The following is a 115,343-nucleotide window of genomic DNA, read 5'->3' on the forward strand; positions in this document are numbered from 1 at the left end:
TTTACCCTCTATTTACTACTTACACAGTTTATGGTCTAGTCCCCACTGGGCATTTATACCTAGTTTATTAAGTCTAAAGGAATTAGTTATTCCTTGGGTTATTAGATCACCTTATTATATATCCTAATTTAAATTGTTTTCAAATTGGATGTTCTTATAATCAACAATCTGTAGAGACTTGGAATAACTCAATAAAAAACTCACTGTTTCCTGACTGGCTGTGGCAATCTTGCATTTATCTTGATTCTTAGAGTAAATTTTTTCCATAAGATTATAGTATTGTTTGCATAGATAACGCCACTATATTGGAAATATTGCTCTAGTAGTTGAAAGTAATGCTTAATTAGTTAAAACAATATTATTTTTCTCTATAATCTTTCTTAGGTTGATTAGGGCATAACGCATTCTACCTAATGCCGTATTAATGCTTACTCCGGTGTTTTCCGAAATTTCTTTAAAGCTCATATCCCTATAAATACGCATTAAAAGCACCTCTTTTTGATCTTCTGGTAATTCTTCTATTAAACTAGTAAGATCGGAATCTATTTGTTCTTTTATTAGTCGCTTCTCTACATTTAACTCGTCATCCCCAAGAACCAAAAAGATATTAAAATCATCTTTCCCCTCAAACATCGGCATTCTCTTGTTTCTTCTAAAGTGGTCTATCACCAGGTTGTGTGCAATTCTCATCACCCAAGGCAAAAATTTACCCTCTTCGCTATAAGACCCCTTTTTTAAGGTCTTAATCACTTTAATAAAAGTATCCTGGAAAACATCTTCAGTAATTTCCTTGTCCAGAACCTTAGAGTAAATAAAGCTACTGATGCGTTGGTTATGTCGATTGATTAAAATCTCCAGGGCTTTTTCACTGCCGTTCATGTATTCTTTTACTAATACTGAGTCATCTTTTTGCATTTCCATACATATTATTGTTTTTGGTTAAACTAGGTGCCTTCCTTTTCCGGTTGGACTTACATTGCTATGCTAACAGTTTTAAATGGCCTAGGGGGGATCGACCTAATAAACTAACAACATGATAAATGTATGTAAATGATGAAGTGGTGTGAAAAGTATGTTGTAAAACCAGCTTTTAGCGTGGTCAAACGTCGTTTTTGTGGATTTCAAGCTGTTTTTTTTATAAAAAAAGCAGTGATTAACCCCATTCATAAGCGTCTTAGTAACGACTACTCCTAATTAATGGAAAGTTATAGGAATGATAAGATACCGTGATTGAGGTACTGATAACACCCCACCTAATGAATTGTAATTGAAGGGTTGGAATACCCCTTTTCCTTTAGCAGCTTTAATTAGACACTAAGAAAGATAATGTGATAATGCAAGGGAACCATGGGAGAACTTTTCCTTAAACACTACCGCTCATTTTATAAAACCACCTCTTAGCTAACAGTTGTAGTCCTATACCTTTATAACCGTCAATAAAGAGGTAGTATAGCCTAATTAAGATTTGGACCTGTTTTCTTATCCTCACCATCACCAGTGGTCAAGGATTTGGAGTAGTTTAATAGAAATGCAATTTTGGAAGGGGAAGTAACTACAAGCTTACAGCTATCCTTGGCGTCAACGTTATATTTCTCCATAGGGCATGTCTTAGGGACACCAAAGGTATATTAAAATGATGGAGGCCTCCTATATTTCTGTTTTATAGTTTATTAATTCGTTAAAACTATATTATACTTATCAATGAGTTTTCGCAGATTAATGAGTGCATAACGCATTCTACCTAGGGCTGTATTAATACTTACACCCGTATTTTCAGAGATTTCCTTAAAGCTCATATCCTTAAAGATACGCATCTCCAGGACCTCTAACTGCTCTACCGGCAACTCCTTAATAATTACCTTTAGCTCTGCGTCTATCTGGTCCTTAATCCATTGTCGCTCAACGTTTAATCCCTCATCTCTAATTACGGAAAACAGATTATAATCGTTATTGGTTTCAAATTTAGGCATCCTCTGGCTCTTCCGATAATAATCTATAATGAGGTTATGCGATATTCTCATGACCCAAGGCAAAAATTTACCCTCTTCATTATACTTACCTCTTTTTAAAGTCTTTATAACCTTTATAAAGGTGTCCTGAAAAATATCTTCCGTGATTTCCCTATCCTGAACTTTGGAGTAGATAAAGCTACTAAGGCGTTTATTGTGTCGGTTGATTAATATTTCCAGTGAGCTTTCGTCTCCCTGCATATATTTTTTTACCAATACCGAGTCATCAATCAATAGTTCCATACCAATTACTTTTATTTAGATCAATAAGTGTGTCGCCCTTTGTGATAAAAGGTGAAAGGACAACATAAATTATTTATAAAAAGTAATTGTGTTACGTATAGGCTATTTAGGGTTTGTTGAAGACCAAATATATAAAAAATTAAATATATCCCCGATGTTTTTCTACCAAGTAACCTTTCTAAGGGGTCATCTTATGGCTACCATCCTTTATAAGGTCTAGAAAGGCATGGAATTCCAGGAACATTAGCGAATAATTTGCACATATTGTATCTTTGCGGCCTTAAAGAATCGTATGACCTCTATAAAAGATATCAATCCAAAGCACAACATCATTATCAAGGGAGCCAAGCTCCACAATTTAAAGAATATCGATGTAGTAATCCCCAGGAATAAATTAGTGGTCGTTACCGGACTATCTGGATCGGGAAAGTCTAGTTTAGCATTTGATACCTTATATGCAGAGGGCCAGCGTAGATATGTAGAGAGTCTTTCCTCCTATGCCAGGCAGTTCTTAGGTAGATTGGATAAACCCAAGGTAGATTATATTAAGGGAATTGCCCCAGCCATTGCTATAGAGCAAAAGGTAAACTCTACCAACCCTAGGTCTACCGTAGGGACTACCACCGAAATCTATGACTATTTAAAATTATTATTTGCCAGAATTGGAAAGACCTTCTCCCCTATTTCTGGAAAAGAGGTAAAGAAACATACGGTAACAGATGTTATAGAACATGTAAAAACCTATGAGGAAGGTACAAAACTACTTTTACTGGCACCTATAAAAATTAGTAAGGACAGAGACCCCATAAAATCGCTTCAGCTATTCTCCAAGCAGGGATTTGCAAGGATTTTATATAAAGGAGAGGTAATTAGGATTGAGGAAGATTTAAAAGATATAGGTCCAGAATTTGATTTAGTAGTGGATCGGATCATCTATAAGGATGAGGAAGATTTTTACAATAGATTGGGCAATGCCATAGACACCGCTTTCTTTGAAGGCAAAGGGTCCTGCGCCATTCAAGAGCTGTCTACCGGTCATAGGACCAATTTCAGTAATAAATTTGAGTTGGACGGAATGACCTTCCTAGATCCAAACGTTCATCTATTTAGCTTTAATAACCCCTATGGCGCCTGTCCCACCTGTGAAGGATATGGCGATGTAATTGGTATAGACGAAGAGTTGGTGGTTCCCAATACGGCTCTTTCCGTTTTTGAAAATGCTATCTATCCGTGGCGTGGGGAACGTATGGGTCAGCACAGAGATCAATTGGTAAACACCGCCTATAAATTCGATTTTCCCATCCATAAGCCATGGTATCAACTAAGTCAGGAGCAAAAAGATCTAGTATGGGAAGGCAATAGTTATTTTACAGGACTGAATCGTTTTTTCGAAAAACTGGAAGAGAAGAGCTATAAGATTCAAAATAGGGTAATGTTATCCAGATATAGGGGTAAAACCCGATGTGCTACCTGTAAGGGCAAACGTCTTAGAAAGGAGGCAGATTATGTAAAAATAGCGGATAAATCCATTTCGGATTTAGTAGACCTGCCCATTGGGAAATTGATCTATTTTTTCCAAGAACTTCAATTAAATGCCAAGGATGAAAAGATTGCCTCTAGGTTGCTAAAGGAAATAAACAGCAGGTTGGGGTTCTTAGATAACGTGGGACTAAGCTATTTAACCCTGAACCGAAAGTCTAACACCCTCTCCGGTGGGGAAAGTCAGCGTATTAACTTGGCTACCTCCCTGGGAAGTAGCTTGGTAGGGTCTATGTATATCTTGGACGAACCTAGTATTGGACTTCACCCTAGGGATACAGAAAACCTTATAGAGGTCTTAAAAGCCTTGCGCGATTTGGGCAATACCGTTATAGTGGTAGAGCACGATGAGGATATAATGAAAGCTGCAGACCAGGTAATCGATATTGGTCCTAAAGCAGGTACCCATGGTGGTGAGGTAGTTGCACAGGGAACTCTAGAAGAAATATGCAAATCCAATTCACTTACTGCCGCCTACCTGAATGGCAGCAAGGAAATTGCCATTCCACAGAAACGACGGTCCTTCAATAATTTTATTGAGATTACAGGCGCACGAGAAAATAACCTAAAGAATATAGATGTTACTTTTCCCCTTAACGTGCTAACAGTTATTACCGGAGTTTCCGGAAGCGGTAAAAGTACATTGGTGAAACGCCTCCTATACCCCCTAGTACTTAAGGAAATAGGCGGGTTTGGAGAAAAAGCGGGACAGTTTACCAGTATCAAAGGAGATTTTGAGACGCTTAAGAACGTAGAATATGTAGACCAAAACCCTATAGGACGCTCTTCCCGTTCCAATCCGGTTACCTACATTAAGGCCTATGATGATATTCGCAACCTATTTTCGTCCCAAAAGCTTAGTAAGCTAAGAGGATATCAACCCAAACATTTCTCCTTTAACGTAGAAGGCGGACGATGTGAAAAGTGCAAGGGGGAAGGCGAAATTACGGTAGAAATGCAATTTATGGCCGATGTGCATTTGGTATGTGAAACCTGTAACGGTAAAAGATTTAAAAAGGAAGTCTTGGAGGTGAAACTGGCAGATGCTAATATCGATGATGTTCTTAATATGACCATTGATGATGCCATCCACTTTTTCGAAGAAAACAATCAGTCTAGAATAGTTACCAAACTAAAACCCCTACAAGATGTTGGCTTGGGCTACGTTACCCTAGGGCAGTCCTCCTCTACCCTTTCCGGTGGAGAAGCCCAACGTATTAAGCTTGCCTCCTTTCTTGTAAAAGGGACTACCAAGGACAAAGCCCTTTTTATATTTGATGAACCAACCACAGGTCTCCATTTTCACGATATAAAGAAGTTATTGAAATCTTTTGATGCCTTACTCTCCAAAGGGCATTCTATTGTGGTTATAGAACATAATATAGATTTGATAAAGTGTGCCGACTATATTATTGATTTAGGACCAGAAGGCGGAGAAAAAGGCGGTCATTTAATTACCCAAGGAGTACCCGAACTGGTTGCCGAGAACAAAACGTCCTATACCGCCAAGTATTTAAAAGAAAAATTAGATAGCCAATAATCAACTTAAATACCCTGAATACAACTCTAGAAAACCATGAAAAATAAGTTTGCCTAGGCCCAAAATAGTATGTTTTCAGGTTTTTATTAAGGGGCTCAGCAATTCACTGTAAAAATAACACCTTGACTTACAGGCAACTATAACAACCTCTCAATGTTTGGCATGTTGTTTGGTATATATCAGGCAGAGCAAATAATTGCTCCCGATATTAAAACCTTATATCATGAGAAACATACTACTTCTTTTTTCAGCACTTCTTTTTAGTTCTGCCGGTACGATGGCGTCCGTTAATGAAGAGAAGGTTTCAACTTATCACAGTTACAGGAACAACGACTCCTTTATATTTGTTGAAAATGGCATCACCTTTTCGGTATATCCGGATGGGGAATTCGATTTTTATATCGACAAAAGAGTTGGGGTTAATGCCAACGTAAGTTTTGGGCATACCAATATCACGTTTAATTCTGGATATGATTATAGCCCCTATATCCAATACGACGATTATGGAGCAATAATTCAAATAGAAAACGTTCCCGTCTATTACGATTACTACGGTAGAGTTATCCAAATAGGAAATGTAGATATCCAATACCGCAATGGTAGGGTTAGAAGAGTGGGCGGTTTATATGTGTATTACAACAACCGAGGTCATTATAGCCACCATAGTGGATACATCAATGTCTATAATCGTCATTATGTATACAGACCTTTCCACAGGTATTTTGCAAGGCCTATTGTTGGGTTCCATATGGTGTATCATGAGCCTTATAGAAGGTACTATACCCCAATTAGATATACCTATTACAAGCCCTATCGTCATAATTACAGAAAATCTTATGCCAAGGTAGGTCATTATTACAAGCCCAATAAGAAGTACGACAAAAGACGATCTGTTTATAGGAACGACAAACGTGTGGCGGTGAGAAGCAATGATTATAGGAGTCAGGCCAACCATAGATCTAACCGCACCGTGAACAATAGAAACAATGGGTTAAGAAATAACCTGGGAAGTTCCAGAGGCGCCTCTGCCCGATCTAGCGACAATGGAAACAGGTCTGTCACTAGAAGCACAACGAGCAGATCTAACCACAGAGGGAACGGAACGGTAAATAAAAGCACCAGCATTCGTTCTAACAATAACGGGAATAGATCGGTAACCAGAAGTACTACAAGTCGTTCTAACAACAATGGGAATAGAACGGTAAATAGAACTACCACGGTTAAGAACAATACAAAGAAAGGCCAAAGCAGCATCGGTAGAAGTACTACTGTGAGATCTAATGGCAAAGGAAACAGTTCTGTAACTAGGAGCACCACCGTTCAAAGGAATTCTGGTACAAGAAGTGATGTAAATAAGCGTAGGCCTTCAGTTCGCGAGCAACGTAGCACCTCCCCTTCCCGCTCCACTGCGGTAAGAGGAACTACTAGCAAACGAAGCAACAATAGCGATACGGTTAAAAAATCGACAAGCACCCGCTCTAAAGTTAGTCGTGGAAATACCCGATCCAATTCGGTAGGAAAGGCCCCTTCCAGATCGGTTAGAAAATCGACTACAGCAAGTACAAGAACTAGAAGTTCTAGACAGTAATAAAGATAGTTTTTTAGGTTGGTTAGTTGTTAAGCCTCGTAGCGAGTTAGTTCCTACGGGGCTTTTTATTTCTTATTACCTACCCGATATTTTAGCCATGTATTTAGAAAGCACCCCGTAAACATCTTCGGATATTTTAAAACGGTACAAGACAAACAAATAAATGGCAATGATAAGCATACTTTTTAGTCCTATATTTATCACTGCATGAAAGGGGAATTCTATCCAGTAAAATGCCAAGGCTATGGATACCATCAGGATAAATACCTTAATTGTTTCCCTGGTGATAGGATGCATACGGAATTTAGTCTTCACGTAACCTAATTTTATGGAGTTATAGGTGAAAAATGCCAAGAAACTAGCAATAGCCGCTCCATCCAATCCAAATTTTGGAATCAGCCATAAATTCAAAAGAATAGTCAGTATAGCCAAGAACACCCCCATCAGTAACAAGGCCTTGTAATAATCGGAATTATAAAGAATTGCATTATTGTTGCCTAAAACAGCATCATACACTTTAGCCAATCCTAGAATAACCACAATTAGATATCCCTCGCGATAATTATCTGGTAAAAAGTCATAGAGGTCATGTAGATTCAGAATAATCAACAGAAATAAAAGCCCAGAAACAATAAATAAAGTGAGGGAACTTTTTTGATACAGCCTTTTTAAGCCTGTCATATCTTTTTTATGCAGCATTTCTGCAGTTAAGGGATACGTAATATTGTGCATAGACCTTGCGGGAACCGCAATAGTAACGGCAATAAAACCTGCAACACTATAATAGGCAACGTTTTCAATTTCTATAAACTGATTAATCATTACCTTATCTACTTCCAGCAACACAATGGCGGCCGAACCTCCCAAAATAATCAAGGCACTATAGCTCACCATGGCTTTGGTATTGGTAGGAAGTTTAAAATTCAGTTTTAATTGCTGTAGTTTAAACGCATACACCATCATAATCAATGTCCTTAACAGATACTGGAGCACTAGGGCATTTAAAAAAGCCATCACCGAGATTACCTCCGCATACACCAAAAGTAAGAGCAAGGTCACTACAACACGACTAAATACTTCCTTCATAAAATTCCCAAAAACCGATCTCATTTTCACCTTGGCCCAGGCGTAGAACACCTCAAAATATGCCATTGCCATCCCTATTAGAAAAATATGCCATACATAGCCCTTAACCACCGGATTCTCTTGGGATAAAAAGTTTCCTATAGCCTCATTAGCGACCTGTGAAATTATCGCTAAGGGAAGGATCAATACCAAGGGAAGGAGAACCATGAGGGTTAAAAAGGAATCCCTATTTTTCCCTTCTCGGAATCCTGCAAAATATTTTACAAGGGTATTAGGCACTCCAAATGCCATTAAAGGCATTAATACCGCTGAGGCCGATAAGATGACGTTTACAAGGCCATAATATTCATCTGTTAAGAAACGGGTATAGAGAAACAATAGGTTAATAGCCCCAATTACAAAGCCAAAGTAGGTGATCAGGGTATTTTTCAAAGATTGTTTTAAAACTATTCCCATTGCGTTATATACTTGGCCAGTTTTTCGGTAAGTGCCTTCCTGTGATATTCCTCCGTATTGGAATTTGGCAAAGACAATTTCTCATTTTTATATGCTAAAAACCACTGCCACAAGGTATCCTTAATTTCTTCAAATTGATGATATTCAAAAGATTTTCCCGAATTTGAGGTTTCAATTATGGAGGCTACTTCCCAATTCTTAGGGCCTACTCCTAGGATAGGCCGTTTAGCTGACATATACTCGAACACCTTTCCGGGAATAATCCCCCTTGTTTCTTTGGCATCTATTTCCAGCAATAATAGAATTTGCGATCTTCTTTGTAATTCTAGGGCTTCCCCATGTGAAAGATAGCCAGGTAACTCTAAATACGGTTCTAGCCCAAAAGATTGGATACTTGTCAAGACTTCCTTGCTTACCACTCCAGCAAGTTGGAGCCGAAAATGCTGCCTAAACTCCTGATTTTCCTTCACTAGCTGGGATAGCGCTTCCCAGAGATGTAGCGGATTTCTTCCGGAAAGCAAGGAGCCAATATGGGAGATGGTAAAACTAGTATCCAACGCCACCGCTGCCCCCTCATACGTGTCGTACCCATTGGTTATTACGGTAATGGGCTTTGGGGTCCATTGGGAAAACTCGGCCTTGGTAGTGTTGCTGGTAACTACAATCTTATCGGCCTCATTTAAAACCAACTGCTCCAATTTTTTATGCTTCCTTTTAGAAGAGGCCGTAAGCATCAACTTATCATGATACCCTATTGATGTCCAGGGATCCCTAAAATCTGCTATCCATTGTACTTGGGTGCGTTTTTTTAATTGCTGCCCTATTAAATGTACACTGTGTGGTGGACCGGTGGTAATAATGGTTTTTATATTTTCCTTTTCAATTAACCCCGACAAAAAAGAAACGGAGGGTTTCACCCAAAATTTCCTGGCATCAGGTATAAAAAGATTGCCCCGTATCCATAGGAGGATTTTTTCTATGCGGGTCTGGTCCTTGGTTGTTATAATACCCGAGCTGATCTGCTGGGTCTTTTTTTTGGAAAATATACGTGCCAGCCCATAAGGCTCAAAAATTTTCTTTTTATAAACCTTCACTCCTTCTGGAATTCCATGGGTAAACGTAGTATCCGTAATGGGATAGTTAGGGTTTTCTGGGGCGTAGACTATTGGCTGTACATTAAACTGGGGAAGGTACTTTACAAATTTTAACCAACGCTGTACGCCAGGCCCCCCTGCAGGGGGCCAATAATATGTAATGATAAGTACTTTTTGCATTAGTTGGTGGTCTTATTTCCCGATTTCCTAAAGCCGTAGCCCACACCAAAAAATAAAATCAATCCCAGAATTATAGTGGTGGCCATGGTAATTTTGGATCCTATTTCTACAATTTCCGGCTCAAACTTAAACTCAATAGTATGAATACCAGCCGGGACTTGCAGGGCTCTTAGCACATAATTCACCCTAAAATGCTCCATTGGTTGTCCGTCTATATAGGCATTCCACCCATGTGGATAGTACATTTCCGAGAAAACCGCCATGCCTTCCTCGCTATTTTCCGAACTATAGGTTAAGTGATTGGGGCTATAATCTGTCAGCTTTATATTGGCTATAGAATCTACCTTAAATTCCTGCTTTCCAACCTCAAACTTAGCACTATTAACCACCGCTCTACGCTTTGTATTCAAGGTATCCAAGGCCAAAATCTCCTCATTGGCATTTTGCACCGGTATCAACCGATCTATGAACCATGCATTGCCATTGGCATCTGGGTTAAGGGCGGGATAGCTTCTGCCCTCCTCATCCTGTTGCACCACATATTTTACGTTAAGCATGCTTAGGATCCCTACTTTCCCTTTATAAATGTGGAATTTAAACAGATCTTCCAAGCCCGCAGGTTTTGCAGCATGGTAACCACCTATGGATTGATGGAAATAGGAAGTCCTTGCTCCATTGATTCCCTCATTGGGATCAAAGACCCTAAATATACCAGGATCTTGGGCTATTTGTTTATCAAATTCTGTTTGCTGAAAGGGTTCGGACATCCTACGTTTCCCCACAAAATGTGATTCGTTTACGTAGCGTTTTGCCACCCCAACCAAATCGGATACTATTAAAACCCCAAGAAGCACCATCACGATCTGATGCTTTATTTTTCCTTTTAAGAAAAACCAGAGTACCAAAGCTGCCAATCCAATATAGATTAGGGATCTGAAAATATCGGAGCTATACACAGCCTTTCGGTCGGCTTTTATTAGAGCTAGAATATCATCTCCGTAATACTGCCTAAGAGTTTCATCACTTTGACCTGTAAAAGTGAAAAAACCTTTTATTAGGAACAAAAAGATTCCCAGACCTACCGTTATAAAAACAGCCGATTTCAACGCCTTTAATTTTTTAGGCGCCTCTACTTTTGTGTTAAAGAGTGCTGCAAGTGATAAAATTGCCAATACAGGCGCACATAGTTCCAAGATTACCTGGATAGAGGAAACGGCTCTAAATTTATTATAAAGTGGAAAATAATCGATCATAAAATCGGTTAGCAATCCAAAATTCTTACCCCAAGAAAGAAGCAGTGCCATTAGGGTTCCTCCCAATAGCCACCATTTTACCTTGCCACGAACCAAAAACAACCCCAAAACGAAAAGAAAAAACACCACTGCCCCAATATAAGCAGGTGCAGCCACTATGGGTTGATCTCCCCAATACAAAGGCAGGGCTTTTGAAAAATCTAAGGCTTTGGATCTAGGGATCCCGTTTTCCGTTAAATAGCTATAGGTTTTGGAGCTGGCTCCAAGGTCCTCACTATTAGAGCCTCCAAAGAGTCGAGGTACAAAAAGGTTTAGAGATTCTGCAATACCATAGCTGTATTGAGTAATATAATCCCGATCTAGTCCAGCACCTTTTGCAACAGGATTCCCTTGGGCATCTATAGTAAGTTCTGAGGCACCCCTGGTACTCCAGTCGGCATATTCCTTTGTGGCCAGTAGGCTGGTTGCATTTGCGGCAACCCCCAAGAAAACGGCTACTAAAAGTAGGCCTACCGATTTCCCAAAGTGGGCTAATTGTTTTTGTTTAATGGCATCCCATAAATATACCCCGCCTAGAATCAGTACCAGCAACATAAAATAATAGGTCATTTGGTAGTGATTGGCCCCCACTTCCAGCGCCATGGCAATAGCGGTCAGCAAAAAACCCCATAGGTACTTTTTCCTAAAAACCAGAATAATTCCACCTAAAAGCATGGGCATATACCCAATGGCGTGAGCTTTTGCATTATGGCCTACCCCTAGAATTATAATCATATAGGTAGAAAACCCAAACGCTAGAGCGCCCAAAACAGCAAGTTTATAATCTATTTTAAGACAACATAATAATATATAGAAGCCAATGAGGTAGATAAACAAATAGTCTGCTGGCCTGGGTAGAAATCGAATGATTCGATCCAGTTTTTTTATATAATCGTGCGGATAATACGCCCCTAATTGATAGGTGGGCATCCCTCCAAAAGCACTATTAGTCCAATAAGGCTCTTCCCCGGTTTTTTTTCTAAAATCATTCTGTTCCTTTGCCATTCCGGTAAACTGGACAATATCGGACTGTTCTATTACCTTTCCCTGTAAAACGGGATGGAAATAGGCAAGGGCTACAATGATAAAAAATACGGTGACAAAAAAATGGATAAAAAAGGCGCTAAGACCGTTTCTCATGGCTAGTTAATGGTAAATGGTTATTCAATTTCCTCAAAATCGATATACTCGCCGACTTTATTGGATGATTTGCGTTTATTCTTTGGTTTCTTCTCAATTATAACATCCCCTACTTGGGACTCTTCCTGTTGATTTTGGCTGGAAAAACCTTCAAATTTCTCCCTAAAATGCTTTTCTGTTTTCTTTGCGGCATACCTAAGCAGCATGGGCCCCAACCATTTCGCCAAAAATTTAAGCGAATAGTAAACCAAGAGTATAATTAGTATGGTTTTCAATAACATAATTGTTAACTAATTTTATATCAAAAATACAATTATAGCGTTGTATTAATTAGTCAAATGTCTTAAAATAATAATAAATAAAGCACCTATGGGATATTATGTTTCCAAGAAGCACGTAAATCTGCTGATAATGATTGTCTTATTTTCCCTTCCTTGGTTGGGATATTCACAATACACCGATATCATCAACTCTAACAGGCCGGGTTTATCGGTAAGTGCCTATGCAGTGGGAACCAATGTGCTACAAGCAGAAGTTGGTATTGGAATAGAGCAAAGGGATCATTCCAGATTGGCTACGGAGTCTAACATACTTGGAACCGATATTTCTTTGCGCTATGGACTTATATTTGAAACCTTGGAGATAATTTACGAGGGAACTTTTGATCACCAAAACAAAACGCAGCTGAATACAGGGGTGACTATCACCAATTCTGATTTTTCCAGAAACCGACTTGGCCTTAAGTTTTTAATTTTCGACCCCTTTAAAGATCCAGAGCGCAATAAGCCTAACCTATACAGTTGGAGAGCCAATAATAAATTTTTGCTTAAGAACCTTATTCCTGCTATCTCCGTGTATGCAGGAGCCAATTTTGTTTTTGGGGACAACCCTTATTATCGCAACGAAGACATCGTATCCCCACGAGTAATGGTGGCCACACAAAGTACAGTGCACCCTAGATGGGTATTAATATCCAACATAGCCTATGACCGAATAGGAACGGAGTTTCCTGAGTGGAATTACACCTTATCACTCTCCCATACCCTTAAAAACCCCAAGTGGAGTATATTCTTGGAGAATCAAGGTATTAAAAGTGATCGGTATGCAGATGCTTTGCTCCGTACTGGGGTAGCCCATTTATTGGGTGAGAATTTTCAGGTGGATTTTAATGTTGGAGCTAGTTATAAGGATACACCAAGTAGGCTGTTTGGTGCTGTAGGCATGTCTTATAGAATAGATATGCACCAGGATAAACCAATCGCAATAGAGAGTCAAAATCCACAAGGAGGCGGCGGTCCCATTAACAAAAACTCCATGTTAAAGAAGAATAGGAAAAACAACAGAAAAGCCAAGAAACAAAGCTCTAGTGAAATAGATTTTTAACAAAAACTTCCATCCACTTTTTCCTGTTGGATAATATCCCTAATATTGAACATACAAACGCAAAAGTATGGTCACGCTAAAAGAAGTAAAAAATAAATCTGAATTAAAAGAGTTCGTTAAGTTTCCATTTTCACTCTATAAAGACTCCCCCTATTGGGTGCCTCCTATAATTAAGGATGAATTGGAATCTTTTGATAAAACCAAAAATCCAGTTTTTAAGGATGCCGAGGCTTGGTTTTTCTTAGCATATAAAGACAATAAGATTGTGGGCCGTGTGGCAGCCATTGTCAATGGCATAGAAATAAACCATCAGAACGTAAAGAAAATGCGATTTGGTTGGTTCGATTTTATAGATGATTACGAGGTGAGCGAGGCCATGTTTAACAAGGTGGCAGAGATAGGTAAAGAGCATAAGTTAGCGTACATGGAAGGACCAGTTGGATTTTCCAATATGGACAAGGTAGGAGTACTTACCGAAGGTTTTGACCATATAGGTACTATGATTACCTGGTACAACTACCCCTATTATGCCAAACATTTTGAACGTTTTGGGTTTGTTAAGGAAAAAGGATACATAGAGAGTATATTCCCTTTTAGCAATGCCGATCCTAAGTTCTTTAAAAAGGCCAATACCTTGGTAAAAAAACGGTATGGGGTAAAAGAGCTCAATTTTACCACTACCAAGGAGGTAATGCCCATGGTAGATCAGATGTTCGATCTCTTCAATGAGACCTACGCAAAACTCTCCTCTTTTGTTCCCATGACCGATATTCAAAAGAAATACTATAAGGAAAAATATATCTCTTTTATAAACCCAGAATACATTAAGTTTGTTTTGGATAAAGACGATAAGCTCATTGCATTTGGGATTGTGATGCCTTCTTTTTCTAAAGCATTACAAAAAGCAAATGGAAAATTATTTCCCTTTGGTTGGTACCACCTGCTAAACGCAAAGAGAAATAGCAAGGAGGTGATTTTTTACCTTATTGGTGTTCATCCTGAGTACCAGAATAAGGGAGTTACGGCTGTCATCTTTAACGAATACCATAAAACCTTCTCGGAAAAAGGAATTAAAACCTGTGTACGTACCCCAGAATTGGAAGAAAATACCGCTATCCAGCAATTATGGAAGCATTTTGATCCTAAAATTCACAAGAGGAGAAATACGTATCGGAAGGATCTGTAAGAAGGTGGGATAGTATTGAGTATAGAGTACAAAGTATTATGGACTGGGTCCCTCCCTCGGGCAAGCACGAGAACAAGAACTTTAGCTAACATAAGTTTGGGTATCTTTATAGAAATAAGGAATCTGCAATTTAAATGGCTAAACCATTACTACTCAATAATCAGGATACTATATAGTTGTGTGGCCTTAGTCCACGCGAAGCGAAAATCCTTATCCGCAGAGGACCGAGAAGTAAATGCAACGATTTGCATTTATAGCGAGGGGCCAGTTGGCGCGCTGGCTCCTCTATTCAAAGGTACACCGTACCTTTGTCTCTATGCCCTGGACAAGCAATGAAATCGGAGATTCACGAAAACCATTAAAAATTAAATAAAAACCACTTGAGCTAAACCGACGAAGGAGGTTCATGAATACCATTGAAGTTAAAAATAGAAATGCATGAACTAAATCGGAGATTCACGAAAACCATTAAAAAACAAACAACAATTCTTGCGTAAAATAAAAAGGAATTTGGTTGATTGGAAAGGTATAGAATAACTGGTATAAGGAAAGCAGGTCCTGCTCAAATCAACATTAGCATTTAACCAAAACACAACAATTAGTCATGATCCGTGAACACCTTTTAAGGTTGTAAACTCTAGAAAATAGTTCTTAAATAAGAAAGCCAACGCTGTTGCTAGCGTTGGCTTTCTATTAGTATCAAAACATCCATTATTCTCCCATTGCAGCAGAAACTGCAGCGGACAATCTTTTGTAGGTTCCGTTCTGTAGTCGCTCTCTAATTACGGAAAACGCCTCTAGAGTTTCGGAAACATCCTCCAAGGTATGGGTAGCGGTAGGAATCATTCTTAAGAGAATCAATCCCTTTGGAATAACGGGGTATACAACAATGGAACAGAATATTCCAAAGTTCTCCCTTAAGTCCTTCACCAAGGCCATTGCCTCTGGAATACTTCCATTTAGGTATACTGGTGTTACACAGCTACTAGTAGTTCCAATATCGAACCCTCTATCTTTAAGGCCGTTTTGCAATGCATTTACGTTCTCCCAAAGTTTCGCTTTCAACTCTGGTTGTGTCCGTAACATATCCAGTCGCTTCAAAGCTCCTTTCACATAAATCATAGGCAATGATTTAGCGAACATCTGCGAACGAAGGTTGTATTTTAAATAGTCAATAATTTCGGCATCGGCAGCTAAGAAAGCACCAATACCAGCCATAGATTTAGCAAAGGTGGCAAAATATACATCAATACCGTCTTGCACCCCCTGCTCTTCTCCGGCTCCTGCTCCTGTAGCTCCCAAGGTACCAAAACCGTGTGCATCGTCTACAAATAACCTAAAGTTATATTTTTCTTTCAGCGCTACAATTTCTTTCAATTTCCCTTGTTCGCCCCTCATACCAAAAACACCTTCAGAAATCACCAAGATTCCTCCTCCGGTCTGTTCGGCCATTTTAACAGCGCGCTCCAAGTTCTTCTCTAAGCTATCCATATCGTTGTGCTTAAAGGTAAAACGCTTACCCATATGCAAACGAACACCATCTATAATACAGGCGTGTGAATCTACATCATATACAATAATATCGTCTTTGGATACTAAGGCATCAATGGCCGAAACCATTCCTTGGTAACCAAAATTTAAAAGATAGGCAGCTTCTTTCTGTACAAATTGGGCTAACTCTTTCTCTAATTGCTCGTGAAATTCGGTATGTCCGCTCATCATCCTTGCTCCCATTGGGAAAGCAGCACCATATTCCAAGGCAGCCTCGCCATCTACTTTCTTCACTTCTGGCAAGTTAGCAAGGCCTAAATAATCATTAATACTCCAAGTAATTACCTCTTTCCCTTGGAACTTCATCCTATTGGAGATGGGGCCTTCCAATTTTGGAAAAACAAAATACCCCTCAGCTTGAGAAGCCCATTTTCCCAATGGTCCCTTATCTTCAATAATCCTGTCAAATAAATCTCTCATCTAGATCGGTTTGATTGTTAATACAATAGTATGTTTTTTTAACAAGCATTTATAACCTAAAAGCAACGACTGAGCTGTCGTTGCCCCTTGGTTATTAAAACTACATACCTTTTATTTTATAAACTCAATTTTTTGTGGCTCTTCAAACTTTTTGGAGTCGAAAAAACCTTGGTCGGCCATCCATTGGTCGCTATAAATTTTACTCATATATCTGGAACCGTGATCAGGAAAAATAACTACCACATTGCTATTTTCATCAAATTCCCCTAATTCGTCCAATTGCTTTACCGCTTGTAAAACAGCACCACTGGTATAGCCTACAAAAAGACCTTCGGTTTTGGAAATCTCTCGTGCCGTGTGTGCACTTTCCTCATCCGTGACTTTTATAAACTCATCAATTACTTTAAAATTGGTAGCAGTAGGAATTAAATTTTTTCCTAAGCCCTCAATTCGGTAGGGGTAAATTTCCTTATTGTCTAACTCCCCTGTTTCGTGATATTTTTTTAATACAGATCCATAAGCATCCACTCCGATAACTCGGACTTCCGGATTTTTCTCTTTTAGGTATTTGGCAGTACCAGAAATAGTACCTCCTGTACCGCTACAAGCTATAAAGTGGGTGATTTGCCCCTTAGTCTGTTCCCAAATTTCGGGACCGGTACTATGGTAGTGGGCATCTGCGTTAAGCTCATTAAAATATTGATTAATATATATGGAGCCTTCTGTTTCCTCATGTAATCTCTTTGCCACCTCATAGTAAGACCTTGGGTCATCTGCACTTACGTGAGCCGGACAAACATATACTTTAGCTCCCATGGAGCGTAGCATGTCTATTTTATCCTTGGAAGATTTGGAGCTCACCGCCAAAATACAGTCATACCCCTTAATAATACTGATCATAGCGATACTAAAACCGGTATTACCTGAGGTTGTCTCAATAATGGTGCTTCCTTCCTTTAAAATCCCCCTTCGTTCTGCCTCCTCAATAATGTGTATAGCGGTACGATCCTTGGCGGAGTGCCCAGGATTAAAGCCTTCTACCTTGGCATAAAAGTTACCAGTTAGAGATTCAGCTACTTTGTTTAGTTTGATTAATGGGGTGTTTCCTATAAGTTCTAGGACGTTGTTATAAGCATTTATCTTATGTTCCATAGATATTTTCTAGGGTTTGGGCCTATTGACTTAGTAATTATTTGTCAATATATATGGCACAAAATTAACCTTTTTTTTCGATTATTGATTTATTTTGCTCCAAATCTATTAAAAACGCATATTCTTTTGCGACCTCCCGTAGGGATTCAAAACGCCCCGAAGCCCCGCCATGACCAGCATCCATATTGATATTGAAGAGTAATAAATTGTTGTCTTTCTTTTGCTCCCTAATTTTAGCCACCCATTTAGCAGGCTCAAAATACTGCACCTGCGAATCGTGTAACCCTGTGGTAACCAGCATATTGGGATATTCTTTAGGTGCTACATTGTCGTAGGGGGAATAACTTTTAATATATTCATAATACTCTTTATCATTGGGGTTTCCCCATTCATCGTACTCCCCTGTAGTGAGCGGTATAGACTCGTCTAACATGGTGGTTAACACATCTACGAAGGGTACTGCTGCAATGACTCCATTATAGAGTTCTGGTGCCATATTTACCACTGCACCCATTAAAAGTCCGCCTGCAGACCCTCCCATTGCATATAGATGGGCCGGACTGGTAAATTTTTGTTCTATTAGGTATTTAGAACAGTCCACAAAATCTGTAAAAGTGTTCTTCTTATTTAATAGTCGCCCCTCTTCATACCATTTTCTTCCAAGGTACTCCCCTCCTCTAACATGGGAAATGGCATAAATAAACCCTCTATCCAATAAGCTTAACCGTACTGTGGAAAAATAGGGATCTATGGTATAACCATAGGCACCGTAGGCATATTGTAATAACGGACTGTTACCATCTAGCTCCGTATCTTTATGATACACCAAGGAAATGGGAACCTTAACGCCATCTCTAGCCGTAGCCCAAATTCGTTGCGATACATAATTTTCTTTATTGAAAGTACCTCCCAACACCTCCTGTTCTTTTTTTATTACGCCTTCTTTGGTGCGCATATTAAAATCTATAACGGAGCTTGGTGTAGTCATGGAATTATAACCATATCTAACTATTTCGGTATCAAAATCTGGATTTGTCCCTACATAAGCAGTGTAGGTTTCGTCCTTAAAGGGTAAATAATAGCTATCACTACCATCCCAACGAACAATTTTAATCAGATTTAAGCCATTTTTTCGTTCAGAAAGAACGTAGTAATCCTTAAACATCTCAATATCCTCTATGAGCACCTCATCGCGGTGAGGAATAAACTCTTGCCAGTACTTAGACTCCGTTTGTGTTTCCGAGGTCTTCATCACCTTAAAATTGGTGGCATCATCCTTATTGGTAAGGATATAGAAATCATTCTGGTAATGGGCAAGGGTATACTCTACTCCTCTTACCCTTTTGGAGAAAATTTGAAAATCGCCACTCGGATTATCGGCATTTAAAATCTGATATTCCGAAGTTAGTGTACTGGAAGAGCCAATAACAATAAACTTCCTCGATTTTGTTTTGTAAACAAAGGTGGTAAAGGTTTCGTCCGCTTCATGGAAGACCAACTTGTCCTCCTCTGTGGGCGTTCCAAGCACATGTTTGTAAATATTATTAGATCGCAGGGTTACCGGATCTTTCTTGGTGTAATAAATGGTTTTATTATCATTTGCCCATACGGCACTTCCGGTAGTGTTTTCTATTTTATCAGAAAATAACTCCCCTGTTTCTAAGTCCTTAAAATGCAAGGTATACTGCCTTCTAGAGACAGTATCTATACCAAAAACGGCCAATTTATTATTGGGACTAACCGAAAGACCACCTAGATTAAAGTAGTCATAACCTTGGGCCATCAGGTTGCAATCTACCATAATTTCTTCTGGAGCGTCCTCCATTTGATACCTACGGGTAAAAATAGGATACTCCTTCCCCACCTCAAAACGCGTGGCATACCAATATCCGTTGTATTTATAGGGCACCGAGGAGTCGTCTTCCTTAATACGGGATTTCATCTCCTGGAACAACTCCTCCTTTAGGTCGTTGGTATGTGCGGTAAGCGATTCGTAATAATCATTTTCCTGCTCTAGATACGCAATAACCTCTGGGTCTTCCCTATCGTTTAACCAATAATAGGGATCTACTCTGGTATCCTCGTGCGCCTTTAATAGTTTAGGCTGTTTCTTTAATTTTGGAGGAAGTAATTGCTGCTGCATAGAAATTTATTTCTAAAGAATGGGCAAAAGTAATATTTAAATACATCCCATAAGCCCAAACTAATATTAAAATTCACTAGCTCATTATAACATAAGTATAAATTCTTGTACTATAAATGAGACATATAGATATAGAGAAGGCCCAATCAATGCCTAGCTGCAGTTCCTTTAGGCAGCATATTAGTGGGATGGACCACGCTTTGAGGCTAAAATTGAAATCAATTTACTACTTTTGAATCCTGTAAACTTAAAATAGAAGACTATGTTTGGAGATATGATGGGTATGATGGGAAAACTTAAAGAAGCCCAAGAAAAAGTACAGCGCACTAAAGAGCGACTCAATACGGTACTTATAGATGAGCAGTCTGCAGACGGCTTGTTAAAAGTAAGCATAACTGCCAATAGAACTATTAAGGCTATTGAAGTGGATGACAGTCTTTTGGAAGACAAGGAGCAATTGGAAGATTATTTAATACTAACCCTAAACAAAGCCATTGAAAAGGCTACTAAGATCAATGAAAACGAATTGGCAGCCGTTGCAAAAGAGGGAATGCCCAATATCCCTGGAATGGATGCTTTTCTTAAATAGGAGGTATATTTCCATATACCTTCCTTTAAACTAACCTAGGTTGAAACCAATCCTGCTTTTATTACTCTTGCCCCTTTATCTCTCTGGGCAGAGCAACGCCAAAACAGACAGTCCTAAATGGCATACCAATTATGTGGAAGCCCTTGGGCTAGCCCAAGATTATAATAAGGACCTGCTGATGTATTTTACGGGTAGTGATTGGTGTGCTCCCTGTCGCGCCCTAAAGAAATCTGTGCTAGACACGGAGGAATTTTCCATCTTAGCAAAGGACTATGTCTTACTCTATATAGATATACCCCGGAAAAAGGACAAAATTAGCCCAGAGGAGATGGAGCAGAATTTGGAATTACTCTCGCGCTTTAACCAAAAGGGAATCTTCCCTTTTATGAGCCTAATACAGTCCAATGAGAAAGAAAAGGCTACTATTTCGGGCTTCGGCAGCAAAAGTGATAAAGGGCGTTATCTGAAATTTCTACAAAAACACCGTTAAGATTACATTCAGCTGGGCTACCTACCATAAGCTACCGCTATTTTTTGGCCGATCACCTAGATAACAAGGACCTCATTTTGGGTTGTGACATAGATAATATCCCCCTTTTTGGGAGTAATAAGAAACTTTCCCGTAAAGGCACCAAATGCGGGAAGGGTAAGCTGTTTCGGTTGTCTATGAAAGCAGGGAACGTTTAGGGTTTGTTTTCCCAAGCCACGTAGTTTTATTCCCGGATGAATATGGCCCGAAATAGTAAAAACCCCATCTCTTTCCGCTGGATGATGGGTAAGAAGAAAATTATTGATGAGCAATTCTTCCTTTATCTGGATACCCAAATCAGTAAACTTAGAAGGAGTTATAATATCGTGATTGCCTTTGACAAGTATTATTTGGGCAGTCTGATCGTTTACCCACTCTTCAAAAAAGCGCCATTCCTTATTTAGAGTACTGTGAAAGAGGTCTCCTAGAAAGCAGATTCTCGCAGGTTTAAACCAAGAAACCACCTGATTTAACCGCTCAAAATTACTTTTAATGGCCAATGGGGGCACCGCACTGCCAAATTTTCTAAAATGGGATATTTTCCCCAGGTGAACATCGGCTATTAGGACCATGTTTTGGTCCTTCCAATATAATGCCCCACTGGGGTGGAGCGTAAATAGGGTGTCCCTGATAGTAATTTCCATCAACAGCGTTGCGATTAGGGTTATAAAATTACGATTTTTCCAAGTGTAATAACATGCGCTTAATTCGATCCGCCAATTTTTCGGAAGAAAGTTTCTCCCTTAATCTATCGGTAATAATCGGAAATGAAAAAGGGGTTGGCTTGGTACAGGTTTTCCAAATTATAGTCTGCTTTTCAATTCGTTGCAGGGCCAATTGCAATCGCCCTTCCTCCAATTGATGCTCAAAAGTTTCCGTATAAGCCTGTTTCAACAATAGATTATCTGGTTCATAATCATTAAACACACTAAAGAGCAGCTGGGCACTGGATTGCAAGTGCTTACTTTTTACCAATTTATTAGGGAAGCCGGTAAACACCAAACCTGCTATGACAGCGATATCCCTAAATTTGCGTCGGGCCATCTCGGTAGCATTAAGACTTTTCTCCAAGTCACTTTTTACAAATCTACTGGAAAACAGCTCATTATCTAACACCTGCTGCATGTCCAACTCCTGATCGGAGAGGAGTTCAAATCCGTAATCATTAAATGCAATAGAGAAGGTAATAGAGGATAAAAGACTGATGCGATACGCTAATAAACTCCCCATGGCCTCATGTACAAATCTTCCTTCAAAGGGATAAAATACATTGTGATACCCTTCCCTGGTCTTAAAGGTTTCTATCAAAAGTTGCTTTGGCCCCGGGACGATACTTTCTTTTACCTGTCTTTTAAAAATCGGTATTAAGGACCTGAGCTCCCTGGATAGCCCATGTTTTCCCTGTTTTTTGGTTTCACCATTATTCTCCGAATAATTATGTTGGTCGCTATTCAACAGTTCTGCCACCGCATAGAGCTCTTCCCTTAGCAGCTGGCTCATTTCCGAAGACAGGCTCATCCTTCCTCCCATCCAACTAGGGACAATGGAGGAGCGCTCCTTGCTTTTTTTAACCAGAACCTGCATGTTCTTCACTCTAAAAAGTTCTAAATTTCGGCCCGCAAAGGTAAATACATCTCCCGGTTTTAGTTTGGATATAAACCACTCTTCTATGGAACCAATATAGCCTCCTTTTAAGAATTTCACCGTTAATACTGCATCGCTTACTATGGTTCCTATTTGCAATCGATGCCTCATAGCCACTCCCCTATTATTTGTTTTATACCGCCCGTCTTCTTCAATCTCCACTTTTTTAAATTCGTCATAGGCCTGAAGGCTCTGGCTTCCCAGGGTAATAAAATTTAAGATCCACCCCAGCTGTTCAGGCGTTAGGGATCTATAACAAAATGTAGTAGTGACTTCCCGGTATATTTCCTTTGGATAAAATCCGTCCGACACTGCCAAGGTGGTTAAATATTGCACTAAAACATCGTAACTATTTAGATAGGGAATTCTCTCTTCTACCTTTTGCGACTTTACCGCTTTTTGAAGTGCTGACGCTTCTATTAATTCCATAGCATGAGTAGGTAGAAAGTAAATTACACTTTCTTTCCCCGGTTGATGTCCACTACGTCCTGCCCGTTGTAAAAAACGTGCAACCCCTTTGGGTCCACCAATTTGGACAATGGTCTCTACCGGAGCAAAGTCTACCCCTAAATCTAGACTGGAAGTACAGACCACTGCCTTTAAAGTTGCCTCGCGGATGGCATTTTCTACCCACTTTCTGGTTTCTTTGTTGATACTACCATGGTGCATGGCCATTTCCCCTGCTAGCTCTGGGTGTTTATCCAGAATTCTTTGAAACCAAATTTCACATTGGGAACGGGTATTGGTAAATAACAAGGTAGTCTTGCTGCTTTTTATGATAGGAATTACCTCTTCCAATAAATGTAGTCCCAAATGCCCACGCCAAGGGAATAGCTCCATTTTTTTGGGAATAATGGATTTAACCCTGATCTTTTTATTGATTTTAGCCTTGATCAACACCGAATTTTGAAAGGATTCGGATCCTGGCCCCAACAAAACTTCCCTAGCCTGGTCCAAGTTTCCGATGGTAGCAGAAATACCCCAAATACGTAATTTTGGGGCCACGGTTTTAATTCTGGAAAGTGCCAGTTCCATTTGTACCCCTCTTTTACTTCCCAGTAATTCGTGCCATTCATCTGTAACCACTGCTGCCAAGGAATTCATTTTTTTATCATACCCCTTGGAGGACAACAATAGCTGTAGACTCTCTGGAGTAGTGATCAATAAATTAGGTAATCGCCTATTTTGTGCAGCACGTTCCTTTTTACTGGTATCCCCGGTTCTAATTCCAACCGTGAAGGGAACCCCAATATCATCTACAAACCGCTGTGTAGCATTCTTTATCTCTACGGATAATGCCCGCAAGGGGGTCACCCAAATTGCCCATACGCCTTTATGGGTTTGAGTTTTATAGTTGGGATGCTCCCTTATATAATCAAGAACAATAGGTACCCAAAGGGCATAGGTCTTTCCACTACCCGTAGGAGCATTCAACAAACCATTCTTGCCCTGCAAATAAGCATCCCATGCCTGTTTCTGAAAAGGAAAAGGTTTCCAATCTTGGTTCTTAAACCAATTATCAGCAATACGGTACAAGTTTTTTTTATTCATGATAGGTTCGGAATGGGAATCATCTTTTTTAAATCTTCCAAGGTATTGGCTTCTTCGGCCTTTTTATCTTGGCGCCATCTAACTATTCTAGGAAACCGTGTTGCCACTCCGCTTTTATGTCGTTTGGAAAGCGCCACCCCTTCAAAGGCTATTTCAAAAACCAACTGTGGGGTAACGCTACGAACTGGTCCAAAACGTTCTAGGGTGTTCCTTTTAATCCACGCATCCACTTTTCTAAATTCGGCATCCGTTAGGCCAGAGTACGCTTTTGCAAAAGTGACCAATTCCCCCAATTCTTTATCCCAGAGAGCAAAGGTGTAGTCTGTAAACAAATTGGTTCTCCTGCCATGTCCACGCATGGCATAGGTAAGCACTGCATCTATGCGTAGTGGGTCTACTTTCCACTTCCACCAGTCCCCTTTTTTACGCCCCACCCTGTAGGTGGCCGACTTCCTTTTTAGCATGAGGCCCTCACTCCTATTTTCACGCGCTTTAGATCTTTCAGCAGCTACCTCCTTCCAATTCTTTACCTGGCTTATTTCCGAAAGATGAATAGGCAGCTCCCCTATCCCATCAATATTCCATAATCCCTCTAACAATTTCCTGCGTTTCTCCAAGGGTGAATTTCGGATATCTTTTCCCTGCCATTCCAATAAGTCATAGGCCTTTATTATCACAGGAGTGTCATTCAATAGTTTTTTAGTGACGTTTTTTCTACCGATACGGGTCTGCAAGTCATTGAACGAACCAATATTCCCCCTGGGAAAAGCCAAGATCTCCCCATCTAGCACCGTACCGTTGGGAATGATGCCGGGCATTGGGTGAAATTCTGGGTATTTATCCGTTACCAATTCCTCACCCCTACTCCAAACAAAGACTTCGTGATTCCTAACTATTATTTGGGCACGGATTCCGTCCCATTTATGTTCTATAAACCAATCTGAAACCTCACCTAGATCCTCTACCACCCCTTCCAAGGGATAGGCCAGGTAGAAGGGATAGGGTTTGGAGACAAGGTCTGTCTCCCTTTGTTCAATTACAAGATTATAAAATGTTGTAGTACTTGGGTCCCAGTTTCCCATTAAGCGATAGGCCAGCACATCTTCCTCTATATTCGTAGCTACGGATAATGCCCGAGTCATTAATTTCCGACTGATTCCTATCCTTAGGCTTCCTGTTATGAGTTTGGTGAAGATGAACCGCTCATAATACGGTAGCTTGGACCAGTTATCCAACAAATATTCCTTTTTCTCTTGTTCGCTCCAGTTTTTAAGCGCTATAATATCCTCCACAAAGCGGGATAAACTTTTTTCGTTCTTCTCATGAGAAGCAGGGATAATCAAGGCTATGGTTTCGGCTAAATCTCCGACAATATGATAAGAGTCTTCAAACAGCCACAGGGGGATGTCTGCCAATTGGGCCGCCCAACTTCTAATCAGCGTAGTATTTACAGGTCTAGGCGGACGCCTATGGGAAAGAATAGCAATAGCCCACACCTTATCGGAATCTGGGGCGACTTTAAAATAATCTATCAAAGCCGCTACCTTGGCAGTAGTTTTATTAGTGCTGTCTAATTTCCGTATTAGGCTGGCAAATAATTTCATGGCATTTCCTCCTCCTCTTTTGCTTTGTTCAACTCTTCTAGCTCACCTGTAAACTGCGTCTGTTCTGTTCTAGCATCATACCCTTGCTCCCTTAGGTATCGGGAAAATATCTCCGTATAGCCATGGGTAGCAATGATCTTATTGGCGCCGGTACTTTTTATGGCAGTTAACAATCCCTCCCAATCACAATGATCGGAAAGCACAAATCCTTTATCGATGGCCCTTCTACGGCGGGCACCCCTAAAGGCCATCCATCCACTTGCCGAGGCAGTTACGAAGGGAACCATTTTTCGTATCCATGAGCTTCCATGAGCACTAGGGGGCGCCAGGACTAAACTTCCCAATAGGTCCTTTTTCTTTGTTTCCCTAGTAATTAGAGTGGTAGGTGGGAACGCTACTTGATCCCTTAGCACTTCTGTCATATTCTCTATGGCACCATGGGTATAAATGTTGCCAATGGAGGAATCTAAATGTTTTAACAAGCGCTGCGCCTTGCCCAAGGAATATGCAAATAAGACAGACGTTTTGCCTTCTTCCCTATTTACGGCCCACCATTGGTTTATATCTTGAAAAACTTCTTCTTGTGGCAACCATTTAAAAGGAGGAATACCAAAGGTACATTCGGTAATAAAAGCATGGCATTTTACTGGTTGAAAGGGGGTAGACACCCCATCGTTTTCAAGTTTATAATCCCCAGAAAAAACCCAAACCTCTCCCTTATGTGCTACCCTTACCTGGGAACTACCTATAATATGTCCGGCTGGATGTAGGGAAAAAGAAACATTGTTCACCACAAACTTTTCATTGTATTCCACCCCCCGGACATTAATATCCCCTAACCGATGTTTAATAATAGGAACATTGTTATGGTGGGTAATGTATTCCTTATTCCCCCACCGGCTATGATCTGCATGTCCGTGGGTGATTATGGCCCGGTCTACAGGTTTCCAAGGGTCTAGATATACGTCGGCTTTTTTACAATAAAGGCCTTTTTCATTAAATTGGAGTAAGGGTGTTTCCATAGGTTCTCTAAAGTTATTGGAAATACCTGTAACAGTGTTTTTTATCCGTTTAAACCTTAACCCAATACCAAACTAAAGTACATAAAACACCTTCTTGGAAAGGATAGCTACAAAAAGTCTAGGATGACCTTCATTAACATATTTTATGTAACTTTAGAAAAAGACATGTAGCCAATGATACAGATAAGAAAAGAGTCGGACCACACCTATACCTTTAATGTACAGTCCAAAGAAGGACAGACCCTTTTACACAGCGTTCCCTTTAACGATAAGCACCTAATGGAGCAAACCATAGCGAGATTAAAGGAGTGGAGCAATCGTCATGCTTCCTTTGAGCGAAAGACCAATTACAATGGGAAATTCTTTTTCCTCTTTAATGACAATGATGGCAAGCTTATTGGCAACTCCCTGTTCTACAGTTCGGAGGCGGGGATGGAAAATGGAATTAAAAACCTTAAGAACATAATTTCCAACTTACCAGACCCCCAACCCTAATTTTTATAGTCGCGGTAGTATTTTCATAAACTCTTTGTGCATAGCATCGGTATAATCCAAATGCGTAACAATTCGAAGTTTACCCTGTCCCATACCGATGAGTTGAACGTGGTGTTTTTTTAAACTTTCCATGAAGTCTTCTATACTTCTTTGCTCTTCATCAATCTCGAAAATAACAATATTCGTTTCTGTAGGAGCCACTTTTTTAATATAGGGTATAGACTGTAACAAACTGCTAATTTCCTTGGCTTTTGCATGATCTTCTTCCAATCTTTCCCTGTGATTGTCCAAGGCATAAATTCCGGCTGCCGCTAAAAATCCGGCTTGTCTCATGCCTCCTCCAAAAATCTTTCTTATCCTAAGGGCCCTATTAATAGACTCCTTATCCCCAAGGAGCACAGAGCCCACGGGACATCCTAATCCTTTGCTGAGACATACACTGATGGTATGGAACAGCTCCCCATATTGTTGGGTAGTTTCATTTTTGGCGACCAGTGCATTCCATAAACGAGCACCATCCAAATGATACTTAAGGGAATGCCGATCGCACACCTCTCGTATAGCTTTTAACTCCTTAAAGTCCCAACAGGCACCGCCACCCTTATTGGTGGTATTTTCTATGGAAACCAGGGTAGTAAGGGGACTATGATAGAAGTCTGGGGGATTTATAGACGCCTCCACCTGTGTGGCCGTCATCATTCCCCTATGTCCGTCTACTAATTTACAGGATACGCCACTGTTAAAACTAACCCCTCCCCCTTCGTAATTAAAGATATGGGCATATTTATCGCAGATTAATTGTTCGCCAGGCTGGGTATGTAGCTTTATTGCCGTTTGGTTGGCCATGGTGCCACTAGGAAAGAATAAAGCAGCCTCCATTCCAAACATTTCGGCTATTTTTTCCTCTAAATGGTTTACACTGGGATCTTCTTTAAATACATCGTCCCCCACTTGGGCAGACATCATTGCTTTTAGCATTCCAGGCGTAGGCTTGGTAACAGTATCACTGATTAGGTTGATTTTCATAAGAGTTGTAATGACATTTAAATAGCGTACTAATGAAACTGGATGCAGTCCATTCCTATTGGAGAACCATCCGGAATTACTGGGGATGGAAATATCTCAAATAGTTCTGGATGCTTATAGAATCCATCGATCCTTCTTACCATCTCCTGGGCGTTGGGATCGCTATTGCCAGCTAAGCTTGCTTTAATTTCCTCTAATTTCCGATTGGCGATTGCATTTACCTGAGGGTGCACCGACCTATGAGTCGCCAAATTCATTATATGGTAAAGCACCCTATAGTTAATATTCTGTTGAACTTGATTGAGGTAAGAATCCCTGTGCTGTTTTCCTATAGTGGCGGCAATGGTTGACGCTAACACCTCACCCAGCCCAAGGTCACTATCCTTAAGGCTTTTTTGCACTATTAATCTAGAAGCTCTTTCCGGATTCAAAAGCAGTTCTAAGGTATGGTTGGCAGCTGTTTCCGGAGCAGATAAGGCATCAAAAGTAACCCCTGTACGGCCTTTGAAAGACTCTCGGGTACGTCCGTAACCCATGCTTCTAGGTGGAAATAGCGCTAATTTATCCTTAGGGATGGCTATTTCATCTGCATCCAAGGTTATTAGCAAGGTATTTAACGCTTCTTCCTGCACCCTTTTATCAATAGTTTTAACCGTGGTCTGTTCGTCACCTTTTACCGTATAATTATAATCCATCCCCCCAATAAGCTTGGAAACGGCCTCTATTTGGTATCTATGAAAGAAATATAGCGGCACAAAAACATCTTCCAAAACCGAGTTAGGTTCATCTGTTCTAATATTATCAATAGAAAAATTAGAAATGGCCACTTTTCTTATTTTCAGAAGATTTTCTAATTCCTTGGTTACATTGTCTCCATTGTCCCAAAGGTGGGCATAAGCATGCGCTCCTCCCATTGCCCTAGCATCCCTATCCGAAATAAAACGCAGCCCCTTCTTATGACCCTCCCTAAGTATTTCTTTTAAGGCTTCCCCTTCCTCCTCTGGTGATAGTTGGGAATATGCGTAGGCCACTGTAAGCTTATCCCATTCTCCTATTCCGGTGTCATAAGCATTGGAGAAATCTACTTTACCCCGTTTAAGTGTTACGGCAGGATGCGGATAATCCATCACCGATGTTCTACCACTAGCGCTGGCAGCAAAATTATGGGCAAAACCCAAGGTATGTCCTATCTCGTGGGCAGCAAGTTGTCTAATACGGGCCAAGGCCATCTCCAACATCGGGTCATGATTAGTATCGTCTTTGGCAAAAGGTTTATCCATTAAGGCTTGTGCAATTAGGAAATCTTGCCTAATCCTTAAACTTCCCAAACTAACATGCCCCTTTAAAATCTCACCTGTCCTTGGGTCCTTAATACTACTACCATAGCTCCACCCCCTTGTAGATCTGTGTACCCATTGTATTACATTATACCTTACATCCATAGGATCTACTTCTGCTGGTAGCATTTTCACTTGAAAAGCATCCTTAAAACCAATGGCCTCAAAGGCCTCATTCCACCAAGAAGCACCCTCCAGTAAAGCCGTACGCACTGGTTCTGGGGTACCGTTATCCAAGTAGTAAACTATTGGCTCTACGGCCTCGCTCACCTTGGCCTCAGGGTCCTTTTTTATTAACCGATGTCTGGGGATATATCGCTTAAGTATAGGTTCTTGAATTGGGGTGGCATAATCGTAATAACTGAAAGCGTAAGATCCAGATCCAGGGTGAAAAACCCTTTTCTGAAAATTATTATCCGGTAATTGGATAAAGGAATGATGCTGGGAAACGGTCACTAAAGAAGAATTGGGGGCAACGGAACGTATATGACTTCCCTGTGCCTCCCCACTAAAAGTTAATAGTACATCGAATTCAATATTTTTAGGAAACGCTTTGGTGCGTTCCAAATTCATTGCACTTTTGGATTTATCTAGGCTATACGACCCCTGATTGGCATTTTTTAACCGTTTTACCACGCCATGCACATCCTGCATTAAAAAATCCGTTAAATCTATGGTATATGTTCCGTTATCCTCTTCCTCTATTTTAAAACCATAAAGAACGGATTTTGCAAAGGCCTGCTTCACCGATTTTTTTTCCAAATCATTATCGGTTAGTGCTCTAAATTTTAGGTTAGGCTGCACCAAAAGTAATTTATTGCCTGCCTTTTTAAAGTACACCACCTGCTCGCCTCCCAACTGCCCACGGTCTAGGCCAATATCATTACTTCCAATCCCACTACTAAGGGAGTAAACATAAAGAAATTCTTTATCGAGTTCTGCCACCTCTAAATAGACCTTGTCATTATTTTGGTCGTATAAAAAGTTGAACAAACCATTAAATTCCGTGAAATTCTTCCTGTTTTCTTGAATTTGAGCCTCGGCGCCCAAACATCCGATAAACAATGCAAAGCAAACTAAAATTAGGTGTTTCATTATTCTCTCTATTGAAATTTTAAATTTATATAAAATAGATTGTACAACCGTACTTAAGTTCTATTTTTGTTAAAAATGAGAAAAATATGATAAACACAGACCATTATAAGAGTCTTATGGATCGCCTTGGTGCGTTAAGGAGGTATCTTTGACATAGATGCCAAGCTTATTGAAATAGAGAACGAGCAAGAAAAAACCATGGCGCCGGACTTTTGGGATCATCCGCAAGAAGCCCAGGCTCATTTAAAATTGATTCAATCCAAAAAACAATGGGTAGACGAATATAATCGGGCGAAAAGTTTGATAAATGATTTGGAGGTGTTTTTGGAGTTTGTCAAGGAAGGTGAAATGTCCCAAGAGGAAGTGGATGAGCACTACGAAAGGACCTTGGAGGCCTTGGAGAAATTAGAATTCAAAAATATGCTTTCCTCCGAAGGGGATGAGCTATCTGCCGTTATACAAATTACCTCTGGTGCCGGGGGAACGGAAAGTTGTGATTGGGCTGCCATGCTTATGCGTATGTATATGATGTGGAGTGAAAAACACGGCTATAAAATAAGGGAACTCAATTACCAGGAGGGTGATGTTGCAGGGATAAAGACTGTGACTTTGGAAATAGACGGCGACTATGCATTTGGATGGCTAAAAGGAGAAAATGGGGTTCATAGGTTGGTCCGTATTTCGCCTTTTGACAGTAATGCTAAAAGACACACCTCTTTTGCATCTGTTTACGTATACCCAATGGTAGACGAAAGTATAGAGGTAGACGTGAATCCGGCTGATATAGAAATTACCACAGCCAGATCTAGCGGTGCAGGAGGTCAGCATGTAAACAAGGTAGAAACTAAAGTGCAGTTGGTTCACAAGCCTACGGGGATCCAAATTTCCTGTTCAGATTCTCGTTCGCAACACGATAACAGAGCTACCGCCCTTAACATGCTTAAATCCCAGTTATATGAGATAGAACTGCGTAAGAAAATGGAAGCCCGACAGGAAATTGAATCGTCAAAGATGAAAATTGAATGGGGATCCCAGATTCGTAATTACGTAATGCACCCTTATAAATTAGTTAAGGATGTGCGTACCGGCGAGGAAACTGGTAATGTTGATGCAGTTATGGATGGGGATATAGATCGCTTCCTCAAGGCTTATTTAATGCTAATGGGCCAAAAAGATGATGATTAACACTATTCCTTATTTAGCTAATTTATAAAACAAGGACCTGAACCATTAATTTTTAAACTTGATAAATTATGATTAAGATATATCACAACCCCAGATGCAGTAAGTCTAGGCAAGGGGTTGCCATCCTCACAGAATCGGGGAAAGATTTTGAGATTGTAAGGTATCTGGAAGACATTCCTACCAAACAGGAGTTGAGTGCCATCATTAATACACTAGGGATTACTCCCAAGGAACTGATACGCACCAACGAGAAGATTTGGAAGGAAAAATATAAGGATAAGGAACTTAACGATGATGAATTACTATCAGCTATGGTAGAAAATCCAAAATTGATAGAGCGCCCCATTGTAATAACCCAAAATAAAGGGGTGGTGGGTAGACCTCCAGAAAAAATAAAGGAGCTGCTTTAAGCAGCTCCATCTTTTTAATGAGTAACCAATTCACCCATTAAACACACCCTTAAACCTAGATATATTCTTTCTTGGAGATGAGGTCTAGTTTTGCTTTCAATCGATTTAACATACTTTTAACCCTCAACGGTTAAACCTTCAATTAATTTTAGACTCTTACTAAGCAGTTAACGTTATGAACACAAACAAAAGTTTTTTACTGAGCATTTTATTTGGGCTCCTCTCATTTCCGTTTTTAAGTGCGCAATACGGATATGGTTACGGCAGTGGCTACGGATATGGAAGACAACGAAATACGATTCCCCAGGCGACGGAAAAACCAAAGGAACCTGAGAATTTAACGGCAGAACAAATTGTAGATGCCGAAATGCCTTCCATTACGGAGAAATTGAGCCTTAATGGATTTGAGGAAGCCGTGGTAAGCTCTATCCTAAAAAAATATCTGCAAGAGCGTATAGAGATGCAGATCTTGAAATTGCCCCCAGAGAAAATGAGGGAAGGAATGGAAAGAATTACCAAGAACCAGGATGAAGAGCTTAGAGCAGGCCTCCCTTTAGACAAATACGAGGCGTTTGTAGCCCTTCAGGAAAATGGTTTTAAAAAAGTAAAAGAAAAAAAGAGGCGTAAAAAAAGAAAGAAAAAATCAAATAACTAATATGAGAAAACTACTTCCGGTAACTTTATTACTTTTAGCATTAACTGCTTATTCACAAGGCCCCAAAGAACCCCAAAGACCAGTAAATATTACCGGTACTGTCATTGATGAGGAAACCCAGGAACCCTTAGAATACGCAACCTTGGTTTTACAGAATGTTAACAATCCATCGCAAATTACAGGGGGAATTACAGATGCCTCCGGAAAGTTTGATGTAGAGGCAGCTCCCGGTAATTACAACCTCAGTATAGAATACATCTCCTACAGATCATTTAAAGTAGATAATTACAGTTTAAGATCCCCTTCGGACCTTGGTGTTATCCAATTGAGTTTGGATGTAGCGCAATTATCAGAAGTGGAAGTAGTGGGTGAACGCACAACCGTTGAACTACGATTAGATAAGAAGGTTTATAATGTAGGGTCTGACCTAACCGTTAGGGGAGGTTCCGTAACCGATGTTTTAGACAATGTACCTTCTGTCTCCGTAGATGTGGAGGGCAACATAAGCTTACGTGGCAACGAAAGCGTTCGTATATTGATCAACGGCAAGCCTTCTGCCCTCTCTGGCTTAAGTCCGGAGGCATTGCAGCAATTACCTTCCGATGCTATTGAAAGGGTGGAGGTAATCACCAACCCCTCTGCGCGCTATGACGCCGAAGGTACCGCAGGTATTTTGAACATTATACTGAAGCAAAGCAAAACTGCCGGACTCAATGGGTCTGTGAATGTTTATGCAGGTCATCCGGATAATTATGGTGGAGCGGTAAGTCTAAACCTTAGAAGGGATAACTTTAATATTTTCACCAATACAACCTACCGCTATAGAAGTGGACCAGGAAATGCTTTGTTTCAACAAGAGAACTTTGACAGTAATGGGAATACCTTAAGTTTTCAGGATGAGATTAGGGATTACCAGCGAAAGGATAAAAGCTTTAATACCAATATAGGGTTCGAATTGTTTTTGGACGAAACTAGCAGTATTACCAACTCTTTCGTATTTGGAAAATCGAACGGAGACAATACCGTAAACGTAGATTTCTTCAATTTTGACGCCGATAGAAATCCCACTATCAGAAGGAATAGATTTACGGTAGAGGACGAATTTGAGGAAGAGGTTAAGTACTCACTAAACTACCAGAAGAAATTTAATGACGACGGTCACGAACTTAAGTTCGACTACCAGTATTCTAAAGGGGTTGATGATGAGAATTCCCTTATATCGGAAATAATCCTGGGAGACAATATAGATTTGGATACCGAAAGAACCATTGATGCCCAAACACAGGTTTCACAATTGCTTCAAATGGATTATGTACTCCCGTTTGGGAAGGACAATCAATCTCAATTTGAATTTGGTTATCGCGGTACTTTCAACAACAACAATACAGATTTCGATTTTGGATTATTGCAGCCGGATGGTAGCTTTAGCAATGACCCCAACTTTACCAACGAATTAAACTATAAGGAATATATAAACGCTGCCTACACACAGTTAGGAACCAAAATTAACAAATTCAGTATTTTGGCTGGACTACGGGTGGAAGCTTCCGATATAGAAATAGAATTGGTAAACAGCAATGATGTTACCAATAAAGACTATGTAAACTGGTTCCCATCCGTATTTTTTGGATATGAATTTTCTGAGACCGAACAAGTCACATTGAGCTATAGTAAGAGGCTAAGAAGGCCATGGTCTAGGTTTATAAATCCTTTCCCCAGTAGGTCTAGTAACACAAACCTATTTCAGGGTAATCCAGATTTAGACCCCACCTTTACAGATGCCTATGATCTAGGGTATTTAAAACGATGGAATAAAATGTCCTTTACCACTTCTGGGTATTTCAACAGATCTACAGGGGTATTCCAATTTGTTGCTAGGGAAACGGGCGATTTTGTATCCATAGAAAATCCCGATGACCCCAATAACCCAATTATAGTTCCGGTACAGGTGCGTAGTCCTATTAACTTAGCAACCGAAGATAGGTATGGAATGGAGTTTACCACTACATACACCCCGAAAAGAAACTGGAGGTTATCTTTAAACTTAAATGCCTACCAAAGGGATTTAGAAGGAAACTATACTTATGTAAATAGCAAGAACGAAACTATTGTTCAAAATTTTGACGCCAATAACTTTGAATGGTTCACTAGATTTAGTGCCAAATTACCATTGCCAGGGAAAATTGATTTTCAGACCAATGTCTTTTACAGAGGTCCATCCAAGGATGCGCAGAGCACCAGAAAAGGCATGTTGAGCTCCGGTTTGGCGTTGAGCAAGGACATCCTTAAAGACAAAGGCTCCATCTCCCTAAACGTGAGTGATATTTTTAACTCCAGAATGCGTAAAAGCGAAACTAGGACAGAAAATGTATTCACCTATAGTGAGTTCCAATGGAGAGAAAGACAAATAACACTGTCCTTCCAGTATCGATTTAATCAGCCTCAAAACCAAAGATCTAGAGACAATAGACCCGGAATGAACGGGGGTGGTGAAGAAATGGATTTTGAAGGATAAGCTAACCTGGATCCTTTAACTCTTACAGTATAAAAAACCTGTGAAGCTTAAAAGTTTCACAGGTTTTTTTATGGCAGCTATTAACCAGCTTCCTAGTTTATTATGAGATCAGTTTTGGGCTGGTTTTAAGTGAGTATTGAGCTAACCTATCTGTTAGAGGTAATCACCTATTAAGAACACTACAAGGCAGTTATAGAACATAAGTGCATTAGCAGTGAGCAAGGGAGACCTTGGCGCCCTCATTACAACAAACCACTACCTATATAAGGAAAGTTTCTAGGGGGTATTATAGAAGGGGATAGGGTAATACGGACGATGTTGAAAAGCAACAAAAAAAGGGAACCGACTGGTTCCCTTTTTTTTAAAAGTTTGTACACTATATATATTATTCTTCGCGTTGCGCTTTCTTTGCTTCGCGTTTCTCTTTTAAAGCTTCAATAATAGACCCTCCAATCCAGTAGGGAATTACAAAGGTCATAAGGAAAATCATCAACCAAAAACCTGTTAATAAAATGGCTGCAAAAGCTAAAAACCCTAAATATTGGTCAAATTCAAACATGATGGATATGTGTTTAGATATAACGCTACAAATATATCAAAATCTATATGATTATAGCAAGAGTGATTCAAAAATTATTTAAGATAGATTAACTATTCTTGCCTATTCTGGTAGGCGATGTTGCTGCAGTGCTACCTTTCTTTGGAATTCTTAGCCAGCAAGACAAAATAGGGCCTTAAAGAACATAGAATAGCCCTATGCATTATTCTTATTTCTCATTTTATAAGTATCGTCCCAATCCCTAATCTTTGGATCTCCTAATTTACCTACGGATTTAGCCACTATCATGGAAACGGCGGCATCGCCAGTTACATTAACTACTGTTCTACACATATCCAGAGGTCTATCTACCGCAAAAATAAGGGCTAAACCAGCTTCAGGAATACCCGCTTGTGCCAATACGATTACCAACATCACCATTCCAGCACCTGGAACCGCTGCACTTCCAATAGAAGCCAAGGTAGCGGTAGCAATAATTCCTAACTGGGCGGTAAAGCTTAGATCCATCCCAAAGGCCTGCGCAATAAACACGGCTGCAACGGCTTGGTAGAGGCTAGTCCCATCCATATTAATGGTTGCACCAATAGGCAACACAAAACTGGTTACCTCTTCCTCTACGCCCAAATGCTCCTCTACCCGCTCCATGGTAACCGGCAGGGTAGCCGCACTAGAGCTGGTGGAAAAGGCCAAAAGCTGTGCCGGCGATATTCCCGATATAAAAAAGGAAGGAGTACGCTTGGTTACTATATAAACCACTGAGACATACACTCCAATCATCAGAATGAGTCCAATAATGATACAGATTGCATACCACCCCAATGCCTTAAACAGGTCTAAACTAGGTGCTTCTACCACTAAGGCGGCCAATAGTGCAAAAACACCGTAGGGGGCCGCTAGCATAATAAGGTCTATCAGCTTGAGGATTACCTCATTAAATCCGTCAAAAAACTTTTTTACTGGGGCCGATTTTTCTTCCGGAATCAAAATTAATCCTATCCCGAAAAAAATGGCGAAAAAGATAACTTGCAGCATATTGCCATTGTCACTGGCTGCGTTGAATATATTACTCGGCACTAAATCTTCCAGAGCCTGTAAGGGTCCAGCCTCCCTTTGTTGTTGGGCTTGTTGAATCTTGGAATCTGCATCCCCACTATAATTCGCTACCAGTTCGTTGCGGGTATCCTCGCTGATAGAGGCTCCAGGTTTTATTATATTAACCATGGTAAGTCCGATAGACACGGCTATTACCGTTGAAACAACATAAATACTGATGGTTCTACCGCCCATTTTGGACAGTTTGGAGATATCCTTTAAATCGGATACGCCCTTGATTAGAGAAGCCAAGATTAGCGGAACTGCTATGAGCTTTAAAGAATTGATGAAAATATTACCGAAGGGCTTAATCCAATCTGATACCAATTTAGGTCCCCATTCAAATTGAACCATTGCCAGAGCGAAAAGTACTCCAACGACCATTCCCAATAAAATTTGCCAATGCAACTCCAATTTTCTCATAAAAAAAGCCGATTTAGGTTGGAAAGATACTATAATGAATTACAAAGCACCAAAAAATAAGGAGTTATAATTTTATAGTCCGATTAAGCAACGAAAAGTCAGCCATCACCAACGCCGCCATGGCCTCTACAATGGGTACTGCACGTGGCACTACACAGGGATCGTGCCTACCTTTACCTTGTGTGGTCACTTTATTCCCCTCTTTGTCTATGGTTTCATATGCTTGGATTACCGTTGCTACCGGTTTAAAGGCAATATTAAAGTAGATATCCATTCCGTTGCTAATACCTCCCTGAATACCTCCACTATAATTGGTCTTGGTGCTCCCGTCCGTATTAAACTGGTCGTTATGCTCACTTCCTTTCATTTTTACCCCCTCAAAACCACTGCCGTACTCAAATCCTTTTACAGCATTAATAGATAACATCGCCTTCCCTAAGTCGGCATGGAGCTTATCAAAAACCGGTTCCCCGAGACCTACGGGAACATTTTGTATCACACAGCTAATTACGCCCCCAATGGTATCTCCCTGCTTTTTTATTTGCTTGATATAATCTTCCATTCTTGCCGCGGTTTCCTGATCCGGGCAACGTACGGGGTTAGACTCTATTAAATTGAAGTCCAATTCCTGATAGGATTTATCCAGTTTTAATTCGCCCACTTGAGAAACGTAGGCGTGGATCTTCATATCCCCAAGAAACTGTTTGGCAATGGCACCAGCCACTACCCTACTGGCTGTTTCCCTAGCAGAACTCCTTCCTCCACCACGATAGTCTCTAAAACCATATTTTTGGTCGTACACATAGTCGGCATGTGAAGGTCGGTAACTATCTTTTATATGTGAATAGTCTTTGGATTTTTGATTGGTGTTATGAATGGCAAAGCCAATGGGGGTTCCTGTAGTCTTCCCTTCAAACAAACCGGAATAGAACTCCACTGTATCGGGCTCTTTACGTTGGGTAACTATGGCCGACTGCCCTGGCTTACGTCTATTTAAATCTACTTGAATAGCCTCCAAGTCCAATTCAATACCTGCTGGACAACCATCTAGAACGCCACCTATAGCTACGCCATGAGATTCTCCAAAAGTTGTCAATTTAAAAAGAGTGCCAAAAGTATTTCCTGCCATATCCTGTGTAAAGCTATTTGTTTTTATTACTTATAGGCCCTGCGTGGGCATAAACATCCAAAGGTAAATCTTAAAAAAGAGATAGAAAAATGGATGTTGCCCTTATTGACCTAAAATACTAATTATATAAATTTCCTTCTTATTTATTATGAATCCTGTTTCCCTTACCCAACATCTAGTCCAGTAAGGCCTCCTTAATAATACTAATGGGGTGCAATGCCTTTCTTTTGGTTCCGTCATAGATCTGATGCCTACAACTAGTTCCATTAGCCGCAATGATTACCTCTTCGCTAGTTTTACGCACTGCAGGGAACAGCTTTAGCTCTCCTACCTGCATACTTACCTCATAGTGTTCCTTTTCGTAACCAAAAGAACCAGCCATACCACAACATCCGGAATTAATAATGGAAACGCTATAATTCTCGGGTAGGTTCAGTAAATCAAAGGTTACTTTCTGGTTAGAGATAGACTTCTGATGACAATGGTTATGTATTTTAACCGTTCTCTTTTCGGAGGTAAACGCACTGGCGGTCAACACCCCTTTCGATATCTCCTGGGCTAAGAACTCTTCTATGAGATAGGCGTTTTTGGCAATAGCCTCCATCTTTTCACTATTAATCCCAAAGCGCTTATACTCATCCCTAAAAGTTAAAATGGCTGAAGGTTCTAGTCCCAATACGGGAAGTCCTTGATTTGCAAACTCTATTAAATGCGCTACATTTTTTACGGCCAGTTCTTTTGCCTGCTTTAAAAATCCTTTAGAAATAAAGGTACGGCCACTCTCCGCTAGGAAAAGTTGCACTTCATATCCTAGTCGGGTAAGGACTTCAATGGCGTCCTTGCCCAAATCCACATCCAAAAATTGGGTGAACTCATCTATATAAAGGACTACTTTAGATTTGGTTTTGGGATTCTTTGCTTGCGATGCTTGCAGCAAGGCGCCAAAATCTACTTTATGCACTTTGGGCAGACTTCTTTCTGCTGCTACCCCCAAAGATTTTTTCAACAACCCTCCAAATATCTTGGAATCATAGATCGCATTGGTGAGTCCGGCAATAGTACTCCCCATCCTATTGAGGGCCGTATTATAGGCAAACAGTTTTGCACGTAGCGGATATCCATTCTCTTCCTGATATTGATAGAGAAATTCTGCCTTTAGGGTGGCCACATCTACGTTACTAGGACATTCACTGGAACAAGCCTTACAACTTAGGCATAAGTCAAACACCTCTTTTAATTCGGCATTATCAAACTTATTGGGCTTCTCCGAAGTGGTCAGGAATTCGCGCAAGGCATTGGCCCGACCTCTCGTGGTGTCTTTTTCGTTCTTGGTGGCATGGTAACTGGGGCACATGGCACCTGGCATGTGGTGGGTTTTTCTACAATCCCCACTACCATTACATTTTTCGGCCGCTTTCAATATCCCCTCACTGTCCGAGAAATCCATTAGCGTCTCAATCTCCGGTTCTTCCCTATCTACTTCGTATCGCAGGGACTCATCCATAGGATAAGCATCCACGATTTTACCGGGATTGAATATATTTTTGGGATCAAAATAACTTTTTACGCGCTTTAATAGTTCGTAGTTTTTATCACCGATCATCAGAGGGATAAACTCGGCGCGAACTATACCATCTCCATGTTCCCCGCTAAAAGATCCTTTGTATTTTTTGGTGAGTTTAGCCACATCCGTAGTAATGGACCTAAAAAGGACCACATCTTCAGACTTCTTAAGGTTCAGGATAGGCCTAAGGTGTAATTCACCAGCCCCTGCGTGTGCATAATACACCGCCTCTTGGTCATAGTCCTTCATTATTTGGGAGAACTCCCCAATAAAATCCTTAAGATCTTCCAAGGCTACGGCAGTATCCTCTATACAGGCCACTGCCTTGCGGTCTCCCACAATATTCCCCAATAGCCCTAGACCCGCCTTTCTCAGTTCTATGGCTTTGTTAATATCATCATTTTTCAATACTGGATGTGCATAGCTTCGTCCAGCATTTGATATGGTTTTTAGTAATTGTTGCAACTGTAGCTCCAAATCCTCCTCAGTATCGGACTTCACCTCTAGCATTAAAAGTGCAGCGGGGTCCCCATCCACAAAAAAGCGATTTTCCAATTGGGTACGGTTGTTCTTGGTACAATCCAAAATAACCTTATCCATCATCTCACAGGTATGGAGGTTATGCGCCATAAGCGGGGCCACATCACTTAAACAATCCTCCAAGGTTTTATAATGGGTAACCACCATGGCAGAAAGCTTAGGGGGTAAATCGTCCAATTGCAAGACTATTTCTGTAGTAAAAGCCAAAGTACCTTCGCTACCGCTCAATAGTTTACAAAGATTTAACCCTTCACCTTCTTGCCCAAAAACATTGCTTTTAAGCAACTCATCTACGGCATATCCCGTGTTACGCCTATGAATTTGTGGTTTTGGGAATTCGGCTACTATTTCTGCCTGTATCTCCTTATCCATAAGCTCCTTATGAAGGTTTCGGTAAATATCCCCTTCCAAAGTTTCTAACTCCAACTTCCCTAAAAATGCATTTTGGGAGAGCGTGTTAAACGTTACCTTGCTCCCATCGGAAAGTAAGGTGGTCATGGACACTACCTTATCACGAGTTACCCCGTACTGTATGGAGGTAGTACCTGAAGAGTTATTCCCTACCATTCCCCCTATCATACATCGATTGGAGGTAGAGGTATTAGGGCCAAAAAACAGGCCATAAGGCGCTAGGTACTGATTTAACTCGTCCCTAATTACTCCAGGTTGAACGGTAACCTGTTTCTTATCCGTATCCAACGATACAATTCCAGTAAGGTGTTTGGATACGTCTACTACAATCCCCTCTCCTACACATTGGCCTGCCAAGGAAGTACCTGCTGTTCTGGGTATAAGGCCAATTTGATGTTCGTTGGCGAATAAAATCAACTTCTTAATATCGGCCTCATTTTTAGGGTAGGCAACGGCCATTGGCAACTTTCTATAAACCGAGGCATCTGTGGCATATAAAGTAGTTGTTAATTTATCTACAAACAACTCCCCTTCTAATTGATCTTTTATATAATTTAGCATACTTAAATAAAGCTCAAAACAATTTTGGCCACTAAAATAGGACTTTATTGTTTGACGGTGAGCATGAATTTTTCATTTTTAACTATACTCAAATTTAGAACTCCATGAAAATCTTTAAATTATTTCTTTTGTTGGTGAGTTGCTCTTGGTACTCTCTTAGTGCGCAGGAAATATCGGATCATTCCATAGGTCTTCGTCTAGGGGATAGTGATGGTTTTGGTGCTGAGATTTCCTATCAAAAATCACTTTTCCAGTACAACAGATTGGAAGCCAACCTAGGATGGCGGGATAGTCGCTATTTCAATGCCTTTAAAGTATCCGGACTCTACCAATGGATTTTTCCTATAGACGGGAACTTCAACTGGTATTACGGTGCTGGTGGAGGTTTAGGTAGTGTAGATTTTGTTACTAGGACTGAAGGCGGCAAAGAGCCCTACACCCCAGATGGCGGACTCTTCATTTTTGCTGCTGGAGATATTGGTGTGGAGTACAATTTTGACATTCCCCTATTGATATCCTTAGATTTTAGACCAGAAATTGGCGTGTTGGGTTATAAGAATTTCTCCAACAACTTCGATTTCGATATAGCCTTGGGCATTCGCTACCAATTTTAATTGAAGAAGCAATCATCCACATAAAAAAGCCAAAAGCACCAAGGGGTACTTTTAGCTTTTTTTATTTATCATATATATAAGTACATTTACCCCCCAATTAAAATTTTAAACAATGAAGAAATTATTATTATCCCTTTCCGTAGTAGTCGGTCTGGTTGCTTGCAGCGATAAACAGGACGGCTATGTCTTAAACGGCTCGTTGTCTGGTGACGTTGCGGACGGTACCCAAGTATTTATACGGAAAATAAACGAAAGCAATCAACCCTATGATATTGACTCTACCACTGTTAAAAATGGGAAGTTTAGTGTTAGCGGTGCTGCTAACTCCCCAGATTTAATCTATGTTTTTATAGATCAGGTACAGGGATATACGCCTCTAGTGGCCGAAAATGGGACCATTGAATTAACGGCCCACAAGGATAGCCTAAATTTTGCGGAGGTGAAGGGAACAACTCAAAACGACATATTCTTTAAATATTTAGATGAGTCAAGAGCCATATCTGACAAGGCCATGTCCATTCAAAGAGATTTACAGCAGGCTAGCATGAACAAGGAAGAAGCAACTATAAAGTCGCTTCAAGACGAGTTTGGCGAACTACAGGAAGAGTATAAGAAATTTGAATTACAGTTTATTAAGGATCATCCAAACGGACTTATCTCTGCATTGTTAATAGACAAAGTTCTAAACGGAAGAATTATAGAGAGTTCGGAAGCTCAGGAAATGTATGATGCACTTACCTCAGAGATCAAGGAAACGGCTCCTGGCAAACAGCTTGCTAAAAGTTTGGCTGCGGCAAAAGCTAGGGAAGAAAAAGGCAAGAGCACAGCTATTGGTTCTGTAGCCCCAGATTTTTCGGGACCTACCCCTGAAGGCGGTGAAATTTCCCTTAAGGAAGCTATGGGCAAGGTAACAATTATAGATTTCTGGGCCGCATGGTGCAAGCCTTGTAGGGTAGAAAATCCAAATGTAGTAAGGGTTTACAACAAGTACCACGAGAAAGGTTTAAATATCATTGGTGTTTCTTTAGACCGTAAGGAAGAAGATTGGAAGAAAGCCATTGCTGATGACAACCTAACTTGGAACCATATTTCTAGCTTGGATTACTTTGACGATGCCATTGCTAAGCTTTATAACGTAGATGCAATTCCTGCTACTTTCATCCTGGATGAAAATGGAGTGATTATTGCGAAAAACCTACGCGGTCCTGCTTTGGAAGAGAAGATTTCCGAGTTGCTTGATTAAGAATTTGTAGTATAAATAAGTAAGAGGTTTTTAACTCCCTTAAAAAGGAACTAAAGACCTCTTTTTATTTTAGAGCTTATCCAATTTTCCAAGCACAAAAAGAATCAAAATGGGGATGGCCAATAAAATTACCACCCAGGTATCCGTAATAAACAGATCTGGCTTAAACAACAAAGTAGTTAGGAAGCCTCCAATAGCGCCTCCAAAATGTGCCGTATGCCCAATATTTCCCAACCTGGTTTTCATTCCGTATATGGAGTAGAACAAATAAAGTATCCCCAATACATAGGCAGGTAAAGGAATTGGAATAAACATAATTCCCAACCGCATTCCCGGCTCTAATAAGATAGCAGCGTAAAGAATACCAGTAACAGCCCCACTAGCACCCACGGCGCTATAATAAGGTTCTTTCTTATGGAAAAACAAGGCCAAAAGATTACCTGCCACAAGGCTAATGAAATATAGGATTAAAAATTTCCCTGGCCCAAACCAATCAATGACTACCGGAGCAAAGAAAAAAAGCGTAAACATATTGAAGAACAAATGGGAAAAGTCTACGTGCAAAAATCCTGAAGTTAACATCCTATCCTTCTGTCCTGCTTGTATGGCCCCCACTCCAAACTTATAGCGTTCAAAAAAATGGGAGTCATTAAAACCCTTTAGGGAGGTTACTATGTTAATGCCAATGATGGCAATAGTAGCTAAATGGATGTCATTCATATTTAAAATGGATTATCTTTGACGCCAAATATAATTATATTTAGCCTAATCCACTTTGCATGCAGCTTCTTGTTTTTCTATTGGTTTATCCCATTCTTTGGATTATTTCCATCCTTCCATACCGACTCTTTTATGCGTTTTCCGATGTGGTTTTTTTTCTGGTCTACCATATAGCAGGATATCGCAAGCAGGTGGTATTAAACAACCTATCTCTTGTTTTCCCAAAAATGGACAGAAAGGAGCTCTTACAGATTAGAAAGGACTTCTACCACCATATGTGCGATATGTTCTTGGAAATGGTGAAAACCATGACCATTTCCAAAAAAAAGGTAAAGCAACGATATCACGTTACCAATATAGAATTGCTACAGGAGATTTTGGCAGAGAAAAGTGTTTTAGCAGTGTGTTCCCATTATGCCAACTGGGAATGGAACGTTAGTATTAACAACTATATAGACGCAAAAGGGTACGCGGTATATCAAAAGATAGGGAATCCTTATTTTGACCGATTGGTAAGAAAGATTAGAGCAAAATGGAACACAGTCCCTATTACCACCAGTGAAACCCCAAAAACTGTACTTTACAACGAGCGAAAAGGAGTTAGAGCCATTTATGGTATGGTAAGCGACCAATCCCCACAAGCACACAGAGCCAACTATTGGAGTGAGTTTATGGGTATAAAAGTCCCCATCTACAACGGTGCGGAAGCGCTAGCTAGAAAACTAGACCTTGCAGTGGTGTTTTTAAAAGTATCAAAAGTAAAAAGGGGGTTTTACGAAGTAGAAGTTATCCCTATCACCCTATCTGGAAAAAATACCAGCGAGCACGAAATAACCGAACAGTTCCTAAAACTTACCGAAGAACAGATAAGGGAAAATCCGGCTTACTACCTATGGACTCATAGAAGATGGAAGCACCGGGATAAGGTTCCTGCCCAGTTTAGCTAGTTACTTTTTTCCAGAAGCGAACAACTTAAAACAACTAGTAATTAGATAGTTATACATATCCTTTTTTTTTAATGGAAGCTCCCTAGGGAAACACCTTTAGGACCTTGGTGTGTATTCTACTGGGGACAACCCCTATCACCTTTTTCCAACAACGTTTATTGACTATAATAAAAGAGGGGATGACGAAATAGGGAACCTTAGACTTAATAAAAATATTATTCTTTCTCCCTCCCACTATAGTTTAAACCAAGCCTGATATCCGTTATGTATGAATACTAACTATTGCAACCCCTTGAATTTTTGGGATAAAATGTTTGGTATCTACATGGAATTACTCGTTTTGCAAAATAGGGAAGCTTTATGGAGGTGTACATTAGGGTCTTTGTTGCTTTATTCCACAAGGCTGGAAGGGGCAAGGCTGGAAAACAAAATCATAAGCCCTTTATACCCCTTAGTTAGCGCCATACCGGGGCACACCAGACCGCCAAACTAATTCGCAATAATTACCTACAACAAAAGCTTTCCATAACTAAGGAGTAAAGACCAGGGTAGCCATAACTATACAATGATCTGAAGCATAATTTTCACAAAGCACTTGGTAGTCTGTCACCTTCCACTTGGAGGGCAAATTGTACAAAATATGGTCTATGCTAATACGTGGATTATCTGAAGGCCAGGTAGGCAAATTTGCCTCAGGTATATTTGGTTTGGTAAATTCTTTAAGCAGTAATTTTATAGACTGGTCCTTAGTTTCGGCATTTAAATCCCCAGCCAGCACTGTAGGATAAGGGGATCCCTTAAGTTTTTCTACCAAGGCTTTTGCTTGCATTACCCTATCCGCAGCATCTTTTTGATGATCTAAATGAGTTGCAACAAATTGAATAATATTGCCTTGTGCGGTTTTCACTTTGGCAATTAGGGCCGCTCTAGGTTCAGAATTTGGCAAATGGGGCAAGGCATAATTTTCTGTTTCTAGGAAACTATATTGAGAAAGTATTCCTTCGCCATATTCCCCTCCGTCATAATACATAGCACGCCCAAACAGGGAGGCCATTTGGGTTCTATATCCCAATTCAGTAGGCAGATCGTACGCTTTTGCTCTATTAGTCTTAAAATCTACCTCCTGTAGGGCAACCAAATGAGGGTTATAACTGCGAATGACCCCTGCAAGGGTGTCTAAGTTAAAATCGTTTTTAACCGTTGCTCCATGAAGAATATTAAAACTCATTATCCTCAGGGTGTCCGTTTGTGCATTTACCTGACCAATAGCCACCAGCAACGCTCCACAAATAAATAGAAGTATTCTAGTTAGTTTTATCCTCATTTTAATCTTTTAAGAATTTAGGAGCAAAATAAAGGTGCTGGAGTAAACCAACACCTTTTATTTCACTACGGTATATTATATTATTAGGTCACTTAAAGTCCCGCAACTTCTTTGATTTCCCCTATGATCTTATCAGCAAGGGAATCCGCTTCGGGCTGACTCTTAGCTTCGGTGTAGATTCTAATAATGGGTTCGGTATTAGATTTTCGCAAATGCACCCAATTCTCAGGAAAATCAATTTTAACTCCATCAATGGTGGAAATATCCTCTTCCTTATATTTCTCGGCCATAGCAGTTAAAATTCCATCAACATCCAATCCTGGGGTTAATTCAATCTTTTTCTTACTCATATAGTAACTTGGGTAACTGGCCCTAAGTTCACTTACCGTACCCCCTCTTTCTGCCATTAGCATCAAGAATAGTGCAGTCCCAACAAGGGAATCCCTTCCGTAATGACTCTCAGGATAGATAATACCGCCATTACCCTCACCACCAATTACGGCCTTGTTCTTTTTCATCAAAGAAACTACATTTACTTCCCCCACAGCGGAAGCCTCATAGGTACCCCCATGCTTTTCTGTAATATCTCGTAGGGCTCTACTAGACGATAGGTTAGAGACCGTATTACCCTTTGTTTTACTCAGCACATAATCTGCACAGGCAACTAGCGTATATTCTTCTCCAAACATCTCCCCTTCATTGGTAATAAATGCTAATCTATCTACATCTGGATCTACAACAACCCCAAAATCTGCTTTCTCCTTTACTACTAGGTCGCAAATATCCCCTAAATGTTCCTTTAGTGGCTCTGGGTTATGCGGAAAATGCCCTGTAGGTTCGCAATAAAGCTCTACCACCTCTACCCCTAACTCCCTTAAGAGTTTTGGTATGGCAATTCCTCCCGTAGAATTTACACCGTCTACCACCACTTTAAATTTAGCGGCTTTAATGACGTCTGCATCAACCAGGGAAAGATTTAAAACTTCGTCTATATGGATATCAATATAGGAATCGTTTCGGGTAATAGCCCCCAAGTCATCGACCCCTGCAAACTCAAACGCTTCTTCCTCTGCAATTTCCAATATCTTAGCACCTTGCTTGGCATCCAAAAACTCTCCCTTTTCATTTAACAGCTTAAGCGCGTTCCATTGCTTAGGATTGTGGCTCGCGGTAAGAATAATTCCGCCATCCGCATTTTCTAGGGGAACCGCTATTTCTACGGTAGGAGTAGTAGAAAGATCTAAATCTACCACATCTATCCCCAGCCCTACCAGGGTAGATACCACTAAATTTTGGATCATTTCACCCGATAATCGGGCATCCCTTCCTATCACTACCTTCAGCTTATCCTTTTTAGAATAGTCTTTTAACCAAATTCCGTAAGCAGCGGCAAATTTTACTGCGTCTATAGGTGTTAAATTGTCTCCAGGTTTTCCTCCGATGGTACCTCGGATTCCTGAAATGGATTTAATTAATGTCATTTTTACAAGTATAAGTTTATACAAATATAATTGGTTAGGTTTAATTCTTATGGACCTATGTTGTAAATTCGTTCATTATAACTTTCTTTTGCTTAAATGAATTTTTTAGCACATATATATCTCTCCCATAATGATGACGAAATTACTATCGGAAATTTTATAGCCGACAGTATTCGGGGAAATAACTACAAACATTTGCCCCAAAGAGTTCAGCTGGGAATTGTGCTCCATAGATCTATTGATAGTTTTACGGATGCCCATCCCATCTTTAGGAAGAGCACCAGACGTCTACACCCCCATTACAGTCACTATAGCGGGGTAATCGTGGACATTTATTACGATCACTTTTTGGCAAAAAACTGGGCGAATTATTCAGACGTTCCGCTTGCCGATTACACTGCAAATTTTTATAGTATTTTAGAGGATAATTACGAGATTTTACCTTTAAGAGTACGACGGATGATGCCACATATGATTACTGATGACTGGCTATTAAATTATTCCAAGCTAGCCGGTATAGACGCAGTTTTAAAAGGAATAAACCGTCGTACCCAGAATAAATCCAGAATGAATATGGCCATTGTGGACTTAAAGAAGCATTACGCCCAATTTGAAAACGAATTTACCGAATTTTTTTCGGAGCTAAAAGCCCATGCAAGGGAGGAATATATCTCCTTGACCAAAACAAAAATTTAAATAAAGAAACATAACTATTTACCGTCTATGAAACTACATCGAATTATTATCGTTTTACTATTCATTGCTTTCGTTTCCTGTAAAAAAAGTGTTCCCGCACCTACCGGATTGGTTACAGAGAAGGCCATGGTGGTATCTGCCCGTGAAGAAGCTTCCAAAATTGGATCGGATATTCTGGAAAAAGGAGGAAATGCTTTTGATGCAATGGTAGCTACAGAATTGGCACTTGCGGTAGCCTACCCTTTTGCAGGGAATATTGGTGGAGGCGGATTTATGGTGTATAGAATGTCCGACGGTGCATTTGGTGGACTAGACTATCGGGAAAAAGCCCCCTTATCTGCACATAAGGACATGTATCTAGATTCTGTTGGGAATGTTATCCCTAATATGAGCACCTTAGGTGCCACGGCCGTGGGAGTGCCAGGGACGGTAGCTGGGGTAATGGCGGTACATACAAAATTTGGATCCCTGCCATTAAAGGATTTACTAGAGCCAGTTATCGCCTTAGCGGAAAGAGGGGTAGTAGTCACCAAAAAACAAGAAGCCCGATTAGCGAGTTACCGGGATCTCTTTATTGAAGTAAATGGCGACAGCACCTTTTTTGCCCATCCTTTTAAACAAGGAGACACTATAAAGTACAAGGCGTTGGCCAGCACCTTGAGAAAAATTGCAGAAGAAGGGAAAGACGGATTCTACAAGGGAGAGGTAGCCGAAAAACTAAGTGCTTTTATTCAAAGTAAGGGTGGCTTTATCACAATGGAAGATTTGGCCAGGTACGAAGCCAAGTGGAGAGATCCGCTTGCATTTACCTATAAAGATTTAAAAATCATCTCCATGAGTCCGCCCAGTAGTGGGGGTTTTACCATGCAGCAAATCCTAAAGATGATGGAGCCGTACGAAATCTCCAAGTTTGGCCATAATTCTGCCAAGACTATCCAGCTATTTACAGAGGCCTCCAGAAGGGCCTATGCCGATAGGAATTACCATTTGGGCGACCCAGATTTTGTAGAGATTCCCATGGCGGAATTATTGAGCGATAGTTACTTACAGCAACGAATGGCTAATTTTACTTTTGAAAAGGCAACCAAATCCTCCGAAGTTTCCCATGGTGAGGTTGCTATCGTGGAAAGTGATGAGACTACCCACTACTCCATTATAGATTCTTATGGCAATGCAGTTTCGGCAACCACTACCATAAATGGTGGCTATGGTTCCAAATTATTTTCCGATGAACTTGGGTTTTTCCTAAATAATGAAATGGACGATTTTAGTGCCAAACCAGGCGTTCCCAATATGTTTGGACTCATTGGTGCGGAGGCCAATAGCATTATGCCAGAAAAAAGAATGCTGAGTAGCATGACCCCTACTATTGTAGAAAAAGAAGGCAAGTTATGGATGGTAGTAGGCACCCCAGGCGGGTCTACCATAATTACTGCGGTGGCACAGACCATCCTTAATGGATACGAATTTAATATGGGCATGCAGGCCGCGGTAGACGCACCCCGATTTCATCACCAATGGATGCCAGATAATGTGGTTTTTGAACCTAACGGTTTCTCCCCAGATTTAGTGCAAGAACTAAAAGAAAAAGGATATATCATAAATGAAGAACGCACTCCAATTATTGGAAAAGTAGATGCCATTATGGTATTGCCGGACGGTAGGTTAGAAGGTGGCGCAGACCATAGGGGCGATGATACCGCCGTAGGTTTTTAAGAGATTTAAAAATGATAAAGAAAATTGGAAAATGGGTTTTAGGCACTGTTCTATTATTATTGGTGGTGCTTGGAACCCTATTTGCTATTATGCACGAATCCCGACCCCATGGTATTGTTGGTACGGAAGCGGATGCCCTGGCCAATAAAATGCTCACGGCCCTAAATTATGAGGCCTACAAAAATACCCGTTTCTTAGAATGGTCCTTCGCCAATGACCGTCATCACTATATGTGGGATAAGGAACAGCATCAGGTAACTGTAAGATGGGAAGACTATACGGTAAACCTTCATTTAAAAGATACGAATTTTGGGGAGGTGCTGGAAAGTGGCAATACAATAGATGGATCCGAAATGGTGAAGATCCTGAAAAAGGCCCGTAAATATTTTAATAATGATTCTTTTTGGTTGGTGGCGCCCTATAAGGTGTACGACCCAGGTACCCAACGAAGTCTGGTAACCCTAGACGACGGCACCCAAGGTCTTTTAGTTACTTACACTACTGGAGGGGATACCCCTGGGGATTCCTATTTATGGTTGTTGAACGGTGAAGGCATTCCACAAAGCTTTAAAATGTGGGTGAACATTATCCCCATCGGGGGATTGGAAGCCAGCTGGGAAGGTTGGCAGTTAACGGAAAGCGGTGCCTGGTTGCCCACTATCCATAAATTAGGTCCTATTAGCCTTGGCTTGGGCACCGTTAAGGGATACAACTAAAAAGTTAACCAACAAATATTGAAGCAATTGAGTCTTTGAAAGGATGAAAATATCCAAATTGTAGGAAAAAGGAAATTATCGTTCAGTGGTTACGTATGAAAATTATAAAATTTAGGTTTTAGGATAAGAAATAGTGCATTTTATCCGTTATCTACGTAATTCATCCTATATTTAGCCACATTAATTCATCAATTTACATCATTTTTTACATGCTGCGCAGCAAAATAGTAATCCTTGGCTCTTTTTTAATACTTTCAATTTTTATCCTTGTTTCCATTGGTTTCTCCCTAAGGTCACACAAGAGCGACCAGGGCACTGGTGAATCGGCCCTAGCCGAAATTAAAGAGGAAGTAGACCCCTACGAGCTAAAGATGTATAGAATGCATCAGCGCGACTTGCAGATTGCATTAAAGGCTTATTTTGAAAAGGCGATTGCAGCGGGAGATATTGTAGGCGCAGGAGTGAGTATTGTAAAAGGGGACTCCATTGTAATTTCGGATGGATTTGGTAAACGGGAATTCAACCAAAAGGATAAGGTAAACGGTGAAACTGTATTTAGACTAGGATCCCTATCCAAAGGTTTTGCTGGTGTTTTGGCCGCTAACCTAAAGAGTGAGGGCAAATTGGATTGGGAGGACAGGGTAAGTGATTTTATCCCTGCTTTCCGTTTAGGGGATAAGAACAATACCGATAGTATTACACTTGCCAATATATTGTCTCATACTTCTGGTACTCCCTATCATAGTTACACCAATCTTATTGAGGCCGGACTTCCACTAACCACCATAGCAGAACGATTTAAGGACGTGGCTCCCATTAGCAAACCTGGTAGAATGTATAGTTACCAAAATGCCATGTTTGCCTTATGTGAGGAGATGGTATTACAGGCCACTGGTCAAGAATTAGCCAGCTGTTTAACCAATAGATTTTTTAAGCCCCTGGGGATGGATAATATCTCTATGGATTACGAAACCTTAGCGCATAGGGAAAATGTGGCCAAACCACATTCTAGAACCAGAAACGGATGGAGAACGTTAAGTCTTAATAAAAATTACTACAATGCAGTTTCAGCTGGGGGAATTAATGCCAGTGCCTTGGATATGGGAAAATGGATGCGTTTTTTATTGGGACACCACCCAGAATTAATGGACTATACTGCACTTCAGGAAACTTTCACCCCTTTTGTAGAGGTTGGAGGTAGCAGAAAGTATTACCATCGTTGGCCAGGACATTTAAAATCCTATTATGGTTTTGGATGGCGGATCCACACCTTTACCGAGGAGGAAAATATGACCGAAAAAACAGTTTGGCATCACGGTGGAAGCGTTAACAATTACCGGAATGAGATTGCGGTGTATCCACAAGACGATCTTGGCATTTGCGTACTCCTGAATAGTAATTCTAAATTGGCAAGAAATGTTATTCCAGATTTATATCAGATTGTAAAAGAGGTATATAGCATTGCTCCTCCTATAATAGTTCAACAAAAAACCGAATCTTAATTTATACGAAGGGAGTATGTGGGCTTAATGCCATCCCCCCCACGAATAGAGTACGCCAATAGAAAAACATTTCGCTACTACTCTGGTAGCCAGCCATAAAAAAAGGCTTTACCATCTTGGCAAAGCCTTTAATCACACTATTTCTTTCTAAATTTATTTAACCACCAACAAGGGCATCGTCCTATTCACCAACAATAGGTCATTGGTAATACTTCCGATAAAGAGGGAAGTAATATTATTCCCTCCCCTAGCAGTCATCAGAATAATATCGAATTCCCCTTTCTCTGCCTCTCGTTCTATGACCTCCACTACCGAGAGATCTTCCCTATCTATATTCTTAAATTCTACATCGTCCGAAAGTCGGTATTTTTTCTTGTACTGATTAAATCGGGCATGTAAATGAGAATGCGTTTTATCGTGGGCCTTTCTAGTATCAATATAGGGGAAGTAAAAAGACGGAATATTGTACACGTGAAGGGCTTGTATCTCCCCTTTATCACTATGAACCAAACTTCTTGCGGCAGAAAAGGCTTTGGCCGAATTAGAACTAAAATCAATGGGCACCAAAACCTTTTGGAATCTATGTCTAGCATCCTCTGGCACCAACAATAAATGAGTATTTAGCATACGAACCAATTTTTGTGGCAATGCCCCGGTACCTTGAAACTCGTCCTTATTCCCCAGTACCACTAGGTCTATATCGTACTCCTTGGCCATATGCCCTAAAATACTTTCCGTATAATTATCGGAAGTAATTACAACGGTATGGGCTGCGTTTCCTTTGTAATTTTCTTTTACAGAGCGCTCCAATTCGCGCTCTACGATATCTTCGACCGTGATATCGTCTTTTAGAAAATCTTCGTAAAGGTTATAAAGTTTGGACTGCTTTATATTATGGGTAAAATATAAATGGTTTACTTTCCATACGGTAGTTAAATAACTTACATACTGAAGTAGAATTGGATCCATCCGCGTTAGATCCAGTGCTACCATAATATTTAATTCGTTATCTAGATTTATATTCTTTGTCATTTACTGCTTATTATCGGTTAATGTAGGTTCATTTTTTGTATTCTGGCTCCTAGCCTCACGTTCCTTATCTACCAATTGAAGGATATTTTTTCTATAGGTTTCTCTTTCCAGTAGCTTCTGTTCCCGTTCGTTCTGTTCATAATCTTCCTTCATTCCGGAATGGAGCGAGAAGCACATCATTCCGAGTAAAATAGCAAAGGGGAGCCCAGAAATGGTGACCGCGGTCTGCAGTGCATTTAATCCACCTCCATACATTAGCACTCCGGCAATTACTCCTGTGGCAACTGCCCAAATAACTCGTTGGAATGGAGGGGTCTTAAGTTTTCCACCAGAAGTAATACTATCTACCACCAAGGCACCGGAGTCCGCAGAGGTAATAATAAAGCTACTGATTAAAACTACCCCAAGTACTTTGAGTACCATAGCTAGAGGAAATTTATCGAAAAACACATACAAGGCAGTGGATATATTGTCGTTTACCGCGGCTATCATCGCTGTATCCCCTAGAAGAATATCGCGCATAGTAATTCCTCCAAAGGCACTAAACCAAAGAAATGTAACTAGAGCGGGAAGGATTAAGACACAAAGAATAAACTCCCTAATAGTTCTTCCCCTAGAAATCCGAGCAATAAAGGTACCTACAAATGGGGACCAGGAAATCCACCATCCCCAGTACATTATCGTTCTAGTTTTTTGCCAATCGGTACCTCTTAATGCTTCCGTCCAGGTAGCCATATCTACAAAATTGGTAAGGTAGCTACCTATATTCTGAATATAGGATTTAAGAATAAAAGTTGTTGGTCCCAATAGTAGCACTATGATAAAAATTGCCGAAGCTACTCTAACATTGAGTTTACTCAGCATTTGCACTCCTTTATTAACGCCACTAAATGCAGAAAGGGTGGCCGCAAGGGTTACTGCTACAATTATAATTATCTGATAGAACAAGGAACTCGGTATCCCAAATACATGGGTTAATCCAGAGTTAATTTGCCCTACTCCAAAACCTATGGTAGTAGCCAGTCCAAACAAGGTAGTGATCACCGCCATAATATCTATGACGTCTCCCATCCACCCATAAATCCTATTCCCCAAGAGGGGATAAAAAACGGAACGCAGGGTTAGCGGCATTTTTCTATTAAAGGTGAAATATGCAAGGGAAAGTCCCACTACGGAGTATATGGCCCAACCGTGTATTCCATGATGCAAAAAAGAAAAGTTAATGGCTTCTTGCGCTATCAATGCTGGCTCTTCCCCCGCCAAACGTGGCGGATTCAAAAAATCGCGCACCGGATCGGCAATACTGAACAACACTAATCCGTTCCCTATACCCGCACTGAACAACATGGCGAACCAGGCCCAGATACTAAATTCTGGTTTGGAATTTTTACCCCCTAACCGAATTTTCCCGAATTTGCCCAAGGCCATATACAAGCCAAATATAATAAACAGGTTTGCTGTTAGGGTGTAAATCCACCCCCCGTGGGCCGACACGTAGCTTTGGGCTATTCCAAAGTAATAATCGGCTTCCTGTTGAAAGACAAGAGTAAAAATAATACTTCCTATTAACACTAATGTAGCCCCGAGGAAGACCGTTTTATTGACGACTAATCCTAAAAACTTAGAGGATTTTTCTTTTCTAGAAACTTTTATTGGCATATTTTTTTATTGAATTAATAAAATAGATTATGTCCTTTCCTTTGTTTTAAAGAAGGGTTCTGAAAAAGCGTAAGTTTAATTTTATGTCTTGTGTTGATATCGGGTTTTGGAGGGATGATAGCCCGTAACACACTGCCTATCAGCAAAAAGTTTAGAAAAGAATTGATTGAATAGATAAATTGCTTCAGATCGACTGAAGAAAATAGATTGCATAAAATTATATTTTCAAGATTGGTAAATTTTGGCATCGGGAAGTATACTAAATTAAGCTATATTTTCCAACTATGTTTTGGGGTTAGTTAACTACTTGCTTAGGTTATTAAAAATTTACCCTCCCGTTAATAGCAGGGGTATGAACCCCGTAAGAAGCCAGAACTTTCTTTGGGGTAAGAAGGTTGTCTAAAGCTTCTTTTAGGCGCTCGCTCTATAATGCTATCAACACGCTTCTACGGGTTGGCACCCCATATCCTATTAAGTGGCGCCCATTTCTAGTGATTACATAATTGGTACCACATCAGTTTTCTACTATTTTCACTCTAAAAACGCCCTGCACCTTACATAAGAATCATATTTATCGTATAATTGAGGTTATCTACAAGCGACGGCTTTTATGGTAGCCTGTCACTTGGAAGCTAAAACCCATACTAAATCTATTGCTTATGAAACCTGTTGGAATTGTTGCTTTGGTCTTATTCCTAACATCCATTCATACTTACTCCCAACAAAAAAGGACAAGGGATTACGGTATAGAGATTGGCGTTTTAAAAACGGGGAAATACAATGCTATTACCGATGTTGAGGGCGTTAGTGTTGGCCATACCACCCTTATTGTAGGCGATAGCGTTAGAACTGGGGTAACTGCCCTACTCCCCCATTCCGGTAACATTTTTCAATCTAAGGTGCCGGCCGCCATCTATATAGGAAACGGCTTTGGTAAATTGGCTGGCTATAGTCAGGTTAAGGAACTAGGAAATATAGAAACCCCCATAATTTTAACCAACACCCTAAGTGTTCCTGTTGCCTCTGATGCGCTTATATCCTACACCTTGGACCGCAATAAAGAGGTGCATTCTGTAAACTCCATTGTTGGGGAAACTAATGATGGTTGGTTAAATGATATTCGAGGAAGGCATATTAAACAGCATCATGTTTTAAGCGCCATAGAAAATGCAAAATCTGGCCCCGTGGAGGAGGGAAATGTAGGTGCAGGAACCGGGACTATCTGCTTTGGATTTAAGGGAGGTATTGGAACTTCCTCCAGGGTGATACCTAGCTCCCTTGGAGGTTACACCGTTGGAGTTTTGGTACAGTCCAATTTTGGTGGTGTGCTAGAAGTTAATGGTGTCCCCATTGCCAAGGAACTGAATACCGTACCAAAACACTATAATTACGATACTGATGGCTCCTGCATGATTGTTATATTTACCGATGCTCCCTTAGATTCCAGGAATTTGGAGCGACTGGCGAAAAGGGCCATGTTAGGATTAGCAAAAACCGGAGGAATTGCCTCCAATGGGAGTGGCGATTACATAATAGCAGTATCCACAGCCAAAGAAAATCTAATCCCTTATACCAGTGATACCCCTTTTAACCAGCCTAAGGTCCTTAGGAATGATGCCATTACTCCACTGTTTATGGCCACCATAGAAGCAACAGAGGAGGCTATCATCAACTCCTTATTTGCAGCAGAGGGTATAAGCGGGATAAAGGGGAGACAAATAGAATCTCTTCCAATAGGTAAGGTTTTGGAGATTATGGATTCCTATAACAGAGTTAATAAGAAGTAATTTTATCTATGCATCCAAAAAATCCGTTCATATCAGATTACGATTTTGATAGATTGGTGGACAAACATCCCCCTTTAAAACAATTTGTTTTTATAAACGACTATGGAAACAAGACCATAAAATTTGGTGATAAAGAAGCGGTGAAGGCATTAAACACGGGCCTATTAAAAACCTATTATGGCCTTTCCTATTGGGATATTCCCCAAAACAACCTATGCCCCCCTATCCCAGGGCGCTTGGATTACCTACTGTATATTTCCGACCTAATTCCCAAAAAGCAACTCCGTTTGTTGGATATAGGTACCGGTGCCAATCTTATTTATCCAATTTTAGGCTGTCGCCATTTTAACTGGGAATGTACCGGAAGCGAGGTAAACCTAGACTCCCTAAAAAACGCCCAAGCCATTATTGCGAAAAACACAGTATTAGAAAATATAGAACTACGCCACCAACCCTTTAAAAATAAGATATTGGAGAATCTGGTACTTCCCGAAGATTATTTTGATGTGGTGGTCTGCAATCCCCCATTTTTTAAGAATAAGACAGAAGCTATACGGCGTAACCAACGAAAAGTCAATAATCTTGGTCTAAGGGAAGCGGATTCTCAAAACTTTGGAGGCCTCTCCAATGAATTGTGGTACAAGGGCGGGGAAACCGCATTTATCAAGAAAATGGCCGCCGAAAGTATCCTTTACAAGGACCAGATACAATGGTTTACCTCCTTGGTCTCCCAAAAAGAAAACTTAAAAGACATAAAAAGAGCTGTCAATAAAACCGCCCCTATCACTGTTAGGGTTATTAATATGGATCAAGGCAATAAAAAAAGTAGGTTTATAGCGTGGAGCTTCCAAGTCCAATAATCCTTGGTTACAAAAAAAAATAAAACGGAATAAGCCAGCTTATTACTAACCCCCTACCCTATGGTAACAAAAAGGGGAAATTACCCCATATTCCTGGACGGTGGTTTTAAGGAAGCTCCTTTCAATACCATTTAATATTTATTGCCAATTATTTTTTCGCGCTTGCTGCTTCATAATACTCCCTATGTAATGCCTTAATTCTTTCTAACAACTTACCACTTGCCGGGCCTTTCACCTGAATATTGGGTACAATATCTTGAATGGGGTGAAAATGAATGGGAGCGGCAGGTGCATCTATTTCCGAAAGCCATTCTTTAAGTTGTTTTGCGGAGCTTAAGTAAACAACACCGCCCAGACCAACCCAACCGTGTGCTGCAGCACACATGGGGCAATGCTCCCCACTGGTATACATCCAAGTCTGTTTGCGATCTTCGGGAGATAAATTATCTGCCGCCCAGTGGGCCAGTTCAATCTCGGGATGCGCCAAATTGTTTAATTCGTTCACCCTATTACGGGCTGAGGCAATTACCTCGTTATTTTTATTTACTAAGAGCGACCCAAAGGGTTTATCCCCCGCTTTTACTGCTTCTTCGGCCAGGGCCAAGCACTGAGCCAGATGTTTTAAATCGATTTCCGATAGGGTTGAATCTGTGTTATTCATTTATAATCGTTTCTAATTATTACTTCTGTTATCCTAATGACCTTGAAATGGTCCCAGAGGAAGCTACATAATTTCTTGCGAATCTGCCAATCTTTTGGTTTTCCATGAAACCTTCTAAATAGTCACCATAGGTTAGACTCCTATTTGGTATAGGTTCTTATTACTGGAGGACAGGAATGCTTTGGTATTGAACCCAGTATAATAAGAAAATCCTGAGGAAGGTTGTCTCCGGAAAGCAAACGATAAATTTCCCGAATAAGTTAAGGGCGTTTGTAATGAGTAGAAGAGGCTCAACAAGGATTCTTTTAGCAGTACCGGCAATTGACTAAGAGGCAGTAACAGGGAAACAACTTAGCGATACGCCATTGTTTTGGTAATCCTGACTAGGTGAGCATTCTGTTCCATTACACTTAGTACTAATTTTAAAGCCTAGAAACGGCTTTTACTTACTGCTTTTTAAGGTAGAAAATCCTATTGCCCCGATGTGTAGGTCTGGGCAATAGGAAGTATATTTTTATTGGTATTCCTAAACAGTTTCTTCTTCTATCTGTGCTTCTTCCTCTTCTTGTTCGGACTTTTCTATAACCTTAAATTTTTCTAGCTGCTCTTCTTCGCCTGTAAAATAGGGAAACACATCTAAAATTGGAGACTCTGTAATCGCAGGAATGGAATAGTCGCCCGTAGTTCCTCTCATTGCGGTAATGGTATTATCGTAGGCTTCTTTTACGTCATTAGCCTGTACCAGCATGTATAAATTGGTCTTTCGTTCCTTGCCACTTTCTTCATCAAAAGCAATTAGGGAAACCTTGGATTTAAACCAACGATCTGAATTTTCATAGGGATGGACTTCCGAGAAATTAGCGACCTTAATATTGGTAATTAGAAACTCCTCACTAGTTAAAGTGGCCATTTCCTCATTTATTCTTGTTTCTGCTTCTGTATAGGAGATAGCATCCAGGAGGTAGGTCTCTGTGGTTACCTTTTGTTCTCCAGTTTCGTGTGTTTTTCTGTATTTAACTTTGCATTCGTACCAAGTTACACTCATAATATTATTTTTAGGTTGCCAAATATATATGTTATAAAAGTGATATAAGGAAAAAGCCAGAATAGATATTCACAATATGGTAAGCGTATGCAACCATGCCCTATAGCTCCCCTTTTTCCGTTAGAATTCTACGAGTGCTATTCCTTCAATTCCCCTTAAAATGTTTTTCAGGGAGACCTTACCGGAACCTATCCTTATTATATGTTCTATCCTGGGTAACCCCTAAATTGGGGGAACAACAATCACATTTACTGGGCTACCTTCATAAGTATTAATTGCTTAAGTTCCCATCAACAGAAGTCCAAATTAGTAGCTCTCGGAAATGATTAAGATAAACTGAAGTCCTCCCAACGCCGAATACTTTTATCACCGACCCATAAAAAAATAAGGAAAACGTTCATTATTTACTTACCTTTAAAACTCTAAAAAACCATAGTTCAGAATGACAGCTAGCCACCCTCTAATTTTACTTGCCGATGATGATGAGGACGACTGCATGTTTTTTAAAGATGCCTTGGAGGAACTTTCCCTCCCTGTCTGTCTTAAAACCTTGAGCAATGGGGTGGAATTAATGAATTATCTTAAGGGTTTGGAAACCGACTTTCCAAAGGTGCTTTTTCTGGACTTAAACATGCCTCGGAAAACAGGTTTTGAATGCCTTTCCGAAATAAAGCACTGCGACAAATTAAGACATTTACCAGTGGTAATTTTCACTACCTCCAACAATCCTACGGTTATTAATAAATTGTTTGCGGAAGGCGCAGATTTCTTTATTCGAAAACCTGCCAGCTTCACCAACCTCAAAACTGTGATTAATAAGGTGGTAACATTACTTGACTCAAACAATGGGTTGCCACCAAAAAAAGACACTTTTCTTATTAAACCAGAAAATTAAAACGCTATGAATAAACCCCATAAAGCAAACGGAATCCCCTTCCTCAGTGCTGGAGGCGATATGGGAGCACATATAAGCGCAATGGCATGGGAGGAAACTTCCTTGGGACCTATCACTGAGTGGCCCACAAGCTTACGCACAACACTTAGTTTAATTTTACACGCTTCCTTACCCATGTGTTGTTTTTGGGGAGGAGAACAAATTTGCTTTTATAACGATGCGTTTCGGCTTCACTTGGAAGGAAATGAAAAACAGCCCGTTATCGGAAAAAAGGGAAGTGAGGCTTGGCCAGAAATTTGGGACTTTTTAGAACCAAAGATAAATAAGGTATTAGACACAGCTAAACCCATCACTACGTACAATCAACAATTATCTTTTAATCAAAAGCCTGGCAAGAAAGGCATCTATAAAACCTTCTGTTGTAGCGCTGTGTTCAATGATGAGGGCGAGGTGGCAGGCGTTCTACTTACATTTACAGAAACCACCAAGCACGATAAGGCCCAACAACGACTTGAGGAAAGCGAACGAAAATTCAAAATACTCGCAGACGCTATGCCCGAGTTTATTTGGCTAACAGACCCAGAAGGGAATATAAACTACTTTAACCGGTCTGTTTACAACTATTCTGGACTAGGTCCGGAGCAACTAGAGAACAGAGGCTGGTTGCAAGTGGTACATCCAGATGACCGGGAAGAGAATATAAGACTCTGGGAAAAGGCTATTGAAACGGGGCAAGATTTTTTGTTTGAGCATCGTTTTAAACGGCATGACGGTGTATACCGCTGGCAACTAACTAGGGCAAAACCTCAAAGAAACCAAAGCGGGGAAATACTAATGTGGGTTGGAATCAGCACGGATATTCAAGACCAAAAAATGTTTACCTACGAACTGGAGAAACAGGTAAGGGAACGAACTTCGGAGCTACTCCAATTAAACGAGTCCCTAAAAAAAGGCGAACAACGCTATCATTTAATGGTAGAGGAAGTACAGGACTATGCCATCCTATATCTCAATAGACATGGGATTGTAGAGAATTGGAACACAGGAGCAGAAAAAATTAAAGGGTATAAGGCTGATGAGATTATTGGTAAAAGCTTTTCAAATTTTTATACCGAAGAGGACCGGAAAAACGGCCTTCCACAAAAACTATTGAAAAGAGCCATTAAAAATGATCGGGCGGTACAGGAAGGGTGGCGCGTAAGGAAGGATAAGACCTTGTTTTGGGCAAGTGTGGTGATCACCGCAGTGCATGGACAAAACAATGAGGTAATAGGGTTTTCTAAGGTTACGCGCGACTTAACCGCAAAGAAGGAGGCCGATGATGCCTTAAAAGAAAAAAAGATTGAGCTAGAACAAAAAAACAATGAACTTCAGGAGCTGAATAAAGAGCTTCAATCCTTTGCATATATCGCTAGCCATGATCTTCAGGAACCACTAAGAAAAATTCAGACCTTTACATCGCGAATTGCTGAAAAGGAAGGACATGTACTTTCTAATTATGGTAAAGATCTTTTTGCCCGTATGCGACTTTCAGCAGAACGCATGCAAACACTTATTGAAGATTTGCTTGCCTACTCTAGAACGCATAATCAGGAAGGGGAGTTGAAAAAAACATCCCTCAGAAATATTGTTGCACAAGTAGAGGAAGATCTCGCCGAAGAGTTGTTAAAAAAGGAGGCAGTAATAGACTTCCAATCAAATTACGAGCTGCTTATTATTCCCTTTCAAATAAAACAACTCTTCCACAATTTGATTACCAATTCCTTAAAATTCTCCAAGCCTAGTGTCCCCTTACGAATAACCATAGATACTGAAGTGGTTGCAGGAAGTGCTATTGAAAATAAATCCCTGTTAAACCACAAAAACTACTGTCGTATATCTGTTTCCGATAACGGAATAGGATTTGACCAACAATACAGCAAAAAGATTTTTGAGCTTTTCCAACGACTCCATGGGAAGTCAGAGTATCCGGGTACTGGAATTGGACTTGCCATTATTAAGAGAATAGTGGAAAATCACCACGGCGTAATAACAGCTACCGGAGAATTGGGTGTAGGGGCAACTTTTTATATTTATCTACCAGTGGAATCTTAAACACCTAACATCCTTAATCCAAACTATTTAATTTTACAAATAGGAAGCCATTTTAAAAAGTACGCTTCCTATTTGCTAAATCGTTACAACCTGCTATATAGGTAGTGGTTAGCTTCTCATCTTTGCCATTTAGGGGTAAGGAAGATACCAAAAATCTATGGTATGCATGGATACGAACTTCTTTTCCATGTATTTCACGGTCACTATTTATTGCTTTTGATATTTAGCAATAAGGAATCTCTCAATTCAATTAAGGAATTACTCAAACCTACCTTGTAAACATGGGGAAACTCAAATCTTTTATGTTCGTCCGATAACTGGGAAACCCTATGCTTTCTATACTCGGAGATTTCACTCACCTGTAGTTCTGGAATCAATACATTTCCATTTTCAACTACTTTTGAAGTCAAAACCTCACTCTTTAATCCGGCAATTACAGATTGCTTATCAGGATATTGGGGGTGATAAATAGTGTGTATATCCGATACCTTTTCTTCTGCCAATACAATAGCATCTGCATACAATTTATCTTCATCGGTGTAATACCTCGCAATCTTTTTCTTTCCTGGAAGTGTCAACTTATATACATCTTCAGACAGTTTTATAGTGGGTCTCTTGTTTACCTGACTAAGCTTATAGACTCCGTCTAAAGCTCCATCTTTTTGACCGGTAATAAGACTGGTACCCACCCCAAAACCGTCCAATTTAGCTCCCTGATCTATGAGGCTTTTAATGATATATTCGTCCAACTGGTTAGACGCAATAATTTTCACCTCTTTCAATCCGGCATCATCCAATAGCTGCCTAGCTTTTTTGGATAAGTAGGCCAAGTCTCCGCTATCTAATCTAATGGCTGCTAGTTGCTCTCCTTTTTCAGCCATTTCTTTGGCAACAATAATAGCATTGGGAACGCCACTTTTTAGCGTGTGATACGTATCAACCAACAATACACAGTTTTTGGGTCTGGTCTCTGCATATACCCTAAAGGCCGTTAGCTCATCTTCAAAACTTTGCACCCAGGAATGTGCTTGTGTCCCGGAAGCCTCCAGTCCGTATAAATGAGCACTAAGTACGTTAGAGGTAGCATCTACGCCACCTACTACCGCTGCTCTACTACCGTGAATTGCGGCCCACCCCTGGGCACGGCGCATTCCAAATTCCATTAATGCCTTATCCCCAGCTGAAAGGCGAAGCCGGTTGGCCTTTGTTGCGATCAGTGACTGATAATTAATGGTGTTCAGCAACAGTGTTTCTAACAATTGGGCCTCTATGATTGTGCCTTCCACAGTGATTACCGGCTCATTGGGAAAAATAACTTCCCCTTCCTTAGGAGCATATAGGGTTCCTTTGAACTGAAAGTCTTTTAAATACTCCAAAAAGCTACTTTGGAAGCCTCTTTGGTGTAGAAAATCAATAGCCTCTGAACTGAACTTAAAATCTTGTATTAGCTCTAATAGATCTTGTAGTCCCGAAAAGATGGTATATCCCCCTCCAAAGGGATTTTTCCTAAAGAAATAATCGAAATTAACCGTATCTCCCGCCCTTCCCGACAAAAAGTAGCCTTCGGCCATGGAGAGTTGATAGAGATCGGTGTAGAGGCCAGAAAATTTATTGGTTAAATTCATTATATCCAATTTTAAATTGGTTGCTCAGCTATTTAAGTTTATGGTAGTGAAATACCCACTAGAAAAGGTATACGCTCAAAATTAACGGTTATTCTACCTTCCTCCAAGCGGGTTCACTAGTACCGCAATACAACTACTTGCTATGCCCAAGCAGCCTATTGTTTGGATAGTACATAATGGGATGCCAGATCCCCGGTATTGACCTTCCCATCCTTATCTAACATAATGATGGCATTCTCTACTACTTTGTAATGTTTTGTTTCTCCGTTGACTTCTAGAAGTGTTATGGTATTCCCGTCCTCATTCCAGGTGAATTTTCCATTATCGGTAAACTTCCCATCTTCTTTCCCTAGGTACTCTAGCTCGGACTTATAGCTACCATCGGCAGTAAGGGTAATCTTGGTATGTATACCCTCACAACTGGCACAAGGTAGGGTCCCCTCATAGGTTCCTTCCCAATCCAAGGATATTTGCGAAGTGTGCATATCTGGAACTTCATTTTTATCTGCCGGAATTTCGGAAGTAGTTTCACTCTTTATGGAAGCGTATTTATCAGCGCTATTTTTACAGGAAACGGTTATAAGGCCCATGAGTCCTAATGCTAAAATTGTTTTTTTCATTTCTATATTATATTTCAGTTGCTTTAAAAATATCAAACTGCTTGCCAAAACAGGGTTATAAAAAACATAAAGTTTAATAAAATAGTTGTCATCCCCCATTATTTTTATTTATCCCTCTATTAACTAAGGGCACAATCTCTCATATCCCCGTAGGTGTCTATTCTACAAGTGATTATGACAACTTATAATATTATAACTTGAGTATAGGAGTAGGTTCTATGTTATGATCTCCACCATTGTAAAGGAATTAATACAATCTAAAACAACCTCTTTTCGGTATTTTCTTATATTTCCGGCCATTGTATTTATACTTCTTATAGCTAGAATTGGCTCTTACGATTTAGAAGAAACCAGTGAGACCAGATATGCGGAAATCAGTAGGGAGATGTTGGTATCTAGTGACTACTTACCTTCCCAATTATTAGGGATATACCATTAGCATTAACCGCCACTCACCTATTATTTCACCACCCTCGGTTACCACATCATTGGGTTAAACCAGTTTGGGGCCAGGTTCTTTCTTCAGCTGGCCTTTATATTACCATAACTCCTTTTGTACAGGATAGCCAAGTTTTTGTTTCAGGATTAGGAGATAGCTTTTTTTAGCTGGACTCATTTATTATTCTATTCCGATATTATTACTACCAAATCAATTTAAACATGGAAAAGAGTTTAAAAAGTGATGGGTGTATTACAATAATTAGGAACTATTTATGTTGCAATATTTTTTCCTATAGCTAATGCATGGGACTACAAAGACACCCTATGTAGCCTGATGAAATTTTGATTCATTAACCTTTTTCACCTCAATATCTTCCATACTTTTCCTACCCTTTCGTTTGTTTTTCCATAAAAGATGCGTTATCATACGCTAATAAAGAAATACGCTGTAGCATGTTCAATAAACTTGTGGCCATAGAGCCGTTAAATTTAATCCCATCAGCAGAAAAGGACCTTCATAATTACGCAAAAGAAGTAGTACTCTATAGGGACATCCCTAAAGACGATATGGAAATGGCAATGCGAATTGGCGATGCGGATGCAGTTTTATTAAGTTACACCTCCCATCTTGGGAAAGCCACATTAATGAAGTGTTTAAATGTAAGATATATTGGGATGTGTTGTTCCTTGTACTCCCCTGAAAGTGCCAACGTAGATATCGCCTATGCTACTGAACGCGGAATTACGGTGACGGGAATTCGCGATTATGGGGATGAAGGAGTTGTGGAATACGTAATTAGTGAGCTTGTCCGTTGCCTTCACGGTTTTGGCACAAAACCCAACGGAGAGCCCGAAAAACCTTGGGATGGAGTACCAAGGGAGATAACCGGAATAAAAGCAGGAATCGTAGGTTTGGGAGCCTCTGGAGGAATGGTGGCAGATGCCCTTCATTTTTTTGGAGCCGAGATAGCCTATTTTTCACGAGGTGAAAAACCGGAGGCCAAGGCAAAGGGGTATCGTTATTTGCCTTTAAAAACCCTGCTTGCAGAGTGTGAGGTAGTCATCACCTGTCTTAATAAAAACACCGTGCTATTACACGAAGAAGAATTTACACAGTTAGGAAACCGTAAAATTCTTTTTAATACTGGTCTTTCTCCAGCTTGGGATGAAACTCCCTTTCAGCAGTGGCTAGAGGGTGATAATCGTCTCTATGCAGATACCCTTGGCGCATTGGGAAACAAGAAGTTCTTAAGTCACCCTAATGTATATTGTATGCAGGTTTCCGTAGGGAGAACAAGACAGGCGTTTGACCGACTTAGCAAAAAGGTTTTAGCGAATATTGATGACTATTTTAAAAAACAATTGGCGAAGTAATGTTGCGTAGGGTGTTCACCACGCTCCACCCAGCAATCTGCGACGTTTTGCTATAGACATCCACTACTGCATCTATTTGCTCACTTTTAACCTCTATCCGATGCCTGTCACCAATGTAACCTGGTGTAGAAGTAACCGATACTTTCATATTTTCAGGACCAACAGTGGCAAGGGAGGCTGCAACCGACACATTCACTTTGGATGGGAAAAGAGCAATGGCCTCCTGAGCGTTCCCTTTCATAACCGTTTTCTTTTCGGTTTGTAGGGACTCTTCGTATACGGGGGTGTTTTTTAAGGAATCAGGACTTTTTTCAGTAGCAAAAGATGCCGTACATTTCTCCATGAGAGAAATGGTTCTCATTACATCAAAACCTCCAATAGCACCAGAAACCAAATGTACGCGAGTATTATTCTCACTGGCAGCCTTTTTTACCGCTTCATAGTAATCCGTATCGGCTAGGGCACCAATGGAAAGTGTTACAATGGAAGAACCTTTGGTTAATGCAGGTATGGCGAACTCTCGAAAGGCATCAGGAGATGCTGCCTCCACAATATAGTCTGGTTTAAGGGCAAGTAATTCATCCATCGTGTTACAGGCTGTACAGGTGTTTTTGGACTGTGAACTGGAAATCATATCCACAATTCGTTCGGCTTTTTCAAATGTTCGGGAATAGCATCCTATAAGCTTGTACTGGGGCAATAGTCCAGAATTCATTGCTTCTACAACAATGTGGGCAAGTTTCCCACAACCAACGATAGCTAGTGTATTTATTTTCATGCCGACCAATATAGCAAGTTCTTATCCATAAACCAAAATGGACTATTCTCCTTGAAGTTTAGTTAATGCGTAAGAAATATACAGGGATAGGCACCATGCTTTTTTACCAATTAAAGTATTCGGAATTATGGACATCTTAGCCACCCTACAGGGAAAGACGGGAAGAAGAGGATAAGCCATATACTGTAAGATGGGTAGTAGCAAGGCTACATTTTATAAGTCCGCATCCCTTAGTTAGTTCCTGCCAATTCCTCAAAGTTTAGAATACGATCACAGATTTTTTTCAATAAAGGAAGCTCGTGACTAATAACCAACATTCCAAGTTGCTGGCGCTCTACCAGCTGCAAAACAGTTTGCCATATTTGTGTTTGGGTAATGGCATCGAGCATAGTTGTCATCTCATCTGCGATTATAAATTTTGTTTCTGGTGAAATGGCTCTAGCAAGGCAAAAACGCTGTAATTCCCCACCGGAAAGCTGTGATGGGAAACGCTGCATCCACTCCTGTTGTAAATTGTATCCTTTTTTATTATGACCACCATTATATATGAGTTAGCTTAACCGCTACCCAATACATAACTCTAATAAAAAAAGCTACTTAGCTTATCTTAAATAATCCTTTGAAGTATTCTGGAATATTTTTGCTTTGCTAATCTTTTGAGTGCTTTTTGAAAAGCATAATCTTCAAATTTATTTCTACTAGGATAAACAAAAATTTGAAAAATTTTATTTTGCTAAACTTAACATTCATGGCAAAGCTAGTACCTTATAGCTTGATAACAATAATAAACATCGCACTTTTAGCAATTTTATAACACAATCATTAGCGAATCATTAATTATGCCTTACAGTATTTAATCCATCAAAAGTCCCTTTGAAATAAATTTGGGAAACATACTTACCTGACATAGAACATCCTTGGTTAAGGTACCTAGGTACACCAGTGTGATTTTGGCATAAAACAAAGCCAACCCAATTACAGGATCCTACAAAATATTTCTTAACAGAAATAGGACAACAACCCTATTTATAATGAATACTTTAACACATATTCCTACACCAAATCAAGTAGTATTCTGATTTTTAATTTTAGTGGAGGTACGCAAAGTCTAAATCCCAACAATTGGAGGCAACTTCTTATTGGGGGAATACTGATTAATATCAGCAGTTATATAAATTGACTATCCTAATTTTGCATATTTATAAAAGAGTTTATTAATTTTGATTACTTCTAAAAGGTCTACAGTTAAATGGCAACTACAGGCAACTAGATCACACATAGCTTTTTTAATTTCATTAAACTAATAGGCTGAGCAGTTACATTTTACATACATTTCTAGAATAAAGCGACTTCCTTCCCATAGCAATCCTATAATTCCGACATAAAAATTGATGTAAGGACTTAAAAAAGTATGGTTAATAAGGTATAGAAGGAGTAGATTTGCAAAAACAATTATTTATTTATTACAATACAGTATGCATAAAAATTTCCAAGAGTATATAAAGGAATTTGAAAAGGTTCTTAAGAGCGTTTTTCACGAAAGATATAATATTGATCAATTTAGTAACGAACGAGGGATACCCCCTGTAGCCCTAAGGGAAATTATGGGGAAGTCTCCTTTATCCGTGGCTATTCCTGAAGAATTTGGAGGAAGAGGCCTAAAGGTTAAGGAATGCTTGGGCATCTTATCCTCGGCTTCGTACGAATCCCTTTCCTTATCTCTGACCTTTGGAATAAACATCGCATTATTTTTGGAGCCGGTAGCCAAGTATGCCAATGCTGATATAAAAGCCAATATTTTTGATCGGTTTCTAAAGAAACAAAATATGGGGGGTCTTATGATCACCGAACCAGATTATGGTAGCAATGCACTTGGAATGGAAACCTATAATGAAAAGGAAGGCGACAGTTATAGGGTTAAGGGTACCAAACACTGGCAAGGATTAACGGGTATGGCAGACTATTGGCTTATTGCCTCTCGTGAAAAGAATAGTAAGGGGAACCTAAATAGAGACATCGATTTTTTCATTTGTGATGTAACCCAGCCCAATCAGCAGATTATAGTAGAGGAATACTATGACAATCTAGGGCTCTATATGATTCCTTATGGTAAAAACAAGGTAGATATTCTTGTTCCTTCGCAATATAAACTGGAGCCTGCTACCTCTGGAGTGAAAATGATGCTCGATATTCTTCATAGAAGTAGGATGCAATTTCCAGGGATGGCCCTTGGTTTCATTAAGCGAATGCTAGATGAGTGTATACAACATTGCGAAGCTAGGATCATTGGAAACAGCAAGTTAATTGAACTGGACATGGTTCAATACCAAATATCAAAGGTACAATCGGCCTTTACTATTGCTTCGGCCATGTGCTTTAGAAGTAGTACCCATAGCGGTATTGATAAAGATCTTGCCGATGCGGGTGTTGAAGCCAATTCTATGAAGGCATTTGTAACCGACCTTATGCAGGAATCGGCACAAATAGCTACGCAGTTATACGGCTCTACCGGATTTAAGATGGAGAACATAGCCGGAAGGGGAATTATGGATACTAGGGCATTTCAGATTTTTGAAGGATCCAACGAAATGCTTTATACGCAAATTGCCGAAATAATAGGAAAAATAATGAAGCGTAAAAACGATTACAATGTGTATGCATTTTTAAAAGAGTTTAACCTAACCGATCGTTCGCATCCTCACTTTAAGGATATTATCGATTTCTCTTTTACTCCAGGCTTAAAACAAAGAAAGCTTGTAGATTTAGGTAAAATATTCTCTAGAATTATCTCTTTGAATTTTGTGCTTGAAATGGAAGAAAAAGGATTCCGTAAAGATCTTGTTGCCAATTGCGTGGAAGTCATAAAAGGAGACGTAGCCAATTTGGTGAATTCTTTCCAAAATAAGAATACCGTAGTACAGGTTGCCGACTACCAAGAAAACAGTGATTGGTATAATTTTGTATAAGTAGGGATATCCTGCTCCTAGGCAGTCCCTACACAACCACTAAAAAAAAAGGCGCTTCCAATCCCTTGTATAAGGAATTGGAGCGCCTTTTTTAATTTGTTTATAAAGTTATAAGTCCAAAAACCAATGATCTATTTCCGGCTATCCTTAAGGGTGCCCGGCCTGCAAATTAAACTCAAACCTGGTGTTAGTACAATGATATACTCTAGTGCATGGTATTAGGAAAAGAGGGGAACTAGCCAGACGTGGTATTTAAGTTCTGTTTGTTGACCAATATTTTCTCCACATCCAGTTTCGTCAAGGGTTTATTGAAACACCCCTTTACCAAAGGGTGCTCCGATACCTTTTTCCTAAGCTCTTTATTACTAAAGGATGAAAGTACATAGATGTCCGTTGGAATATTTGGACTATAGATATTGTTAAATTCTCTTAGAAAATCCCATCCGTCCATATTTGGCATCTCTAGATCCAAAAACAGAATATCTGGAAGTTGTTTACCATCGGTGAGCTGATCGGTAAATGTTCTCAATCCATCTTTCGCAGAATCAAAACTTATAAAAGCACAGCTTTCTATAGCCTGTTTCATTCTATATTGCGTAGCGAATTGAGATACCAAGTCGTCATCTATAATATAAACAAGTGGATTCATAGATAATTGTAAGCATTCAATGATGAAAAATGCTTCCTCTATTACAAAAATACATCATAATCCAAATTTTCACGAGTAGATTGCTAAAGAAGAATCTTACTTGAGTTCCTCACTTTCTTGATTATTTCCTACTCTTTATACTTGCAAGCACCAAATTTTCTATCGTCATCCTAGTTCACCTTGAACTGAAATATTTCCGAATTGGACGTATTCCCCTCTGCATCGGTAGTGACCACCTGCCAATAATAGGTATTCCCAGAGGTAACCGTTGCTACCTTGTTCTGGTCCGTTACTGCCCCTAAACTAGACAGTGGTGGATTGGCCACATCCAAGAATAACTCATATCCTTGGATATCATTATCGGGGTCGGATCCCTTCCATCGAAGATTAATAGTTCCCTCGCTAGCGGTAACGCTAGCGCCCATTTCTGGCGCCACCACTTCAGCGGGAAAAGGAGCATAACTTTGGGTCCCCTCCCCTGCCAAGTAAAACCGATAGGTACTACTCTGTGCGGGTTGGTTAATTTTATTTGAAGTAGATACCACATACCATGAGTAAGGTTCTCCCTTGTTCAATTTAACGAAGATTGATTCCGTAGTACTAGAGTGTTTGGTTGTTTGTTGCGAATCTAGATTAGTGATTACCAAGCTATAATTGTCCGTATGTTTAGACGCCTCCCAAATAAATTGCACCTCGCTTTGGGTATCGGACACCGATTTTCCATCCAAGCATACCTCTTCGTTGGCCGGACTGATAGGTGTAGCAGGGGTTGGCGGTGTGGCTATGGGTTCTGTAGGACTATCATCGCCACCACCACCGCAGCTAATAAAAATAGTGATGAGGGAAAGGCCTAGTAGTTTTATGAAGGGGTTACTCATTATTTAATAATTTTAAAAGTTTCGTTAATCGTCTTACCTTTCACCTGTACCAGGTAGTTCCCAGAAATGAAATGGGCAGTAGCTACCCGTACCGTTCTATCAGCTCCAATTTGCTTCTTCTTTTTGTAAAGCATTCTTCCCGTAAAATCGAAAATGGTTACGGTTACCTCGTTATCCATGCCTCCGCAATAAATAGACAGTTCCGAATCTACCGGATTGGGATAGTACTTTACATCTTCGGATACAATTACCTGGGTTTCAAAGGTCCCTTGACAGGGAACTCCGGTAGTTACTTTAATACTGTTTACACCTGCCATTAAGGAAAGCGTTAGAGTATCCTCCTTGGTTATGGAAGTTTTCCCGTTTAGGGTTACGTAATACGATGCACCTCCTTTTAAGGAGAGGGAAACGCTTTTTGAAGATCTGTCTATTGCTGAAAAAACCGATAAATCCTCTGGTTCACTAATTTCGATAGAGAAACATTGTTCATAGGAAGACTCCCCTTCTACCTCAAAACAAAGGGAATAGCTACCCGGTTTTAAATTTTCTATTCCCAAACTATCCGTGAAACTACTAGTGAAGTTATAATCATTAGGGCCCAACAACCTTGCCGTATAATTATGGCTGGCAGTTGCCGAAATATCAATTTTGCCATTATTGGCCGATTTACAGTTTACGCTGGTAGATGAAATTCGGTAATTGGTAACGGGCAAGGTAAACACCTTACAACCGTTTACATCTACTGTTGCTCCGAGAGGGGTATTAGGACATTCATCTTCTGAATTAATTACCCCGTCACTATCCAAATCATTAGGGTCTACAAAAGGTTTATCCCCATAAATTAAAAACTCCCCAGGTTGCAAGCTAATGGGACTAGACACTTGGGTTACCTCCAAGGGACGGTTTCGCTTCATTAAATTATACCAGGTTCCGGTTTCCTGAAAGCCAGGAGCTACCTGCACTGTAGTCAACCCAAAATTACCAATAACCACCACGTATTTAATATCCGTTTCCGAGGCGTCATCGAGCGTTAAATGAATACGCTTCATCCCACTTGCATCGGAGAGATCCATTGAAAAATTGGAGGTGGAAAACACTGGAGCATCCGTTTTTAGTTGTATTAGTTTACGATAGGTATGGTATAGTGCCCACCTATTGGGGTCCTCTGCATATTCCCAAAGGATGGGCTTATTACCCACCCGTCCATTTTGATCTATGGAAATGTCATATCCCAACTCCCCAAACTGCCAAATTAATTTTGGTCCGGGGACAGTAAAGAAAAAAGCCGCTGCCGTCCCCATCCGTTCCAAGGCTATTGGCAAAGATTTGGTGGAATAGTTTTCCGTGGCGTTTCCAAAGTTTAAATTTTTAAACATTAATCGCTCCTCATCATGGCTTTCCATATAAGAAATTGCCGAAGGGGTGGTAAATCCTTTTTGCAAATAGGAGACTCCAGAAAAGTTAGATTTTCCGCTACTGTGGTAACCCATGGTGGCTTCATTATAAGGGGTGGTCTGCTTATTCCAGAGCATAATACCCTTCCCCTCATCAATCCTATATTCTGCCCATTCCCTTTCTTCCTGTATCCCTCCTAAATGCTCAAAAATCACATAAAAATTAGGGTTTACTTCCCATTGCTTATCGGCGTACTGTTTTAAGACATCCACTCTATCTTGCTGATAGGCATTGGTACAAGAATCGTTATTGGAAGTACAATTTTGGGTAAACCCTTTAGTAAGGTCCCATCTAAAACCGTCTAGTTTAAATTCTTCAATCCAATATTGCGCCGTCCTTTCCACGTAATATTGCGTTGCTGGGGATTGATGGTTAAAATCATTAAAAACGCTATAGGAGTGTTTTGCTTCCTGATTAAAAAATGGATTTTCGGTAGTGGCAGTACCCCCCAGTCCTCCATTGGTATCGTTCCACAATCTAAAATAGGGGTGTTGTCCGGTAGCATGATTGTAAACAACGTCTAAAATCACAGCAATTCCCCGTTTGTGACATTCATCTATCAAGGCTTTTAAGGCATCCTTTGTTCCGTAGTATTTATCCAAAGCCATATGGAAAGATGGGTTATACCCCCAGCTTTCATTTCCATCAAACTCATTAATAGGCATTAGCTCAATAGCATTTATTCCCAACGACTGCAAATAATCCAAACGTTCCTTTAAAGCATCAAAACTGTGTAACTCATCAAAATCTCGCAGTAAGACTTCATATATAACTAAGTCTTCTTTCTTGGGTGCTACAAAGTTGGTTATCTGCCATTCATATTCCGCCTCACCGGTACGCAATACCGTAACCGCTTCGGTGGTTAAATTAGTGGGATAATCTGGAAGATTTGGAAAGGTAAGCTCATTGATGTACTGATCGGAATAAGGGTCTAATATTAGGGTAGAATAAGGATCGGCAATATTAATTTCAAAATTGACCAAATATTGGTACAAATGATCTTTTTGCGGTGTTAAACCCGTTAGTTCTATCCAAAACCTGTCTTGCGAACTGTCTTTCTTCATCAGGTAAGTATCGTCTATTTCCCAATTATTGAAATCTCCAATCACGTGAACAAATTCCTTAAATGGGGCATAGAGCACCAAGGTAGCCTTAGTTGGGTCTAAAGGCTCTAGGTTTATACCGTCTAACATTCCATCGGGAACAGGTACCTCCTCTACCGTTGGAGCAACCACTGCTTTAAAAGCTACGGATTTCGTTTCCCCGTCATGGGTAGCCTGCAAAACAAACTGTGTATTTTGAGTGACCGAATAATCGAAATTATAATCGGTGATGGCATCTTGTTGATCTATTTCTATTCCATTGGCAGTAAGTACAAAATTGGATGCCAATGAAGTGCTGCCCATAATATTCAATAATTCCCCGCTGTTTACCACAGTGGTACTTTCTGCGGGAGCTATTAAATTAAGTTGAAAAGCACCTACGGCAAAAATATGGTCCTGTGTTTTTTTATCACCATCCCCATTTTTGGCCTTAACCAAGACTCCAATCTCCCCTATATTGGTCCTATTGAAAAAAGTACTGGGAGTTAAAGAGAAACTAAAGGTACCATCCCCATTATCGCTTAATTTTTGTGCCTCATTGCTATTAGTCCATGTTCCATTAGTTGGGGAATCTTGGGAGTTTTGCCCATTGGCATCCAAGGACCAGGCCCAAAGGTAAAGGTCTGTCACCCCCCATTTTTCCGGATCTACGTTCCCTACGGTCAGGGTAATTTGGTCGTTCTCCCCAAAAGCTTCGGGTGATACAGCAAAGTTTGCCGTTTGCACCTGGGAAATAGCAAGGCTAGAAATTAGGAAAAGTAGTACTGGTAATAGTTTTCTCATACAGTTGGTATTAAAAAAGGGCCGTAGAAAATCTACCGCCCTTTATAAGTAATTGGTTATTCAATAGTATAGGTGGGAGAACTCTCATCTGAGAAATCGAGGGTAATCCTATACGTTCCTGCAGTGACTGCAATATTATTATCGGAATCCCTATCCAAAACCCCGTCTAAATTGGCGTCTCCATAATCTTCTCCCCAAGTATCGTTTGGACGTACTTTTATTTCCCCATCCGCTAGGGTAATATCTAGGGTCCATACACCAGGATTGGCAAAATCTGGCGTAAACTTACTATCCGGCCCATCCCATCCATTTGGAGTTGCAGAACCTACCAGCCCCCATATTTTAGTTTCAGTAATGGAATACTCCAAGGTATTAAAATTAACGGTTACCAAGTAGTAGCCAGCGGTTACAGCAATATTGTTATCGGCATCCTGATCCAATACTCCGTCTCCATTTGCATCCCCATAATCGCCACCCCAGGTATCATTCATTCTAACTTTTACTTCTCCATCTTTCAATTGTACTACCGTTTTAAAGGTGTCGGTATTATAATCATAAACCAATTTGGTATCCGGTCCGTCCCATCCGTTTGGCGTAGCGGATCCTACCAGTCCCCAATAGAAAGTTTCAATGGTATAGGAATTATCGCTCCAATCTATGGTGATCCTATAGGTTCCTTCGGTAACCGCAATATTGTTATCCGGGTCCTGATCTAAAATTCCATCGTTGTTTGCGTCTCCAAAATCGCCACCCCATGCGTTGTTTTGCCTAAATTTAATTTCGCCATCCACCAAGTTTGCATAGGCTACAATTACATCTGGATTATCGGTTGTATAAAAGGGAATATCTGGCCCATCCCATCCATTTGGGGTTGCACCACCCACAACACCCCAGGTAGAAACTTCAATACCACTACCTTCTCCCTTGGCTTCTGGAAGCACCACATTTAGAGCGGTTACGGTAGAGATACTTTCTGGTGCGTTTTCTCCCCCATCTCCAATAAATGCCCTGACCCTAAAATAAAGACTCCCGGAGTTTGGCATATCGGCGGTATCTGGATCATTATCCAATCCGGCAAGAGCTGCCAAGGCCAGCATTTGCTCTACGGTAACGCCGTAGTTGTTCTCTGCCGTTGAACCTAAAAGGGTAAATTCTGCGAAATCTTCGGTAGCTGCCCCATGAAGCTCGAAGCTATTGGGAGTAGCCACTCCAAAATTAGGAGCATTCCAAACAAAACGCTCCGCAATATTCTTTTTGGTTTCAGAGGTTAATACATACTCGTTTAAAAAAGTATTGGTAAACATCACCTCTTCCGACGGTTCCGGCGAGCTAATAAATAAATTATCATCTTTCTCACAAGACACCATGCCTAGTGCGATCAAGATAAATAGTCCTATAATTCTTATGTTTTTCATGCTTATGGTTTTTGTTTAGTATCCGTTATTTTGCTTTAAATTTGGGTTGGCTTCCAAGGCCTGTAAGGGAATTGGGAACAATTTATAGGTGTCTGGAATGGCTGTTCCGCCTGCGACACCACCTTTCCACGGCCATAAATAAGTACCGCCTGTAAATTTCCCAAAACGAATTAAATCCGATCTCCTATGACCTTCCAAGTTTAACTCCCTGGCTCTTTCGTCCAGAACGTAATCTAATGATAATTCGCCCTGGCTTATTGGGTCCGCATTAGAACGGTCCCTCACCAAATTCACGTAATTCAGTGCCTTCTCCAAATTAGTTCCCGTCCTAAGGGCACACTCTGCGTACATTAAATAGGCATCCGCCAATCTAAATAGGGGGAAATCCGTACCCGAAAAAGGAGTGGGTGCCATAACAGGCGACACCGCATTGGTATTTCTAAACTTGATTGAGGGATAACCATCCGTCCAAGTTTTGTAATCGGTCATTTCGTAAGAATGCCCCTCTGTAAAAAAGAGTTTAGCTCTATCGTCAGTAGCAGTGTCCAGATCCCCAAACAAACCATACCAGGCCTTGGTTGCCCTGTGGCCTCCCCAGCCTTCTGTTAACCCATAGTCTGCCAAGGTCATGGTTTCGGAACTACTGCCACCATTTACGATATACGTAGTGTTTCCGTAACTCTGACTATTTAAAGCATCTGCAATCAAAGGAAAAATAATCTCTGGCGAGGTATTATTATCCCCAGAAAAAACACTGACAAAACTATCTGCCAGACGGTAGTTACCATTATCGATTACTTTGGAAATGGCTTCCATAGACGCGGCATATTTAGGAGTACCCACATATACTTCAGCATTGATATACAGCTTGGCCAATAGCATTTGACCTACTGCTTTGTTGGCTCTACCATAATCATTGTTCTCTGGCAAGGTCTCCACAATCTCCAATAATTCGGATTCCACGTAATTAAACAGCTCTTCCCTAGTGGCTTCGGGAAGGGGTGCCGAGGTACCAAAGTTTTCTTCGGTTGCCAAAACCCCTTTTCCAAAGGTATCTATGAGATAATAATATGCCAATGCTCTAATAAATCGTACTTCCGAAATTACGGCTTCCTTATTTTCCGTATCCACATTATTGAGCACGGAAAGTAGGTTGTTACACTGGGGAATGGTATAATATATTCTATTGTACAGGTACCTAAAGAATTTATTATTCTCATCCCAGTTAGAGGTAGTCGTCAATTGATCTAACCCATCATCTCCCCATCTATTTTTCATGGCATCGGCAGTGAAATCCTGCAAGTTTACAATTCCACGTAAAAAGGGCGATTCCCCAGCATCATCACTAATATCGGAGCTACCTGGCCCATCTGGCCCGGACAGCGCAAAGGAGCCGTATAATCTGGATACGATCCCCTCTACCGCATTGGGGTCTTTTCTTAAAAGTTCAGCCAAGGTGAGTTCCACCAAAGGGTCGGTATCCAAATCTTTTGTACAGCCCATATTTATAAAGAGGGCCATTCCTAAAAATGCGGTTATTATTCTTTTCATTTGTTTTATTTTATATGTTTTTCTAACGTCACCCCAAATTCTCTTGGGAGCAAATTTCCATTCCACCTTGTGCCATCCAATCCCATGGGATTTTAAACTTTCCAAGGTGATTCCCCTCTTCCTAAAAATCTAAATTTAATCCTAGACTAAATACTCTTGGCCTTGGATAGAAATTTGTATCGATTGCGTTGAAATTCTCCGGATCTTGTCCACTATAATCACTTATCACAAATAGGTTATTGGCAGCTCCATAGATTCTTAATGAAGCATTCTCCAAGAAATTTGGAATACGATACCCCAAAACAATATTCTCACTTCTTAAGAATGAAGCATCCTCTAAAAAGTAATCCGAAAAGGGAATGTTCCCCTGTACGTTTACCATAGCGGTATTGGCATCACCTCTGTAAAAATCCAACACATTGCTTAGGCTATTGCTATTATTAGGAATGGCATTGTCTATCCAACCGGTAGTTAGCCTCTTGGCATTATATACCTTGCCTCCTATTTGCCCCCTAAAACTTGAGCTTAGGTCCCAATGCTTATAATTTAGGTTTATTCCAAAACCATAGGTCCAATTAGGCCTTAAGGGTTGGTAATACCTATCATCATTATCTAATACATTATCTCCATTTAAATCTAAAAACGCATTGGATATGGGATTGCCATCTACATCATAGATCTGCTTAAACACCCATGCGGAGTAGGGCTGGAAACCTACAGTATGGTATCCAATTCTAACTCCAGTCCCTGTAGGTAAGCCAGACTCATCTGCAGTAATTCTAGAAACGTCCTTAAGACTGGTAACCTCAGACCTATTATACCCCACGTTAGAATTAATCTCGAACCTAAAATCTTGGGTGTGTATTGGTTTTAAGTTTAGGTTAACTTCAAAACCTTTACTTTCTGTTTCTCCCACATTTTGAACAAATGCATCGGTCAAGGCCTGTCCTGGAGGAACCGACGTCCTAGCTAATAGGTCTTTGGTTTCTTTTTTATAAAAATCTACAGCACCTGATAAAATATTGTTGTTGAAGAAATCGAAATCCAGCCCAATATTATAGGTAGTCGTTTTTTCCCAAGTAAGATCTGGGTTAAATGCCCTAGCAGAATATAAGGATACGCCAGACAAATATTGACTGGTACTGCTACCCACTACAAAAAGTGGAGAGGATGGATAGTATCCTACGGCCCCGGTAATATCTTGCTGTCCGGTTTTCCCGGCCCCTAGCCTTAGCTTTAGGTCGTTAATGACATTGGAATTCTCAGCAAAATCCATATTTCCTAATTTCCAAGCCACTGCGGCGGCAGGGAAGTAGCCCCATCTATTTTCCTTGGTAAATAAGGAAGATCCGTCTGCCCTAAAGGAGAGGGTTAGCAGTACCTGATCCAAGACATCTATATTGGCCCTTCCAAAGTACGACTGCAGGTTTAGCACATTATAATATCTGTTATTAGGGTTTTCCAGATTCTCCTGTACCTCCCTAATTCCCGTTTCATTATTGTAGCGGTAAATTTCCTTGTTCCCGTCATTTTTGAAATTTTGATAAGAATAGCCACCCTGTACTTCCACTCTTCTTAGGAAACCATCTAATTCCTTGGCATAGACCAAATAGGCATCCAAGGTGGTGTTGGTCATATCTTGATTTTCCCGGTAGTTAACCCCAGGGTTAAACAGATAATTGGTGTTAATATCCGTATTGGCATTATCAAATCGGTAAGTAGCCAATGAATTATCGGAAAACGTTTCCTCTATCTTAGCCTTGGATCCTTCCACACCTAGATTAAGGACTGCCCTCAATTCTGGTAGCGAATGCAATTTATAATCGAGTTCCACATTCCCGAGGAATCTTGCTACCTGCTCTGGTCTTTGTCGCTGTTTTAACAAGGCCAAGGGGTTATATTGTCCGTCTAATATCAATCTATTTCCGTCTACCACCGTATTTTGGTAATAACCTCCAAAACGGTTATCGGGATTAAGATCGAATGCAGGTTTTGTAGGATCCATATTTACGGCTCCTCCAAGAGCGCCCCCCTCATCAATGGCATTTTTGTCTGAGAAAAGTCCCTTTGCATTTACATCTACTTTTAAATGATCGTCAAAGAAAGTGGGTGTTAATTTAACGGATAAGCTTACTCGCTCATAATCATTCGTTTTTACCACTCCGGCCGTATTGGTATAGCCAATGGAACCTCTGAATGGTACCTTACCCCCTAAATTTGCTCTGGCACTAAAGTTATTATTGGAAGAGATGGCAGTTCTATAAATCTGATCTTGCCAATCTGTATCGTAAATGATTCTTCCTTCTATCTCTTCTGTTAAGGGATCATCGCTTAAGGAGCTGTTAGGGTCCTTCACTCCCAACAAATTGGTAAAAGATGGGTGATATTCCTTGATGAATCGCACATAACTATCACTATCCATCACATTTACCCTTCTATTTACCTTGCTTACAGAAACATCGGATGAGAAGTTAAATCTGGCCTCTCCAGAAGTTCCCTTTTTGGTGGCGATGATAATTACTCCATTGGAAGCCCTAGATCCGTAGATTGCCGTGGCCGATGCGTCTTTCAACACACTAAAGCTTTCAATATCATTAGGATTGATAAGCGATAGTGGGTTTCCTACTCCTGCCGGATTGGTGTTATCTATTGGGATACCGTCTATTACAATAAGAGGGTTGTTGTTCGCCGATAGTGACGACCCACCTCTTATCCTAATATTAGGAGCCGAATCTGGCTGTCCGCCGTTTGTAGTGATTCGTACTCCAGCCATTTTACCGGTAAGCAACTGATCAGCAGACACCACTGCCCCTTCATTAAAATCTTTGGAGGACAAAACATCTACCGCTCCGGTTAAATCAGATTTTTTAGCGGTACCATAACCAATAAGGACTACTTCGTCCAGTGCTTCCACGGATTCGGTCATTTCCACATTTAAGGTAGTGGAGGTTACGGCTACCTCTTTATCGTGATACCCAAGGGATGTAAATACCAAGATATCGCCCATATTGATATTGGCAATTTCAAAATTTCCATCAAAATCGGAAATAGTACCCTGTGTGGTACCTTTTACCAAAACATTGACTCCCATTAAGGGAATATTGGATGTTTTATCCGTTATTTTCCCTTTCACCATTTCCTGGCCAAAAAAGAGCAAAGGAAAAAAGAGAAACACACCTATAAAGATGCTTTTTAGCTTATTCATACAGTTAGATTGAGTTAATAATTGGTTAATACCTAATACACTTCTACTTTTTCGCATGGTGAAAATATGCCCTTAACTTTAAATTAACAAGGTGCAGCATTCACGCAACGCGTTGCATGTTGACAACTTTTGTATTTTAGGGATTTTATTCTGTCATATCGATAATAATAAAAAGAAAAATCCCCCTACTTTGCAATGCCAATAGCTTTGGCCTATAGTGGGGGCATTGTTATTAACCATATTAAATAAAGTATTACCTATAAAAAATGAGGCCTAAAATCACCATAAAAGATATAGCAAAAGAATTAGACGTATCCCCCTCTACTGTATCCAGAGCATTGAAGGACAATCCTGAGATCAGTGAGGAGACAAGGAGAAAAGTACAGGCATTTGCAGCCCTGCACAACTACCGACCCAATATGCTTGGTCAGAAGCTGCGCAACAATAAAACGATGGTTATCGGGGTGGTTATCCCAGAAATTGTACACCACTTTTTTTCTATGGTTATAAGTGGAATAGAGAAAATTGCCAATGATAGGGATTACAATGTAATGATTTGCCTATCTAATGAATCCTATGAAAAGGAGAAGCTAAACGTACAAATGCTAGCCAATGGTAGCGTAGATGGTCTTTTAGTCTCCATTGCCAAGGAAACTTTAGAGCGAGGGAATTTTGACCATTTAAAAGAATTACAATCCTATAATATTCCCTTGGTGCTGTTTGATAGGGTGGCGGACGAAGTGCCTTCGGACAAAGTAGTAGTGGACGACTTTGGGGGCGGCTATAAAGCTACCAAACACCTGATGGAAATGGGCTGTAAGAACATCGCAATTATATCTACCCCAGATTATATTAATGTAGGGGCATTGAGAACCAAAGGCTATATCAAAGCCTTGGAGGAAAATAAAATTCCCATAGACAATCGACTTATACTAAAGGTGGATGATAAGTTAGACCTTAGCCAACAGATAGCCCAATTCATGGACAATAAGGAGGTAAGGATTGACGGCATCTTAGGGGTAAATGAAATATATGCAGCGATCGCCATTAAAATTGCCAAGGAAAAAGGAATCTACATCCCCGATGAACTAGCGGTAGTTGGATTTACGGACGGATTGATATCCCTATTTTCCACACCGGAAATGTCTACCATTAAGCAACACGGGAAAACCATTGGAGAACAAGCTGCCGAGTTATTATTAGATCGTATTCAACAGCAGGATAAGAACAAAGGGTATGAACGAAAGGTAATTTCAACGGATTTAATTGTTAGAAAATCATCCCAAAAAACAACAGGTATACCGATCATTAATTAATTTTTATATATTTACCACGCTAAACTTAAAGTTAAGCACCTAGTATTCTTTTCACTTCGCACCATTTCCCCTTCCATTTTACAGGGTAGGGACGCAATATTTTATACAATAAAATTATGGAAAAACAGAAACTAGGTTTCTGGCAAATCTGGAACATGAGTTTTGGATTTCTCGGAATTCAATTTGGATTTGCTCTTCAAGGTGGCTTTATGTCAAGGATATTTCAAACCTTGGGGGCAGAAAAGGAAACCATCCCTTTAATATGGATTGCAGCTCCTCTTACAGGTTTAATTGTACAGCCTATTATTGGCTATCTCAGTGACAAAACATGGAGTAATCGCTGGGGACGAAGAAGGCCTTACTTTTTAATAGGGGCTGTCTTAAGTTCCGTAGCCCTATTTTTTGTACCCTACTCCCCTACTTTGTGGATTGCAGCCGGATTTTTATGGATATTAGATGCCTCCATCAATATTTCCATGGAACCCTTTAGAGCTCTGGTGGCCGACAAGCTCCCGGACTCACAACGGTCCTATGGTTTTGTGGTTCAGACCCTGATTATTGGGATTGGTACTTGGGTGGCTAGTAACCTACCCTGGATGATTTCCAAACTAGGCGTAAGTGATTCTGCCCCCTCTGGAGTGGTCCCCATGTCTGTAAAAATAGCATTTGCCATAGGTGCTTTCGTTTTCTTAGCGAGTATTCTTTACACTGTTTTCACCACTACAGAGTACCCTCCAGAAGATATGGAGGCCTTTGAAAAGGAGAAGGCCAAGAAAAATAGGTTTGTTTCAGATATGGTAAACAATATAGGGAACATGCCTTCTACCATGAAGAAATTGGGGGTTATCCAGTTTTTTAGCTGGTTTGCCTTTTTTACTATGTGGAGTATGGCCAATCCGGCCCTTACCGAACATGTTTTTAACGATCCGGCACCCATAGAGGCCCATTTTAATATGAACGATCCCCTACAAGTAGAGGCATTTAATGAAGAAAACACGGCTTTCCAAAAATCGTCTAACTTAGTAGGTGCCTATATGGGCGTTTACGGACTATCTTCCATGGTATTTGCATTGGCCTTGGTCTTTTATACTTCCAAGAGAAATGTAAATCGAAAATGGGTGCATATGTTCTCCCTCTTTTTAGGAGGAATCGGGTTTATATTAATGTACTTTATTCCCTCTCCGGAGTACCTTGCCCTCTGTTTTATCCTTATAGGGATTGCCTGGGGAAGTATTTTATCTATGCCCTACGCCATGTTATCAAGCTCTGTAGACCCTAAGAGAATGGGCGTCTTTATGGGTATCTTTAATATGTTTATTGTATTGCCACAGATTATTGCGGCATTGGGAGGAATTAATATTATATCGAAGCTGCTGGGGGAAGAAACCATCAATGCCATGGTGATAGCTGGCCTAAGCCTGCTTTTGGCTGGTTTATTCAATTTGTTGATTACCGATAAACACGCCATCTCTTATCAAATAGAGGAAAATTAAAAACGTTGGGCAATGGGAATGGTTTGGAGATGAGAATCCACACCCGTAGCACAATTACCAAAAACAAGGGAATGCTTTTTGCGAAACCCACCTTTTACCGATTTTATAAACAGGGTGACTTAAAGCATCAAACAATTTAAGAACACAATCTTATTTTTATTAAAAACACTGCAATGAATCAAGATTATATAGTACCTAATGAGTGGTCCATTATTGAGGAAGGGTTTAATCCGGAAATGGTTAAATCTTCGGAAAGTTTATTTAGTCTGGGCAATGGCGCCATGGGACAAAGGGCAAATTTTGAAGAGCATTATTCTGGTCCCACCTTTCAAGGGAGTTATATAGCTGGCGTCTACTATCCAGATAAAACAAGGGTTGGCTGGTGGAAAAACGGGTATCCTGAGTATTTTGCCAAGGTATTGAACGCTCCTAATTGGATTGGAATCAACATTAAAATAAATGGGGAGGAATTGGACCTATTCAGCTGCAAATCCGTATCACAATTTAGGCGTGAGCTAAATATGAAGGAAGGGTGGTTGTCCAGAAGTTTTACAGCAACCTTAAAGAATGACACCAGTATTAAGGTAGAGACCAAACGTTTTTTAAGCCTAAGCTTAGACGAGGTTGGAACCATCTCTTTTAATATTACCCCATTATCTGGAGACGCTAAGATTACCTATAGTCCCTATTTAGATGCGGGCATTACCAATGCAGATAGCAACTGGGACGATAAGTTTTGGGAAATTACGCAAGTCTCCCAAGAAGATTCCATGGCCTTTATTGAGGCACATACCCTAAAAACAAATTTCCACACCTGCACCTTTATGCAGTCGCAGTGTTTTATCAATGGCTTACAAGTAGATCTCAGTCCCACCGTAGAAAAGTTAGATAAACAGCTAACTTTTCATTACAGCGCAGAAATAGAACAGCATCAGATATTTAGCATCCATAAGTATGGAGGTTACACTACGGATAGGTATCACAACAAGGAGAATTTGATCCCAGCAGCAAAAAAGGCCCTTAAGAAAGCTATAAATTTGGGGTTTTCCAATCTTTTGGAGACTCAGAGAATTGCTTGGGACAAAATCTGGGAAACCGCAGACATCACCATTACAGGTGATATTAAGGCACAACAGGGCATTAGGTTCAATATCTTTCAACTAAACCAAACCTATTTAGGTACAGATGCCAGATTAAATATTGGCCCCAAAGGCTTTACTGGTGAGAAATATGGAGGTAGTACCTATTGGGACACGGAGGCCTATTGTCTTCCATTCTACATGGCTACCAAGGAGCAGCAAGTAGGGAGAAACCTTTTGGAATACCGATATAACCATTTAGAAAAAGCTATAGGGAATGCTGAAAAGTTGGGCTTTACCAATGGGGCTGCATTATATCCCATGGTTACCATGAATGGGGAGGAGTGCCATAATGAATGGGAAATTACTTTTGAGGAAATCCATAGAAACGGTGCCATTGCCTTCGCAATGTATAACTACTATCGCTATACGGGTGACTATTCTTATATCCCTGAAAAAGGTTTGGAAGTTCTGATTGCCATTGCGCGCTTTTGGCAACAAAGGGCAACCTTCTCTACTTTTAGGAATAAATATGTAATACTAGGCGTAACGGGACCCAACGAGTACGAAAACAACATCAATAACAATTGGTACACCAACTATATTGCACAATGGTGCTTGCGATACGCCCTAGAGACCTTGGCAACGGTAAAAAAGGACTATGAGGCAGATTACCATAGGGTTGTATCTAAAGTAGCGCTTACCTCAGCGGAAACTGATATGTGGAAGTCGGTGGCCGATAATATTTATTTTCCTTATTCCGAGGAACATCAGGTGTTTTTACAGCAAGATGGCTTTTTAGACAAAGAGCTTGAAACGGTAGACAGTCTAGACAAATCACAGCTTCCAATAAATCAGCATTGGTCTTGGGACCGAATTTTAAGGTCGCCCTATATTAAGCAAGCAGACACCTTACAAGGTTTTTATCTGTTTGAAAATAAGTTTACGACGGAAGAAATAGAACGTCACTTCAATTTTTATGAGCCTTTTACGGTGCACGAAAGTTCGCTATCTCCGTGTGTACATAGCATCCTTGCTGCTAAATTGGACCGTATGGATCAGGCCTATGACTTTTATTTAAGGACATCCAGATTAGATCTGGACGATTACAATAAAGAGGTGGAAGAAGGCCTACACATTACCTCAATGGCAGGTACTTGGATGAGTATTGTTGAGGGATTTGGGGGAATGCGAGTAGTAGAAGATACTTTAACGTTTCAACCCAAAATTCCAAGTCAATGGGAATCGTACTCCTTTAAGGTTATTTTTAGAAACCGTACCATTAAAGTCACCGTTTCCAAGAATGAAACCAAGTTTACCTTGGTACAAGGAGAGGAATTACAGCTATCCGTGAACGGTAAATCGGTAGCTATTTCAAAAAATAACAGTGTTACCCTATAAAGTAAGCTTAAATGAGATATAAACATTTCGCTTTCTGCTTTGCGATACTGTGGATCACTTCCGCTTGCTCCACGGAAGGCAAGGGGAAGTCAATGGATCCCCACATTACCGAAGGGATTGGTGTTGAACGGGTAGAGCCTCCCCATTGGTGGATTGGTTTTAAAAACAGGGAATTGCAATTGTTGGTAAAGGATCCGGATATTGCTAAAAGTATTCCAGAGATTAACGAAGACGGAATTTCCATAAAAAAAATAACTGAGGGCAAAAGTCCCAATTATTTATTTTTAGATTTGGAGTTTTCCCAGGATTTAAAGCCCACAAAGTTCACTATCAACTTTACCTTCCAGAACGGCCTAATAAAAACGCATACCTATGAACTAAAAGGGCGGAATGGATCTAGTGAAGAATTTGTTGGATTTAATAGTTCGGACGCTATTTATCTGATTACTCCCGATAGGTTTGCCAATGCTGACCCTAAAAACGACCGACTCCCCTTTCTAAGAGAGCAAACGGTAGATAGAAATGAGGATTATGCCCGCCATGGAGGCGATATTAAGGGAATTACAAATCACTTGGACTATATTGAAAAGATGGGTTTCACCGCAATTTGGCCCTCTCCCTTATTAACCAATGATATGGAGGAACAATCCTATCACGGCTATGCCATCACCGATTTTTATGGCGTAGATCCCCGCTTTGGAAGCTTGGAAGATTATAAGGAACTGGTAAACAAGGCCAAGGAAAAGAGTATTAAAATAATAATGGACCAAGTGGCCAACCATTGCGGATTGGAGCATTGGTGGATGAAAGACCTTCCCTTTGATGATTGGTTTAATTATCAAGGAGAGTTTGAAAACCAGGAAATCATTCCCCATTCTAACCATAGGAGAACTACTAATCAGGATCCCTATGCTTCGGAACAGGACAAGAAGGCCATGACTCATGGATGGTTTGTGGATACTATGCCCGATTTAAATCAGCGTAACCCCTTTATGGCCAAGTATCTTATTCAAAATAGTATTTGGTGGATAGAGACTTTAGGACTCGGGGGAATTAGGCAAGATACCTACCCCTACCCAGACAAAGAGTTTATGGCTAAATGGGCAGGTGAAATTATGACAGAATATCCCCAATTCAGTATAGTCGGGGAAGAGTGGAGCAACAACCCTCTTCTAATTGCCTACTGGCAGCAGGGCAACCAGAATAGGGACGGCTATAATTCCAATTTAAGGTCTACGATGGATTTTGCTATGCAAAATTTAATTATTGAAGGTATTAAAGAAGAAGAGAATTGGAATTCTGGCCTAATTAAAATGTATGAAGGACTCGCCAATGATTTTGCATACCCTTCTCCCGAAGATATTGTGGCCTTTTTGGACAATCATGATATGGACCGTGTATATACGCAGTTGAACGAAAACCTAGTGGATACCCAAATGGCCCTTAGCTATCTTTTGGTATTGCCTCGAATTCCCCAGCTGTACTACGGAACAGAAATATTGATGCAAAACTCCAAAAAACCTGGAGATCACGGTTTAATTAGGACCGATTTTCCTGGCGGATGGGAAGGAGACGCCGTAAATGCATTTACAGGTGAAAATCTAAGCACGGATCAAAAAAACATGCAGTCTTTTCTAAAAAGTCTATTGAATTATAGAAAAGAGAGCGAAGCGATCCACAAAGGAAAAACCATTCATTTTGCACCAACTAATGGGGTTTATTTACTTTCCCGAATGTATGAGAACGAAATTGTGACCCTCATAATCAACAAAAACAAGGATCCTTACACCTTGGATCTCACTCCTTACGCGGAACTTGGACTTCAAGGAAAAACCTTGAGAAATGTGTTAACCAATACGACCCATGTCTGGAAAGACAACATAGATCTTTCCTCTAGGGGAGCTACCCTATTAACCACTAAATTAAAGTAAACTTAAATTGAATATAATGAAAAACCCATTTGCCATTTTCTTCCTTATTGCGATATTATTTTCTTGTAAGGAAAAACCCCAACCAGCAACGGTCTTAAAAGACACGTCTCCCATTTCTATTACAGAAGCTAAAGAAACGGCCGTTATATATGAAGCCAACATCAGGCAATATTCCCCTGAAGGCACTTTCCAGGCCTTTACCAAGGACCTACCAGTTTTAAAGGAACTAGGCGTTAAGGTATTATGGGTAATGCCCATAAACCCCATTTCTGAAGTTAAAAGAAAAGCCACTGGGGATACGTTTACCAGCGATATAGAAGATGAGGAAGAACGTAAAAAGTATTTGGGAAGCTATTATTCGGTTTCGGATTATAAGGCCGTAAATCCTGAATTTGGGACGCTAGAAGATTTTAAGGAGTTGGTAGATACTGCTCACAAAAACGGGATTTTGGTTATTGTAGATTGGGTGCCCAACCATACAGGCTGGGACCATCCTTGGATAACAGCGCATCCAGAATACTATACTAAAAACGACCAAGGGGAAATTATAGACCCTCTCAATCCCGATACGGGAGAGTCTTGGGGCTGGACCGATGTGGCAGATTTAAATTACGACAATATGGAGATGCGTAAGGAAATGATTAACGATATGAAGTTCTGGGTAGAAGAGGCCAATATTGATGGATTTCGTATGGATGTAGCCCATCAGGTACCTCCTGCATTTTTTAAGGAGGCCATAGCCAAAATGGAAAAAATAAAACCTCTTTTTATGCTAGCGGAAGCTGAGCAACCAGAATTATTGCAAAATGGATTTGATATGCAGTATGGATGGGAAGTACACCATATATTTAATGAGATTGCGAAGGGCACAAAAAATGTTTCCGATTTTGATGAATACATGGTTAAAACCAGTGCCACGCTAAAAGATGGTGGAATCAATATGAATTTCATTACCAATCACGATGAGAATTCTTGGAGTGGTACTTTGGAGGAGAGAATGCCCGACAGCAAAGAAATCTTTACGGCCCTCACCTATCTTATGCCTGGCATGCCCTTAATTTACTCTGGACAGGAATACGATATGAATCATCAACTCAAGTTTTTCGAGAAAGATTCCATCCCCAAAACAAAAGGTGCCTATTTTGATTTATTGGTGCGTTTAGGTGCTCTAAAAAACAACAACGGAGCCTTAAATAGCAGTGAAGAACTAAGTACTTATCAGCGTATAAACACCTCCGAGGATGCCTCTATTTTAGCGTTCAGCAGGGAAAACAAGGAAGACAAAGTTATCTTTATTGGCAACTTCAGTGATACTGCCATAAAGTTTAGCCTACCCTTAAGCGAAAAGTATCAGGATTATCTATATTCATCAGACCTAGAGTTTGAAGGTACTGCCAACCTGGATCTGGCCCCTTGGGAATATTATATCCTCATTGCCAAACCTTAGTCCATAACCTCTGTGAAAGCCCGCCTATACAGTACGGGCAAGCCCGCCTGAATTGTACGGACAATCCCAAGTGGTATGGGAAGGTAACTACTGATATTAACTGGAAGTCTTCCTGAACGAAACGAAAAGCTAAATGTTAGTAGGTTCAAATATCACTTAGTGAGTAAAACAAAGGAAGTATAACATACAAGAAAGCCCATGTTAGTTATTATTAACATGGGCTTTCTTATTTATTTTCTCAGCACCCTATTCACTTCGTCTATAATTTCCTCCTTATCTGCTAGCACAAATAAGGTATCCTTATCTTCAATTATAGTAGATCCATTAGGAGTAATAAACTCGCCGTCTCTTTTAATCATGGCAATGATAGCGTGCTTTGGAAAGCCCAACTCTACAATTTGCTTATTCGCCGCATAACAGTCGGTCCCAACAGGGATTTCCTTTAGCAAGGTTTTTGGATTATCCATCAACAACATATCGGTAGCGGTCATTCTTTTCTCCTGTGCAGGTAGGGCAACTCGTAACCATTTTGCCACCACAGACAGCGTGGTCCCTTGGATAAGTACGGAGGTAACGGAGATAAAGAATACGATATTAAAAATCATATCGGCCTTATCTATCCCCGCAAGCAACGGGTAGGTGGCAAATACGATAGGCACCGCACCCCGTAGACCAACCCAAGAGATATAAACCCGTCTCCTAAATTTCATTTTAAAGAACATAAGGCTTAGCATTACACTAACGGGCCTGGCAACAAGGATTAAAAAGAGTGAGATAAGCAAACCTATCCCTATTACCGGAATAATATGGGAAGGATACACCAAAAGACCCAGGGTTAGGAAGAGTACAATCTGCATCAACCAAGCCAAACCATCAAACATTTTTAGTATAGAGCGCTTGTGTATAAGATCTTGATTACCAAGGTACACCGCACAGATATAAATGGCTAAGAAACCGTTTCCGCCTACAAAATCGGTGGCGGAAAAGGTGATGAACATCAGGGCGATAACCAAAACGGGGTAAAGCCCTTGAAAATCCAACTTAATCCTATTTATAACGTATTTACTGATTTTTCCAAAGGCAAATCCGGCAATAGCACCGACTACCATCTGCTGTAAAAACTTGGGTACAACGGACCAAATACTTTGGTCTTGGTACACCACCAAAGTTAAGAACGAAATGGTAAGCACATAGGCCATGGGATCGTTACTTCCACTTTCCAATTCCAAGGTAGGCCTTAGATTCTTTTTAAGGGCGAGATTTTTAGATCTTAAAATAGAGAAAACCGCTGCTGCATCCGTTGAGGATACAATGGAGCCCAACAACATGCTTTCATAAATAGTAAAATCCGTAATATAATAGACAAAGGTCCCTATAGAGACTGCCGTTAGCAACACCCCTACCGTAGATAGCACCACCCCTTCCCTAAGGATGGGCCGCACTTCGCCCCAGTTGGTATCTAACCCTCCGGAAAACAGTATAAAATTTAAGGATACGATCCCTATAAATTGCGCGATCTTAGGATCGTCGAAGTGTATATCTACAAGTCCGTCTGCACCCGCCAGCATTCCAACCCCCAAAAACAGTAATAAGGTAGGAACCCCAAATTTGTAGGAGGTCTTTCCCACCACAATACTGATTAATAGGAGTAATGATCCAACTAATAAAATATTCTCGATGGTTAAGTGCATAGGTCCCTCTTTACGGTTTTCGCAAAAATAACCCTTCTTTATAAATTAGGTGAACATCTGGGTCTAAATTTAAAATTAATGGTAAAAATCACCGCTTATTACAATTTTTTTATAGATTTGTTTCCATTATCTGTTTTTGAATGGCCAAAAGGTACTTTTGGCCATTACATCCTAATCTATTTATCCCATCAGCACAACACCGTTTTTTGAAGTACTAAGTACCCTAAAACTTAATTCCAACCGCCGCCCAAGGCCTTATATAAATCTACCACAGATTGCAACTGTCCATTTCGTGTATTTGCCAGATCTAAGCTGGAATTCAAGGTGTTTTCCTGGGCTCTTAGCACCTCTAGATAATTAGCCAATCCATTGTTCAATAATTCTTGTGAATACTCCGCAGCCATGGCATAGGCTTCATATTCTTTTTCTTTTATGGCGATTTTCTCCGTTGCCAAATTATAGGAAAACATGGCATCGGAAACTTCTTTGCTAGCAGTAAGTACGGCCTGTTTAAAATTTAAACTAGCCATTTCCTGCTGTGCCTTAGACACTTCATATTGGGTGCGGATTTTTCTTCCATTTAAAATAGGCTGCGCAAGCCCCCCTACCAAATTGGCAAAAAGGGAATTAGCACTGAACAGTTGGTCAAAATTCAGGCTCTGAAATCCTCCTGTAGCCGAAAGGGTTAGGGATGGATAGAAATTACTCCTTGCCACATTGCTAAGCTCAAAGGCCTTTCGCAATTCCAATTCGGCCACCATAACATCCGGACGGTTGCTCAATAACTGCGCAGGTACCCCAATGACCAATTCTGTAGAAATCTGCTGATCTGCCAACACAGTCCTTTCCTTGGCTTTAGGCGTTTCCCCTAGTAGCACGGATAGCGTGTTTTCTAATAAGTATGCCTGATTTTTAAGGTCGACCAATATCGCTTTAGCGGTATGAAGCTGTGCCTCTGTCTGTTTCACCCCCACTTGGGAAACCTGTCCCGCTTCCATCAATGCTTTAGTAGTTTCCAAGCTGTTTTTACGAGTAGCTATGGTTTGCTTTGTAAGGGTCATCTGCTCGTCTACGGTAAGCAATTGATAATATACGGATGCGATGTTCGCTATAAGTCGGGACTTTACAGCCTGATGAGCGGCTACCGTCTGTAGGTAAGAAGCTTCAGAAGCTCTCTTATTACTTCGGATCTTGCCCCAAATATCTGCCTCCCATGCCAAACTTCCTGTAAGTTCGTACTGATCTTGTGAACTACCTACAAGGGCTCCCATAGGACTGTTTTTTGACAATTCCTGATGAATATACCCTGCATTGGCGGAAAATGTTGGCAAATAGCCCGCTTTCCCTTGCTTTAGGGTTGCCTCTGCAGCAACAATTTGCTGCAAGGCTACCCGGATGTCCATATTATTGTGCAGTCCCTGCTCTATATACTGTGTAAGTATAGGATCTGTAAAGAGATCTCTCCAAGATACCTCCGCTATGCTTACACTATCCTGAGCAATTTGATCTGTTCTAAACGCGGCTTCCTCAATAATAGCCTGGTCTGATTGTACATAATCCTTTGCGGAAAAACAGGATACCAATAGTACTGGCATACTGGCGATAATTAAATACTTTGTTAAATGTGATGTTCTCATATGTTTAAACTTCTTCTGTAATTTCCAAAACTTCATTTTTTGACTTTCTGCCTACTTTTTCCTGTAACCACTGGAATAGGATAAATAGAATAGGAATCACAAAAACTCCCAACACAGTACCTATCAACAATCCTCCAACCGCTCCAGTTCCTATGGCTCGGTTACCCTCGGCCCCCACACCTGAGGCCAATACCAACGGCAGCAGTCCAAAGATAAAGGCGAAGGAAGTCATTAAAATTGGTCGTAACCTTGCTTTAGCAGCATCTATGGCAGAATTTACGATGGTTTCTCCCCTTCTTCTTCTTTGAATAGCGAACTCCACAATTAAGATAGCATTCTTTGCCAGCAACCCGATTAACATAATTAAGGCAATCTGGAAGTAGATATTATTTTCCAGCCCTGCGAATTTGGTGGATATAAAGGCCCCGAAAATTCCCAATGGTAAGGAAAACAACACGGCAAAGGGCAATAGATAACTCTCGTATTGGGCACTTAACAAGAAGTAAACAAAAACGATTACCAAAATTAATATAATAGTGGTTTGGTTACCTGCATTGATCTCTTCTCTAGTAAGTCCGGAATAGGCCGTACTGAAATTTGCTGGAAGCTCCGCTGCTACCTCTTCTACCGCAGTAATTGCATCTCCTGTGCTAAACCCAGGATTTACCGCTGCAGTTACCTTCGTTGAGTTAAAGAGGTTAAAACGTGTTACCGACTGTGGACCATACACCCGCTCTACACTTACAAACTGTGTAATGGGCGCCATTTCCCCGCTTTTAGTTTTCACATAAAGACTGTTTAGATCTTGCTTTTGGGCCCTACTCTCGGGCAGGGATTGAATATAAACCCTGTACTGTTTCCCGAAACGGGAGAAGTCTGCCGCATAAATACTTCCTATATACCCCTGAAGGGTATTGAAAATGCTGTTTATATTGACCCCATAATCCTTTGCCAAGGGCACGTTGATATCCAATTTATACTGAGGATATTGCGTACTGAAGGACGACTGGGCATACATAAGTTCGGGCCTTTGCATCAACTTCCCTATAAATTCTTTATTCACTTGATCTAACTCACTAAAATCCCCACCAGATAGGTCCAGTAGATTCACTTCCACTCCCGAAGAATTTCCAAAACCAGGAATACTTGGGGGTGAGAAGAATATTATTTTAGCATCGGAAACAGTGGCGGCGATACCAAACAGCTTTCCGGTAATGGCCTTGGTAGACAGGTCATCAGTAGGTCTGTCCTTCCAATCGTCCAATTTAATAAACCCTAAGCCATAGTTATTACCTGCTCCGTTAATTAAACTAATTCCGTTAATGAGGGTAACACTATTTACTCCAGGTAAATCTTTTATTTTACCATATATTTCACGGTTTACTTCGGCCGTTCTATCTATGGAGGCCCCTGGTGGCAATTCTATGTTCACAAACACCAACCCTCTATCCTCATCCGGTACAAATCCAGATGGCGTGGTGTTAGAAGCCCATACGATCCCCGCAACAGAAACTATAAGAATAGCTCCCGTGATCCATTTATGACGGTATAAAAATCCGAGCGATTTCCCATAGCGTTTTACAGTAGCATCAAAGCCTAGGTTAAAGGCATGGAAAAACCGCTGTAGGAATGTTTTTTTCTTTTCTTCCTCTGTGTGGGGCTTTAATAATAGCGCACATAATGCCGGACTTAAAGTAAGGGCATTAACCGCAGAAATTAAGATGGCCACGATTAGCGTAATCCCAAACTGCTCATAGAATACCCCGGTAGGCCCTGTGATAAAAGTTACAGGTACAAAAACTGCAGCCATGACTAGGGTGATAGATATAATAGCTCCGGTTATTTCGCCCATAGCCTCTATGGTGGCTTTTTCCATATCCTTGGCACCCTCGTCTATTTTGGCGTGGACTGCTTCTACCACTACAATGGCATCATCTACCACAATACCGATGGCTAGTAACAGTGCAAACAGCGTTAACAGGTTAATAGAATAACCAAAAAGATTTAAGAAAAAGAAGGTACCTATAATGGATACTGGTACGGCAATAGCCGGAATTAAGGTGGATCTAAAATCCTGCAAGAAAATAAAGACCACCACAAAAACTAGTAAAAAGGCTTCTATAAAAGTTTTTATCACTTTGTTGACGGAAGCATTTAAAAACTCGTTGGTATCATAAGGAATTACATAGCTGATGCCATCGGGGAATCCTTTTTCCAATGTCTTGAGTTCTGTTTTAATCTCCTCAATGATCTTTTGGGCATCGGAACCAGGAGTTTGATAAATGGCCATAGCCACACTAGGATTTCCGTCGGTTTTGGCGCTACTGGAGTACGATTGCGCATCCAACTCAATGGTTGCCACATCCTTTAATCGGAGGTACTGTCCATCCCCTAGGGCCTTGATCACAATATTTCCATATTCCGCTTCGGTTCTATAGCGACCGTCATAGGTAATTACATAGGAGAATGCCTCTCCATGATTTTCACCAATGGTTCCTGCTGCCGCTTCCTGACTCTGTTCGTTTATAGCCTGATTAATATCGGAAGGCGATAATCCATAAGCCGCCATTTTGTTGGGCTGCAACCACACTCTCATCGCGTAATCCTTACTTCCAAATACGTTTACATCCCCTACTCCATCTACCCGTTGAAAGGCTGGTACTACATTAATCTTTAGGTAATTCTGCAAGAAAACATCGTTGTACTCTTCAGAATCGGTATAAAAACTAATGAACATTAGGGCGCTGGTCTGTTGCTTTTGGGTAAGCACCCCCGTCTGCCTTACCGCTTGGGGCAGCAAGGGATTTGCCCGGGCAACACGGTTTTGCACGTTTACCGCCGCAATATCTGGATCTACATCCTGTTTAAAATATACGGTGATGGCCGCGGTTCCGTTATTGGTGGCCGTAGAGGTGAGATAGGTCATCCCCTCTACCCCATTAATCTGTTCTTCTATAGGAATTATTACACTTTCCAATATGGTAGCCGCAGAGGCTCCAGGATAGCTTGCTGTAACCTGAATGGTAGGTGGGGCAATATCCGGATATTGGGTTACGGAAAGGGAACTTAATCCCAGCAATCCCAAAATTACTATGATTACGGAAATTACCGTAGATAGTACAGGACGGGTGATAAAAGTCTTGATCATGCTTTCTCTGTCTTATGAATTTTAATTTCTAAACTCCGTTTTTCTTAACTGTGCCACCTGGTCAAAGTCTACTTTCTGTGGCGTTATGGGGCTTCCGTTTCTTAATTTACCCACCCCTTTGGCAACAATGGTCTCCCCTTCTACGAGGCCCGATTCTAAGATGTACATAGGTCCAGCATTACCTTTTACCGCAATGGCTTTGGCGCTAACCGTATTATCTTCTGAAACGGTATAAACAAAAGTCTTCTCCTGTTGTTCAAAAGTAGCCTCTTGTGGAACCACCAAGGTGTTCTCAAAAACAGTGGGAATTTGAATGGTACCGCTATTACCATTGGTTAACAATGCGGCATCATTATTAAAAAGTGCCCTAAAGCTAACAGTTCCCGTATTGGGGTTTATTTGGGAATTAATAGTTTCGATCTTCCCTTTTTGATTAAACTCCCTTCCGTTGGCCAGTAAGAGAGTTACTTCTGGAAGGTTTGCAATCTTCTCTTCCTTGGTAGTCCCAGCAGCATTTTGTAAAAAGTCTAAATATGCCTTCTCATTCATGGAAAAATACGCGTAGACTTTACTAATGTTGGAAACGGTAGTTAAGGGAATTTGATTGGTAGGACTTACCAAAGCTCCCGTACGAAAGCGTATAGACCCCACATAACCGTCTACCGGACTTACTATGGTAGCATAGCCAATATTGGCTTCAATACTATTATACGCACTTTTGGCTTGCTGTAATTTAGCTTTCGCGGTTTCCAATTGCACCTGACTAATAATATTTTTAGCCACCAATGGCTTCAATTTATTTACTTCTACCTCAGCAGCAACAACGTTTGCTTTTGCCGCTGCAGCATCCTGAGTCATGGATTGGGTTTCCAATCTAAAAAGAGGCTGGCCCTTCTTAACTTTTTCGCCTTCATCTACCAGTACCTCAGTAATATATCCGGATATCTTGGCGCGGACTTCACTATTGACAATACCCTCTATTTTAGTAGGATAATTGGTGTAAGAAGTAACGGTTTTGATAGGAACCTCCATAACAGGAAAGGGAAGTGCAGCCATGGCCGCTGTTCCGGGTTGTCCCGATTTATCGCTTCCGCAAGAAGCTAAGAAAGTTAATATTAAAATGGGAATGGCAGATTTAAAAGTTGTTTTCATTTGTAGATATTTATTGATTTATAACGGTCATACCAGCCCGACTAGGTCGTTCTGGCGGGTGCGATTCGCATATCTTCATTCGCATTTGACCGCCAGAATGAATCTTTCGGGCTGGCGACCAGATTTCGGACATGCTCATTTCATTTGTTGAATAATTGATTCTTTGTTTAAACTAAGATGGTAGTCCGAATTAGTTTGGACTATCAATTTTGTGTGATTTGAAGTGATTATTGTTGATTTTGGAATTGCTCTATTTCGTTTATTTTGAGTCGAGTGGAATTTAATTGTTCTTCCAAGTATTCCTGAAATAAACCACCCACGAATAGGGTGTCATTAAATTTTTCTGAATTGTTATGTTGGTAGAAGTCTTTAATTTTACGTACAATATCCAACTCCTTAAGAAGCATACTTTCGTATTGCTTTATTGCACTGCCCACATAATTATTTGTAGTTTTAAAATAACGCTTCCTGTCCCCTATTTTGGTGTAATAATCCAAATACCCCAATTGCAACAGGACATTAATATTACTAGAAACAGAACTTTTACAAGCTGCAGTAAGCGCTATAATCTCATCAAATGTTAATCCATTACCGAAGGAAAGTAAGGTTGTGGCATATATGCGCGCAGCTAAAGGTGCCAAACCAGCCCTTTCCTCTAAATTAAGTCCTATTTCTTCTATCAGTACGTCCTTTTTTGGAATTACCTCTTTCATCTCATTATAATTATCGGACAAAATTACGATTAGTTCGTAAACTTACGAACCAATAAAATTTAATGTTTTGTTAAATTTAACGGAAGGAATAATTCGACCCTTATCTACTAACAATCAACTCATTACACAACAGTACATAGTTGCAGAATTTCTAAAAGGGAAATCAAAAGGGCTTAATTACTATACAGTAGAACCAGCTGATTGTTTACTTTTACCAATCAGATAGATTCCGACAAGAATCAACAATCCGCCTAACATATACCATACGGTAAACTTTTCACCATCTAAAAGTCCCCATATAACGGCTACTAAGGGAAGTAAATAAGTTACGGTACTGGCAAATACCGGAGAGGTATTCTGTATAAGCCTATAGTATAGCACCATAGCAATGGCGGTACCCATAATAGTTAAAATTGCCAAGTATCCCACAGCTTCATAGGCTTCTGGGGTAGCTTGAAAGTTTTGGAAAATACCGGATAAGATTAGGATGAGAAAAGAAGGAAGCATCCATACCGTAAAAACAGCACTAGATAGCTGCAGAGGGGGAAGATTCTGTAATTTTTCTTTTATAATTAGGGCACTCACAGCATAACTAGCCGTAGCCAAAACCACTAGAAAAGCATAAAATAATTGGGAGTCTTCCGTACTTGTTTCCGAGAAGTACATTAGGCTGGCCGCTCCTAAAAAGCCAATTATTGCACCCACAAATTGGATATACCTGCTGCGGATCCCAAAGAATATAAATCCGAAAACCAAAACAAACACTGGGACTAGTGAATCCAGTATTCCTGCCAAGGAACTACTCACCTTTGTTTGCGCCAAGGGAAAAAGGAACATTGGCAAGAAATTTCCGAAAAAACCGGTCACAATCACCCAAAACAGCACTTTTTTAGACATTTTTCTCAATGCTGGAATCCCCAAGTAAGCCATAATAAGGCCCGAGACACCTACACGAATGGCACCAATCTCATAGGGTGAAAATACTAAGAGCGACTTTTTAATTAAGATAAAAGAACTCCCCCAGGTCAGTGCTATTACGATGAGGAGAAACCATTTGTTATCGATTAATTTTCCCATAATCCGCAAAGTTAAAAAGCAATTGCTCCATGCAATTGCTTTTTAAAAATATTTATATTTTAATTAGAATCAAGTAAGTTAAACTCCTGATTAATTGCAGGTTGATAAACCAAGCTTAATCAAAATAAACCGCCTCAAAAACTGCCAAAGGAGCCCTTCTTCCCACATTAAGCATCAAGGTATCACCGTTTATGGTATAGTTATCCGCTAACTCCAACACCTTTAGAAATTCTGATTCGTTAAACGGAACATCGGGACAAGCCTTAAGAGTAGCTAATACTTGGGAAAATCTAATGCGATTCCCTTCTTCGAGGGTATATCCCCCTTGAAAAGTATTACAACCTGCAAAACCAGTAACCCTGTTTTCATTTGCCTTAAGAATAAAATAAATCTCACGTTCTTGATTATCGGCCATCTTCACTTCCTTACCTTCCAAGGTTTTCAATTTCCAATATTTTTCTGTGATAAGATCTTTTTGCACCGCTGCTTTTTTAAAAACTGCCAAGGGTGCCCTTCTTCCCACATTTAACCTAAGCGTGGTACCATCAAAGGTATAGTTATCGGCAAGTTTAAATACTTCCAATACCTGTGACTCATCTATAGTCTGATCTGGACAAGCCATACGAGTTACCCCCATTTCACTAAAGCGAATCCTATTTCCCTCTGCTAGAGTAAAACTCCCAAAACCTGAATTACATCCAAAATATCCGCTAAAAGTATTATCCTCACCGTTTAGTGTGAATCGGACATTTCTATCATGTGCTTGGTCTAGAGCCACTTTTTCCCCTTCTAGTTCTGTAAGGATCCATTCTGTATTAGTTATTTCTGACTGTACTTCCATTTTACTTTCATTGTTTGGAGCCGATTCACCAGCAATATTTTTCTGGGTATTACAGCTTATGGTACTAAGGACAATGCTTAAAACAGCTATCATTTTTATTTTCATGACTTCAGTAGTTGTGTTTTTGAATTAAATTCTCCACAAACTTACTCTTTAGTTCGCTTCATTAAGAACTAATCGAAATAATGTTTTGTTAAATTTTATTCACTAAGTGCAGGTTGAATGCTCCCCGTTCCACTCAGGATGGCGTTAACTATTCAAAGTAGTTTTCGTCCCATGCTCAATGGGCTTGCCCAGAGGTAAGTGATTGGTAGCTAATAAATATAGGGGTTATTGTTCTTGACCGTCTAGGAAGTGGGTCATTTTCTTAAGAGTTTGTGCTACCAATTGTTGTTGCGCCTTGGTATACTCTTGCATAATGGTGCCCATAGAATTTTCATTCACAAACTTTTCGGGGTAATGGCTTAGATTATAGGCATTAATCTTATCGATAAGTTCTACTTCTCTAGTTAAGGACTGCGCGTATTGCTGCAAATAGTTCTTTTGAAAGTACCTAGCTATTTTAAAAAACCGTTTTCTATTCCCTGGCTTGGTAAAGTACTCTACATATTTTAATTGGGTAAGTACATTAAGATTAATGGAGGTAGAACTCTTACTTGCTCCCAAAGCATCTCTAATCTCTTCGAAGGAGAGTCCGTCATAGGATGATAATGTTAACAGACCGTAGATCCTTGCCGCCAGCGGGGAAACCCCCATGCGTTCACTAAATCCAATACCTATTTCTTCTATAAGCTGTTTTTTCTCCTCTGAAAGATTCAAACTAATTGTGGTTTTTTAAGAATTTTGCTCGAAAGTAATAATTATATGCCTCAAGTTATTGAAAATTGCAAAGATACCGATAATTATTCCTTTGGATTTCCCTTTTTTCATGGGACGGTGTTCCCAACTCTACCTGCGACCTTATAATTATCACCTAGCTATTGCTAGTTAACAGGATGCTTTAGTTAATAAGGCAACACGCCACAGTAACCCCTTAGTCTCCATGATAAAAGACTCATAAGTACTTATCGACTTATTAAACGTAGCTAATTTCCAATATTTCAAAAACCCGTTCTTCCTTTGCTAACTTTAAAATGGCCTTCTCCCCTACCTTTTTCTGGATTAAGGTCCTAGCCAAAGGAGCGATAAAAGCAATCTTACCCTTTGTTATGTCTGCTTCATCCACGCCCACTATTTGGAACCTTTGAGTTTTGTTAGTCGCCTTTATCTTTAAACTCACAGTTGCGCCAAACCTAACCTCTTCCTTGGGCTGATCTTCTAAAGGGATTATTTTAGCGGTTGCAATTCTATTGTTCAATAGTTTTAATTTTGCATTGATATGGTTTATAGCAATCCTACGCTCGTTTTCATTTTCACTTTCTACCATTCCCAATTCTCCCATAAGTACTTCCTTTTCTTCCAACAATGCATTCATACCCACCTGAGTTACATAGTTGGTAGTCCCTTCAGGTAAATGCGCCCTTGGAGGCACTATTGGAATTTCTTCCTGATCTTCTTCTTTAACAAAACCCCTGCTCATTTTATTATTTTTATTGTGAAATGTAATTACCTAGGCCATACCTACTACATAAACAGCCAACCACAGTTTATAGATTTTTAATTAGACAAACAAATATTCTCGTGAATATGCATTTGTCCAGCGAGATTTCTTTTGGACTAATAGGGGTAGTTTTCAGGGATAAATCATGGAAGAAGGATTGTTTTATAAGGAAGTTTAAGACAATACATATAGTAAGACTATAGAAATACCCGGCTTGTTAAAAACGCAATTTTTAACTAATTCCAATGGTGAAAAATCACTATCTTTAAGGAATATATCACATATCCTCTCCCAAACACGATATATAGCACTTTAACTACATAACCAAAAATTAGACATCTATGATGAAAGTAGCTTATATTAAATATGGGATGCTACTCGTTGGTTTACTATTTCTAAGCCTAAATGGGATTGCGCAAACAGAGACTGAGCCAGAGCTCCCCGTAAAAGTACACCATATAGAGCCACTTTTTATAGATTTGGTTCGTGATCTTGGAGCTAGGAAAGGAGAAAAGGAGCTTAATTTGGGGGCCGATTTTGCCAACACAAGTACCTTTAGTCAGTTTGACGTTTTAGCCGAGTATGAATTTGCGCCCATTCACCGATTAGGCCTCGAATTTGAAGTGGGTTTTTCTTTTTTTGATGGATATGGCGATAATAAGAATATTCCAAAAAACAAGATGGAAGCCCTAAAACTTTCGGCACAATACTCCTTTTACGTATCGCCCAAACATAAGACCACCTTGGCTCTCGGATATGCACAAATATTTGAGCTTACAGATTTTAGCAGTTATGACAGCAGCCTGTTTGTTAAGGAGATAGTATACAGTCCTTTTTTCATTGCAGCCAAAGGATTAGGCCAACAGCTACATGCATTAATTTTTACCGGTCCCCTTTTTAAACATGAATTAGGTACCGATGTTACCCATGTGGATTGGCAGCTAAATACCTCATTTCATTATGAAATTCCAAATACTTCCCATTTCCTAGGGATAGAATTCAATAAAGAATGGATTCATGGTGAGTTGGAAATGACCATGCGTCCCCAAGCAAAACTGCAGATTAATGAGGACTTGGCCTTAGGGATCGTTACCGGATTTCCCATTACCAAAAGTGAGGAAAAGTTTAGTTCCTTTTTTAGGGTCATCTACGAATTATAAGCTTTATTTAGAAAATATTATTGAGACACCCTTGGGATGGTCGTAACTACCACTAGCTATTTTGCCAAGTAATTTAGGTAAAACGGATGTTTGGTGGAACGATAGTATCTAATTGGGTATTTCCGTTGGACTAATTCCAAACTTGTTTTTAAAGGCTGTACTGAAATTAGATAGGTTATTATACCCTATTTCCATATAAATATCTGAAGGGGATAACTCCCCCTCCTGCAGCAGGTCCTTTGCTTTTTGCAGTCGTTTATCCTGAAGCCACTTTCCTGGCGCTACCTGATATTCCAACTTAAAATGGCGTTTAAAGGTAGAAAGACTCATATTGCATAAAAAGGCGATTTCTTCCAATTTCAAATTTGAATACACATTACTCTCCACTACCTTTTTAAAGGAGGACACTTCCTTGCTGATCAATGAGTGCAGGTAATACTCAAACTTTTCCCCGTATTTATTGAGGAGATACAGCATAATTTCTTCAAATTTCAGATTTAATAAGGTATCCCCTGATCTGTGCGAAGTTTTACAAATCACGGCCAAGGTTTTTAGGTAAGAGGCGATGTACGCATCATTTTCAATCACAAAATAAGGCACCTTTTCCTGATAGGGTTCTACATCATTGGTGTATTTACTTAAGAATTGACGTAGTTTAGTTTCGGAAAAAAAGAAAAGTTTGCAATAATAAATGGCTTCCATATCTAACAATTCGGTCCATAGCCAATTTCCTTTTTTAAGTAGTAACGACTGCTGTTGATTAACGGCAACTGCTGTATCCGCAAAGTGCACCTGCTTTTTCCCCACTTGTAGGAAACTGAACATATTCATACTTAAATTGACCTTGCTCTTTACCACATCACTGGTCATCTTAAACTCGTGCACAAAAAGGTCTGTAGTGGTGTTAGATTCGCCAATATATATCTCAGGTATGTTCTCTATGGACATTGGAAGCTGCTATTTCTTATAAAAGTACGTTAATCTAAAGTGGTATAAAACTTAATCTGAAAAATACCTGATGATTCACCTGGAGCAATTAAGAGATTCATTGGTTAAATATCCCAATTAGGAAAACTTCCAAATTCGTTGAACTCTGGTGGGCCAAATAATACAGCGGCAGGAAGATATCCTCCTTATGTTTGCTTATTTTTACGTTTCGCATAGCTTTAAATTATTAATTACTCCATGCCAGTAACCAAGCCCACAAAAAAGGAAAAAACGTTTAGCCGTAATGATATTTTATTGATTATTGGCATCCTTTTTATTGCTATTAACCTACGGCCTGCCCTTGCCAGTGTTGGGCCGTTGGTAAGCCATATACGGACTGCTACCGGTCTTTCCAGTTCTATGTTGGGTTTGTTAACCACCCTGCCTTTAATTGCCTTTGGGGTAGTCTCTTCCCTCACCCCATTGTTTACGAGGCGTTTTGGCATTGCTGGCACCTTGTTTGGAGCCTTGTTCCTATTGGCCATTGGCATAGGAATTAGGTCTATACCAGGAATTTTACCCCTTTATTTAGGGACGCTGCTGTTTGGAATTGCCATCGCTTTTGGAAATGTACTACTGCCTAGTCTCACAAAGCGGAATTTCTCTACCAGATCTGGTTTTGTTACCAGCCTTTACTCTAGCGTTATGGCCATTGGAGCCTCCTTAGCCGCTGGGGTAAGCGTTCCTTTGGCAGACGGCACAAATTTAGGTTGGAGAGGTTCCTTAGCTGTATGGGCCATCTTGGCTGTAATTGGTTTCCTATTATGGATTCCCCAACTTTCGAGGATAGGAATCTCGGACCAAAAACGAAGTTATAGAGCCGCTATGAAGGCGCTGGGAAAAGCCCCAAAAGCCTGGAAAATCGCTTTTTTTATGGGCTTGCAATCCCTCACTTTTTATGTAATTCTAGCATGGCTCCCAGCCATGGTACAAAGTAGAGGGTACGATGCCGATTATGCCGGATGGATGCTCTCTCTTTCCCAGGCAACGGGAATTATTGGCTCTATAATTATTCCCTTGTGGGCCGGTAAACGAAAAGACCAACGCCATATTGTAATTGTTTTAATGCTAGTGGAAATTATTGGGGTGTTGGGATTATTGCTACCTACACTGGGCTTTATTGCCCTATGGGTAACCTTGATTGGGTTTGTTCTAGGGGGCACTTTTGGCTTGGCCCTTCTTTTTATAGTTTTAAGATCCAAAGATTCCGATACCGCCACGGAATTGTCTGGTATGGCGCAATCCATTGGATACGTGATTGCAGCTACCGGCCCCATTGTTTTTGGCAGCCTGTACGACTTTACCGGTGGATGGACCACCTCCTTACTACTTCTACTTGTGATCATCGTGCTTAAAATGTATATGGGAATAGGAGCTGGAAAACCGGGCAAGATTTAGGGACTCAAGTCCTATGTCTCTAAGCGGTGATCCACTCTTTAATTTAGGGGAAGACTCAATCCGTCATTGAATTCTTCCCGTGGACGCTATAAGGCACCTACTTACAAATCTACAGCTACTGTTCTTTGGGATTTTCTATCTTTATCCAAATAGTATCTTATAAGTAATTCAATGACTAAGCATCCACCTTCTTATACTTCTGGGAACCCCTTTTCCCATGGCACCTCCATTTTTTACCTTTTACCACTTTTACTAATTCTTTTAAACTGTTCAGAGCCCGTAGAACATGCGCAACCCAACATCATATTAATTTCGGTGGATGACATGGGGTGGTCCGACCTAGGGTCTTACGGCGGAGAAATAAATACTCCAAATTTAGACCAACTTGCCCAAGGTGGAATGCGATTCAGGAGTTTTTACAATGCAGGGAAATGTTTCCCCTCTAGGGCCGCAATGCTTACCGGTGTATACGCACAGGATTGCGGCTATGATAAAACCCATACCAACCCCATCCGCAACGCGGTAACTTTGGGAGAGGTTTTGCAGGAGGCAGGCTATGCCACTTATTTCTCTGGCAAACACCATGGAATGGAAAATCCTTATGACAGGGGGTTTCAACGGTTTTACGGATTAATAGACGGAGCTTTCAATCACTTTAATCCAGGGAAGCAGAGAGAAGGGGAACCAAAACCGGCTCAAAAAAGAAATGATCGGCAATGGGGCATAGATAGCACCGTATTAAGACCCTATACACCTAAGGAACGCGATTTCTATTCCACCGATTACTTTACCAACTATGCGCTGGAATTTTTGAACAGTCCTCGCAAAAAAGACGAACCCTTCTTTCTCTACCTCTCCTATACCGCGCCACACGACCCACTAATGGCTTGGCCAGAGGACATAGCAAAATACAAGGGGAAATACGATCTGGGCTATGAACAGGTTAGACAAAGAAGATTTGAAAACCAAAAACAACTTGGACTATTGGGTGAGCAAGTAACCCTCTCTGCTCCTACCCATCAAAAATGGGAAAACCTGTCTCCCGAGGAACAGGCGTATGAGGCTTCCGTTATGGAAGTATATGCAGCCATGATAGATAGGATAGATCAAAACATAGGGAAACTTTTAAATAAGCTAGAACAATTAAATGCCTTAGACAACACCTTAATTCTATTTGTGTCGGACAATGGCGCTTCGGCAGAGGTGGTAAACCTAAAGGATGACGATGATACTGCGGCACTTGGCTCTATGGCCAGGTGGACCTCCCTACGGGGCGACTGGGCCAATGTAGCCAACACCCCTTTTAGGCACTACAAAAACTACAATAACGAAGGGGGCATAAACAGCCCTCTAATTGCCTACTGGCCTAAAAAAATAAAACCCAACACCTTTACGGACTATCCAGGACATTTTATAGATTTTATGGCTACCTTTCTAGAGGTCTCCGGGGCCCACTATCCTCAGAATTATAATGGACAGCGAATAACACCCCTACGGGGCAAAAGTTTATTGCCGGTCTTTAATAATCCCAAGCTAACCCGTACTGGTCCCCTATTCTGGCAGTGGAGGGAAAGTGAGGCCATGCGCTTGGACCAATGGAAAATAGTCCGCCATCAAAAAAACGCCCCTTGGGAATTATATAATATGGCCCATGACCCAACGGAAATTTACAATAATGCATTGGAAAACCAAGAGAAGGTGAAAGAACTCGCTACTATGTATGGAGAATGGATATCCCAATATGTTAATGAATGACAACTTTTTAGCAAAATCGAGGTGGCGATTAGGGATTTGATTTCCTTGAATTTAGCAAGAGTCCCCTTGTAAATACAGCAGTATAGGATGGTTATTAAAAGATAAAAATAAATACTCAAGCCTAATTAAATTCTAAAGAATATTACTATTTTTGAGAGTAACTACGTATGAATGCACTAAACTCCAACCATGATAAAGCGAAGAATACTCATTCCTTTACTGAATTTCTCTAAAATAGAAAGCTTTAGTGGCATCCTTTTGTTTACTGCCACCATTATAGCCATGATATGGGCAAACTCCAGTTATGCCGATTCCTATCAAGCTTTATGGCATTATCATTTGGGTATAAGTTCGGAAACCTTCGAATTTACTTTGCCTTTGCACTATTGGGTGAATGATGCCCTAATGGTCTTCTTTTTCTTTTTAATTGGGTTGGAAATTAAACGGGAACTTTTGATCGGAGAACTGAACAGCTTGCGCAAAGCGGCCCTCCCCATGTTTGCGGCCCTTGGCGGAATGCTAATTCCCATGAGCTTGTTCCTTCTCTTGAACGACTCTCCGGAAACACAGGCGGGATGGGGAATTCCCATGGCCACTGATATCGCTTTTTCACTTGCTATTTTAAAGGTTTTGGGCAACAGGGTTCCCTTAAGTTTAAAAATATTTTTAACGGCCTTTGCTATTGTAGACGATTTAGGCGCCGTAATCGTCATCGCCCTGTTCTACAGCTCAGGGATAGATTGGATGCTACTTTTTTATGCCTTTCTACTCTTAGGCTTACTTTTTTATCTCTCTTACCGCAATCTATACTCCAAAAACGTTATGATTGTCTTAGGGATAGTGATTTGGATCCTATTCTTTAAGTCGGGCATCCACCCCACCATTGCTGGGGTATTACTGGCTTTCACCGTACCGTTAAGACAAAAGATTGATATGGATTCCTTTATGGAACAGCTTTCGGATATCTCCAAGGGATTTGCCAAAACAGAACGAGACTACCTTCCTGTACTATCCAGTGAGCAAATTGTTAAAATGGACGAACTGGAGGCCTTAGGTAACAAATTTAAATCGCCCTTACAACGTTCGGAGCACAAGCTGCATGGATGGGTAGCCTATTTTATTATGCCTGTCTTTGCATTGGCAAACGCTGGGGTAGCCGTAGGTACCGGTATGGAAATGGATACCGCCTTATTGTTCCATATAGCCATTGCCTTGTTTGTAGGCAAATTGTTGGGAGTTACCTTATTCTCCTGGATAGGAGTAAAATTGAAGCTGGCCATTTTACCAGACAATATTTCCTTTAAACGAATTATGGGAGTTGCCATCTTGGCTGGAGTTGGATTTACCATGTCTATTTTTATCGCGAATCTGGCATTTGCAGACAACCCCGTTATAGTAGACTCCGCAAAAGTAGGTATCATGGTTGGTTCCGGAGTTTCCGGTATTGTGGGTTATCTAGTGTTGCGATTTAGTGGGCAAAGAAAAAAGCTTGAAACAAGCTAATACTTCCTATTTATAACCACAGGACATAATCAAGACTACCTATACCTAGGGGATTAAGCCAATAAAATGCCCTTAGAGTTCCATTCACCGAGACACATTTTAGCTGGGGCTAATAGTAATGCAGAACAACATATGTGTAAAAGAAATGGCCCTGTGACAGGTGATGTTCATAGGGCCATTTTTTTTGGTAACCAAAGCTTTAAGCTAGCTTGCCTATCCGCCTCAAATTTAATCTTCTAAATTCCTATGCGTTTTATCCTTGTACAATTGGATATAGTGATTGTCCAAGGTTTCAGAGTCCTTATATTTCTCACGGACTTCTTTCAACTTTTGTTTCATTTCTGCTACCACCTCTGCATACTTAGGATCGTTATACACATTGTTCATTTCTTGAGGATCATTGAGTCGGTCATAAAGTTCCCAAACATCCACATCGTGGTAGAAATGAATAATCTTGTATTCCTTGGTAGCAATACCGTAGTGTCTTTTCACCGCATGTTCTGCAGGGTATTCGTAATAGTGGTAGTAAACAGCATCCCTGTCCCACTTTTCCTTTTTTCCGGTCAATAATGGCACTAAACTCTCCCCTTGCATATCTTCGGGTGCATGTACGCCAGCCATTTCCAAAAATGTCTGGGCAAAATCTAGGTTCTGCACCATTTCATCCTCGGTAGTTCCAGGGGTAATTTTATTAGGCCATTTTATTAACAAGGGTGTTTTAAAGGACTCGTCGTACATAAAACGCTTGTCGAACCAACCATGCTCTCCTAGGTAGAACCCTTGGTCCGAGGTATAAATAATTACGGTATTATCGGATAGATCATTATCATCCAAATAGGTCATTAATCGGCCTACATTATCATCTACGGAGGCTATGGTTCCCAAATAATCCTGAAGGTAGCGCTGGTACTTCCATTCCATCAACTCCTTATTGTCCATTTCAGGATACCTTTTCTCAAAATCCTCGTTTATAGGTCCATACACGCTGTCCCAGCTACTACGCTGCTCTGGTGTCATTCGGTATACCTCGTTCCTATTCAAGCCAGACTTAATATCCAGTCGGTCTAAAACATCCTCTGCTATCTTATTATCATAAGAAAGATGCATATGGTTTAAAATATTCATCTCGGCGGTTTGTGCTGCCACCCTCCCCTCATAATCGTCAAACAGCGTTTCTGGCAAGGGGAATGTTTTTTGGGTAAATTCCTTATAATGCTTTTCGTCTGGATACCAAGCCCTATGCGGTGCCTTGTGCAAGTACATTAGTAAGAATGGTTTTTCTGGAATCCTGCGGTTTTCCATCCAATCCAAAGCGAGATCTGTAGTAATATCGGTTACATACCCATTGATAATGGTATCGCCCTTTTGTGTAATAAACCTAGGATTGTAATAGCTACCTTGTCCAGGAAGTATTTTAAACTCATCAAAACCTTTGGGGTTATTGCCAAAGTGAAGCTTACCAAACATGGCTGTTTGATAGCCGGCCTTTTGTAGAATCTGTGGAAAGGTAACATTGGTAGTATCAAACTTACTGAGGTTATCTATCTTTCCATTGAGGTGACTGTGCTTTCCAGTAAGGATTACTGCTCTAGAGGGAGCACATATAGAATTAGTGACCGTAGCATTGGTGAAGAGCATCCCTTCATTGGCAATACGATCTATATTAGGGGTTTGGATCAGCTTATCACTATAGGCGCTAATGGCCTGATACGCATGATCATCGGACATTATAAAAATAATATTCGGTTGCTTTTCTTTCGCCTGTTCTTTTTGGGCACAGGAGGTTAAAACCAACAAAAAACCAAGGATGTATAAATATTTCATAGCTAATTAAATTAAAGAAAAATCCTTCATTAAAAATAATCTTGAAAAAGCATGTTCCCAAAAGAATCTTAAACCCAGCAGAGTTTTTAACGATGTAGGGAATAATAAGTTTCTATTTTATTAAAAAAGGATTAAAGTTGATCCTTTTTTATACTCGTAAATAAGAATCTAAAATAAATCCCGCCCAACAAAATTCGTCGAGCGGGATTAACTAATTAACAACTAATAAAACTAGCTGGAATTAGCATCAAACTATGGGTATAGTCGATACTAATCGCTATTCCCAGCCAGGATTTTGTGTAACAGCACCATCGGTCAGAACAATTTGCTCTGTTGGAATAGCTGATAAATAATCCCTGTTAGGGTTAAATCCAAATCCACTAGGAATGGCATTGATATAAGGATCAATATAACCTTCCTCATTTACGAGGATAGAACTTCCAATTAGATCGGCAAATTCATCTTCCATATCACTACCGATAATTTTAAATCCTTGATGTCTTTGACCAATGATTAGGTGATCTGCTTTCCAACGCATAAGGTCGTCAAAACGCTTACCTTCCAAAGCCAACTCTACTCTACGCTCTCTTCTAATTTCATTAATAAGGTCACTTACCTCTGGGAATGCTTTATTAGGATCTGCAACTGGAGTTAGCGTTAGCGGTGGCATACCCACACGGGCACGCAACAAGTTGATGGATTTATCCAAATCACCTTGTGTTAATGTTCCCAATTCCGCTTTAGCTTCAGCAAAGTTCAAAAGCACTTCCGCATAACGGTAAATAATAGCTCCAATAGTACTTTCTGTTCTTTGTCCCTCATCGGTGCTTCCACCTTTATAGATTTGGTATCCGGTAGTGGAAACCACTTCATTGTTATCCCTAAAAGTAGGATATTCGAAGAAAATATCAGGATTTCCAGCTCTTTCTGTGATTAGATCTCCAGGCGTTGCGATGGTCTGTGCCAACCTAGGGTCTCTATTCTCAACAATAGTGCTTAGACTACTTTCCTGACTAGAGCTGTAGAGCGGACTAATTGCTATGGGCTGTCCGTCCACACTTAAGTAAGAATCCACCAAAGATTTTGTTACTCCGGTACCCGCTCCGTTTTGTGGAATATAGTGACCAACTCTATGGTCTACACCTTCGGAAGTATCGTATTTTTTCCAGAACATCACTTCAGAAACTCCAGAATAATCTACTTTATTGAAAAGACTCCAATAGGTGTTTTCCTCTCCGTTGTTATAAAGCGTGTAATTCCCTTCATTAATTAAGGTCTCTGCAGCATCTGCAGCCAATTGTAGGAACTTGGCACTTTCGTTGGTTGGAGCCGCAAATGCAGTTCCCTCATGGTATTTTTCCCAAGTACCTTCGTACAATGCTACGTTAGATTTTAAGGCTAAGGCCATTCCTCTGTGCACTCTAAATGCTTCCGTAGATGATTTGGGCTTTAGGTTGGCAATTGCCTTATCCAGATCTTCAACAATTTTTGTGGCCAATTCATTTCTAGGTATTCTAGGCGACATCAATTCCGGAGAATCGGTATTGAGCACCTTGTCTATGTAGGGAACCCCTCCAAATTTCTTCAACAAATCAAAATAGAACATGGCTCTGAAAAAATAAGCCTCCCCGTTATAAGCCTCAATTTGGTCTTGTGGTCCTTCTGCGGTTCCACTGTTTTCCAAATAATAATTAACGCTCCTAATTCTACTGTAATTACTATTCCAAGTACCATCGGAAGTTGGTGCCGTATTATTACTTCCGACAAATCTGGTATTAATATTAATATCGGCTAGGTTGTCACTATTATTATCAAATTCGAAGATTCCTCCGTTCCAGCCGCTATGCACTGGAAAGGTAGTATAGAACTGATTTAGGAACAACGCCAAGTCATTGGGTGTTTTCCAATATTGCTCCGGAGAAATCTCGTCTTCCGGAAGCTTATCCAACAAGTCATCGCTACAGGATACGGCAAAGACTGCTAGCAGCAAAAATGTAATGTGTCTTATGTTTTTCATATGTTTTGTATAATTTAAAATTGTACGTTCAGACCCACTGAGTATGATTTCTGTAAAGGATAGATTTTTCCATTCCCCCAGTATCCACCGGTAGCCTCTGGATCAAATATTCCAGAAATTTCAGAAAGGGTGATTAAATTCTCTCCGGTCATGAAAATTCTTAGCTTTTTCAACCCAAGATTTTCAAGAATATTGGACTGGAAGTTATATCCAAGACTAATATTCTTTAAGCGGAAGTAAGCTGCATTCTGCAGATACCTAGTCTGTGTTTGCTGGTTTCTCCAAGTAGACCTAAAGGTTGGTCTTGGGAAAAATCCATCAGGATTCTCTTCGGACCAATAGTTTAGATGCTCTTTCATCCCTGCAGATTGCCATAGGTTATCCACGGCACCAAAGGTATACGGTCCACCCGTCCATAAATCCCTTTTAGCAACACCTTGCCATAGCATGGAAAAATCGAACCCTTTATAATCCAAGCCAGCGTTAAAACCAAAACTATATCTAGGGGTAGAGTTTCCAATTACCTTGCGGTCTCCAGGATTATCGGTAGTAGAATCCCCATAATCTATTCTGCCATCCCCGTTTAGATCCTTGTAATGAACATCACCAGGATACCAAACACCTCCATAAATCGGGGTCTGATCTGGTCCGTTGTCAATTTCTTCTTGACTTTGGTATAGGCCTACCGTCTCAAAACCCCATATTTCCCCTAGTTTTTGACCAGTTCTATAGGTATTCAATAAGTTGTTAGGGTTAGAGTACTCAGTTACAGTAGTTACCGCATCAGAAAGTACTAATCCTAAATTATAATTAACCTCACCAATCATATCCCTCCAAGAAACATTAAAATCGAAACCTTTAGTTTCCAAGTTAGCGTTATTGGATTGTGGCGCAGAGGTACCTAAAACAGCAGGAAGACGCTCGGCCGGACCAAACATATCTTCTGTAGTTCTTATAAAGTACTCAAAAGACAACTGTAAACGGTTCGTGAAAGCCGCAATATCTATTCCGTAGTTATCCGTAGTAACGGTTTCCCAAGTAATATCTGGACTAATAATTCCAGGAGTTAGGGTATAGTTTGGTCTTCCATTGTTACCCAACCACCATAGGTTAGTTCTTACTGGCATACGGCCAATGTATAGGTAGTTCGATACGTTTTGATTTCCGATACTACCAGTGGAATATCTCAATTTAAACATTCCAATCTGATCTATTCCCCAGAAGTCCTCCTTCGCAATGTTATAACCTGCAGAAACGGAGGGGAAGAAATCCCACCTGTTTGCTGGTGCAAAACGGGAAGAAGCATCATAACGTCCATTAACTTCAAAAAGGTATTTTTCCTTGTAGTTATAGGCAAACCTACCAAAGTATCCTTGGGTTGCAAAAGAACCTGCAGAGTCGTTCACATGGTCTTCACCTACAGCAGTAGAGATAGATGGCACCCCATCTGTAATTAAATCGTTTTTAGCACTGTAAATGCTAGAATACTGTGTATCCTCTTGCTGATATCCAACTAATCCGGAGAAGTTATGCGCTTCATTAACAGATTTGTCATAAGATACTACCAAGTTTGGAGACAAGTAGGTGTTCTCGCTAGCGTATCTAGAAAAACTATTGTTATTTCTTACAAAACGCTCTCTACCATCGGGTTCAATAACAGATACCTTGGCAAAGTGATTACTATTATTAAAATGCTTAGTTCTATACAGCAAGCTTGGCTTAATTTTCAAATCCTTAATAGGCTCAATAACCAAGTTGATAGATCCATCTAAACTTTGATCGATACCGGTGTATCGGCCACCATCCAATAGAAAAGGAATTTCGGAACCATCACTATAGTCACCATTGGGCATAACCACACCATTAACTGGCCATCTTCTGGCAATGTTATGTAGGTACAACCCACGGTCATAACTCGGTCTATCGGTCTCTGCACGCGCTAACCTTAGATTAGCAGCAAAGCTCAACCAATCATTCACCTTACTGGATACTTTAGAGTTAAAAGTGTAACGTTGGTAAGAATCGTCCCCGTAATTCATAATTCCAGGTGCATCCAAGATAGATCCAGATACGTTATAGTTAACGTTTTTTTGTTTTCCAGAAAAACTAAGGTTGTGTTGCTGACGGTGAACAACACTCTTATACATTTCCTTAAACCAGTTGGTATTGGCATTAGATCCCGTGTACTGTTGCCAACGAGTTCCATCTGAATTGGGAACGGTTACAGGAGTATTTACCGGATCTGCCAAATAGGCTTTGATACGGTCCATTACCTCGTCGGAAAAAACCACCCCGCTTCCACCATTGGTGGCAGCCAAATTAAAATAATTGGCAAACTCCAAGGAGTTCATCATATCCGGCGTATTTAGAGGGGAAGAAAAGATAAAGTTATTGGAGTAG

85 protein-coding genes (1 of these 85 running past the window's edge) are annotated in these 115,343 nt (G+C 40.4%); 34 read left to right on the top strand and 51 right to left on the bottom strand.

Annotated features, from left to right (window positions below; all coding sequences use genetic code 11):
* Window positions 1–123: 123 nt before the first annotated feature.
* The 4 genes from BV214_RS16745 to BV214_RS07405 form a co-directional block, all read right to left on the bottom strand.
* Window positions 124–267: a hypothetical protein gene (locus tag BV214_RS16745; protein ID WP_176328476.1), complete on the bottom strand. Its 144-nt coding sequence runs from the start codon at window positions 265–267 to the stop codon at window positions 124–126.
* A gap of 72 nt (window positions 268–339) precedes the next feature.
* Complete coding sequence (locus tag BV214_RS07400; protein ID WP_086476866.1) at window positions 340–921, bottom strand: RNA polymerase sigma factor; 582 nt, start codon at window positions 919–921, stop codon at window positions 340–342.
* A gap of 533 nt (window positions 922–1,454) precedes the next feature.
* Window positions 1,455–1,598: a hypothetical protein gene (locus BV214_RS16750; protein WP_176328477.1), complete on the bottom strand. Its 144-nt coding sequence runs from the start codon at window positions 1,596–1,598 to the stop codon at window positions 1,455–1,457.
* 72 nt (window positions 1,599–1,670) lie between these two features.
* Entirely contained in the window at window positions 1,671–2,252 is a 582-nt protein-coding gene (locus BV214_RS07405) for an RNA polymerase sigma factor (protein WP_086476867.1), read from the bottom strand.
* A gap of 292 nt (window positions 2,253–2,544) precedes the next feature.
* Here BV214_RS07405 and uvrA point away from each other — a divergent pair, with 292 nt between their 5' ends.
* Together uvrA and BV214_RS07415 are read left to right on the top strand one after the other, a co-directional pair.
* Complete coding sequence (gene uvrA, locus BV214_RS07410; protein WP_086476868.1) at window positions 2,545–5,331, top strand: excinuclease ABC subunit UvrA; 2,787 nt, start codon at window positions 2,545–2,547, stop codon at window positions 5,329–5,331.
* Window positions 5,332–5,554: 223 nt separating this feature from the next.
* The gene (locus BV214_RS07415; RefSeq protein ID WP_086476869.1) at window positions 5,555–6,919 is read left to right on the top strand and encodes a hypothetical protein; all 1,365 of its coding nucleotides are present in this window, start codon (window positions 5,555–5,557) and stop codon (window positions 6,917–6,919) included.
* A gap of 75 nt (window positions 6,920–6,994) precedes the next feature.
* Here BV214_RS07415 and BV214_RS07420 read toward each other — a convergent pair whose 3' ends face one another.
* The 4 genes from BV214_RS07420 to BV214_RS07435 are packed head-to-tail and all read right to left on the bottom strand — an operon-like array spanning window position 6,995 to window position 12,448.
* Window positions 6,995–8,437, bottom strand: coding sequence for a lipopolysaccharide biosynthesis protein (locus tag BV214_RS07420; protein ID WP_317045170.1), 1,443 nt, complete (start codon window positions 8,435–8,437; stop codon window positions 6,995–6,997).
* Between the two features lie 14 nt (window positions 8,438–8,451).
* Window positions 8,452–9,735 carry a glycosyltransferase family 4 protein gene (locus tag BV214_RS07425; protein WP_086476871.1) on the bottom strand — a complete coding sequence of 428 codons (1,284 nt, stop codon included), beginning with the start codon at window positions 9,733–9,735 and terminating at the stop codon, window positions 8,452–8,454.
* Window positions 9,735–12,167, bottom strand: a complete 2,433-nt coding sequence (locus BV214_RS07430) for a YfhO family protein (RefSeq protein WP_086476872.1) — start codon at window positions 12,165–12,167, stop codon at window positions 9,735–9,737. Before BV214_RS07430 ends, BV214_RS07425 begins: the two co-directional genes overlap by 1 nt.
* A gap of 20 nt (window positions 12,168–12,187) precedes the next feature.
* The gene (locus BV214_RS07435; protein ID WP_317045171.1) at window positions 12,188–12,448 is read right to left on the bottom strand and encodes a DUF4834 family protein; all 261 of its coding nucleotides are present in this window, start codon (window positions 12,446–12,448) and stop codon (window positions 12,188–12,190) included.
* A gap of 88 nt (window positions 12,449–12,536) precedes the next feature.
* Here BV214_RS07435 and BV214_RS07440 point away from each other — a divergent pair, with 88 nt between their 5' ends.
* Complete coding sequence (locus tag BV214_RS07440; RefSeq protein ID WP_086476874.1) at window positions 12,537–13,550, top strand: transporter; 1,014 nt, start codon at window positions 12,537–12,539, stop codon at window positions 13,548–13,550.
* Window positions 13,551–13,617: 67 nt separating this feature from the next.
* On the top strand, window positions 13,618–14,736 hold the full coding sequence (locus BV214_RS07445; protein ID WP_086476875.1) for an N-acetyltransferase: 1,119 nt from the start codon (window positions 13,618–13,620) through the stop codon (window positions 14,734–14,736).
* A 711-nt stretch (window positions 14,737–15,447) separates the two neighbouring features.
* Here BV214_RS07445 and BV214_RS07450 read toward each other — a convergent pair.
* From BV214_RS07450 to BV214_RS07460, 3 genes are all read right to left on the bottom strand, one after another.
* On the bottom strand, window positions 15,448–16,707 hold the full coding sequence (locus tag BV214_RS07450; RefSeq protein ID WP_086476876.1) for an aminotransferase class I/II-fold pyridoxal phosphate-dependent enzyme: 1,260 nt from the start codon (window positions 16,705–16,707) through the stop codon (window positions 15,448–15,450).
* 111 nt (window positions 16,708–16,818) lie between these two features.
* Window positions 16,819–17,859, bottom strand: coding sequence for a PLP-dependent cysteine synthase family protein (locus BV214_RS07455; protein WP_086476877.1), 1,041 nt, complete (start codon window positions 17,857–17,859; stop codon window positions 16,819–16,821).
* A 64-nt stretch (window positions 17,860–17,923) separates the two neighbouring features.
* A complete protein-coding gene (locus tag BV214_RS07460; RefSeq protein ID WP_086476878.1) occupies window positions 17,924–20,002 on the bottom strand; it encodes a S9 family peptidase in 2,079 nt (692 codons plus the stop codon).
* Between the two features lie 262 nt (window positions 20,003–20,264).
* Between BV214_RS07460 and BV214_RS07465 the strand changes: the two genes are divergently transcribed.
* Both BV214_RS07465 and BV214_RS07470 read left to right on the top strand, forming a co-directional pair.
* The gene (locus BV214_RS07465; protein ID WP_086476879.1) at window positions 20,265–20,591 is read left to right on the top strand and encodes a YbaB/EbfC family nucleoid-associated protein; all 327 of its coding nucleotides are present in this window, start codon (window positions 20,265–20,267) and stop codon (window positions 20,589–20,591) included.
* A 40-nt stretch (window positions 20,592–20,631) separates the two neighbouring features.
* The gene (locus BV214_RS07470) at window positions 20,632–21,081 is read left to right on the top strand and encodes a thioredoxin family protein (RefSeq protein WP_086476880.1); all 450 of its coding nucleotides are present in this window, start codon (window positions 20,632–20,634) and stop codon (window positions 21,079–21,081) included.
* A 56-nt stretch (window positions 21,082–21,137) separates the two neighbouring features.
* On the opposite strand, the gene pdeM is transcribed toward BV214_RS07470, so the two are convergent.
* Genes pdeM through BV214_RS07490 form a run of 4 tightly spaced genes read right to left on the bottom strand, consistent with a single transcriptional unit; the run spans window position 21,138 to window position 26,941 of the window.
* The gene (gene pdeM / locus BV214_RS07475; protein ID WP_086476881.1) at window positions 21,138–21,764 is read right to left on the bottom strand and encodes a ligase-associated DNA damage response endonuclease PdeM; all 627 of its coding nucleotides are present in this window, start codon (window positions 21,762–21,764) and stop codon (window positions 21,138–21,140) included.
* A gap of 28 nt (window positions 21,765–21,792) precedes the next feature.
* Window positions 21,793–24,315 carry a ligase-associated DNA damage response DEXH box helicase gene (locus BV214_RS07480; RefSeq protein ID WP_086476882.1) on the bottom strand — a complete coding sequence of 841 codons (2,523 nt, stop codon included), beginning with the start codon at window positions 24,313–24,315 and terminating at the stop codon, window positions 21,793–21,795.
* On the bottom strand, window positions 24,312–25,919 hold the full coding sequence (locus BV214_RS07485) for an ATP-dependent DNA ligase (protein ID WP_086476883.1): 1,608 nt from the start codon (window positions 25,917–25,919) through the stop codon (window positions 24,312–24,314). The genes BV214_RS07480 and BV214_RS07485 overlap by 4 nt, the downstream gene beginning before the upstream one ends.
* On the bottom strand, window positions 25,916–26,941 hold the full coding sequence (locus tag BV214_RS07490) for a ligase-associated DNA damage response exonuclease (protein ID WP_086476884.1): 1,026 nt from the start codon (window positions 26,939–26,941) through the stop codon (window positions 25,916–25,918). The genes BV214_RS07485 and BV214_RS07490 overlap by 4 nt, the downstream gene beginning before the upstream one ends.
* A gap of 174 nt (window positions 26,942–27,115) precedes the next feature.
* On the opposite strand from BV214_RS07490, the gene BV214_RS07495 reads away from it, so the two are divergent.
* The gene (locus BV214_RS07495) at window positions 27,116–27,436 is read left to right on the top strand and encodes a YegP family protein (protein ID WP_086476885.1); all 321 of its coding nucleotides are present in this window, start codon (window positions 27,116–27,118) and stop codon (window positions 27,434–27,436) included.
* Window positions 27,437–27,439: 3 nt separating this feature from the next.
* Here BV214_RS07495 and BV214_RS07500 read toward each other — a convergent pair whose 3' ends face one another.
* Together BV214_RS07500 and BV214_RS07505 are read right to left on the bottom strand one after the other, a co-directional pair.
* A complete protein-coding gene (locus BV214_RS07500; RefSeq protein WP_086476886.1) occupies window positions 27,440–28,462 on the bottom strand; it encodes a threonine aldolase family protein in 1,023 nt (340 codons plus the stop codon).
* Window positions 28,463–28,491: 29 nt separating this feature from the next.
* Complete coding sequence (locus BV214_RS07505; RefSeq protein WP_086476887.1) at window positions 28,492–30,894, bottom strand: zinc-dependent metalloprotease; 2,403 nt, start codon at window positions 30,892–30,894, stop codon at window positions 28,492–28,494.
* Window positions 30,895–30,980: 86 nt separating this feature from the next.
* Between BV214_RS07505 and prfB the strand changes: the two genes are divergently transcribed.
* The 4 genes from prfB to BV214_RS07525 all read left to right on the top strand — a co-directional run bounded on the left by prfB (window position 30,981) and on the right by BV214_RS07525 (window position 35,659).
* Window positions 30,981–32,079 (top strand): peptide chain release factor 2 gene (prfB, locus tag BV214_RS07510; RefSeq protein WP_140157738.1). Its coding sequence is split into 2 segments (ribosomal slippage): window positions 30,981–31,043 and window positions 31,045–32,079, totalling 1,098 coding nucleotides; the frame shifts between segments, so codons are not numbered across the junction.
* A 68-nt stretch (window positions 32,080–32,147) separates the two neighbouring features.
* Window positions 32,148–32,489: an arsenate reductase (glutaredoxin) gene (gene arsC / locus BV214_RS07515; RefSeq protein ID WP_086476889.1), complete on the top strand. Its 342-nt coding sequence runs from the start codon at window positions 32,148–32,150 to the stop codon at window positions 32,487–32,489.
* A gap of 175 nt (window positions 32,490–32,664) precedes the next feature.
* Window positions 32,665–33,144, top strand: coding sequence for a hypothetical protein (locus BV214_RS07520; protein WP_086476890.1), 480 nt, complete (start codon window positions 32,665–32,667; stop codon window positions 33,142–33,144).
* A gap of 1 nt (window position 33,145) precedes the next feature.
* A complete protein-coding gene (locus BV214_RS07525) occupies window positions 33,146–35,659 on the top strand; it encodes a TonB-dependent receptor domain-containing protein (protein WP_086476891.1) in 2,514 nt (837 codons plus the stop codon).
* A gap of 385 nt (window positions 35,660–36,044) precedes the next feature.
* Here the strand turns inward: BV214_RS07525 and BV214_RS16755 are convergent, their stop codons facing one another.
* The 4 genes from BV214_RS16755 to BV214_RS07545 form a co-directional block, all read right to left on the bottom strand.
* Window positions 36,045–36,218 carry a hypothetical protein gene (locus BV214_RS16755; protein WP_086476892.1) on the bottom strand — a complete coding sequence of 58 codons (174 nt, stop codon included), beginning with the start codon at window positions 36,216–36,218 and terminating at the stop codon, window positions 36,045–36,047.
* A 195-nt stretch (window positions 36,219–36,413) separates the two neighbouring features.
* Window positions 36,414–37,733 (bottom strand): dicarboxylate/amino acid:cation symporter, encoded by a 1,320-nt coding sequence (locus BV214_RS07535; protein WP_086476893.1) that lies wholly within the window; start codon window positions 37,731–37,733, stop codon window positions 36,414–36,416.
* 64 nt (window positions 37,734–37,797) lie between these two features.
* The gene (gene aroC, locus BV214_RS07540; protein WP_086476894.1) at window positions 37,798–38,862 is read right to left on the bottom strand and encodes a chorismate synthase; all 1,065 of its coding nucleotides are present in this window, start codon (window positions 38,860–38,862) and stop codon (window positions 37,798–37,800) included.
* A 175-nt stretch (window positions 38,863–39,037) separates the two neighbouring features.
* On the bottom strand, window positions 39,038–41,938 hold the full coding sequence (locus tag BV214_RS07545; RefSeq protein WP_086476895.1) for an FAD-binding and (Fe-S)-binding domain-containing protein: 2,901 nt from the start codon (window positions 41,936–41,938) through the stop codon (window positions 39,038–39,040).
* Window positions 41,939–42,042: 104 nt separating this feature from the next.
* Here BV214_RS07545 and BV214_RS07550 point away from each other — a divergent pair, with 104 nt between their 5' ends.
* Both BV214_RS07550 and BV214_RS07555 read left to right on the top strand, forming a co-directional pair.
* Complete coding sequence (locus BV214_RS07550) at window positions 42,043–42,552, top strand: hypothetical protein (protein ID WP_086476896.1); 510 nt, start codon at window positions 42,043–42,045, stop codon at window positions 42,550–42,552.
* Window positions 42,553–42,664: 112 nt separating this feature from the next.
* On the top strand, window positions 42,665–43,795 hold the full coding sequence (locus BV214_RS07555; RefSeq protein ID WP_086476897.1) for a TlpA disulfide reductase family protein: 1,131 nt from the start codon (window positions 42,665–42,667) through the stop codon (window positions 43,793–43,795).
* 69 nt (window positions 43,796–43,864) lie between these two features.
* Here BV214_RS07555 and BV214_RS07560 read toward each other — a convergent pair whose 3' ends face one another.
* Window positions 43,865–44,515: a rhomboid family intramembrane serine protease gene (locus BV214_RS07560; protein ID WP_086476898.1), complete on the bottom strand. Its 651-nt coding sequence runs from the start codon at window positions 44,513–44,515 to the stop codon at window positions 43,865–43,867.
* A 59-nt stretch (window positions 44,516–44,574) separates the two neighbouring features.
* Here BV214_RS07560 and BV214_RS07565 point away from each other — a divergent pair, with 59 nt between their 5' ends.
* On the top strand, window positions 44,575–45,462 hold the full coding sequence (locus BV214_RS07565; RefSeq protein WP_086476899.1) for a lysophospholipid acyltransferase family protein: 888 nt from the start codon (window positions 44,575–44,577) through the stop codon (window positions 45,460–45,462).
* Between the two features lie 529 nt (window positions 45,463–45,991).
* On the opposite strand, the gene BV214_RS07570 is transcribed toward BV214_RS07565, so the two are convergent.
* Together BV214_RS07570 and glmM are read right to left on the bottom strand one after the other, a co-directional pair.
* Complete coding sequence (locus tag BV214_RS07570) at window positions 45,992–46,786, bottom strand: endonuclease/exonuclease/phosphatase family protein (RefSeq protein ID WP_086476900.1); 795 nt, start codon at window positions 46,784–46,786, stop codon at window positions 45,992–45,994.
* 92 nt (window positions 46,787–46,878) lie between these two features.
* Window positions 46,879–48,267: a phosphoglucosamine mutase gene (gene glmM / locus BV214_RS07575; RefSeq protein WP_086476901.1), complete on the bottom strand. Its 1,389-nt coding sequence runs from the start codon at window positions 48,265–48,267 to the stop codon at window positions 46,879–46,881.
* A 96-nt stretch (window positions 48,268–48,363) separates the two neighbouring features.
* Here glmM and BV214_RS07580 point away from each other — a divergent pair, with 96 nt between their 5' ends.
* From BV214_RS07580 to BV214_RS07595, 4 genes are all read left to right on the top strand, one after another.
* On the top strand, window positions 48,364–48,963 hold the full coding sequence (locus tag BV214_RS07580; RefSeq protein ID WP_086476902.1) for an acyl carrier protein phosphodiesterase: 600 nt from the start codon (window positions 48,364–48,366) through the stop codon (window positions 48,961–48,963).
* A gap of 27 nt (window positions 48,964–48,990) precedes the next feature.
* Complete coding sequence (ggt, locus tag BV214_RS07585; protein ID WP_086476903.1) at window positions 48,991–50,679, top strand: gamma-glutamyltransferase; 1,689 nt, start codon at window positions 48,991–48,993, stop codon at window positions 50,677–50,679.
* An 11-nt stretch (window positions 50,680–50,690) separates the two neighbouring features.
* The gene (locus BV214_RS07590) at window positions 50,691–51,395 is read left to right on the top strand and encodes a hypothetical protein (RefSeq protein WP_086476904.1); all 705 of its coding nucleotides are present in this window, start codon (window positions 50,691–50,693) and stop codon (window positions 51,393–51,395) included.
* 209 nt (window positions 51,396–51,604) lie between these two features.
* Window positions 51,605–52,897, top strand: coding sequence for a serine hydrolase domain-containing protein (locus BV214_RS07595; RefSeq protein WP_086476905.1), 1,293 nt, complete (start codon window positions 51,605–51,607; stop codon window positions 52,895–52,897).
* Window positions 52,898–53,050: 153 nt separating this feature from the next.
* Here the strand turns inward: BV214_RS07595 and BV214_RS07600 are convergent, their stop codons facing one another.
* Both BV214_RS07600 and BV214_RS07605 read right to left on the bottom strand, forming a co-directional pair.
* Window positions 53,051–53,929, bottom strand: a complete 879-nt coding sequence (locus BV214_RS07600; RefSeq protein WP_086476906.1) for a universal stress protein — start codon at window positions 53,927–53,929, stop codon at window positions 53,051–53,053.
* Window positions 53,930–55,588 (bottom strand): BCCT family transporter, encoded by a 1,659-nt coding sequence (locus BV214_RS07605; protein WP_086476907.1) that lies wholly within the window; start codon window positions 55,586–55,588, stop codon window positions 53,930–53,932.
* A 659-nt stretch (window positions 55,589–56,247) separates the two neighbouring features.
* On the opposite strand from BV214_RS07605, the gene BV214_RS07610 reads away from it, so the two are divergent.
* Complete coding sequence (locus BV214_RS07610) at window positions 56,248–57,375, top strand: DmpA family aminopeptidase (protein ID WP_086476908.1); 1,128 nt, start codon at window positions 56,248–56,250, stop codon at window positions 57,373–57,375.
* Between the two features lie 8 nt (window positions 57,376–57,383).
* The gene (rlmF, locus tag BV214_RS07615) at window positions 57,384–58,235 is read left to right on the top strand and encodes a 23S rRNA (adenine(1618)-N(6))-methyltransferase RlmF (RefSeq protein ID WP_086476909.1); all 852 of its coding nucleotides are present in this window, start codon (window positions 57,384–57,386) and stop codon (window positions 58,233–58,235) included.
* Window positions 58,236–58,383: 148 nt separating this feature from the next.
* Here rlmF and BV214_RS07620 read toward each other — a convergent pair whose 3' ends face one another.
* Both BV214_RS07620 and BV214_RS07625 read right to left on the bottom strand, forming a co-directional pair.
* Window positions 58,384–58,896: a nucleoside deaminase gene (locus tag BV214_RS07620; protein WP_086476910.1), complete on the bottom strand. Its 513-nt coding sequence runs from the start codon at window positions 58,894–58,896 to the stop codon at window positions 58,384–58,386.
* Between the two features lie 526 nt (window positions 58,897–59,422).
* Window positions 59,423–59,941 (bottom strand): DUF4494 domain-containing protein, encoded by a 519-nt coding sequence (locus tag BV214_RS07625; protein WP_086476911.1) that lies wholly within the window; start codon window positions 59,939–59,941, stop codon window positions 59,423–59,425.
* A gap of 442 nt (window positions 59,942–60,383) precedes the next feature.
* Here BV214_RS07625 and BV214_RS07630 point away from each other — a divergent pair, with 442 nt between their 5' ends.
* Window positions 60,384–60,836, top strand: coding sequence for a response regulator (locus BV214_RS07630; RefSeq protein ID WP_086476912.1), 453 nt, complete (start codon window positions 60,384–60,386; stop codon window positions 60,834–60,836).
* Window positions 60,837–60,842: 6 nt separating this feature from the next.
* A complete protein-coding gene (locus BV214_RS07635) occupies window positions 60,843–62,930 on the top strand; it encodes a PAS domain-containing sensor histidine kinase (protein WP_086476913.1) in 2,088 nt (695 codons plus the stop codon).
* A 203-nt stretch (window positions 62,931–63,133) separates the two neighbouring features.
* Here BV214_RS07635 and BV214_RS07640 read toward each other — a convergent pair whose 3' ends face one another.
* Together BV214_RS07640 and BV214_RS07645 are read right to left on the bottom strand one after the other, a co-directional pair.
* A complete protein-coding gene (locus BV214_RS07640; RefSeq protein ID WP_086476914.1) occupies window positions 63,134–64,555 on the bottom strand; it encodes a nicotinate phosphoribosyltransferase in 1,422 nt (473 codons plus the stop codon).
* Between the two features lie 155 nt (window positions 64,556–64,710).
* Window positions 64,711–65,175 carry a copper resistance protein NlpE gene (locus BV214_RS07645; RefSeq protein WP_176328478.1) on the bottom strand — a complete coding sequence of 155 codons (465 nt, stop codon included), beginning with the start codon at window positions 65,173–65,175 and terminating at the stop codon, window positions 64,711–64,713.
* A gap of 223 nt (window positions 65,176–65,398) precedes the next feature.
* Here BV214_RS07645 and BV214_RS07650 point away from each other — a divergent pair, with 223 nt between their 5' ends.
* Together BV214_RS07650 and BV214_RS07655 are read left to right on the top strand one after the other, a co-directional pair.
* The gene (locus tag BV214_RS07650; RefSeq protein WP_086476916.1) at window positions 65,399–65,614 is read left to right on the top strand and encodes a hypothetical protein; all 216 of its coding nucleotides are present in this window, start codon (window positions 65,399–65,401) and stop codon (window positions 65,612–65,614) included.
* A gap of 455 nt (window positions 65,615–66,069) precedes the next feature.
* Window positions 66,070–66,990 (top strand): NAD(P)-dependent oxidoreductase, encoded by a 921-nt coding sequence (locus BV214_RS07655; protein ID WP_086476917.1) that lies wholly within the window; start codon window positions 66,070–66,072, stop codon window positions 66,988–66,990.
* Here the strand turns inward: BV214_RS07655 and BV214_RS07660 are convergent.
* Together BV214_RS07660 and BV214_RS07665 are read right to left on the bottom strand one after the other, a co-directional pair.
* On the bottom strand, window positions 66,968–67,768 hold the full coding sequence (locus tag BV214_RS07660; protein ID WP_223883347.1) for an aspartate dehydrogenase domain-containing protein: 801 nt from the start codon (window positions 67,766–67,768) through the stop codon (window positions 66,968–66,970). The two genes, BV214_RS07655 and BV214_RS07660, sit on opposite strands and share 23 nt — an antisense overlap.
* 230 nt (window positions 67,769–67,998) lie before the next feature.
* Window positions 67,999–68,265 carry an ATP-binding cassette domain-containing protein gene (locus tag BV214_RS07665; RefSeq protein WP_086476918.1) on the bottom strand — a complete coding sequence of 89 codons (267 nt, stop codon included), beginning with the start codon at window positions 68,263–68,265 and terminating at the stop codon, window positions 67,999–68,001.
* A gap of 978 nt (window positions 68,266–69,243) precedes the next feature.
* On the opposite strand from BV214_RS07665, the gene BV214_RS07670 reads away from it, so the two are divergent.
* Entirely contained in the window at window positions 69,244–70,734 is a 1,491-nt protein-coding gene (locus BV214_RS07670) for an acyl-CoA dehydrogenase family protein (protein ID WP_086476919.1), read from the top strand.
* A gap of 235 nt (window positions 70,735–70,969) precedes the next feature.
* Here BV214_RS07670 and BV214_RS07675 read toward each other — a convergent pair whose 3' ends face one another.
* From BV214_RS07675 to BV214_RS07700, 6 genes are all read right to left on the bottom strand, one after another.
* Window positions 70,970–71,383 carry a response regulator gene (locus BV214_RS07675; protein WP_086476920.1) on the bottom strand — a complete coding sequence of 138 codons (414 nt, stop codon included), beginning with the start codon at window positions 71,381–71,383 and terminating at the stop codon, window positions 70,970–70,972.
* Between the two features lie 170 nt (window positions 71,384–71,553).
* On the bottom strand, window positions 71,554–72,261 hold the full coding sequence (locus tag BV214_RS07680; protein ID WP_086476921.1) for a fibronectin type III domain-containing protein: 708 nt from the start codon (window positions 72,259–72,261) through the stop codon (window positions 71,554–71,556).
* Window positions 72,261–75,602, bottom strand: coding sequence for an alpha-amylase family glycosyl hydrolase (locus tag BV214_RS07685; protein WP_086476922.1), 3,342 nt, complete (start codon window positions 75,600–75,602; stop codon window positions 72,261–72,263). Before BV214_RS07685 ends, BV214_RS07680 begins: the two co-directional genes overlap by 1 nt.
* 56 nt (window positions 75,603–75,658) lie before the next feature.
* Window positions 75,659–77,017, bottom strand: coding sequence for a SusF/SusE family outer membrane protein (locus BV214_RS07690; RefSeq protein ID WP_086476923.1), 1,359 nt, complete (start codon window positions 77,015–77,017; stop codon window positions 75,659–75,661).
* 15 nt (window positions 77,018–77,032) lie between these two features.
* Window positions 77,033–78,568, bottom strand: coding sequence for a RagB/SusD family nutrient uptake outer membrane protein (locus tag BV214_RS07695; protein WP_086476972.1), 1,536 nt, complete (start codon window positions 78,566–78,568; stop codon window positions 77,033–77,035).
* Between the two features lie 121 nt (window positions 78,569–78,689).
* Complete coding sequence (locus tag BV214_RS07700) at window positions 78,690–81,773, bottom strand: SusC/RagA family TonB-linked outer membrane protein (RefSeq protein WP_086476924.1); 3,084 nt, start codon at window positions 81,771–81,773, stop codon at window positions 78,690–78,692.
* 266 nt (window positions 81,774–82,039) lie between these two features.
* Between BV214_RS07700 and BV214_RS07705 the strand changes: the two genes are divergently transcribed.
* The 5 genes from BV214_RS07705 (at window position 82,040) to BV214_RS07725 (ending at window position 90,440) form a co-directional block, all read left to right on the top strand.
* Complete coding sequence (locus BV214_RS07705; RefSeq protein WP_086476925.1) at window positions 82,040–83,089, top strand: LacI family DNA-binding transcriptional regulator; 1,050 nt, start codon at window positions 82,040–82,042, stop codon at window positions 83,087–83,089.
* Between the two features lie 116 nt (window positions 83,090–83,205).
* Window positions 83,206–84,582: an MFS transporter gene (locus tag BV214_RS07710; protein WP_086476926.1), complete on the top strand. Its 1,377-nt coding sequence runs from the start codon at window positions 83,206–83,208 to the stop codon at window positions 84,580–84,582.
* A gap of 173 nt (window positions 84,583–84,755) precedes the next feature.
* Window positions 84,756–87,062, top strand: coding sequence for a glycoside hydrolase family 65 protein (locus tag BV214_RS07715; protein ID WP_086476927.1), 2,307 nt, complete (start codon window positions 84,756–84,758; stop codon window positions 87,060–87,062).
* Window positions 87,063–87,073: 11 nt separating this feature from the next.
* Window positions 87,074–88,993, top strand: a complete 1,920-nt coding sequence (locus tag BV214_RS07720) for a glycoside hydrolase family 13 protein (RefSeq protein WP_176328479.1) — start codon at window positions 87,074–87,076, stop codon at window positions 88,991–88,993.
* A 16-nt stretch (window positions 88,994–89,009) separates the two neighbouring features.
* Window positions 89,010–90,440, top strand: coding sequence for an alpha-amylase family glycosyl hydrolase (locus BV214_RS07725; RefSeq protein WP_086476929.1), 1,431 nt, complete (start codon window positions 89,010–89,012; stop codon window positions 90,438–90,440).
* Between the two features lie 230 nt (window positions 90,441–90,670).
* On the opposite strand, the gene BV214_RS07730 is transcribed toward BV214_RS07725, so the two are convergent.
* From BV214_RS07730 to BV214_RS07770, 9 genes are all read right to left on the bottom strand, one after another.
* Window positions 90,671–92,131: a potassium/proton antiporter gene (locus BV214_RS07730; protein ID WP_086476930.1), complete on the bottom strand. Its 1,461-nt coding sequence runs from the start codon at window positions 92,129–92,131 to the stop codon at window positions 90,671–90,673.
* Between the two features lie 230 nt (window positions 92,132–92,361).
* Window positions 92,362–93,768: an efflux transporter outer membrane subunit gene (locus tag BV214_RS07735; RefSeq protein WP_086476931.1), complete on the bottom strand. Its 1,407-nt coding sequence runs from the start codon at window positions 93,766–93,768 to the stop codon at window positions 92,362–92,364.
* Window positions 93,769–93,772: 4 nt separating this feature from the next.
* Window positions 93,773–96,916 carry an efflux RND transporter permease subunit gene (locus tag BV214_RS07740; protein WP_086476932.1) on the bottom strand — a complete coding sequence of 1,048 codons (3,144 nt, stop codon included), beginning with the start codon at window positions 96,914–96,916 and terminating at the stop codon, window positions 93,773–93,775.
* Between the two features lie 21 nt (window positions 96,917–96,937).
* On the bottom strand, window positions 96,938–98,068 hold the full coding sequence (locus tag BV214_RS07745) for an efflux RND transporter periplasmic adaptor subunit (protein ID WP_086476933.1): 1,131 nt from the start codon (window positions 98,066–98,068) through the stop codon (window positions 96,938–96,940).
* Window positions 98,069–98,295: 227 nt separating this feature from the next.
* Complete coding sequence (locus tag BV214_RS07750) at window positions 98,296–98,781, bottom strand: GbsR/MarR family transcriptional regulator (protein WP_086476934.1); 486 nt, start codon at window positions 98,779–98,781, stop codon at window positions 98,296–98,298.
* Between the two features lie 180 nt (window positions 98,782–98,961).
* Entirely contained in the window at window positions 98,962–99,858 is an 897-nt protein-coding gene (locus BV214_RS07755; protein WP_086476935.1) for a DMT family transporter, read from the bottom strand.
* Between the two features lie 115 nt (window positions 99,859–99,973).
* Window positions 99,974–100,804: an META domain-containing protein gene (locus BV214_RS07760; protein WP_086476936.1), complete on the bottom strand. Its 831-nt coding sequence runs from the start codon at window positions 100,802–100,804 to the stop codon at window positions 99,974–99,976.
* Window positions 100,805–101,029: 225 nt separating this feature from the next.
* A complete protein-coding gene (locus BV214_RS07765; RefSeq protein WP_086476937.1) occupies window positions 101,030–101,518 on the bottom strand; it encodes a GbsR/MarR family transcriptional regulator in 489 nt (162 codons plus the stop codon).
* Between the two features lie 256 nt (window positions 101,519–101,774).
* Window positions 101,775–102,278 carry a GreA/GreB family elongation factor gene (locus tag BV214_RS07770; protein ID WP_086476938.1) on the bottom strand — a complete coding sequence of 168 codons (504 nt, stop codon included), beginning with the start codon at window positions 102,276–102,278 and terminating at the stop codon, window positions 101,775–101,777.
* A gap of 362 nt (window positions 102,279–102,640) precedes the next feature.
* Between BV214_RS07770 and BV214_RS07775 the strand changes: the two genes are divergently transcribed.
* On the top strand, window positions 102,641–103,459 hold the full coding sequence (locus BV214_RS07775; protein ID WP_140157739.1) for an HAEPLYID family protein: 819 nt from the start codon (window positions 102,641–102,643) through the stop codon (window positions 103,457–103,459).
* Window positions 103,460–103,567: 108 nt separating this feature from the next.
* On the opposite strand, the gene BV214_RS07780 is transcribed toward BV214_RS07775, so the two are convergent.
* On the bottom strand, window positions 103,568–104,407 hold the full coding sequence (locus tag BV214_RS07780) for a helix-turn-helix domain-containing protein (RefSeq protein ID WP_086476940.1): 840 nt from the start codon (window positions 104,405–104,407) through the stop codon (window positions 103,568–103,570).
* A 237-nt stretch (window positions 104,408–104,644) separates the two neighbouring features.
* Between BV214_RS07780 and BV214_RS07785 the strand changes: the two genes are divergently transcribed.
* The 3 genes from BV214_RS07785 to nhaA all read left to right on the top strand — a co-directional run bounded on the left by BV214_RS07785 (window position 104,645) and on the right by nhaA (window position 109,102).
* The gene (locus BV214_RS07785) at window positions 104,645–105,844 is read left to right on the top strand and encodes a CynX/NimT family MFS transporter (protein WP_086476941.1); all 1,200 of its coding nucleotides are present in this window, start codon (window positions 104,645–104,647) and stop codon (window positions 105,842–105,844) included.
* Between the two features lie 171 nt (window positions 105,845–106,015).
* Window positions 106,016–107,599 carry an arylsulfatase gene (locus BV214_RS07790; RefSeq protein WP_086476942.1) on the top strand — a complete coding sequence of 528 codons (1,584 nt, stop codon included), beginning with the start codon at window positions 106,016–106,018 and terminating at the stop codon, window positions 107,597–107,599.
* 189 nt (window positions 107,600–107,788) lie between these two features.
* Complete coding sequence (nhaA, locus tag BV214_RS07795; RefSeq protein WP_086476943.1) at window positions 107,789–109,102, top strand: Na+/H+ antiporter NhaA; 1,314 nt, start codon at window positions 107,789–107,791, stop codon at window positions 109,100–109,102.
* Between the two features lie 228 nt (window positions 109,103–109,330).
* On the opposite strand, the gene BV214_RS07800 is transcribed toward nhaA, so the two are convergent.
* The 3 genes from BV214_RS07800 to BV214_RS07810 form a co-directional block, all read right to left on the bottom strand.
* Window positions 109,331–110,926: a sulfatase family protein gene (locus BV214_RS07800; protein WP_086476944.1), complete on the bottom strand. Its 1,596-nt coding sequence runs from the start codon at window positions 110,924–110,926 to the stop codon at window positions 109,331–109,333.
* 277 nt (window positions 110,927–111,203) lie between these two features.
* Entirely contained in the window at window positions 111,204–112,943 is a 1,740-nt protein-coding gene (locus tag BV214_RS07805; protein ID WP_086476945.1) for a RagB/SusD family nutrient uptake outer membrane protein, read from the bottom strand.
* 14 nt (window positions 112,944–112,957) lie between these two features.
* A protein-coding gene (locus BV214_RS07810; RefSeq protein WP_086476946.1) for a SusC/RagA family TonB-linked outer membrane protein crosses the window boundary here: on the bottom strand, window positions 112,958–115,343 show its 3' portion. 728 nt of this gene lie beyond the right edge of the window; 2,386 of the gene's 3,114 nt are visible here — the last part of the coding sequence; its start codon lies off the right edge, out of view; its stop codon occupies window positions 112,958–112,960.

The sequence above is a fragment of the Arenibacter amylolyticus genome (assembly GCF_002150785.1).
In the GTDB taxonomy this organism is placed as follows: domain Bacteria; phylum Bacteroidota; class Bacteroidia; order Flavobacteriales; family Flavobacteriaceae; genus Arenibacter; species Arenibacter amylolyticus.

Coding starts and splice junctions, on each gene's coding strand:
- BV214_RS16745 (WP_176328476.1), bottom strand. CDS start 267: ATGGAAAAAATTTACTCTAAGAATCAAGATAAATGCAAGATTGCCACA.
- BV214_RS07400 (WP_086476866.1), bottom strand. CDS start 921: ATGGAAATGCAAAAAGATGACTCAGTATTAGTAAAAGAATACATGAAC.
- BV214_RS16750 (WP_176328477.1), bottom strand. CDS start 1,598: ATGGAGAAATATAACGTTGACGCCAAGGATAGCTGTAAGCTTGTAGTT.
- BV214_RS07405 (WP_086476867.1), bottom strand. CDS start 2,252: ATGGAACTATTGATTGATGACTCGGTATTGGTAAAAAAATATATGCAG.
- uvrA (WP_086476868.1), top strand. CDS start 2,545: ATGACCTCTATAAAAGATATCAATCCAAAGCACAACATCATTATCAAG.
- BV214_RS07415 (WP_086476869.1), top strand. CDS start 5,555: ATGAGAAACATACTACTTCTTTTTTCAGCACTTCTTTTTAGTTCTGCC.
- BV214_RS07425 (WP_086476871.1), bottom strand. CDS start 9,735: ATGCAAAAAGTACTTATCATTACATATTATTGGCCCCCTGCAGGGGGG.
- BV214_RS07430 (WP_086476872.1), bottom strand. CDS start 12,167: ATGAGAAACGGTCTTAGCGCCTTTTTTATCCATTTTTTTGTCACCGTA.
- BV214_RS07435 (WP_317045171.1), bottom strand. CDS start 12,448: ATGTTATTGAAAACCATACTAATTATACTCTTGGTTTACTATTCGCTT.
- BV214_RS07440 (WP_086476874.1), top strand. CDS start 12,537: ATGGGATATTATGTTTCCAAGAAGCACGTAAATCTGCTGATAATGATT.
- BV214_RS07445 (WP_086476875.1), top strand. CDS start 13,618: ATGGTCACGCTAAAAGAAGTAAAAAATAAATCTGAATTAAAAGAGTTC.
- BV214_RS07450 (WP_086476876.1), bottom strand. CDS start 16,707: ATGAGAGATTTATTTGACAGGATTATTGAAGATAAGGGACCATTGGGA.
- BV214_RS07455 (WP_086476877.1), bottom strand. CDS start 17,859: ATGGAACATAAGATAAATGCTTATAACAACGTCCTAGAACTTATAGGA.
- BV214_RS07460 (WP_086476878.1), bottom strand. CDS start 20,002: ATGCAGCAGCAATTACTTCCTCCAAAATTAAAGAAACAGCCTAAACTA.
- BV214_RS07465 (WP_086476879.1), top strand. CDS start 20,265: ATGTTTGGAGATATGATGGGTATGATGGGAAAACTTAAAGAAGCCCAA.
- pdeM (WP_086476881.1), bottom strand. CDS start 21,764: ATGGAAATTACTATCAGGGACACCCTATTTACGCTCCACCCCAGTGGG.
- BV214_RS07480 (WP_086476882.1), bottom strand. CDS start 24,315: ATGAATAAAAAAAACTTGTACCGTATTGCTGATAATTGGTTTAAGAAC.
- BV214_RS07485 (WP_086476883.1), bottom strand. CDS start 25,919: ATGAAATTATTTGCCAGCCTAATACGGAAATTAGACAGCACTAATAAA.
- BV214_RS07490 (WP_086476884.1), bottom strand. CDS start 26,941: ATGGAAACACCCTTACTCCAATTTAATGAAAAAGGCCTTTATTGTAAA.
- BV214_RS07495 (WP_086476885.1), top strand. CDS start 27,116: ATGATACAGATAAGAAAAGAGTCGGACCACACCTATACCTTTAATGTA.
- BV214_RS07500 (WP_086476886.1), bottom strand. CDS start 28,462: ATGAAAATCAACCTAATCAGTGATACTGTTACCAAGCCTACGCCTGGA.
- BV214_RS07505 (WP_086476887.1), bottom strand. CDS start 30,894: ATGAAACACCTAATTTTAGTTTGCTTTGCATTGTTTATCGGATGTTTG.
- arsC (WP_086476889.1), top strand. CDS start 32,148: ATGATTAAGATATATCACAACCCCAGATGCAGTAAGTCTAGGCAAGGG.
- BV214_RS07520 (WP_086476890.1), top strand. CDS start 32,665: ATGAACACAAACAAAAGTTTTTTACTGAGCATTTTATTTGGGCTCCTC.
- BV214_RS07525 (WP_086476891.1), top strand. CDS start 33,146: ATGAGAAAACTACTTCCGGTAACTTTATTACTTTTAGCATTAACTGCT.
- BV214_RS16755 (WP_086476892.1), bottom strand. CDS start 36,218: ATGTTTGAATTTGACCAATATTTAGGGTTTTTAGCTTTTGCAGCCATT.
- BV214_RS07535 (WP_086476893.1), bottom strand. CDS start 37,733: ATGAGAAAATTGGAGTTGCATTGGCAAATTTTATTGGGAATGGTCGTT.
- aroC (WP_086476894.1), bottom strand. CDS start 38,862: ATGGCAGGAAATACTTTTGGCACTCTTTTTAAATTGACAACTTTTGGA.
- BV214_RS07545 (WP_086476895.1), bottom strand. CDS start 41,938: ATGCTAAATTATATAAAAGATCAATTAGAAGGGGAGTTGTTTGTAGAT.
- BV214_RS07550 (WP_086476896.1), top strand. CDS start 42,043: ATGAAAATCTTTAAATTATTTCTTTTGTTGGTGAGTTGCTCTTGGTAC.
- BV214_RS07555 (WP_086476897.1), top strand. CDS start 42,665: ATGAAGAAATTATTATTATCCCTTTCCGTAGTAGTCGGTCTGGTTGCT.
- BV214_RS07560 (WP_086476898.1), bottom strand. CDS start 44,515: ATGAATGACATCCATTTAGCTACTATTGCCATCATTGGCATTAACATA.
- BV214_RS07565 (WP_086476899.1), top strand. CDS start 44,575: ATGCAGCTTCTTGTTTTTCTATTGGTTTATCCCATTCTTTGGATTATT.
- BV214_RS07570 (WP_086476900.1), bottom strand. CDS start 46,786: ATGAGGATAAAACTAACTAGAATACTTCTATTTATTTGTGGAGCGTTG.
- glmM (WP_086476901.1), bottom strand. CDS start 48,267: ATGACATTAATTAAATCCATTTCAGGAATCCGAGGTACCATCGGAGGA.
- BV214_RS07580 (WP_086476902.1), top strand. CDS start 48,364: ATGAATTTTTTAGCACATATATATCTCTCCCATAATGATGACGAAATT.
- ggt (WP_086476903.1), top strand. CDS start 48,991: ATGAAACTACATCGAATTATTATCGTTTTACTATTCATTGCTTTCGTT.
- BV214_RS07590 (WP_086476904.1), top strand. CDS start 50,691: ATGATAAAGAAAATTGGAAAATGGGTTTTAGGCACTGTTCTATTATTA.
- BV214_RS07595 (WP_086476905.1), top strand. CDS start 51,605: ATGCTGCGCAGCAAAATAGTAATCCTTGGCTCTTTTTTAATACTTTCA.
- BV214_RS07600 (WP_086476906.1), bottom strand. CDS start 53,929: ATGACAAAGAATATAAATCTAGATAACGAATTAAATATTATGGTAGCA.
- BV214_RS07605 (WP_086476907.1), bottom strand. CDS start 55,588: ATGCCAATAAAAGTTTCTAGAAAAGAAAAATCCTCTAAGTTTTTAGGA.
- BV214_RS07610 (WP_086476908.1), top strand. CDS start 56,248: ATGAAACCTGTTGGAATTGTTGCTTTGGTCTTATTCCTAACATCCATT.
- rlmF (WP_086476909.1), top strand. CDS start 57,384: ATGCATCCAAAAAATCCGTTCATATCAGATTACGATTTTGATAGATTG.
- BV214_RS07620 (WP_086476910.1), bottom strand. CDS start 58,896: ATGAATAACACAGATTCAACCCTATCGGAAATCGATTTAAAACATCTG.
- BV214_RS07625 (WP_086476911.1), bottom strand. CDS start 59,941: ATGAGTGTAACTTGGTACGAATGCAAAGTTAAATACAGAAAAACACAC.
- BV214_RS07630 (WP_086476912.1), top strand. CDS start 60,384: ATGACAGCTAGCCACCCTCTAATTTTACTTGCCGATGATGATGAGGAC.
- BV214_RS07635 (WP_086476913.1), top strand. CDS start 60,843: ATGAATAAACCCCATAAAGCAAACGGAATCCCCTTCCTCAGTGCTGGA.
- BV214_RS07640 (WP_086476914.1), bottom strand. CDS start 64,555: ATGAATTTAACCAATAAATTTTCTGGCCTCTACACCGATCTCTATCAA.
- BV214_RS07645 (WP_176328478.1), bottom strand. CDS start 65,175: ATGAAAAAAACAATTTTAGCATTAGGACTCATGGGCCTTATAACCGTT.
- BV214_RS07650 (WP_086476916.1), top strand. CDS start 65,399: ATGATCTCCACCATTGTAAAGGAATTAATACAATCTAAAACAACCTCT.
- BV214_RS07655 (WP_086476917.1), top strand. CDS start 66,070: ATGTTCAATAAACTTGTGGCCATAGAGCCGTTAAATTTAATCCCATCA.
- BV214_RS07660 (WP_223883347.1), bottom strand. CDS start 67,768: ATGAAAATAAATACACTAGCTATCGTTGGTTGTGGGAAACTTGCCCAC.
- BV214_RS07665 (WP_086476918.1), bottom strand. CDS start 68,265: ATGCAGCGTTTCCCATCACAGCTTTCCGGTGGGGAATTACAGCGTTTT.
- BV214_RS07670 (WP_086476919.1), top strand. CDS start 69,244: ATGCATAAAAATTTCCAAGAGTATATAAAGGAATTTGAAAAGGTTCTT.
- BV214_RS07675 (WP_086476920.1), bottom strand. CDS start 71,383: ATGAATCCACTTGTTTATATTATAGATGACGACTTGGTATCTCAATTC.
- BV214_RS07680 (WP_086476921.1), bottom strand. CDS start 72,261: ATGAGTAACCCCTTCATAAAACTACTAGGCCTTTCCCTCATCACTATT.
- BV214_RS07685 (WP_086476922.1), bottom strand. CDS start 75,602: ATGAGAAAACTATTACCAGTACTACTTTTCCTAATTTCTAGCCTTGCT.
- BV214_RS07690 (WP_086476923.1), bottom strand. CDS start 77,017: ATGAAAAACATAAGAATTATAGGACTATTTATCTTGATCGCACTAGGC.
- BV214_RS07695 (WP_086476972.1), bottom strand. CDS start 78,568: ATGAAAAGAATAATAACCGCATTTTTAGGAATGGCCCTCTTTATAAAT.
- BV214_RS07700 (WP_086476924.1), bottom strand. CDS start 81,773: ATGAATAAGCTAAAAAGCATCTTTATAGGTGTGTTTCTCTTTTTTCCT.
- BV214_RS07705 (WP_086476925.1), top strand. CDS start 82,040: ATGAGGCCTAAAATCACCATAAAAGATATAGCAAAAGAATTAGACGTA.
- BV214_RS07710 (WP_086476926.1), top strand. CDS start 83,206: ATGGAAAAACAGAAACTAGGTTTCTGGCAAATCTGGAACATGAGTTTT.
- BV214_RS07715 (WP_086476927.1), top strand. CDS start 84,756: ATGAATCAAGATTATATAGTACCTAATGAGTGGTCCATTATTGAGGAA.
- BV214_RS07720 (WP_176328479.1), top strand. CDS start 87,074: ATGAGATATAAACATTTCGCTTTCTGCTTTGCGATACTGTGGATCACT.
- BV214_RS07725 (WP_086476929.1), top strand. CDS start 89,010: ATGAAAAACCCATTTGCCATTTTCTTCCTTATTGCGATATTATTTTCT.
- BV214_RS07730 (WP_086476930.1), bottom strand. CDS start 92,131: ATGCACTTAACCATCGAGAATATTTTATTAGTTGGATCATTACTCCTA.
- BV214_RS07735 (WP_086476931.1), bottom strand. CDS start 93,768: ATGAGAACATCACATTTAACAAAGTATTTAATTATCGCCAGTATGCCA.
- BV214_RS07740 (WP_086476932.1), bottom strand. CDS start 96,916: ATGATCAAGACTTTTATCACCCGTCCTGTACTATCTACGGTAATTTCC.
- BV214_RS07745 (WP_086476933.1), bottom strand. CDS start 98,068: ATGAAAACAACTTTTAAATCTGCCATTCCCATTTTAATATTAACTTTC.
- BV214_RS07750 (WP_086476934.1), bottom strand. CDS start 98,781: ATGAAAGAGGTAATTCCAAAAAAGGACGTACTGATAGAAGAAATAGGA.
- BV214_RS07755 (WP_086476935.1), bottom strand. CDS start 99,858: ATGGGAAAATTAATCGATAACAAATGGTTTCTCCTCATCGTAATAGCA.
- BV214_RS07760 (WP_086476936.1), bottom strand. CDS start 100,804: ATGAAAATAAAAATGATAGCTGTTTTAAGCATTGTCCTTAGTACCATA.
- BV214_RS07770 (WP_086476938.1), bottom strand. CDS start 102,278: ATGAGCAGGGGTTTTGTTAAAGAAGAAGATCAGGAAGAAATTCCAATA.
- BV214_RS07775 (WP_140157739.1), top strand. CDS start 102,641: ATGATGAAAGTAGCTTATATTAAATATGGGATGCTACTCGTTGGTTTA.
- BV214_RS07780 (WP_086476940.1), bottom strand. CDS start 104,407: ATGTCCATAGAGAACATACCTGAGATATATATTGGCGAATCTAACACC.
- BV214_RS07785 (WP_086476941.1), top strand. CDS start 104,645: ATGCCAGTAACCAAGCCCACAAAAAAGGAAAAAACGTTTAGCCGTAAT.
- BV214_RS07790 (WP_086476942.1), top strand. CDS start 106,016: ATGACTAAGCATCCACCTTCTTATACTTCTGGGAACCCCTTTTCCCAT.
- nhaA (WP_086476943.1), top strand. CDS start 107,789: ATGATAAAGCGAAGAATACTCATTCCTTTACTGAATTTCTCTAAAATA.
- BV214_RS07800 (WP_086476944.1), bottom strand. CDS start 110,926: ATGAAATATTTATACATCCTTGGTTTTTTGTTGGTTTTAACCTCCTGT.
- BV214_RS07805 (WP_086476945.1), bottom strand. CDS start 112,943: ATGAAAAACATAAGACACATTACATTTTTGCTGCTAGCAGTCTTTGCC.